Origin of the sequence: Corynebacterium epidermidicanis, from assembly GCF_001021025.1 — a bacterium.
GTDB classification, from domain to species: Bacteria; Actinomycetota; Actinomycetes; order Mycobacteriales; family Mycobacteriaceae; genus Corynebacterium; species Corynebacterium epidermidicanis.
Map to the genome: position 1 here is coordinate 57,672 of NZ_CP011541.1, position 115,078 is coordinate 172,749.

The 115,078-nt window shown below is 58.5% G+C and carries 101 protein-coding genes and 5 pseudogenes (2 of these 106 only partly in view); 60 read left to right on the plus strand and 46 right to left on the minus strand.

Features of this window, described 5'->3' with window-relative positions; translation table 11 throughout:
- The 3 genes from CEPID_RS00295 to CEPID_RS00305 all read right to left on the minus strand — a co-directional run.
- On the minus strand, positions 1–18 hold the 5' portion of the coding sequence (locus tag CEPID_RS00295; RefSeq protein WP_047239273.1) for a heavy-metal-associated domain-containing protein. The gene continues 309 nt to the left of window position 1, outside the view; the window shows 18 of its 327 coding nt (coding positions 1–18); its start codon is at positions 16–18; its stop codon lies off the left edge, out of view.
- Positions 19–132: 114 nt separating this feature from the next.
- Positions 133–1,260, minus strand: coding sequence for a sensor histidine kinase (locus CEPID_RS00300; protein ID WP_047239274.1), 1,128 nt, complete (start codon positions 1,258–1,260; stop codon positions 133–135).
- Positions 1,257–1,979 carry a response regulator transcription factor gene (locus CEPID_RS00305; protein ID WP_086890425.1) on the minus strand — a complete coding sequence of 241 codons (723 nt, stop codon included), beginning with the start codon at positions 1,977–1,979 and terminating at the stop codon, positions 1,257–1,259. The genes CEPID_RS00300 and CEPID_RS00305 overlap by 4 nt, the downstream gene beginning before the upstream one ends.
- Positions 1,980–2,383: 404 nt before the next feature.
- Between CEPID_RS00305 and CEPID_RS00310 the strand changes: the two genes are divergently transcribed.
- Entirely contained in the window at positions 2,384–2,959 is a 576-nt protein-coding gene (locus CEPID_RS00310; protein ID WP_047239276.1) for a CueP family metal-binding protein, read from the plus strand.
- 71 nt (positions 2,960–3,030) lie between these two features.
- Entirely contained in the window at positions 3,031–4,512 is a 1,482-nt protein-coding gene (locus CEPID_RS00315) for a multicopper oxidase family protein (protein WP_047239277.1), read from the plus strand.
- A gap of 115 nt (positions 4,513–4,627) precedes the next feature.
- Here CEPID_RS00315 and CEPID_RS13505 read toward each other — a convergent pair whose 3' ends face one another.
- Positions 4,628–4,765, minus strand: a complete 138-nt coding sequence (locus CEPID_RS13505) for an exonuclease domain-containing protein (RefSeq protein WP_236684261.1) — start codon at positions 4,763–4,765, stop codon at positions 4,628–4,630.
- A 221-nt stretch (positions 4,766–4,986) separates the two neighbouring features.
- On the opposite strand from CEPID_RS13505, the pseudogene CEPID_RS00325 reads away from it, so the two are divergent.
- A pseudogene (locus tag CEPID_RS00325) lies at positions 4,987–5,627 on the plus strand (transposase); the annotation flags it as partial.
- A 54-nt stretch (positions 5,628–5,681) separates the two neighbouring features.
- Here CEPID_RS00325 and CEPID_RS13670 read toward each other — a convergent pair.
- From CEPID_RS13670 to CEPID_RS13680, 3 genes and pseudogenes are all read right to left on the minus strand, one after another.
- Positions 5,682–6,281: an IS3 family transposase gene (locus CEPID_RS13670; RefSeq protein ID WP_083984304.1), complete on the minus strand. Its 600-nt coding sequence runs from the start codon at positions 6,279–6,281 to the stop codon at positions 5,682–5,684.
- Positions 6,233–6,445, minus strand: a complete 213-nt coding sequence (locus tag CEPID_RS13675) for an IS3 family transposase (RefSeq protein WP_330217765.1) — start codon at positions 6,443–6,445, stop codon at positions 6,233–6,235. Before CEPID_RS13675 ends, CEPID_RS13670 begins: the two co-directional genes overlap by 49 nt.
- A 155-nt stretch (positions 6,446–6,600) precedes the next feature.
- Positions 6,601–6,944: pseudogene (locus CEPID_RS13680) on the minus strand (transposase).
- 262 nt (positions 6,945–7,206) lie between these two features.
- Between CEPID_RS13680 and CEPID_RS00345 the strand changes: the two are divergent.
- From CEPID_RS00345 to CEPID_RS13510, 8 genes are all read left to right on the plus strand, one after another.
- Entirely contained in the window at positions 7,207–7,401 is a 195-nt protein-coding gene (locus CEPID_RS00345; protein WP_047241221.1) for a hypothetical protein, read from the plus strand.
- A 3-nt stretch (positions 7,402–7,404) separates the two neighbouring features.
- Positions 7,405–7,800: a hypothetical protein gene (locus CEPID_RS00350; protein ID WP_047239279.1), complete on the plus strand. Its 396-nt coding sequence runs from the start codon at positions 7,405–7,407 to the stop codon at positions 7,798–7,800.
- A 27-nt stretch (positions 7,801–7,827) separates the two neighbouring features.
- The gene (locus CEPID_RS00355) at positions 7,828–8,943 is read left to right on the plus strand and encodes a sensor histidine kinase (protein ID WP_052843238.1); all 1,116 of its coding nucleotides are present in this window, start codon (positions 7,828–7,830) and stop codon (positions 8,941–8,943) included.
- On the plus strand, positions 8,940–9,617 hold the full coding sequence (locus CEPID_RS00360) for a response regulator (protein ID WP_047239280.1): 678 nt from the start codon (positions 8,940–8,942) through the stop codon (positions 9,615–9,617). The genes CEPID_RS00355 and CEPID_RS00360 overlap by 4 nt, the downstream gene beginning before the upstream one ends.
- 80 nt (positions 9,618–9,697) lie before the next feature.
- Positions 9,698–10,606 carry an ABC transporter ATP-binding protein gene (locus CEPID_RS00365; RefSeq protein WP_047239281.1) on the plus strand — a complete coding sequence of 303 codons (909 nt, stop codon included), beginning with the start codon at positions 9,698–9,700 and terminating at the stop codon, positions 10,604–10,606.
- Positions 10,603–11,361, plus strand: a complete 759-nt coding sequence (locus tag CEPID_RS00370; RefSeq protein WP_047239282.1) for an ABC transporter permease — start codon at positions 10,603–10,605, stop codon at positions 11,359–11,361. Before CEPID_RS00365 ends, CEPID_RS00370 begins: the two co-directional genes overlap by 4 nt.
- 2 nt (positions 11,362–11,363) lie before the next feature.
- Positions 11,364–12,110 (plus strand): ABC transporter permease, encoded by a 747-nt coding sequence (locus tag CEPID_RS00375; protein WP_047239283.1) that lies wholly within the window; start codon positions 11,364–11,366, stop codon positions 12,108–12,110.
- 140 nt (positions 12,111–12,250) lie between these two features.
- Positions 12,251–12,424: a hypothetical protein gene (locus tag CEPID_RS13510; protein WP_236684340.1), complete on the plus strand. Its 174-nt coding sequence runs from the start codon at positions 12,251–12,253 to the stop codon at positions 12,422–12,424.
- Here the strand turns inward: CEPID_RS13510 and CEPID_RS13515 are convergent.
- A pseudogene (locus tag CEPID_RS13515) lies at positions 12,344–12,613 on the minus strand (DUF4143 domain-containing protein); the annotation flags it as partial. The gene CEPID_RS13510 and the pseudogene CEPID_RS13515 overlap by 81 nt on opposite strands.
- A 574-nt stretch (positions 12,614–13,187) precedes the next feature.
- On the opposite strand from CEPID_RS13515, the gene CEPID_RS00380 reads away from it, so the two are divergent.
- The 3 genes from CEPID_RS00380 to fic all read left to right on the plus strand — a co-directional run bounded on the left by CEPID_RS00380 (position 13,188) and on the right by fic (position 18,187).
- Positions 13,188–14,432 carry a hypothetical protein gene (locus CEPID_RS00380; RefSeq protein ID WP_047239284.1) on the plus strand — a complete coding sequence of 415 codons (1,245 nt, stop codon included), beginning with the start codon at positions 13,188–13,190 and terminating at the stop codon, positions 14,430–14,432.
- Positions 14,433–14,783: 351 nt separating this feature from the next.
- Positions 14,784–17,567, plus strand: coding sequence for a CRISPR-associated helicase/endonuclease Cas3 (locus tag CEPID_RS00385; protein ID WP_047239285.1), 2,784 nt, complete (start codon positions 14,784–14,786; stop codon positions 17,565–17,567).
- Positions 17,568–17,581: 14 nt separating this feature from the next.
- Positions 17,582–18,187, plus strand: coding sequence for a protein adenylyltransferase Fic (gene fic, locus CEPID_RS00390; RefSeq protein ID WP_047239286.1), 606 nt, complete (start codon positions 17,582–17,584; stop codon positions 18,185–18,187).
- Between the two features lie 206 nt (positions 18,188–18,393).
- On the opposite strand, the gene CEPID_RS00395 is transcribed toward fic, so the two are convergent.
- Both CEPID_RS00395 and CEPID_RS00400 read right to left on the minus strand, forming a co-directional pair.
- On the minus strand, positions 18,394–20,034 hold the full coding sequence (locus CEPID_RS00395) for an FAD-binding dehydrogenase (protein WP_047239287.1): 1,641 nt from the start codon (positions 20,032–20,034) through the stop codon (positions 18,394–18,396).
- A 28-nt stretch (positions 20,035–20,062) separates the two neighbouring features.
- Positions 20,063–20,821: a CoA transferase gene (locus CEPID_RS00400; protein ID WP_047239288.1), complete on the minus strand. Its 759-nt coding sequence runs from the start codon at positions 20,819–20,821 to the stop codon at positions 20,063–20,065.
- A 145-nt stretch (positions 20,822–20,966) separates the two neighbouring features.
- On the opposite strand from CEPID_RS00400, the gene sucC reads away from it, so the two are divergent.
- From sucC to CEPID_RS00415, 3 genes are all read left to right on the plus strand, one after another.
- Positions 20,967–22,178: an ADP-forming succinate--CoA ligase subunit beta gene (gene sucC / locus CEPID_RS00405; protein WP_047239289.1), complete on the plus strand. Its 1,212-nt coding sequence runs from the start codon at positions 20,967–20,969 to the stop codon at positions 22,176–22,178.
- Between the two features lie 31 nt (positions 22,179–22,209).
- Positions 22,210–23,091, plus strand: coding sequence for a succinate--CoA ligase subunit alpha (gene sucD, locus CEPID_RS00410; protein ID WP_047239290.1), 882 nt, complete (start codon positions 22,210–22,212; stop codon positions 23,089–23,091).
- 181 nt (positions 23,092–23,272) lie between these two features.
- A complete protein-coding gene (locus tag CEPID_RS00415; protein ID WP_052843240.1) occupies positions 23,273–24,178 on the plus strand; it encodes an esterase/lipase family protein in 906 nt (301 codons plus the stop codon).
- Between the two features lie 13 nt (positions 24,179–24,191).
- On the opposite strand, the gene CEPID_RS00420 is transcribed toward CEPID_RS00415, so the two are convergent.
- Genes CEPID_RS00420 through CEPID_RS00430 form a run of 3 tightly spaced genes read right to left on the minus strand, consistent with a single transcriptional unit; the run spans position 24,192 to position 25,680 of the window.
- Positions 24,192–24,776 carry an anti-sigma factor gene (locus CEPID_RS00420; RefSeq protein WP_047239291.1) on the minus strand — a complete coding sequence of 195 codons (585 nt, stop codon included), beginning with the start codon at positions 24,774–24,776 and terminating at the stop codon, positions 24,192–24,194.
- Positions 24,773–25,330 (minus strand): sigma-70 family RNA polymerase sigma factor, encoded by a 558-nt coding sequence (locus CEPID_RS00425; protein ID WP_047239292.1) that lies wholly within the window; start codon positions 25,328–25,330, stop codon positions 24,773–24,775. Before CEPID_RS00425 ends, CEPID_RS00420 begins: the two co-directional genes overlap by 4 nt.
- Positions 25,331–25,365: 35 nt before the next feature.
- On the minus strand, positions 25,366–25,680 hold the full coding sequence (locus CEPID_RS00430) for a hypothetical protein (RefSeq protein ID WP_047239293.1): 315 nt from the start codon (positions 25,678–25,680) through the stop codon (positions 25,366–25,368).
- Positions 25,681–25,852: 172 nt separating this feature from the next.
- Here CEPID_RS00430 and CEPID_RS00435 point away from each other — a divergent pair, with 172 nt between their 5' ends.
- Together CEPID_RS00435 and CEPID_RS00440 are read left to right on the plus strand one after the other, a co-directional pair.
- On the plus strand, positions 25,853–27,493 hold the full coding sequence (locus CEPID_RS00435) for a cytochrome c biogenesis protein DipZ (RefSeq protein WP_047239294.1): 1,641 nt from the start codon (positions 25,853–25,855) through the stop codon (positions 27,491–27,493).
- 46 nt (positions 27,494–27,539) lie between these two features.
- On the plus strand, positions 27,540–28,325 hold the full coding sequence (locus CEPID_RS00440; protein ID WP_083984307.1) for a YhfC family glutamic-type intramembrane protease: 786 nt from the start codon (positions 27,540–27,542) through the stop codon (positions 28,323–28,325).
- On the opposite strand, the gene CEPID_RS00445 is transcribed toward CEPID_RS00440, so the two are convergent.
- Genes CEPID_RS00445 through CEPID_RS00455 form a run of 3 tightly spaced genes read right to left on the minus strand, consistent with a single transcriptional unit; the run spans position 28,322 to position 31,103 of the window.
- Entirely contained in the window at positions 28,322–29,122 is an 801-nt protein-coding gene (locus tag CEPID_RS00445; protein WP_047239296.1) for an ABC transporter ATP-binding protein, read from the minus strand. The genes CEPID_RS00440 and CEPID_RS00445 overlap by 4 nt on opposite strands.
- Complete coding sequence (locus CEPID_RS00450) at positions 29,119–30,099, minus strand: FecCD family ABC transporter permease (RefSeq protein ID WP_047239297.1); 981 nt, start codon at positions 30,097–30,099, stop codon at positions 29,119–29,121. Before CEPID_RS00450 ends, CEPID_RS00445 begins: the two co-directional genes overlap by 4 nt.
- On the minus strand, positions 30,099–31,103 hold the full coding sequence (locus CEPID_RS00455) for an iron chelate uptake ABC transporter family permease subunit (protein WP_047239298.1): 1,005 nt from the start codon (positions 31,101–31,103) through the stop codon (positions 30,099–30,101). The genes CEPID_RS00450 and CEPID_RS00455 overlap by 1 nt, the downstream gene beginning before the upstream one ends.
- Before the next feature lie 47 nt (positions 31,104–31,150).
- Here CEPID_RS00455 and CEPID_RS00460 point away from each other — a divergent pair, with 47 nt between their 5' ends.
- Entirely contained in the window at positions 31,151–32,164 is a 1,014-nt protein-coding gene (locus tag CEPID_RS00460) for an ABC transporter substrate-binding protein (RefSeq protein ID WP_047239299.1), read from the plus strand.
- Positions 32,165–32,371: 207 nt separating this feature from the next.
- Here CEPID_RS00460 and CEPID_RS13520 read toward each other — a convergent pair whose 3' ends face one another.
- Both CEPID_RS13520 and CEPID_RS00475 read right to left on the minus strand, forming a co-directional pair.
- Positions 32,372–34,486, minus strand: a complete 2,115-nt coding sequence (locus CEPID_RS13520; RefSeq protein ID WP_236684262.1) for a glycosyltransferase — start codon at positions 34,484–34,486, stop codon at positions 32,372–32,374.
- The gene (locus CEPID_RS00475; RefSeq protein ID WP_236684263.1) at positions 34,483–35,403 is read right to left on the minus strand and encodes a WcbI family polysaccharide biosynthesis putative acetyltransferase; all 921 of its coding nucleotides are present in this window, start codon (positions 35,401–35,403) and stop codon (positions 34,483–34,485) included. The genes CEPID_RS13520 and CEPID_RS00475 overlap by 4 nt, the downstream gene beginning before the upstream one ends.
- 108 nt (positions 35,404–35,511) lie before the next feature.
- On the opposite strand from CEPID_RS00475, the gene CEPID_RS12685 reads away from it, so the two are divergent.
- The 5 genes from CEPID_RS12685 to CEPID_RS00505 all read left to right on the plus strand — a co-directional run bounded on the left by CEPID_RS12685 (position 35,512) and on the right by CEPID_RS00505 (position 41,075).
- The gene (locus tag CEPID_RS12685; RefSeq protein WP_144413388.1) at positions 35,512–37,539 is read left to right on the plus strand and encodes a glycosyltransferase; all 2,028 of its coding nucleotides are present in this window, start codon (positions 35,512–35,514) and stop codon (positions 37,537–37,539) included.
- Between the two features lie 5 nt (positions 37,540–37,544).
- Positions 37,545–38,456, plus strand: coding sequence for a glycosyltransferase (locus CEPID_RS13525; protein ID WP_330217770.1), 912 nt, complete (start codon positions 37,545–37,547; stop codon positions 38,454–38,456).
- Positions 38,444–39,238 carry a glycosyltransferase family 2 protein gene (locus CEPID_RS13530; protein ID WP_047239301.1) on the plus strand — a complete coding sequence of 265 codons (795 nt, stop codon included), beginning with the start codon at positions 38,444–38,446 and terminating at the stop codon, positions 39,236–39,238. Before CEPID_RS13525 ends, CEPID_RS13530 begins: the two co-directional genes overlap by 13 nt.
- Positions 39,235–40,041: a glycosyltransferase gene (locus tag CEPID_RS00500; RefSeq protein WP_052843243.1), complete on the plus strand. Its 807-nt coding sequence runs from the start codon at positions 39,235–39,237 to the stop codon at positions 40,039–40,041. The genes CEPID_RS13530 and CEPID_RS00500 overlap by 4 nt, the downstream gene beginning before the upstream one ends.
- 494 nt (positions 40,042–40,535) lie before the next feature.
- The gene (locus CEPID_RS00505; protein ID WP_158407998.1) at positions 40,536–41,075 is read left to right on the plus strand and encodes a hypothetical protein; all 540 of its coding nucleotides are present in this window, start codon (positions 40,536–40,538) and stop codon (positions 41,073–41,075) included.
- Between the two features lie 118 nt (positions 41,076–41,193).
- Here the strand turns inward: CEPID_RS00505 and CEPID_RS00510 are convergent, their stop codons facing one another.
- Together CEPID_RS00510 and CEPID_RS00515 are read right to left on the minus strand one after the other, a co-directional pair.
- Complete coding sequence (locus tag CEPID_RS00510) at positions 41,194–43,224, minus strand: catalase (protein WP_047239303.1); 2,031 nt, start codon at positions 43,222–43,224, stop codon at positions 41,194–41,196.
- Between the two features lie 73 nt (positions 43,225–43,297).
- Positions 43,298–44,227, minus strand: a complete 930-nt coding sequence (locus tag CEPID_RS00515) for a hypothetical protein (protein ID WP_052843245.1) — start codon at positions 44,225–44,227, stop codon at positions 43,298–43,300.
- 23 nt (positions 44,228–44,250) lie between these two features.
- On the opposite strand from CEPID_RS00515, the gene CEPID_RS00520 reads away from it, so the two are divergent.
- Complete coding sequence (locus CEPID_RS00520; RefSeq protein WP_047239304.1) at positions 44,251–44,859, plus strand: flavin reductase family protein; 609 nt, start codon at positions 44,251–44,253, stop codon at positions 44,857–44,859.
- On the opposite strand, the gene CEPID_RS00525 is transcribed toward CEPID_RS00520, so the two are convergent.
- Positions 44,856–45,875, minus strand: coding sequence for an App1 family protein (locus tag CEPID_RS00525; RefSeq protein ID WP_047239305.1), 1,020 nt, complete (start codon positions 45,873–45,875; stop codon positions 44,856–44,858). The two genes, CEPID_RS00520 and CEPID_RS00525, sit on opposite strands and share 4 nt — an antisense overlap.
- 70 nt (positions 45,876–45,945) lie before the next feature.
- Between CEPID_RS00525 and CEPID_RS00530 the strand changes: the two genes are divergently transcribed.
- Together CEPID_RS00530 and CEPID_RS13035 are read left to right on the plus strand one after the other, a co-directional pair.
- On the plus strand, positions 45,946–47,154 hold the full coding sequence (locus tag CEPID_RS00530) for a sensor histidine kinase (protein ID WP_052843248.1): 1,209 nt from the start codon (positions 45,946–45,948) through the stop codon (positions 47,152–47,154).
- A 992-nt stretch (positions 47,155–48,146) separates the two neighbouring features.
- Complete coding sequence (locus CEPID_RS13035; RefSeq protein ID WP_144413391.1) at positions 48,147–48,338, plus strand: hypothetical protein; 192 nt, start codon at positions 48,147–48,149, stop codon at positions 48,336–48,338.
- A gap of 94 nt (positions 48,339–48,432) precedes the next feature.
- On the opposite strand, the gene CEPID_RS00535 is transcribed toward CEPID_RS13035, so the two are convergent.
- The 4 genes from CEPID_RS00535 to CEPID_RS00550 are packed head-to-tail and all read right to left on the minus strand — an operon-like array spanning position 48,433 to position 51,713.
- Positions 48,433–49,119 carry a response regulator gene (locus CEPID_RS00535; RefSeq protein ID WP_047239306.1) on the minus strand — a complete coding sequence of 229 codons (687 nt, stop codon included), beginning with the start codon at positions 49,117–49,119 and terminating at the stop codon, positions 48,433–48,435.
- Positions 49,120–49,155: 36 nt separating this feature from the next.
- Entirely contained in the window at positions 49,156–49,842 is a 687-nt protein-coding gene (locus CEPID_RS00540) for a hypothetical protein (RefSeq protein ID WP_236684264.1), read from the minus strand.
- Between the two features lie 9 nt (positions 49,843–49,851).
- Positions 49,852–50,424 carry a hypothetical protein gene (locus CEPID_RS00545; protein ID WP_047239307.1) on the minus strand — a complete coding sequence of 191 codons (573 nt, stop codon included), beginning with the start codon at positions 50,422–50,424 and terminating at the stop codon, positions 49,852–49,854.
- A gap of 26 nt (positions 50,425–50,450) precedes the next feature.
- Positions 50,451–51,713, minus strand: a complete 1,263-nt coding sequence (locus tag CEPID_RS00550; RefSeq protein WP_047239308.1) for a hypothetical protein — start codon at positions 51,711–51,713, stop codon at positions 50,451–50,453.
- A 238-nt stretch (positions 51,714–51,951) separates the two neighbouring features.
- On the opposite strand from CEPID_RS00550, the gene CEPID_RS00555 reads away from it, so the two are divergent.
- Entirely contained in the window at positions 51,952–52,416 is a 465-nt protein-coding gene (locus tag CEPID_RS00555; RefSeq protein ID WP_144413392.1) for a DUF6918 family protein, read from the plus strand.
- A gap of 120 nt (positions 52,417–52,536) precedes the next feature.
- On the plus strand, positions 52,537–53,841 hold the full coding sequence (locus CEPID_RS00560; protein ID WP_144413393.1) for a cytochrome P450: 1,305 nt from the start codon (positions 52,537–52,539) through the stop codon (positions 53,839–53,841).
- A gap of 7 nt (positions 53,842–53,848) precedes the next feature.
- On the opposite strand, the gene CEPID_RS00565 is transcribed toward CEPID_RS00560, so the two are convergent.
- From CEPID_RS00565 to CEPID_RS00580, 4 genes are read right to left on the minus strand one after another with little or no spacing between them, the layout of a single operon-like run.
- Complete coding sequence (locus CEPID_RS00565) at positions 53,849–54,574, minus strand: amino acid ABC transporter ATP-binding protein (RefSeq protein ID WP_144413394.1); 726 nt, start codon at positions 54,572–54,574, stop codon at positions 53,849–53,851.
- The gene (locus tag CEPID_RS00570; RefSeq protein ID WP_047239311.1) at positions 54,574–55,251 is read right to left on the minus strand and encodes an amino acid ABC transporter permease; all 678 of its coding nucleotides are present in this window, start codon (positions 55,249–55,251) and stop codon (positions 54,574–54,576) included. The genes CEPID_RS00565 and CEPID_RS00570 overlap by 1 nt, the downstream gene beginning before the upstream one ends.
- On the minus strand, positions 55,232–55,891 hold the full coding sequence (locus tag CEPID_RS00575; protein WP_047239312.1) for an amino acid ABC transporter permease: 660 nt from the start codon (positions 55,889–55,891) through the stop codon (positions 55,232–55,234). The genes CEPID_RS00570 and CEPID_RS00575 overlap by 20 nt, the downstream gene beginning before the upstream one ends.
- Before the next feature lie 7 nt (positions 55,892–55,898).
- Positions 55,899–56,792 (minus strand): transporter substrate-binding domain-containing protein, encoded by an 894-nt coding sequence (locus CEPID_RS00580; RefSeq protein WP_047239313.1) that lies wholly within the window; start codon positions 56,790–56,792, stop codon positions 55,899–55,901.
- A gap of 245 nt (positions 56,793–57,037) precedes the next feature.
- Between CEPID_RS00580 and CEPID_RS00585 the strand changes: the two genes are divergently transcribed.
- On the plus strand, positions 57,038–57,493 hold the full coding sequence (locus CEPID_RS00585; protein WP_047239314.1) for a MauE/DoxX family redox-associated membrane protein: 456 nt from the start codon (positions 57,038–57,040) through the stop codon (positions 57,491–57,493).
- A gap of 7 nt (positions 57,494–57,500) precedes the next feature.
- On the opposite strand, the gene CEPID_RS00590 is transcribed toward CEPID_RS00585, so the two are convergent.
- The gene (locus CEPID_RS00590; RefSeq protein WP_236684265.1) at positions 57,501–58,622 is read right to left on the minus strand and encodes an LLM class flavin-dependent oxidoreductase; all 1,122 of its coding nucleotides are present in this window, start codon (positions 58,620–58,622) and stop codon (positions 57,501–57,503) included.
- Between the two features lie 249 nt (positions 58,623–58,871).
- Here CEPID_RS00590 and CEPID_RS00595 point away from each other — a divergent pair, with 249 nt between their 5' ends.
- Genes CEPID_RS00595 through CEPID_RS00610 form a run of 4 tightly spaced genes read left to right on the plus strand, consistent with a single transcriptional unit; the run spans position 58,872 to position 64,133 of the window.
- The gene (locus CEPID_RS00595) at positions 58,872–59,552 is read left to right on the plus strand and encodes an ABC transporter ATP-binding protein (protein WP_047239315.1); all 681 of its coding nucleotides are present in this window, start codon (positions 58,872–58,874) and stop codon (positions 59,550–59,552) included.
- The gene (locus tag CEPID_RS00600) at positions 59,549–61,969 is read left to right on the plus strand and encodes an ABC transporter permease (protein WP_047239316.1); all 2,421 of its coding nucleotides are present in this window, start codon (positions 59,549–59,551) and stop codon (positions 61,967–61,969) included. Before CEPID_RS00595 ends, CEPID_RS00600 begins: the two co-directional genes overlap by 4 nt.
- Positions 61,970–62,024: 55 nt before the next feature.
- Entirely contained in the window at positions 62,025–63,341 is a 1,317-nt protein-coding gene (locus CEPID_RS00605; RefSeq protein ID WP_083984310.1) for an AAA family ATPase, read from the plus strand.
- A 30-nt stretch (positions 63,342–63,371) separates the two neighbouring features.
- The gene (locus CEPID_RS00610) at positions 63,372–64,133 is read left to right on the plus strand and encodes an HNH endonuclease family protein (RefSeq protein WP_047239318.1); all 762 of its coding nucleotides are present in this window, start codon (positions 63,372–63,374) and stop codon (positions 64,131–64,133) included.
- A gap of 6 nt (positions 64,134–64,139) precedes the next feature.
- Here CEPID_RS00610 and CEPID_RS00615 read toward each other — a convergent pair whose 3' ends face one another.
- Both CEPID_RS00615 and CEPID_RS12690 read right to left on the minus strand, forming a co-directional pair.
- A complete protein-coding gene (locus CEPID_RS00615) occupies positions 64,140–64,412 on the minus strand; it encodes a hypothetical protein (protein WP_144413395.1) in 273 nt (90 codons plus the stop codon).
- A 58-nt stretch (positions 64,413–64,470) separates the two neighbouring features.
- Positions 64,471–65,782: pseudogene (locus CEPID_RS12690) on the minus strand (ISL3 family transposase); the annotation flags it as partial.
- A gap of 181 nt (positions 65,783–65,963) precedes the next feature.
- On the opposite strand from CEPID_RS12690, the pseudogene CEPID_RS13705 reads away from it, so the two are divergent.
- Both CEPID_RS13705 and CEPID_RS00635 read left to right on the plus strand, forming a co-directional pair.
- Positions 65,964–66,224: pseudogene (locus tag CEPID_RS13705) on the plus strand (DUF6918 family protein); the annotation flags it as partial.
- Between the two features lie 218 nt (positions 66,225–66,442).
- A complete protein-coding gene (locus CEPID_RS00635) occupies positions 66,443–67,795 on the plus strand; it encodes a glycosyltransferase (protein ID WP_047239321.1) in 1,353 nt (450 codons plus the stop codon).
- Here CEPID_RS00635 and CEPID_RS00640 read toward each other — a convergent pair.
- A complete protein-coding gene (locus CEPID_RS00640; RefSeq protein WP_144413396.1) occupies positions 67,792–68,511 on the minus strand; it encodes an alpha/beta hydrolase in 720 nt (239 codons plus the stop codon). The genes CEPID_RS00635 and CEPID_RS00640 overlap by 4 nt on opposite strands.
- Before the next feature lie 372 nt (positions 68,512–68,883).
- On the opposite strand from CEPID_RS00640, the gene CEPID_RS00645 reads away from it, so the two are divergent.
- From CEPID_RS00645 to CEPID_RS12340, 9 genes are all read left to right on the plus strand, one after another.
- Complete coding sequence (locus CEPID_RS00645; protein WP_047239322.1) at positions 68,884–70,188, plus strand: glycosyltransferase family 4 protein; 1,305 nt, start codon at positions 68,884–68,886, stop codon at positions 70,186–70,188.
- A 5-nt stretch (positions 70,189–70,193) separates the two neighbouring features.
- Complete coding sequence (locus CEPID_RS00650; protein ID WP_047239323.1) at positions 70,194–70,748, plus strand: hypothetical protein; 555 nt, start codon at positions 70,194–70,196, stop codon at positions 70,746–70,748.
- Positions 70,745–72,814 (plus strand): glycosyltransferase, encoded by a 2,070-nt coding sequence (locus CEPID_RS00655; protein WP_047239324.1) that lies wholly within the window; start codon positions 70,745–70,747, stop codon positions 72,812–72,814. The genes CEPID_RS00650 and CEPID_RS00655 overlap by 4 nt, the downstream gene beginning before the upstream one ends.
- A 65-nt stretch (positions 72,815–72,879) precedes the next feature.
- A complete protein-coding gene (locus CEPID_RS00660; RefSeq protein ID WP_236684266.1) occupies positions 72,880–73,815 on the plus strand; it encodes an ABC transporter permease in 936 nt (311 codons plus the stop codon).
- Between the two features lie 13 nt (positions 73,816–73,828).
- Positions 73,829–74,665 carry an ABC transporter ATP-binding protein gene (locus tag CEPID_RS00665; protein ID WP_047239325.1) on the plus strand — a complete coding sequence of 279 codons (837 nt, stop codon included), beginning with the start codon at positions 73,829–73,831 and terminating at the stop codon, positions 74,663–74,665.
- A gap of 133 nt (positions 74,666–74,798) precedes the next feature.
- Positions 74,799–76,055, plus strand: a complete 1,257-nt coding sequence (gene wecC / locus CEPID_RS00670; protein WP_047239326.1) for a UDP-N-acetyl-D-mannosamine dehydrogenase — start codon at positions 74,799–74,801, stop codon at positions 76,053–76,055.
- A 519-nt stretch (positions 76,056–76,574) separates the two neighbouring features.
- Positions 76,575–78,170 (plus strand): hypothetical protein, encoded by a 1,596-nt coding sequence (locus CEPID_RS00680; protein ID WP_144413398.1) that lies wholly within the window; start codon positions 76,575–76,577, stop codon positions 78,168–78,170.
- Positions 78,170–78,709: a hypothetical protein gene (locus CEPID_RS13040; protein WP_144413399.1), complete on the plus strand. Its 540-nt coding sequence runs from the start codon at positions 78,170–78,172 to the stop codon at positions 78,707–78,709. Before CEPID_RS00680 ends, CEPID_RS13040 begins: the two co-directional genes overlap by 1 nt.
- Positions 78,710–78,725: 16 nt before the next feature.
- Positions 78,726–83,132, plus strand: a complete 4,407-nt coding sequence (locus tag CEPID_RS12340) for a glycosyltransferase (RefSeq protein ID WP_052843251.1) — start codon at positions 78,726–78,728, stop codon at positions 83,130–83,132.
- A gap of 823 nt (positions 83,133–83,955) precedes the next feature.
- Here CEPID_RS12340 and CEPID_RS12345 read toward each other — a convergent pair.
- The 4 genes from CEPID_RS12345 to CEPID_RS00710 all read right to left on the minus strand — a co-directional run bounded on the left by CEPID_RS12345 (position 83,956) and on the right by CEPID_RS00710 (position 88,473).
- Positions 83,956–86,304 (minus strand): heparinase II/III domain-containing protein, encoded by a 2,349-nt coding sequence (locus tag CEPID_RS12345; RefSeq protein ID WP_083984311.1) that lies wholly within the window; start codon positions 86,302–86,304, stop codon positions 83,956–83,958.
- A gap of 151 nt (positions 86,305–86,455) precedes the next feature.
- Complete coding sequence (gene wecB, locus CEPID_RS00700; RefSeq protein WP_047239330.1) at positions 86,456–87,604, minus strand: non-hydrolyzing UDP-N-acetylglucosamine 2-epimerase; 1,149 nt, start codon at positions 87,602–87,604, stop codon at positions 86,456–86,458.
- 160 nt (positions 87,605–87,764) lie between these two features.
- Positions 87,765–88,088, minus strand: coding sequence for a hypothetical protein (locus tag CEPID_RS00705; RefSeq protein WP_047239331.1), 324 nt, complete (start codon positions 88,086–88,088; stop codon positions 87,765–87,767).
- A 46-nt stretch (positions 88,089–88,134) separates the two neighbouring features.
- Positions 88,135–88,473, minus strand: a complete 339-nt coding sequence (locus CEPID_RS00710) for a hypothetical protein (RefSeq protein ID WP_047239332.1) — start codon at positions 88,471–88,473, stop codon at positions 88,135–88,137.
- A 401-nt stretch (positions 88,474–88,874) separates the two neighbouring features.
- On the opposite strand from CEPID_RS00710, the gene rfbB reads away from it, so the two are divergent.
- Genes rfbB through rfbA form a run of 3 tightly spaced genes read left to right on the plus strand, consistent with a single transcriptional unit; the run spans position 88,875 to position 91,566 of the window.
- Positions 88,875–89,879, plus strand: a complete 1,005-nt coding sequence (gene rfbB / locus CEPID_RS00715) for a dTDP-glucose 4,6-dehydratase (RefSeq protein ID WP_047239333.1) — start codon at positions 88,875–88,877, stop codon at positions 89,877–89,879.
- Positions 89,876–90,706, plus strand: coding sequence for a dTDP-4-dehydrorhamnose reductase (gene rfbD / locus CEPID_RS00720; protein ID WP_158408000.1), 831 nt, complete (start codon positions 89,876–89,878; stop codon positions 90,704–90,706). Before rfbB ends, rfbD begins: the two co-directional genes overlap by 4 nt.
- Positions 90,706–91,566, plus strand: a complete 861-nt coding sequence (gene rfbA / locus CEPID_RS00725; RefSeq protein ID WP_047239335.1) for a glucose-1-phosphate thymidylyltransferase RfbA — start codon at positions 90,706–90,708, stop codon at positions 91,564–91,566. The genes rfbD and rfbA overlap by 1 nt, the downstream gene beginning before the upstream one ends.
- A gap of 241 nt (positions 91,567–91,807) precedes the next feature.
- Here the strand turns inward: rfbA and CEPID_RS00730 are convergent, their stop codons facing one another.
- The 3 genes from CEPID_RS00730 to CEPID_RS00740 all read right to left on the minus strand — a co-directional run bounded on the left by CEPID_RS00730 (position 91,808) and on the right by CEPID_RS00740 (position 94,539).
- Positions 91,808–92,845: an alpha/beta hydrolase gene (locus tag CEPID_RS00730; protein WP_083984312.1), complete on the minus strand. Its 1,038-nt coding sequence runs from the start codon at positions 92,843–92,845 to the stop codon at positions 91,808–91,810.
- 251 nt (positions 92,846–93,096) lie between these two features.
- Positions 93,097–93,873: a MetQ/NlpA family ABC transporter substrate-binding protein gene (locus CEPID_RS00735; RefSeq protein ID WP_144413400.1), complete on the minus strand. Its 777-nt coding sequence runs from the start codon at positions 93,871–93,873 to the stop codon at positions 93,097–93,099.
- A gap of 144 nt (positions 93,874–94,017) precedes the next feature.
- Complete coding sequence (locus CEPID_RS00740; RefSeq protein ID WP_047239338.1) at positions 94,018–94,539, minus strand: hypothetical protein; 522 nt, start codon at positions 94,537–94,539, stop codon at positions 94,018–94,020.
- Between the two features lie 121 nt (positions 94,540–94,660).
- Here CEPID_RS00740 and amn point away from each other — a divergent pair, with 121 nt between their 5' ends.
- The 3 genes from amn (at position 94,661) to CEPID_RS00755 (ending at position 97,168) form a co-directional block, all read left to right on the plus strand.
- A complete protein-coding gene (gene amn, locus CEPID_RS00745; RefSeq protein WP_047239339.1) occupies positions 94,661–95,992 on the plus strand; it encodes an AMP nucleosidase in 1,332 nt (443 codons plus the stop codon).
- Positions 95,993–96,087: 95 nt separating this feature from the next.
- A complete protein-coding gene (locus tag CEPID_RS00750) occupies positions 96,088–96,684 on the plus strand; it encodes an HAD family hydrolase (RefSeq protein WP_047239340.1) in 597 nt (198 codons plus the stop codon).
- A complete protein-coding gene (locus CEPID_RS00755) occupies positions 96,677–97,168 on the plus strand; it encodes a gamma carbonic anhydrase family protein (protein ID WP_047239341.1) in 492 nt (163 codons plus the stop codon). The genes CEPID_RS00750 and CEPID_RS00755 overlap by 8 nt, the downstream gene beginning before the upstream one ends.
- On the opposite strand, the gene CEPID_RS00760 is transcribed toward CEPID_RS00755, so the two are convergent.
- Positions 97,165–98,136, minus strand: coding sequence for a MarR family transcriptional regulator (locus tag CEPID_RS00760; protein WP_047239342.1), 972 nt, complete (start codon positions 98,134–98,136; stop codon positions 97,165–97,167). The two genes, CEPID_RS00755 and CEPID_RS00760, sit on opposite strands and share 4 nt — an antisense overlap.
- Before the next feature lie 233 nt (positions 98,137–98,369).
- Between CEPID_RS00760 and CEPID_RS00765 the strand changes: the two genes are divergently transcribed.
- The gene (locus CEPID_RS00765) at positions 98,370–100,004 is read left to right on the plus strand and encodes a DUF885 domain-containing protein (protein ID WP_047239343.1); all 1,635 of its coding nucleotides are present in this window, start codon (positions 98,370–98,372) and stop codon (positions 100,002–100,004) included.
- Between the two features lie 82 nt (positions 100,005–100,086).
- Positions 100,087–100,719: a DedA family protein gene (locus CEPID_RS00770; RefSeq protein ID WP_047239344.1), complete on the plus strand. Its 633-nt coding sequence runs from the start codon at positions 100,087–100,089 to the stop codon at positions 100,717–100,719.
- Here CEPID_RS00770 and CEPID_RS00775 read toward each other — a convergent pair.
- Entirely contained in the window at positions 100,699–101,748 is a 1,050-nt protein-coding gene (locus CEPID_RS00775) for an AbrB family transcriptional regulator (protein WP_201775205.1), read from the minus strand. The two genes, CEPID_RS00770 and CEPID_RS00775, sit on opposite strands and share 21 nt — an antisense overlap.
- A 67-nt stretch (positions 101,749–101,815) precedes the next feature.
- Between CEPID_RS00775 and CEPID_RS00780 the strand changes: the two genes are divergently transcribed.
- The 3 genes from CEPID_RS00780 to CEPID_RS00790 all read left to right on the plus strand — a co-directional run bounded on the left by CEPID_RS00780 (position 101,816) and on the right by CEPID_RS00790 (position 106,458).
- The gene (locus CEPID_RS00780; RefSeq protein WP_047239346.1) at positions 101,816–102,586 is read left to right on the plus strand and encodes a TSUP family transporter; all 771 of its coding nucleotides are present in this window, start codon (positions 101,816–101,818) and stop codon (positions 102,584–102,586) included.
- Positions 102,587–102,676: 90 nt separating this feature from the next.
- Entirely contained in the window at positions 102,677–103,942 is a 1,266-nt protein-coding gene (locus tag CEPID_RS00785) for an alpha/beta hydrolase (RefSeq protein ID WP_047239347.1), read from the plus strand.
- Positions 103,939–106,458, plus strand: coding sequence for a phosphatidylglycerol lysyltransferase domain-containing protein (locus CEPID_RS00790; RefSeq protein ID WP_052843257.1), 2,520 nt, complete (start codon positions 103,939–103,941; stop codon positions 106,456–106,458). The genes CEPID_RS00785 and CEPID_RS00790 overlap by 4 nt, the downstream gene beginning before the upstream one ends.
- 34 nt (positions 106,459–106,492) lie before the next feature.
- Here CEPID_RS00790 and CEPID_RS00795 read toward each other — a convergent pair whose 3' ends face one another.
- On the minus strand, positions 106,493–108,775 hold the full coding sequence (locus CEPID_RS00795) for an ATP-dependent RNA helicase (protein WP_047239348.1): 2,283 nt from the start codon (positions 108,773–108,775) through the stop codon (positions 106,493–106,495).
- On the minus strand, positions 108,775–109,410 hold the full coding sequence (locus tag CEPID_RS00800) for a DUF6474 family protein (protein WP_047239349.1): 636 nt from the start codon (positions 109,408–109,410) through the stop codon (positions 108,775–108,777). Before CEPID_RS00800 ends, CEPID_RS00795 begins: the two co-directional genes overlap by 1 nt.
- A 137-nt stretch (positions 109,411–109,547) precedes the next feature.
- On the opposite strand from CEPID_RS00800, the gene CEPID_RS00805 reads away from it, so the two are divergent.
- Positions 109,548–110,972, plus strand: a complete 1,425-nt coding sequence (locus CEPID_RS00805) for a TM0106 family RecB-like putative nuclease (RefSeq protein WP_047239350.1) — start codon at positions 109,548–109,550, stop codon at positions 110,970–110,972.
- Here the strand turns inward: CEPID_RS00805 and CEPID_RS00810 are convergent.
- Positions 110,969–111,616 (minus strand): queuosine precursor transporter, encoded by a 648-nt coding sequence (locus tag CEPID_RS00810; protein ID WP_236684267.1) that lies wholly within the window; start codon positions 111,614–111,616, stop codon positions 110,969–110,971. The two genes, CEPID_RS00805 and CEPID_RS00810, sit on opposite strands and share 4 nt — an antisense overlap.
- A gap of 23 nt (positions 111,617–111,639) precedes the next feature.
- On the opposite strand from CEPID_RS00810, the gene gluQRS reads away from it, so the two are divergent.
- Both gluQRS and CEPID_RS12695 read left to right on the plus strand, forming a co-directional pair.
- On the plus strand, positions 111,640–112,524 hold the full coding sequence (gene gluQRS / locus CEPID_RS00815; RefSeq protein ID WP_047239351.1) for a tRNA glutamyl-Q(34) synthetase GluQRS: 885 nt from the start codon (positions 111,640–111,642) through the stop codon (positions 112,522–112,524).
- Positions 112,521–112,817: a CHY zinc finger protein gene (locus CEPID_RS12695; RefSeq protein ID WP_083984316.1), complete on the plus strand. Its 297-nt coding sequence runs from the start codon at positions 112,521–112,523 to the stop codon at positions 112,815–112,817. The genes gluQRS and CEPID_RS12695 overlap by 4 nt, the downstream gene beginning before the upstream one ends.
- Positions 112,818–112,856: 39 nt before the next feature.
- Here CEPID_RS12695 and CEPID_RS00820 read toward each other — a convergent pair whose 3' ends face one another.
- Positions 112,857–115,078 carry the 3' portion of a multicopper oxidase domain-containing protein gene (locus CEPID_RS00820; protein ID WP_052843259.1) on the minus strand. Its footprint extends 265 nt past the window's final position, so the window shows 2,222 of its 2,487 coding nt (coding positions 266–2,487); its start codon lies off the right edge, out of view; its stop codon occupies positions 112,857–112,859.

The following is a 115,078-nucleotide window of genomic DNA, read 5'->3' on the forward strand; positions in this document are numbered from 1 at the left end:
GGGCGGGGAGGTGATCATGGGAAAGCTCCTACGGGTCGGTGGGATGCGGCGATGCTACTCTCTAGCATATACCCCCCCGGGGTATATTTTCAATGGGTGGAGGGCACGGCCCTCACGCGGGGCAGGGTGTGGTCACCGAGCAGCCCCCTCACTGTCGGGAGAGGACAGCGGGAGGCGGAGGGCAAACACCGCTCCGCGACCGGGTCCGGGGGAGGTGGCGGTGAGAGTGCCGCCGTGGGCCTCGATCAATGCCTTGGAGATGGTCAGACCGATACCGGCCCCGCCGTCGTCCCGGCTGCGGGCGGCATCCCCCCGGTAGAAGCGTTCGAAGATGTGTCCGAGCTGGTCAGGTGGGATGCCCTCGCCGTCATCGGCGACGTGGATGAGCGCGGTGGACGACCCCTGTCGGTGGACGCTGATCCGGACCTGCCCGCCGGCTGGGGTGTGCCGTAGCGCGTTCGACAGGAGATTGCTCATCACCTGGCCGAAGCGTTGCCGGTCCACGAGCACTTGGGCGGTGTCCGTAATGGTCTCGACCTGTAAATCGACGCCTTTGTCAGCATAAGCTTCCCCCGCAGCAGCAGCGGCGGTATGGAGCAGATCCCCGAGCCCTTCCTCCGCCAGGTCCAAATCGATCCGGTGTTCCTGGGCCCGGGAGACATCGTCGATGTCTTCCATCAACCGGGTCAGGCGGGTGAGCTGGTCAGCCATGATCGTGTGGGTGGCATTATTCCAGTCCACGACCCCGTCCTGGAGACCATCGAGGTAGACCGTGAGCACCGATAAGGGGGTGCCCATTTCGTGGGCCAGATCAGAGAGCATCTGGCGGCGGACCTGTTCGGTGTGTTCCAGCCGGTCGGCCATGGTGTTGAAGGCATGCGCCAAGGTGGTGACCTCGGGGCCTGCTTCTCCGGCGGGCACGCGGATACGGTAGTCGCCGGCCGTCAGGCTGGTAGCGGCGCGGGTGAGATCCTGCAGGGGGGTGCGCAGACGACGCGATAACCACAGGCTGGCCAGCAGGGCGCTGATCAAGGCGGTGGGCAGGGCGACGGCCAGGGTGATCAGGTTGGCGCCTCGGTAGGCCTGCTCGGCATGGAACAGCTCCAGCGAGGGGTCCTCCCGGCCGGTCATCAACATATGATCATGGAACAGGGTCGGACCCACCATCGTGGCCACGGCCGCGGCCACCAGCAGGCTAATCACCACGACCAACACCTGGGCGACCAGAAAGCGGAAGGTCAGGCCGGGTCCGTGATTCATGGCTGCCCCACCCGGTAGCCCACGCCACGCACGGTGTCGATAAACCCCCGGCCCCGGGTGTCGGTGCCGAGCTTGCGACGCAAGTTGCCGATGTGGACATCGACGATGCGTTCATCACCGACCCAGGTGGTGTCCCAGACCTCGGAGACCAGGTCGTGGCGGGTCAGCACCTGGCCGGGGCGCAGGGCCAGGGCAACCAGCAGCTCGAACTCCGTGCGGGTGAGCTCCACGGTCGTCTCCCCCACCCGCACCTGATGGGCGACGGGGTCAAGGATGAGGTCACCAACGATCAAGGGAGTGGTCACCTGCGGTGGGGTGGTGCTGGTGCGCGGGCGGCGCAGCACCGCATACACCCGGGTCACCAGTTCCCGGATGCTAAAAGGTTTGGTGATGTAGTCATCCGCCCCCAAGGTCAAACCGCTGATCTTGTCGTCCTCGCTGCCACGCGCGGTGAGCATGAGGATGTAGCAGTCCGAGAAGGTGCGGATCCGTCGGCACACCTCCAGGCCGTCGAGTTCGGGCAGCCCCAGATCCAGCACCACAACATCGGGGGAAAAGCGACGGGCCTCGTCCACGGCCTGGGTGCCGGTGTGCGCCTGGCGGGTATCGAAGCCGGCTCGGATGAGGTAGGAGGCCACCATCTGAGCCAGGGGTTGTTCATCATCGACGACCAGCACCCGCCCCGGGGGCGTGGCGGTGGTCGGTGTGCGGTCAGCCATAGCCCCTAGTATCGCTCCGGCCAGGGGGGAATACCACCCTCGCTCAGTGCCCGGCGGGGAAATCTTCATCAAATCTTCAAACATCACCCTTCGACTGCCGTCACCCCTGTGCCCCACCCCGGGCCGGCGGCATCGCCTCCCCTGGTCAGCTCGGCAAGCGCCACCAGGGATTTCACTGTCTGCACCGCATACCCGGGGCGGGTAGAAGGGCATCGCCCACGGCTGTGGGGCGGTGTCCCGGTGGTGACCCAGCCCACCGAATTCACCCCCCTTTTCGCCCTGTGATAAGGCTGTGAGCAGGGTTTTTAATTTCTGAGCCTCAGGCACCCGTGTTAGATAAAGGTATGGCATCGACCTTGAGGCGGTGTCTTCTCACCGTCTTACCACGATCCAAGGAGATTGACGTGAAACGAGCAGCGATCGCAGCCGCCGCCCTTGCCCTCGCCCTCACGGGGTGTTCGGCCACCGACCCGGAACCCACCGCCGACGGGACGGTGTCTCAGGATACATTCCTGACTACCCATGGCCTGGCCGCCATGGACGCGGTGGAGATCATTGATCACCTCGACCGGCAGAAGGTCACTGAGCGTCCCACGGATCTGATCGCCTCCGTGCGTGCCGATGAACTGCTGCTCTCGAGCGATGACCAGGAAGTCGTGGTCGATCTTCCCGACAATCAGACGTATGTCTCGATCGCACCCTATCTCACCTCCACCCACGACTGCTTCTACCACAGCCTCACGACCTGCCTGGGGGAACTCGACAATGAGGATATCCAGGTCACGATCACCGATGAGGCGACCGGTGAGGTGCTGGTGGACGAGGCGACAACCACCTTCGACAACGGGTTTATTGGCTTCTGGCTTCCCGATGATGTCACCGGTCTGATTGAGGTCAGCTACCAGGGGCGTACCGGCACCACGGAGTTTTCCACCACCGACGACGGTGCCACCTGTGTCACAGACCTGCGCCTGACGTGATGGCTCAGCAGGGTCCTCACCTGCGCCTGTCTCCCGTGTCACTGAAATCTAGCACCAAGGAAGGTTAAATCATGATGAACGCGTTTTCCCGACGACAGTTTCTGCTCGGCGGGCTCGTCCTCGCCGGCACCGGGGCCGTGGCCGCCTGCACCAGCGACCCTGGACCCGCTGCCTCGGCACCAGGTCCCTCCCTTCGCCGCACTCCCACCCCCACTGCGCTCGGTGAGCCGACGGTGCGCCGGACACTAACCGCCCGGCCTCTCTCTCTGGATATCGGCGGCATCGAAGCCAAGACGTGGGGATACGTCTCTGACACCGGGGATGCGGCCATTGAGGCCACCGCCGGCGACGTCCTCCAGGTCGATATCACCAATGAACTGCCTGAGAGCACCTCCATCCACTGGCATGGCATCGCACTCCACAACGCAGCCGACGGTGTGCCCGGCATGACCCAGGACCCCATTGAACCTGGCGAGTCTTTCTCCTATGTTTTTGAAGTCCCCCACGGTGGCACCTACTTTTACCATTCCCACACCGGCCTGCAGCTTGATCGCGGCCTCCACGCCCCACTGATCATCCGCGACCCGCAAGACGCTGAGGACCAGGACGTCGAGTGGACCATCGTGCTCGACGACTGGGTCGATGGCATTCAGGGCACTCCCGACGATGAGCTCGACAAGCTCACCGGAATGGGTTCGGGCGACCATCACGGGAGGATGGGAATGGGAGGTCACGGCCAGATGATGCACGGCACCCCGGACCGGGTACTGGGCGGGGATGTCGGCGATGTGATGTATCCGCACTACCTCATCAACGGACGTATCCCCCGTGCTCACCGGACCTTCGAGGCTCGCCCGGGCGACAAGGCCCGCCTGCGGTTTATCAACTCCGGCGGTGACACCATCTTCAAGGTGGCCCTCGGTGGTCACCGCATGACCGTCACCCACACCGATGGCTTCCCTGTCCAGCCCCGGGAGACCGAATCGATCTACCTGTCGATGGGCGAGCGTGTCGACGTCGAGGTCATCCTCGGCGACGGCATCTTCCCGCTCACGGCTTTGGCGGTGGGTAAGGACGACCGCGCCTTCGCCGTCATCCGCACCGCCGGCGGCCAGGCCCCCCACCCCGATGTCGACTTCCCCGAGTTGTCGTCCACCGGACTGCTTCTGTCTTCCCTGAAGCCAGCAGACCGTGCACTCCTGCCCGAGGGCACACCAGACCGAGAAGTCAGCATCGACCTGGGCGGGCAGATGATGCCGTATGAATGGAGCATTCTCACCGACGGCCAATCCTCCTCCGCGACCGTGCAGGAGGGCCAGCGCCTGCGGATGGTCATGCGCAACAGGACTATGATGCCCCATCCCATGCACATCCACGGCCACACGTGGGCGCTGCCCGGCAGCGGCGGACTACGCAAGGACACCGTCCTTCTCCGCCACGGTGAAACCATGATCGCCGACCTGATCGCTGACAACCCCGGGGAGTGGGCATTTCACTGCCATAACGCCTATCACATGGAAACCGGGATGGTCAGCTCGCTTCGCTACGAGTAACCCACACAGCAGGGTTGAGTGCCGAGGTGGGCGGGGTGTCCCCCGAGTAGTGGACACGGCGTTGGTGTCAGGATTGAGCAGTGTGTGCCAGGAGTCGACGGGTTTGAAGTATGCGTCAGCGCACGGCAGCAAGTTCAATGATGTGGTCGTAGCGCTTGTTAAAGCCGGTGGTTTCGGTATCAATGACCGCAAAGACCGGCGTGCCCGATGTGCGCGGGGTGTAGCGGTTGAGGAGGTTTTCTAAAAGGCCCATGGCCTTAAGCCTAGAGGCCCATACCGACATGCCCGCCTAAACGCTATCGAACACTGCAACCAACGTGGATTTCTGTGGATAACTACACTGGCCCCGGTTGCGTCCGCTGGCGTGGTGTATCTGTAGCCCGCGGTAGGCCTTGTGCCGGTGCACAATGAGGCGACCATTTTGGGTACCTTTCGGATCAACTCTTACATCTCCTCGAAAGGACCAGCCCCACAATGGCCGCTGGCCCTCATTCTATCGGCCCCACCGCCTATCTCGACGAATTGCTGTCCCAAGCCTGCCCGGACTTGGTTGCGGCAGATGCTCGAGGGCTTCATTAACCAGATTCTCTCGGCCCAGGCTGACACCGTCTGTGGCGCCGAGTACGGCACCACCAGCGATACCCGCGTCAACCTGCGCAACGGGTACCGTCACCGGCCACTGGACACCCGAGTCGGCACCATTGATGTTGCTATCCCGAAACTACGCCATGGTTCTTTCTTCCCCGACTGGCTTCTTGAGCGACGCACCAGGGTCGAACGCGCCCTGACGACCGTGATTGCCACCTGTTATCTCAAGAGTGTCTCCACCCGGCGCATGAACGACCTCGTTGCAACACTCGGCATCACCAACGTGTCGACATCACAGGTCAGTGACATGGCCAAAGATCTAGACGCGATGGGTGAAGACTTCAGGACCCGACCGCTTGGATTCCGGGCTGTACGTATTCGTCTCGTGTGATGCGCTGACGATGAAAGTCCGGGAAGGTGGCCGTGTGGTCAAAACGAGTGTCTTGCTAGCGACCGGTGTCAATGCTGACGGCTACCGAGAACTTCTCGGTATGCATGTAGCTACAGCTGAATCGACCGCGTCGTGGATGAACTGCTCCCCGTTTTCCGGACTGGGTTATGAAGTGCCCCGGGTTTTGTTCCTAGGCATTTGCCTTGATTTCCATTATTTCTCGACTGGGGTGGTGTTCCCAAAATTCGGCTTCGACTTCAGCCGGGGTGCGGTAGTCCAAGCTCTGGTGGAGCCGTGATTCGTTCCACCAGTTAACCCACTCGAACGTGGCGATTGCCACGTCGACCACGTCGGCCCACGAGCGCCTATGGATCAGTTCGTTCTTGTAGGAGCCGTTGACATTCTCAGCTAAAGCATTGTCGTGGGAATCACCAACAGTGCCGGTAGACGCAGTAATTCCGTGCTCAGCCAGGCGCTCGTTGTAGACGATGCTCACATATTGTGAGCCGTGGGCTGAATGGTGAATCAAGCCCGTTGTTTCCTTGGCGCACACGATCGCCTGATTGAGTGCCTGCAGCGGCAAGGCTTCGGTGCGCATCGAATCCGACAGCGCCCACCCGACAATCCTCCGGGAGAATACATCGGTCACGAACGCGGTGTACACGAACCTTTTCCTGGTGCGCACATAAGTAATGTCCGCCACCCACAGCCGATTAGGGCCAGGAGCCCTAAACTCACGATTTACCAAGTCTGGGCGAAGATCCGGGCCCTTAGGCTTACGCGTCGTGATTGGTGCTTGCGCCTTTGCCCTTTGCCGGACAGACCAGCGCTGCGCATCAGCCGGGCTGTTTGCTCGCGTCCAATGTCAATGCCCTGGCGTTGCAGCACGCGCCACATCTTCCGCACGCCGTAGACGCCGTAATTTTCAGCATGAACGTCGCGAATATGCTCCACGAGAGCAGCGTCGCGAAGACTGCGGGAGCGTAAGCCCCGGGCTTTAGACTGGCGGTACCCACGCGAAGTAAGGAAGCCGCCTTCACGGTGGATGTTTAACGTCTGGCAGATGAACTCGACTGAGAAACGATTCCGATACTCATCAATAAACCGGATCATTTCCAACGTTTCGGGTCGAGTTCCGACACGAAAAAAGCCGAAGCGGCCTTCAACAACTCGTTGGTATCCCGCAGCTCTTGATTTTCTCGACGCAGCTTGGCGACCTCTGCCACAAGGTCCTCAGGCAACCGTTCAGTAACGCGTCCCTCACGTCGAGCGGCCTGCGTCCATTGCCTCGCTGTGTGCCACGAAACGCCCAGTGTGGGTGCCACGATCTTGCATGCTTCCTGCGTCGAAATATTCTCCGCCAGAATGCGATCTTCTACCAAGCGGACGACTCGGTCCTTCGCCTCCTGATCAAACTTCCTCGGCATGTTCGAAGATTTTCCCATCTACTCAAACGGAACAAAACCCGGGGCACTTCAAGAAGCTATCGCACTAGCCGAAAACCTACCCCAGGGTATAGAGAGATCCATCCCCATCGAATGGGGCACCAACACCTAGCTATATAGTCGTAGGGCCACACTGCCAGCTGGAGATTCTGAAGTTGCTCACAGGCTCAAAATAGGGCGCATGCCCCTCTACAAATACCTAGACCACCAATAACCCGATTTAGTATAGTCTACTTCACTTGAATATGTGCAGTGCGCTATACTACGGTGGTGACAAAGAGAAAAGACCTTCTGAAAAACATTGCCCGCTACGCGAAAGAAACAGGTCAGCCCCTCACCATCAAAGAAGGTGGCAACCACACCCGCATCTGGGTTGGTGACAAATACACCACCATCGGCAGACGCAACGAAATCGACAACCTCATGGCCCGCAAGATCTACAAGCAAATTGGAATGGAGAACTAAACCATGGACACGTTTACTGCCACCGTCGAACGCGGGGAAACCTGGTGGATCGCACAGCTCAACGAAGACCCCGGCCTGATCATCCAGGCCCGCAGACTCGACCAAATCCAAGACGAAATCCGTGAGGCCCTCACCCTCTTCCCAGAACTCACCGACTCACCAGAAACGGCCACAATCCACCTCGACATCATCGGCAACGCAGAACAACAAGCTCAAGAAACCCGTAAGCAACTTGCCGACATTCGCAAGCGCGAAGACCAAGAACTAGCTCGCATGGCTACGCAAGCACAGCAACTCGCCAGCAGCGGTTACAACTACCGCGACATCGCTTATCTCCTCGGAATCACCTACGGGAGAGTCGGACAAATCCTTAAAACAAACACGAGCACCGCCTTATAGGCATCCACACGTGAGAAAAGGTGAGCTGTGGCAAAAGTGAAGGGTATTCGGGCTATTGACCTAATCGCTGCCGGTGTTTTGGTGGCATTCTCCTTCTTGGGCTCTAAATTCTCCGGGGTGTGGGACTGGGACCTGTGGCTAACCATCACACTCTTAGTAGCGCCACTGACGCGAAAGCGCTGGCCATTGCCCACATTTGTCGTCTTGGTGGGGATACTCGTGGTGTGCTCGTTGCGCACGGAGATAACGATCGCGTGCATTCTGGTGGCCGGGTTGGCTGCGTACATTGTGCGTCGAGATCTGCTGCACCCTTCGCGGACAATCGCGACAGTGATATTCCTGCTCGGCGACATTATTGGTCTTTTCGCGTTCGCGCCGGGTTTAGTCGACGAAGACGTATTCAAAAAGTTCATTTATGTGACCTGGAGCGTCACGCTTTTGGTGGCGTGCGGGCTGATGGGAGAGTTGCGCAGGCGCACACTTGAAGCACAAGAGCATGCGTTGGAGCAGTCGCTTGCAGCTCAACGGGAAGAATTCGAGAAGCTCGCCATTGCGCAGCGTAGCCACATCGCCCGCGAAATTCATGACTTGGTCACGCACTCATTGACCGTGATTGTTGCCCAGGCGGATGGGGGTCGCTATGCCGGCTGTGAGGAGGCGAAAGAGGAAGCGTTGGCCTCGATTTCCAAGGTGGGGCGCGAATCTCTACAGCAGATGCGCTCTGTGGTGACCTTCTTGCGCGAGGGGGAGGGGCATGCGGCGTCGCCAAGCATTGGCCTCACTGACATCGCTGGCCTCGTGCAGCAGACGGTGCGCAGCGGTCTGGCGGTGTCATACCGCGTGACTGGCGAGCCACAGCCGGTCTCGGACAGCACGTCGCTGGCCATGTACCGCATCGTGCAGGAGGCGCTGACGAATGCCAAGAATCACGGCACCGGTACAGCCGAGCTCGAAATCGAATGGAAACCGGATGCGGTAACAATGAAAATTCAGAATCCGTGCCTTGACCGGGCACAAGGGATTGGGCTCGGTGTCAACGGCATGCGAGAGCGCGCCGAACTCAGCGGCGGCCGCTGCACAGCAGGTCCGCAGGGCAACAACTGGCAGGTCCTGGCCACATTCCCACTAGGAGCCCACGCATGAAAATCGCACTCGTTGATGACCAAGTCTTGTTCCTCCACGGCATCAGCCAAGTAATCAACTCGCAGCCGGACATGGAAGTGAGCTGGCACGCAACCAACGGCATCGAAGCCCTGGAAAAGGCGGCGCAGCAGCCGGTGGACATCGTGGTGATGGACGTGCAAATGCCGCTTCTCGACGGCATCGAAGCCACATCTCAGCTCGCCGACATTGCCCCGGACATCACAACGATCATCCTGACTACCTTCGACGATGAAGAGTACGTCTTGGGTGGTCTTGCTGCCGGGGCCAGCGGGTTCATCCTCAAGGATGCCGAGCCCGAGGTGCTGCTGGAATCGATTCGCACCGTGTACCAGGGGGATGCTGTTATTTCTCCGCGGGCGACCAATCGAGTGATTACTCGATTGCAGGGGCGTCAGGAAGATCGCGTGCAGATTGCGCCCGCTGACCAGCAAGCTTTGCGCGAGCTGACGAATCGGGAGCATGAGATTTTGGTTGCCATCGCGAAGGGATGGACGAACGGGGAGATCTGCGAGCGCTTCTTCATTTCCATGCCCACCGTGAAGACCCACGTCGGCAGAGTCATGGTGAAAACCGGGTCCAGAGATCGTGTTCATGCCGCCCTCTTTGCCTATCGCGCCGGGCTGGTGTCTCGGGAAGATCTGCTCGAATCCTGAGCCGTCATGCCTGGGTATGACCCAGAAATCGTCCGCCGCTCTGATGTGGGAAGTAGATGTTGTGGGCGAGACTTTTAAGCATGACGAAGATCATCGAGACGAAGAATCTCACCAAGATGTATGGGAAGACTACGGTCGTCGATAAGCTTGACCTTGCGGTCACCCAAGGCAGCGTGCATGGCCTGTTGGGACCCAACGGTTCCGGCAAATCGACGACGATGAAGATGCTGCTGGGACTGCTGAAGCCCACCGCGGGCGAGATATATATGATGGGCCGGCCGATGAATCGCCAGACGCGGGTGGACGTGCTGGCACAGGTGGGATCCCTCATTGAACAGCCTTCCGCATACTTGCACCTCACGGGCGCCGAGAATCTTCGCATCGCGACGCGACTCCTGCGAGCTAAACCCGAGAATGTTGAGCGTGCTATCCGGTTGGTGCGGCTAGAAAAGCACATGAACAAGCTGGTCAAAGACTATTCCTTGGGCATGAAACAGCGACTCGGGATCGCCCTGGCCTTGCTGCGTGACCCGCAGATCCTCATTCTCGACGAGCCAACGAATGGCCTGGACCCGGCCGGCATTGAAGAGATCCGCGAACTCATCGTCTCCCTTGCTCGGGATGAAGGACGCACGGTGTTGGTGTCCAGCCACTTGCTCTCGGAGATCGAGAAGATGGCGACGGAACTGAGCATCATTCACCAAGGTCAGCTGCTGTTCCAGGGCACGCAGCGGGAATTGTTTGAAACCAAACTGCCGGACGTTTTCGTGGAAACAACATGCGGCAGCCAGGCAGCGAGCGTGTTGCAAGCCCTGCAGCCAACTCTGGTGCCTGGTGGCGTGATGGTGCCAAACCTCAGCGAACAAGATGTATCGGATCTGTGTGTACAACTGGTCGGTCACAACATTCCTATCACCCAGGTTGTGCGACAGCACCGCAGTCTGGAAGAAGTCTTCATCGGGCTCACCGGGCGGGAGGGATTGCAATGACAGAAAACCTAGCCATCGAGTGCGCTAAGCTTCGCCGATCTCGAGTCCTGATCTTCGGGCTTGGCCTCACCGCCAGCATTGTCTTGTTCACCAGCATGGGATTGATGCGAACAGGAAAGATTGATTCCTTCATGGATGACCCGACGCGGAACTGGTCCATGCACCTGATCGGTTACGTCATGGCATTATCGCTGCTCGCTCCAGTCCAGTTGGCATTGCTGGCCAGTAGGGCAGTGGATCCCGAGCATCTTGCCGGCGGGTGGCAATTAAACGCGGTGGCCGGAACATGGCCGGGAACCTTGCTACGCCGGAAGTTTCTGGTGTTCAGCGGCATCTTGTTGTTGCTGCGTGTCATCGAATTAGGGGCAGTCTTGGCAGCTCCGATGGTGTTAGGAGCCCCAGTGGCGCCGCCGGAGGTACTGCGTAGTTGGTTGCTCACCGGCCTTGGAGTGTGTGGCACGAGCGTGGCAATGCTCGCGCTGCTCATGTGGCTGGCCGCTCGTTTCGAATCCCAACTAGTAGTGCTTGGTGTGGGTGTGACCGGCGGATTCCTCGGTATCTGGGCAATGTTGTCGCCGCCGTGGCTGAGCGCAATCAATCCGTTTGGCTACTTTGCCGTGCTCACACCCTATACCTTCACCGATTCTGGCGTAGCCCCGGTGCAACAAGGTTGGCTGCAATGGGCGTTGTATCTGGCGCTTTCTGGCATTGCCTTTGTGGTCCTTACTCGTCGCCTCAACTCAAGGGAATACTAACCGTGCTACTGCGCAACGAACTCCTCAAGTATCGACGCTCCCACGTGTGGACTGTCCTCGTACTCATTCCCTTCATCTCGGTCGGCTTCGGCGCTGGCAATTACTTTGCCAACCAAGAAATGCTCAGCTCAGGATGGTCGAGCTATCTCTCCCAGGCGGTCCTCTTCTACGGGCTGTTTTTTATGACGATCGGCACCGCGATCCTCGCCTCAGCAGCCTGGCGCCTGGAGCATCGCGGATTCAATTGGAATCAATTGATGACCGTGCCACGCGGAACCGGTGGAATCATCGGCGCAAAGATAGCCGCGATTGTGGTGTTGGTAGCCATCATGCAGATGATTATGCTGGCCTTGGCCCTCATCGTGGGCTTGGTTCTGAACGTCCCAGGGTCGATCCCATGGGTTAACGTCGTCGCGATTGTGCTTGCCATCGCCCCTGGGGCAGCGGTGGCTGCGTGGCAATCCTTCTTCTCCATGATCATCCGCAATTTCGCAGCCCCCGTCGCGATCGCACTCTGCGGCACGATTCTCACCTACGGCGTCGTCAGCGCAGGGCTGGAGGGCCTGATGTTTGCGCTCCCGTCAGCGCTGGTCACCAACACGTTGGCCATCGGGAGCACTGCTTTATCGACGGCCGGGACTCTCGACCTCTTGAACATTGTTGCGGTCCTGTTTTCCTCTCTCGTCTCGATCGGGATCGCCTGGTCGGCAGCTGTTTTCTGGCTACGATGCGTGGATATTCGCTCGTAGGAGGTGGCGGGAATCTGTACTCCTAGCAGTGCCAGTGGGATTACTGCGACACCGTCGGGACGTCGATAAGCATGCTTGCCGGTCGTAATGACGGCCATGTCGATGACATCGTCGGGCAGCAGGTTCCTTAGCCACAGCACATGGCGAACGTCGCCGTCGGTGGGGGCGACGGTGAGTTTGACCTCGATCGGGATAATCCCACCATCTTGGGTTTCGGCGATGGTATCGATTTCGCGGTCGTCATTGCGGGTCCGGAAGTGGCCAACTGTGGCGAAGTTCGCCTCGGCTGCGACTCGGATGGAGAGCACCGCTAGCGCTTCGAAAAGGTTGCCGAGCAGGGCGGAGTATTTTGGTTGGAGAAGTTGTCGTTCGCTGAGGCCTAGGAGTCTGAGGGCTAGGGCAGGATCGGCAAGGAAATGCGTCGGTGATTGGGTAATGTGCGGGAATGGTTCCCGAGCAAAGTTCCACGCTGGAAGTGGGTCAAGGATCCATATCTCGGACAACTTTTCCCGGAATCTCTGGGTAGTTCGCTTTGCTGGTTTGTTGGCATCGCCGGGGTGGCGGCATCGAGAAGTTCGTTGTAGCTGGCCTGTGTGCCTGTGGCCGCGCCGTATACTCGCATCCAGGCAATTAGGGCCTGCTTGTCGCGGACTGAGTATCCCTGTTCTGGTAGGTCACGATCGACAATCCGCTGCAGGTAAGAGTCTCGGTGTTGATTACGTACCAAAGTTGGCAAATCATGGATGGCCGGTAAGCCACTTTATGTGATCGCTCGTGCGTAGTCCGAAAGCTCGAAATCGGTCTGTCCTGTGATTTCCACTTCCCTGGCGCATAGTCGTTTTATGCTGACTTTAGCTTGCTGAGAACGTTCAAAAAGTGGTGCATCCGAAGGGATAGAATTCGACCGGCACCGCTGTGCGCGGACAGCCCAGAAATGACCGCGAAACAATCGAGCCGCGCTACGGAGGGCCACGGTCGAACTGCAGATCGGCGATGGAGCACCGTTCTTAACCGCTGTGCTTCAGAAACAAACCCGATTACCTGCGGGGAGCTATCGTCGCGCTTACTCTTGCGAGTATGAAAGAGATTCTTCCGGAGCATGTAGTTCAGTCGTGGCTTGCAGTTATTCCCCGGGTGCCGGCGGAGGTGCCACTGGAAATCCAGGGAGTTGCCAAGCACATGGAACACCCGTTGACCTTTGCTTTTCATTGCGATGGCTCGTGGCCGGCGGTGGAATTAGCTGCGCAGATTCCGTTCTTGATTGGCCGTGAAAACGATGATTCAGCGACATTTGCGCTGTCAGATGGTCGCGTTGTCGCGGATCCGCACTATCACTTCGCGGACGATCGGCTGATAGACATCTTTATGATGAGCATCTCCGATCTCTTTTCCAATGGACCCGTGACTTTCGTGATGGATTTTGCGCAGGGTTGGGAGTTTGAGCTCACATCGTTGCCCGGTACTTTTGACACCATCAACGAGCAGGATTTCCTGGAACCTATCCAGCTCGGCGGGATCGCTGATTCCAGGATGACCCCGCAGGTGGTAGATGCGTTTCTTGCGCTTTTGGCGGATGAGGAAGTCTCACCACAAGCGAAGGCGGCGATGATGCGTGGTCGGCTCATGCTGGATTTCCCACCTATTCCTCCGGAAGATCTAGCGTTCTACCTGCGCCATTATTTGCCTTTCCGATTTTCTGCGTCGGATTCGCAGGTGCTTACTAATACACAAATCAATCCCCAGATGATGGCGGTGGCGCACGATGTCGCTGAGATCGTGCGCTACGTCGCTGATCAACCGGGCGCGCGTATCAAGCTCCTCAAGAGTGGCAGCTGGCCCGCCGGCGATATTCGAAAGCTTACGCAAACCGCGAGCTTTAGCGAGGAGCTTCTCGACGTCCTCGACGGCCAGAATCCCCGTAGCATCCTGCATGACCCGCATTTCAGTCAAATCCTGAATCTTGCGCACTTGATGATGGACTCGAGCGACACATACCTGGAACTCGGTTCTGAGGCCGCTCTGTGTCTTGCTGTCGACGAAGTTTTGCTTGAGCAGTGGGTGCTGTACATTTTGTGCGATGAAGCCCAACAGTTGGTTGAGGATCCCTATAACAGGCCGTCGCCACCACAGTTTGCCGGCATAGAATTCAGTGAAGAGCTGCAAAATATTTTGTCGGGCGGTCTTGGACTATTGGAAGACAGTGACGACGCTGAAGACTTTGAGGACATGTTTGAAGCAGCAATGCGCAACCTTGACCTGCCCCCTGAGGTTGAGAAGGAGCTTCGCGAGCAAATGTTTAAAGGATTGAGCTTCGATGACTAGCTCGGCAAGCGCGGACGCAACTGGCCGTCGATAATTGCCCGTAGTTATCTCGCCCAACTCTGCAGGGAGTCGCGACGTCGAAAGGCTGGAACCGCTGGGCGGGTTCCTTTTGAATTCAGGCAAGCGCGACGCCAAATGGGCCTGGCTGATGCTCATGTCGCGGGGATTCGACTGGCAAATGATTAAGCCGCTTTTCGCCGGTGTTGCCATGAAATGTTTGTTTCCAGGGTGACGTCTTTCTGCCCCCAAATTAAAACATGTGTTCGATGCATTGCCTCGGTGTGTCCACCGCCATTGCTAGGTTTATTTTCAGAGCCCAAAAGGTTGGGCGAGCGTCAAACAGGAGTAACCATGACCATTGTCACCCAAGCTGATCGATGGCTAATTGACCGGAGTCTGCAAGTTAATGCTTTGTGGGCGAAATCGGGGACCGAAGAAGCCTACCTACACTTGCCACAGCATCTCATCGATACCGCGTGTGTGGCGGAATGGCTTTGGGATAACTGGGTATCAGCGGCTCTTAAGACTGCGCTGAGTCGAACCTGGTCCTTGAACGAAGATCATTTGCGCCGACTGTACGTATTCTTGGCCGGGACGCATGACGTTGGTAAGGCAACAGTGAGTTTTCAGCGGCAGGCGGAGAATCCCCCCAGTAAGTCCTATTTGTTGGCGGAAGTTGAGACAGCTGGGCTGTCGCTGGCATGGACACTGGGGGAGGGGACACAAAAGCTTCCTCATGGCACCGCCTCGGCGTTGATTCTTAGGGGCTGGCTGCAGAAGTGGGGTATTGGGAAGTTGCAGGCAGTACGAGTTTCATCAGTCGTGGACGCGCACCACGGCTTCGCGACTGATCCAAAACTGTTGGAGTTACACCAGCGGACAATTCCGAACTACCCCGAAGCTTGGGCGTCAATTCATGCAGAAATCCTTGACACCATGGCAGAGCTTACCGACATCGAGGACGTGTTGGATGCACAGTTGGGTGTGGGCGGCCCCTATGCGGCCGCCACCCAGTTGATGACGGGCCTGGTGATTATGGCCGACTGGATAGCGTCTAATGAAGACCTATTCCCTTACCGTAACGATCAGTCGCAGGTTGAACGGGTTGAAGCAGCGATGGCAGCCGTGCAACTACCTAGCCCATGGCAATCGATTTCTGCAGGTATAGATACAAAACTGCAATTTCAAAACACTTTCGGTTGGCCAGACTATTTTGAGGTGCGCCCAGTACAAGACGCCGCTGTTCAAATCGCCCGGTCCCACGAGAGCCCTTGCCTGATGATTATCGAAGCCCCAACCGGTGAAGGAAAAACAGAGGCAGGGCTGGCAGCTGCGCACGTCATTGGAGAGAAGACTGGCGCTCAGGGCGTTTTTGTTGCTGCACCCACGATGTCCACGGCTAATGGGCTTTTCGAACGAACCACTGACTGGGTCCGGCGGTCTTCTCAGAGTGGTGAAGTGGCCTCCATGTACTTGGCACATTCCAAGAATCAACTCTCGGAACAGTACCAAGCACTGCGTTTTTCCGGAATCGGAAGCGATACCCTAGACCACGGGTCGGTGGTAGCTAATCAATGGTTGTCTGGCCGCAGAAAGGGCATCCTTGCCGATTTCGTGGTTGGAACAGTGGACCAGGTTTTGATGATGGTCCTCCAAGCGCGATTCTCGATGCTTCGCCACGTCGGGTTGGCTGGCAAGGTCATAATTATCGACGAAGTCCATGCCTACGACGCCTACATGTCGCAATATCTCTACCGCACTCTGGAGTGGCTAGCCAATTATGGCGTGAGCGTGATTTTGATGTCTGCGACTCTGCCGCCTGCGCAACGAAAAGACCTCGCCGCGGCCTACGCTTCCCAACTCGTCACTGACCCTGACCTGGAAAAGCTCAATACCAGCGCATACCCCCTGATTAGCACGGTTAGTGCTGCTGGAATTGCCACCCTTCCGATTGCTTCTCGACCTACCGACCTTGAAGCTTCACTGACGGTCCTCGATGACTCCCTCGACACTTTGGTGAACCAGGTCAAAGCATTGCTTGTCGACGGCGGTGTGGCACTCATCATCTGTAACACCATCGCACGTTCCCAGGCAGCTTTTGATGCGCTGAGCTCCAAGTTTCCGGGCGATGTTGACCTGCATCATTCGGCATTCGTTGCAGCCCATCGAAGTGCCAAAGAGGACCTACTTCGCGAAATGTTGGGTCCGCAAGCACACCGAGGCTCGGGTAGGCCCGACAGGAAGATCGTGGTGGCAACCCAGGTAGCCGAACAATCCTTGGATATCGATGCTGATGTACTTGTGACAGATATTGCCCCGATTGACCTGGTGATCCAGCGAATTGGCCGTTTACATCGGCACCGCCGACCGGATTCTGATCGGCCTTTGTTGCTTCAAGAGCCCCAGGTGTTTATCCGTGGTATCCAAGTAATCGATCCACTTCCGGAATTCGATGGTGGCGCGGAAGCCGTCTACGGCCGCAAACTGCTCCTCGCAACGATGGCACATTTGCCAGCAGTTTTTCGACGCCCCGACGATGTAGCCGAACTCGTACGCAATGTCTATGCCGAGAATCCCGCCATTCCGACCGGATGGTCGGAAGCGTGGAGAGAGGCGTGCCAAAAAGCGAGCGCCGAACGGTTCAGCGCTGAGCGTAGAGCTGACGCTTTCCGATTCCCTGCCCCAGGCGCAGCGTCGGAAATGCGCTATTTATTTGATCGACTGCATTCGGAACCCAAGCCAGGTGAGGAAGAAGTGGGAAATGCGCAGGTGCGCGATGCCGAGCTAACGGTGGAAGCTATCGCAATCCAAAAGGACGAGTACGGCTATCGCCCACTTGGCTCGGATGAAGAGATCCAAATAGGCAGTGACGTGAACTATGGCCAAGCGTTGGCGTTGGCAGCTCACTCCATCAGGCTGCCGGCGCGGCTAACCAGACGGGGCAGTGATTTCGACGAAGTGATTGGAGACCTGGAAATGCAAACACCAGGGGAGTGGTCTGAGTCGGGGATTCTGAAAGGACAGGTAGCTCTTATTTTTAACACCGAAGGCTTCGCCTCAGCAGGCCGTTTTACCTTGCGATATGACTTGGAGAGAGGTCTTGAAGTTGTGGCAACCGAAGCTGTTCAATCCTGATTAGGCTGGGAACCATGTTGGAGAATTTGCTGGGCCTGACGGGCGAAGTGGCGTTGGCGCGTGAAGAAGAGCGACTTACAAAAACACGCGCCATTGAAATCTTTGACGGCGACTTGCTTAAGGAGTTAACACCGGGCGTATTTTCCACTTTGGCCTTCATTCACCGTCAGCTATTCCAGGATGTTTATGACTTCGCGGGCGAGATTCGAGTGGAGAACATTTCGAAAGGAAGCTTTCGTTTTGCATCCGTCATGTACTTGCCAGCTGCATTGGAGGCGATCGACCAAATGCCCCACGCAACCTTTGACGAGATCGTAGCCAAGTACGTAGAGATGAACATCGCCCATCCCTTTAGAGAAGGTAATGGGCGGAGCACCCGGATTTGGTTAGACCACGTGCTGATGAACTCGCTGGGATGCGCCGTCGATTGGTCTGCAGTGGATAAACAGGACTATCTGCTGGCAATGGAACGCAGCCCAGTGCGCGATCTGGAGATTCGGATGCTCTTGCAAGAACACCTCACCGAAGGCGTTCCGAGCCGTGCAACCTTTATGAAAGGCCTCGACGCAAGCTACCGGTACGAAGGCTACAACACTTTCCGAGCGGAAGATCTCAGGTGATGAGGTCAAGCTCAAGCCCACTCCGAACGACTCAGATGTGCGACACCTGTATTGGCTGGGCGAGCAATTTGGAGAGCGACTCGTTGAAAAAGTGGTGGTCACAACCGGGACGGATGCATATCGACGGCCCGATGGTGTCGTCGTGGTGCCACTGGCATTGTTGGGCTAGTGAGACCACCTGTGTGCAGCCCTCTCCAGGAGTTCTATCATCTACTTAACGCCTCCCCAACCCGCTTGCCGGAGTGAATGCAGCCGCCGAGGAATGTCCCTTCGAGGGCGTTTTTGCCGTGCATGCCGCCACCACCGAAGCCGGCGGCCTCGCCACACGCGTATAGGCCTGGGAGAACCGATCCGTCGGCACGAAGGCATCGCCCTGACAAATCCGTTTCAATCCCGCCGAGCGTCTTGCGGGTGACCACGTGCAGACGCACGGCAATCAAAGGACCGTGTGCCGGATCCAGGATGCGTCCTGGTGGAGCGCAGCGGATGATTTTGTCGCCAAGAAAGCCTCGCGCGGTGCGGATGTAGTTGACCTGGATGTCCTTGGAGAATGGGTTGTCTAGTTGTGAGTCGCGGTCTTCCAGCACGCGTCGCACGTTTGCCAATGACACCGGCACAGTGCCGAGTTCATTCATGCCGTCGACCAGCTCTGGCAGCGAGGAGGCAACCACCCAGTCGGCGCCGTGTTCCATGAAGGCCTTGATCGCGACGTGCGTCCCGGGGGCGACTTTCCCTATGAGCTTGCGCAGGGACTTCTCCGTAAGATCGGGGTTTTGCTCCGAGCCGGAGAAGATGAATTCTTTGTCGGCGATCGCCTGGTTGAGCACGAACCATGAGTAGCCGTGCCCGGTTTGCCCGATGTGTGCGAGAGCCGCGAGGTTGTCGGAGCCTGGGAACAAGTTGGTCGGCAATCGGCGACCCGTCGCGTCCAGCCACACCGACGACGGCCCCGGAATGATTCGGATGCCGTGACCTGGCCAGATCGGGTTCCAGTTGATCATGCCTTCGGGGTAGTGCCACATGCGGTCGGTGTTGACGAGGTTGGCACCTGCGTTCGCCGCGATGTCGATCCCATGGCCGTCGACATGCGCTGGCACGCCCGTGACCATGTCCTCGGGGCAGGGACCCCAGCGGTCGGTGGGCCACATCTTACGCACCTTCTCGAGGTTGCCGCCGATGCCGCCGGTCGCGATCACCACGGTGCCGCGCGCCTCAAACTGCTTGACGACGTCGCGCCCGCTCGCCACCCCACGCGGCTCGTTGGCGGGTGCGAGCTGGTCGCCACGCACGCCGACGACCTGGCCGTCCTCGACGATGAGCGAGCTAACGCGGTGGCGGAAATGGAATTCAACCTTGCCTTCGCGCTCGAAGTCCTCCAGCGGCTCGCGGAACACCCGCACGACCTCAGGCCCGGTGCCCCAAGTCAGGTGGAAGCGGGGTACCGAATTACCGTGCCCGGAAGCATCGCCACTGCCGCGCTCAGCCCAGCCGATGGTCGGGACCACGTTGAGCCCTAGTTCACGCAGGTAGTCGCGCATTTCTTCGGCGGCGAATTCGACAAATTTCTCGCCCCACTGCCGGGGCCAGTGGTCGTGGGGAGCGTCGTCAAACTGGGCGGAGTTTTCCCAGTCGCGCCACGCGAGCTCTTTAGAGTCGTGCACGCGCAGCAGGCGCTGCTCGGGGGAATTCACCCAGAACAGGCCACCCAGCGACCAAAACGCCTGTCCGCCGAGGTTGGCGCGGCTTTCCTGATCGAGGAAAACCACGTGCCGCCCGCCCTTCGCGGCCTCATATCCTGCGACGAGACCCGCAAGCCCCGTCCCCACAATGATTACTGTGTCGCTCATGGCACCAGAGTGTAGTAAGCAGCAGTGGCTACCGCACTGCGGAAATTGGCAGGTCTACCTGTCGGGCCCACTTCTCGATCTCCGCGACGCTCCGCTCCGGGAAGCTTGTGGCGTGGTCGGCTAGGCGCGCAGCGAAGTGCGGCTCCAGGGCCGCTACCGCTACGAAGCCGTCTTTCGCCGGATAGATCCGATAGTTGTCCACGCTTCCGCCGAGCAGCCCTTCCGGCGCAGTGACTCCGTGCAGATACGGCGCAGCCATATCAAGGGCAGCTTGCTTCAACCCGATCCGCGTGTGCCCACCACCAGCAATGAGCAGCGCAAGCGCTGCGGACACTGCTTGGGAGGCGCCCATCAGATCTCCCAGCAGCACCTTTGGCATGTGCGGGGGAGTGAGGGTGCCGGCCTCGGCCTGATAGGTGAGGTCGTGACCCGCATGCTCGGGATTGTCCACGTCACCGACGATTTCCACGTGACCCACCCCCTCCGGTACCTCCACGCCCATCCTGGTCAGTGCGGAAGGTCGGTGCGAGGTGATGAGCAGGTGGGCGTCGGCAAGCAGGCGGTTCAGTTCGGCCTGCCCCGCGGGGGTTTTGAGGTCCACGGTGACAATTTCGCAACGCCGCTTGAGTTCCTCGTACCAGGTGGGGGCCAGGTGGGCGAGCGGGTCTCCGGCAGGTGGCTCCAGCTTGACGACGCGCGCGCCCAGGCTAGCCAGCCGATCGGCGGCCCACGGGCCGGGGAGATTCACGGCGAGATTGATGACGGTAATGTTCTGCAAAGGCTCCATAACGTGATCCTAGCCACAATTCCAGCCCGGCCGCCGAATGTAAACTTTGCAAAGTTGCAAAAGTGAACTGTGAAGCTCCTATGCAATCGTTAGAGTGGTGACCTGAAACACAACCGTTCGTTACCCAAGTGTGAATGGAGCCTCAGTGGACCTATACGAATACCAAGCCCGCGCGCTATTCGCCGAGCACAACATCCCGGTGCTCGCCGGCAAGCTAGCCACGTCCGCAGCCGAAGCCGAACGCGCAGCCCAAGAAATCCAGCGCGACACCGGAGCCGATCTCCTCGTGGTCAAGGCCCAGGTGAAAACCGGTGGCCGTGGCAAGGCCGGCGGCGTGAAGTTGGCCCGGACCCCGGAGGAAACGCGCGAAGCAGCCGAGCACATCCTGGGCCTGGACATCAAGGGACATGTGGTGCGGAAAGTTATGGTCGCGCAGGGTGCAGACATCGCCGAAGAGTACTACTTCTCCATCCTCCTGGACCGCACCAAGCGCAGCTTCCTCGCGATGCTCTCCAAGGAAGGCGGCATGGAGATTGAGCAATTGGCCGTCGAAAAGCCAGAAGCTTTGATCAAGCGGAACTTCACGCCCCTGGATGGCTTGACAGACACGCTGGCCCGCGAAATGACGGAGGCGGCCGGCTTCGCACCGGAGGACCAGGCCAAGCTGGTGCCTGTGTTGAAGCAGCTCTACGCCGCTTTTGTGGCCGAGGATGCCACACTGGTGGAAGTGAACCCGTTGGTGAAGACCGATACCGGGGAAATCCTAGCGCTGGACGGCAAAGTCACCCTGGATGACAACGCCGAATTCCGCCACCCCAACCACGCGGAGCTCCACGATGCCTCGGCAACCGATCCGCTGGAAACCAAAGCTCAGCGCATGGGCCTGAACTACGTGAAGCTGGACGGCAACGTGGGCGTGATCGGCAACGGCGCCGGCCTGGTGATGTCCACCCTTGACGTCGTGGCCTACGCCGGTGAGGACTTGCCAGGACAGCCACGCCCGGCAAACTTCCTGGACATCGGCGGCGGCGCCAACGCGGAAGTCATGGCCAATGGCCTCGAAGTGATCCTGAGCGACCCGCAGGTCAAGAGCGTTTTCGTGAACGTTTTCGGTGGCATCACTGCCTGCGACGAAGTAGCTAGCGGCATCATCCAGGCCTTCAAGATCCTGGCAGCCGACGGCGTCGAACCGAAGCCACTCGTTGTGCGACTTGACGGCAACAACGCCGAACTCGGTCGCCAACTACTCAACGATGCCCAGCTCCCGCACCTGCAGCAAGTAGCCACCATGGATGACGCCGCGCGTCGCGCCGCCGAACTCGCATCCGACGCCGCCCCCGCCTCTACCGCCAGCTAATCGCCCACAAGCCAGCATAGAAAGACACATCATGGCAATTTTCCTCGATGAAAACTCCCGCATCATCGTCCAAGGCATGACTGGTGCCGAGGGACGCAAGCACACCCAACGCATGCTCGACTCTGGCTCGCCGATCGTCGGCGGGGTCAACCCGAAGAAGGCCGGAACCAGCCTGGACTTCAACGGCACCGACGTGCCGGTTTTCGGCTCTGTCCGCGAAGCTATGCGCGCTACCGGCGCAAACGTCTCCGTCATTTTCGTCCCCGCGGCCCACACCAAGGCTGCCGTCGTTGAAGCTATCGACGCCGGAATGCCGCTCGTCGTGGTCATCACCGAAGGTGTGCCGGTCCACGACACCGCGGAATTCCACGCTTTGGCCCGTGAGCGCGGGACCACCCAAATCATCGGCCCGAACTGCCCAGGCCTCATTACACCGGGTGTGGCTAACGCTGGAATCATCCCGGCCCAGACTGCCCCGAACCCAGGGCGAATCGGCTTGGTGTCCAAGTCCGGCACCTTGACCTACCAAATGATGCACGAGCTCTCTGACCTCGGGTTTTCCACCTGCGTGGGTATTGGTGGCGACCCAATCATCGGCACCACCCACATCCGGGCGATCGAAGCCTTCCAAAACGACCCGAACACCGACGCCATCATCATGATCGGTGAAATCGGTGGCGACGCCGAGGAGCACGCCGCGAAGTACATCGCTGAGCACGTCACCAAGCCAGTGGTCGCCTACATCGCCGGATTCACGGCCCCGGAGGGCAAGACCATGGGCCACGCCGGCGCCATCGTTTCTGGTGGTAGCGGCACCGCGGCCGGCAAGAAGCAGGCCCTGGAGGCCGCCGGGGTGCGCGTCGGGCAAACCCCAACCCAGGCCGCGCAGCTCGTGCGCGAAGTCCTCGCCTAAACCGAGCACGGGGGCGTCGGCTTAGCTTATCGACGCCCCTGCCCAGGCCCCGATCGGACCGCCCCCGTCGGACCGCCTAAGGAACTTTCGGATCCACTTGCTGCCAAGCGCTAGCCCAACCACCAAACCGGGACTAACGTTTCGGTTTGTCCATACTGGTTGTTAGTAGCAAGGCTCCCTCATGAAACGTCTCATTGCTAGCGTCTGTACTTCGCTGCTCCCGCTGGCAGCCCTGGTGGCCCCGGCCGCCGCGGCCGAAACCGCCCCGGTTATCACCGCGAAATTTGAAAGCTCCGCCCCGGCTAGCTGGGGAATCAATGATTCGAACTGTGTACCCACCGGGGATGTGAAAGAGCCAGTCATCCTCATTCACGGCACCTCGGATAACGCCAGCAACTGGGGCGATGTCGCACCCGTGCTCAAGCGCGCCGGGATGTGCGTCTGGGCATTCGATTACGGTGCGGACGACATCACCTTGCAAAACATGATTCCTTCCCTCAAAGCCATCGGCGATCTGGACGTGTCCGCACGCGAAGTCGCAGATCAGGTGACTTATGTGCGCGAGGTAACCGGCGCGGAGAAGGTGAACTTGGTTGGACACAGCCAGGGTGGCATGCACACCAAGACTTACGAGCAGCTCTACGGGGAGCCCGGCACGGTGGCCCGCGTGGTTGCCATCGGCGGTAACTACCACGGCACCACCTTGGGTGGCATGGCAACAGCTCTGCTCCCACTCATTAAGGGCGCGCCAGGGCTCGCATCCTTCCTGGCCAGCACCGCCGGTATTCAGCAAGTTTTGGGCTCGGAATTCATGACCCGCCTGAATGAGCATCCCGACACCGTCGCCGGCGTGCAATACACCTCGATCTACTCGCCTGCGGACACCACTGTCACCCCGAACAGCGCCTCCCAGCTCACAGCTGTCCCGGGTGCCGACGTAGTCAACGTTGATCTCGGGGCAACCTGCGCCGCTACACCTCGCCACGACCGGCTGCCACATGACGCCACGGCCATCTCCGAAATCGTCTGGGGTCTGACCCGCGCCGCCGGGGACGACAATGCTGCTGCGGGGTGTGTCCGCAGCTAGGGGCGTCGATAAGCTAAAGCTCGGCCTCGGCGAGCACGGTTCCGGACGGCTGCGCGCTGCCACCTACGGGTTCCTCCGTGATCATGACTTTCATGGTTTCTCCAGGTAGCGGCATCCAGACGGAATCGTGTGGCTCCGGACCGATTACGCCCGCGGACTTCATGCTGCCGTCAGCCATCACCGCCCAAACTTGAGCGCCCATGCCCTTATCGACGTCCGGTGCACCGTCCACCATCGCCCCGCCCTTGCCCATCGAGGACGACACCACGATGTCGAGCTGCGCGCCCATTGCTTGGGTTTTGGCCTGACGCACGTCGCTTGCGGCCATGATGGAATGCATCTGGTCATGGGAATCCGGCTCGCTCTGGTTCATCCAGGTCAGCGACCCGGCAAAGATTGTGACTGCAGCTGCTGTCGCCAAGAAGGCACTCCGCCAGCGCCGCTTGGGCTTCGCCGAATCGATGCTAACGACCTTCGCGTCTTGCTCCGCTGCGATCGCAGCCATGAGCTGCTCTTTCAGTTCGGGACGCGGAGTTTGGGGGGTAGTGGCACGCGCCAGCGCGGCATCAAGGTCCTTGGGGAAATTGATGTCCGTCATTGTGCACCTCCTGCGGATGCGTGAACGCGCAGCGCGTTTCTTAGTTTGCTCATGCCATCCCGAACTCGGGTTTTCGCAGTTCCCAGGGGAACTCCGGTCGCTTCCGCAACCTCCGCGTGGGACATACCCGTAAAGTATGCCAGCATGATTGCGGTTCGGTGCGGTTCGCCGATCGAATCCACCAGCTCCCGGATTTCTTGGGCTTCCAAATCCGCGACGGCCTCATCTTCGGCCGCAATCCACGTGGTCATTTGCTGGACAAACTCGGCGGTGTCCCGTTTCTTAGCCGCCATGTCGGAGCGCAGCCGATCGATCGCGCGTAGGCGAGTCAGCCTCAACGCCCAACTGCGCGCACTGGATTGCGCAGGATCGAAGCTGGCGGCAGTGCGCCACAGCTCCATGAACACTTCTTGGGTGACTTCTTCGGCTTGCGTGCGATCTCGAATGATGTGCTGGGCTACACCGAGCACTTGAGGTGCCAGTTCGTCGTAGAACAACCCGAAAGCGTTGCTGTCGCCAGCGGCAACAGCAACCAATAAGCTATCGAGATCCATAACCGAACAGTGTAACCGCGTCCCCGCGAAGAAAACTAGTGCTTCATCATTTCGGACGTCATCATCATGCTGTCGGAAGGCTGCATCATCTTGTCCGATGGCTGCATCATTTCGGACGACATCGCAGGTGCCATCTTGTCGGTGCTCATCATCATGCTGTCGGATGGCTTCATCATTTCGGAAGTCTTCATCATGCTGTCGGAAGGCTTCATCATTTCCGAGGACATTGCTGGGGCAGTGGTTTCGGAGGTCTTGGAATCACCGTTGTCGCCACAGGCCACCGTGCCGAGGGAAATGGCCACGAGTGCGCCGGCGAATCCGAGGTTGCGTAGTGCGTTACGAGTCTTCATGAGAAAGTTCTCCTCCAAGTATTATGCGCAAGCCTTTCTTGCGCTTCATGGAGTACTTCGGAGCCCTGCCCACATTCGGATTGGAAAAGTTTAAAAAAAGTTTTTCCAATCTGTTCTCGCCGTTGCTTCCGTATCACTTCATGTATCAACCGACGTGAAGGGAGCTTGTGCAGTGCTCGAACTAATAGCCATCGGCATAATCGGCGGGGTGGTGACCGGCCTTTCACCGTGTATCCTGCCCGTCCTGCCTATCATTTTGACGGTATCCGTCGGCCGACGCCCATCCCACGTGGTGGCCGGACTGGCGATCAGCTTTTCCGCAATCATGCTCCTGGGCACGATATTGCTCAGCGCGTTGGGTTTGCCTAAGGACCTGCTGCGCTGGTTGGGCGTCGCCATGCTGGTAGCGGTGGGTTTGGGCATGGTTTTCCCGAAGCTGGGTTCCTGGCTCGAAGCACCCTTCGACCTGATCCCACGGCCAACCGCCCTGCAAAACCGTGCCAAGGGGCATGGCGGCTTCGTGCTCGGCCTGGCGCTTGGTGCGGTCTACGTGCCGTGCGCGGGCCCGATCCTGGCCGCGATCACCGTCGCGGGCGCTACCGGCGACATTGGCTTATCGACGGTCGTCCTCACCCTGTCCTTCGCCGTGGGCGCAGCGATCCCGTTGTTCTTCTTCGCGCTCGCCGGTAGCAAAATCGGCGACCGGGTCGACGCAGTGCGTCGCCACACTCGTGCGGTAGGAGTGGTGATTATTGCGCTCGCCTTGGCTTTGGCCACCAACGCTCCGGAGCGTCTGCAGCGTGCCGTCCCGGACTGGACAGCGGGAATCCAACGGTCCCTCGGGGAAAATACCCAGGTGCAGCAGGCCCTCGGCGGTGGCGGAAGTCTGGCTGCGTGTCGGACCGCTGATCCGTCGAAACTACAAGACTGCGGGCCGGCACCCGAACTGGCTGGGCTGACCGGTTGGTTTAACACCGAGCAGCCAGTCACGCTAGGTGAAGGAAAAGTAACCTTGGTGGACTTTTGGGCGTATGCCTGCATCAACTGTCAGCGGGCGGGGGAGCACATCACCAAGTTGTATGACACCTATCAGCCAGCAGGCCTGCAGGTATTAGGCGTGCATGCGCCTGAGTATGGCTTTGAACATGAGGTGGCGAATGTTCAGGCCGCCGCCAAGCGCGAAGGTATCCATTACCCGGTGGCGCAGGACAATGACTTCGAGACGTGGAAGAACTTCAACAACCGCTACTGGCCGGCACGCTATCTCGTCGATAAGCAGGGCAATGTTCGCCACATTCATGAGGGCGAGGGCGCTTACGCGGAAACCGAGCAGCTGATCCGGCAGCTCCTGCAGGAAGCGAACCCCGGCGTGCAGTTGCCTGCGCCGGTGGAGGGATCGGGGATGTCGGAGCGGCCTGGGCAGTTGACGGAGCGTCGCAATCCGGAGACATATTTTGGTTTTGAGCGCGCCCAGTATTTCGCAAACTCGAATTATGGTGCGGGCAGCAGGCATTTCGATGCCGTGACCCCCAAGACCGGGCAGTACGCTTTGGCGGGGGACTGGACGGTCAATTCTGACCACATCGTGCCCCAGCGGGACGCATCGCTACAGGTGAACATCCACGCCGCTCATGTCCAAGCGGTGGTCTCTGGCAGTGGCATGCTGGAGGTCACCACCCCGGATGGCGCGCGCCGGGAGTATCCGGTCGCTGACGGCACGGTGGACGTCCTGCGATCTGAGCAGCCGGTGGATGGCATCGTGAGCATCATTCCGCATGGCGAGGTGACGATGTATTCCCTCACCTTCGGATAGCCAATCTGTGTTATATTAAGTAGTACAGATTTGCTTGGGAGGTGGGATGGTCCCCGTCGCGTCATTTCTAGGGATGGCATGTTCGCTTTTGATTTGCCTCGCGATCCCGCTCGTCGGGGTGTGGGCACTCTGGCGTCGCGATAGGCGTATCCTCCCAGTCGTTGGGATCGGCGCGGTCGCATTCGTCGGATCGCAAATGATGCTGCGCATTCCGCTGATGCAGCTCGCGTCGGCAATCGCGCCGAATACCTTGGGCGCATTCCTCACCTCCGTCCCCGTCGCCAGCTTCAGCGCGGGCATCTTCGAAGAAACCGCGCGGCTGCTGTGCCTGGTTTACCTCCTCAAGGGCGCTCGGCGCCTTATCGACGGCGTCGCGTTCGGTCTCGGCCACGGTGGGATCGAAGCGATCCTGCTGGTTGGCGCCGCAATGGTCAACAATCTGGTCCTGGGGCTCGCCATCAACTTCGGCTACTGGGATTCGCTCGCCGGGATCTTGCCTGGGGATGCCGCGCAGCACATCCAGACCGTGCTGGTGGAAACTCCGAGCTCCGCCTACTTCATTGGCGGTATCGAGCGAATGTGGGCGATCGGCTTACACATAGTGTGTTCGATCCTGATCCTGCTGGGCGTGGTTCGGGGCCGTAAGGCCCTGGCTTGGGTCGCCGCCGTATTGGTACATGGCACCGCCAATTTCGCCCTCATCACAGCGATTTCGCACGGCGCGAACATGTGGATCGCCGAACTGAGTGGTGTCGCCCTGATTGCAATCGTCCTAGTCCTGGTAGTGCGGGGTGCGCGGAAAGTTCTTCGCGCGCAGGCCAGCGCGCATTAGCCCAGTTCGCGTACGTCTGGGGTGGCAAGGCCCTTGGGGACGACCACTACTTGGCCATCCAAGGTATGGACCGCGACCGAAATTCCGAACACTTCGCGAATCAGCTCACTCGTCACGATTTCCTCCGGCACGCCGGTGGCAACAATTTCGCCGTTCTTCATCACGATGAGGTGATCGGCGTAGCGCACGGCTTGTTGCAGATCATGTAGTACCGCGACCACCGTGCGGTCGAGTTGTGTGACTAAGGCCTTGGCTAGCTCCAACAGGCCGTACTGGTGGGAAATGTCTAGGTAGGTGGTGGGTTCGTCTAGTAGGAGCGCCGGCGTGTTTTGGGCCAGCACCATCGCTAGCCAAACGCGCTGACGTTGGCCACCCGAGAGTTCGGCGACGCGGACGTCGGCAAGCTCGGCGACGCTGGCTGCGGATAGGGCGGCGCTGACGGCCCGGCTATCCTCACGTGACCAGGGCTTGAGCAAGCTCTGATGCGGGAAACGGCCACGTCGCACTAGCTCGGACACCGTGATGTCAGGAGGCGTGACGGTCGTTTGGGGAAGGAAAGCCAGGCGAGTGGCCACTTCCCGACTTCCGAGATCTCGGAGATTGTCTTCCCCCAGAAAGACCGCCCCTTCGGTGGGCGTGAGGATGCGGGCGAAAGACTTCAGTAGGGTGGACTTCCCGCAGCCGTTCGGGCCGATGATGGCGGTAAATGCCGCCCGGGGTAATTCGACGGAAAGTTTCCGCGATATGACGTTGTTGTCCCAGGCTAGGGTGGCATTGTCGGCGCGTAAAGAGGTCATGAGAACTTCCTAGCTGAGGTAGCGATGAAACACAGAAGATAGCAGCCACCGATCACGACAGTTACGAGACCGACAGGCAAGGTGGTCGGGTGAAAAGCGCGCTGTGCAATGATATCGGCCGCCAGCAACAAACAGGATCCCACCAGCGCCGTTGTCCACAGCGGGGTGCGATTGGCGCGGTTGAGGCCCTGCGCGACGTGCGGTGCGGCCAGCGCCACGAAGGAAATTGGGCCGGCAACGGCGGTTGTCGCCGCGATCAGCACGATTCCCACCACGAGTAGAAGCACCTTGAACCGGTTGACATTCAGTCCGAGGCCGTGCGCAGTGTCATCGCCGAGGGCCAAAACATCGAGCTGCCTGCGCAATAATAGCGCTCCCACTAGTACCAGGGCCAGGCAAGAGCCAGCAGGCAGAGCAACTGGCCAACGGATTCCGTTGAGGCTTCCTGCTCCCCAGCTTGCCGCCGACATCATGGCTTCCAATTCTCCGCGGGTGATGAGCCAGCGGTTGAATGCTGAAAGCATGGCCGAGAGTCCGAGGCCGACGAGGATGATGCGTAGGCCGTCGATACGCGTGCGGAGCGAAAGCGCCAGAACGATAACAGCCGTGGCTAAACCACCGGCGAGCGCACCGAGGATTTGGCCCGAAAAGCCGCTATAACCCAATACGATTGCGCAGATCACGCCGGTATAAGCCCCTGAGGAAAAACCAATGATGTCTGGGGATCCCAACGGGTTACGGGTGAGGGCTTGAAACAGGGAACCACTTACCGCTAGTGCTGCGCCGACGATGATCGCGATGAATACGCGGGGTGCGCGCCACTGCAACACAATCGTACGGGCCAGGCCCAGCTCGGTGCCCACCAGCGCACCCCACGCTTTAGCCAAGCTCATTCCCGCTCCCGGGAGCGCCAAGGCACCAAATGCTAAAACCAGCAATACCAAGGTCAGCGCAGCTGCGACGATTTTAACGCGCATCAGATCCCTTTCCCGCGCTGCTGGGCGTAGGCGATCAAGAAGGGCGCGCCGATGAACGAAACCACAACACCGGCCGGGAATTCGCCCGGGGTCAACACTCGACCCGCGACATCGGCACACAGCAAAACGACGGGTCCCAGGAGCGCAGAAAGCGTCAGGATGCGCCCGAAGGAGGCGCCCACGAGCCAGCGCGAAATGTGCGGTATGAGCAGGCCCAAAAAAACGATGACCCCAGCGGCCGCTGTCGCAGTGGCAGCCAAAATGATGATCGAAGCCAACGCCATCACACGAGTCCGGGTCAACTGTGCTCCCAATGCGGTCGCAGTCTCTTCTCCTAGCTGCAGGGCGCCGAGGCCACGAATCGCAGCTATTGCGGGAAGACCGCCGAGCAGGAGGCCGGCTAAGCATAGGAAGACCGGCTGGTAGGAGGCAACGTCGAGGTTCCCGACCATCCACGCGTGCAACCGGTCAAATGCTTGCGGGTTGACGAGCGCTAACCCGTCTCCGACCCCGCCAAGGATTGCGCTTAATGCGACGCCCGCCAATACCAATCTAACGGGATCCACCCCGGCCGATCTTCCGCGACTCAAGGTGTAAATCCCCAGTCCAGCGACGGTGGCGCCAGCTAGAGCCAAGCCAAGCAATGCGAGGGAAGAGTCCGGAGCCCCCAGCGCCAGGCCGAGCACGATAGCAAAAGCGGCGCCGGAGTTGATTCCCAACACACCCGTATCAGCCAGCGGATTGCGGGTTAACGCTTGCACGAGGGCTCCTGCCAAACCCAGCGAGGTGCCACAGATTATGGCAACTAGGGTGCGCGGAATCCGGCGGTCCCAGACTATCGAGGAAACGGTGTCTCCCGAAGGGGTATGCAAAGCCTGCCAGATCTCGGGGAGTGCGATCGCGCGGGCGCCGATGGTGAGTGAGAGGACCGTCGATAAGCCCAGTGCACCGAGAGCGAGTGCCAGGACCACGGCGAGCGGGGCGCGGCGGATGTGAATCGGCATTGCTCTAGATTACCGCAAGTGGAAAAGGTTAGGCTAACCTATGCTTCATGAGACTAGCTAAAACTATCACGGCGCTTGTCGTCGCCTCCACGCTCACCCTGGCGGGATGCAGCAGCCCAAGCCATGATTCCAACACCGGAAGTGGTAACAAAGATGTCGCCGTTGGTGGCAGCAAGTTCAACACCGCCGACGCGGAAACCGCTAAATTAGGCAGCGATGCGGCGCCCGGCCAGTTCCCCCGGACCATCACCCACGCCTCCGGAACGACGGAGATCAAAACCAAGCCACAACGGGTAGTGGTGTTGGAGTCCGGTGAACTCGACTCGGTGCTCTCGCTCGGGATCAAGCCGGTGGGGATCACCACCACGAAGGGCGCAAACCCCGTGCCTTCTTACCTGGCTGACCAGCTAAAAGACGTTCCAACCGTGGGCACCATCAACGAAGTCAACGTCGAAGCGATCGCAGCGCTCAAACCAGACCTAATCTTGGGCAGCCAATTGCGTGCGGACAAACTCTACCCACAGCTCGCAGAAATCGCCCCCACAGTCTTTTCCATCCGCCCGGGCTTCCCATGGAAAGAAAACTTCCTGCTCGCCAGCGAAGCACTCGGTATGGAAAAGGAAGCCGAAGCAAAGCTCAACGAGTACGCCACCGAGGTCAGCGGCTTGGGTGCAAGCGTTCCCGACGGCACCACCGTCTCGCTCGTCCGCTTCATGCCAGGGAAGTTGCGCCTTTACGCCAACAAGTCCTTGATCGGAGTGATCCTGAAGGATGCCGGACTGGCACGCCCTGAAATCCAAGACATCGACGACCTCGCGGTGGAGATCTCGCCGGAAACTATCGATAAGGCTGACGGCTCCGTGATCTTCTACTCCTCCTATGGCAAACCAGACGCCACCGGCGAGACCACGGTAACCGAAAGCTCCGCCTGGAAAGCCCTCCCGGCGGTAGCCAATGGCCAAGCCAAGCGTGTCGAAGACGACGTCTGGTTCCTTGGCCTCGGTCCAACTGGCGCGATGCAGATCGTGAAAGACCTGAAGGAACAGCTGCCGAAGAAGTAATTCTTAAGTCAGCGGGTTGGCCTTCGGTGCTGTTGGTTCGGTCTTGGGTGCCGGTGCTGTTGTGTGGGCGTGTTTCTTCGCGAGGGCGTTTGCCTTTGAGGTTGCTCACTTTTTCGATTTTTGTACAGGTTGAAAGGCACTTTGTGGCGTGGCCCGAGCGCGCCGCAGCGTGAGCCGAGCTGCGAGCGCCGCTCTGGGACGCCGCGGTCACCAGCCGGCGAAAAGCCTCTCCAAACGAACTGGGCCGTTGACCACTTCGCCGGGCACGAACATGCGCAGGCAAGGGGCAACTTCGACTCCCCAAGAGCGCAGGGCCTCGCGCCGGGCGAAGATCACAGTGGCGCAGCGGTCTGATAGTCCGGAAGTAAAGAGTGTAACCAGCCCGCCGAGTTCCTCGGCGCGGTAAATCTCCGCGAGGTCGGCGGGGATAAACGGCAGGTCAAGCGCCACTGAGACGCGAGCGACAACGGGGGAGGCGCTCACGCGCGGATCGTCGGCGAAGAGCGGTGGGACTCTCGGCAGGACGCAGGCGACCGCCCCGAGCTGTAGCCAGCCCAGTATTACCTTTTCTACCGCACCCGCCGGCCAATCCTGCACATTATCGGGGAGAAACACCACGATATCTGGAGCTGCGATCATTCCGGTTGGCCGGGCCAACGGGTGAGTAATTCGGCGGGCCAGGGCCACCGACTCCACGTTCTTTTCCGCCTCCGGTTCGTTGATGTTGCGGGCGCCCCAGTCTGGACCGGCGTGCTCGGCTATGGCTGTCGGGACGTGGCGGAAGATCGCGCCTGCGTTCCATGCTCGCCACGCGAAATCCCAGTCCTCGCCACCGTAGCCCACCATTGAGGCGTCGAAACCGCCGATCCGTGTGAAAAAATCTTGGCTGCAGGTCAGCACCGCGGAGATGAGGAATCGCCACGAGGTGTCGTCGGCCGTAGCAAGGTTGGCGGTTCGGGCGTAAGCGTCCGCAAGCCATTCGGGCTGGGAGCCTGCGTGCACACGCTTTCCGACGACCACCGCCCGCGGATCGCGCGCCGCCACCGCGACAGATTCCCGCAGGTAGTCGACGTGCGGGATGGTATCGCCATCCAAGAACGCCAAAATCTCGCCTCTCGCCCGGCTGGCGCCCAGGTTGCGGGCTGCCGCCGCGCGGAATCCTTGATCATCCTGTCGCACCACGGTCACTGAGTCCGGGACGTTCGGGGCTTGTCGGGAACCATCATCGGCGACGATAATCTCCACCTCCCCGGGGTAGTCCTGGTTGTGTAGCGCTTCGAGCAGCAGGTTGAGGTCAGCTTGGTTTTCAAAATAGGGGATGATCACGCTGACGTCAGGCCAGCGCGTCGTCGCTGCTGGGAGGTGGTTTCCCGCGAGTTCGAAAGGTGGGTGACTCCAGAGTTCGCGAAAGCGGTTGCTGACTTCCGCCCAGGTCCAGTTGGTGGGCGGGGTGAGTGGGGTAGCGAAGTCGTCGGGGAGGCTGCGCAGGGTCTCAGTCCAGGAATCGGCGGGGACCGTGGTGATGAAGTTGGGCCAGAGTTCCGCGAGCTCCCGCGAGTAGGAACTGTCGCTGACCAGGACTTTCCTGCCGACGCTGAGCCATTGCATGAGCGATCCGGAAGCTGAGAAGTGTCGATGGGCGCACACCGGCACGCCGACGCCCTGCATCCGCGCGTGCAAATCAATGTCTGGGATGAAGCCCGTGGTTGAGTAGGAAACTCCTAGCTCGTCTGCCAGATCACGCAGAGTCTTGTCCAGGTATTCGTGCCCGGTGGCGAATTTCCCCAAAGCGAGGAGGGACATGTCGGTGCCGGTGAGTGCCCGCAAGACATCTTCATGGCCTTTGCCTGGGTAGATGTAGCCCAGGATGCCCACTGTGGTCGGGTCGGGCTCCACCGTGGAGGCGGGTGCAGCAGTTAAAGGCAGGTGTACCACCTCCACCTCGGTGGGGGCGAAGAAGGCCGCCTCGTGGTGCGAATTAACTACCAGGAGCTGGGCGGATGCCGCGAGGCGTCGATAAGCCTTGGCGCGCCGGGCAAAGCGCTCGGAACCTTCTTCGGGCTGGGGAATGTCGTGGCAGGAGATGCTGAGCGCGCGCCCGGAGGCTAGGTTGAGGACGGCGGTCACGGCGGAGTCTGGGGAGGAACCGAACAGATGGTCCGTAAACGTGAGATGGATGGGCCCGGCAGGTAGCTCGGCGGGCAGCTCAGCCACCGTTTCGGCGCGTACCAGTGGGCCGCCTACCTGCTCGTGCAGCCGGAGTGCGTACTCGACCACGCCGTGCTGCTCAGGGCCGACAATCACATGTACCAGCTTTGTCATTGGGTGAATCCTAAGGTGTTGAGCCGGGCAGCATGACGTCGCAGGCCAGCGGTGACGGCTTCCGGGTAGGCGGCGTAGAAGTCGAGGTGAGCGGCATCGATTTCAGACTGCGCGATGGGTTCACCGTCCTGCAGCCATGTCGGCCGGTGGGTTGATACCCCTAGCGCCTCGGCGGCTGCTGGCAGGATCGGTGCCTGTAGTCGACCCAGCATTTCACGATCCGCCGGAGGCTTTACTTCGCCGCTCATCCCCAGCTCGCGTAGGACCCGGGCGGCTAATTCGGCCAGCGTCGCATTATCTGGATGGTTCAGGGTGTGCCACACCGGGTTGCTTTCTAGGTAGTCGGACATGGCCACGATGCCGTCGCGAAGCTCGCGACGCGCCAGTTCCGCCACATTCACCCGCGCGCACGCCACAAAGGCTTCCGGTGGTACTGGATGACGTTGGCGCAGGCCCGCCGCTTGGGCGAATAGCCGCAGGTCATGGTAGGGGACGAGCGGGGGAGTAAGCCCCGGGTCGTTTGGTGGGCGGATGATGGCGAGGTAGGGGTTGAGGGCGTCGAAACGCAGCACGGGAAACCGCACCACCCGGGCAGCGCGTGGCAGGAGCGTGGCGAGCTGCGCCGTGCCGACGGGCAGACCTCGATAATCGTCACGCACCTGCTGCACGATCAGGACATCCGTGTGAGCCAACGCCGTGCGGACGAAGGGGAGGTCGCTGGCTTCCCACTCGTGGATCGGTGGGATACGGAACGACAACCCAGCGCCAGCGCTATCCAGCAAGATACGCAGGGATTCGGCCTGGCAGTTGCCGATCACCGCGATGCGCGGCAGCCCCTCGGGGTGTGGCAGGGATTTGAGCTGGTAAAACGTCCCGAAATGGTGGTGGCGCGGGGTCACTTCGCGCAGGCTTGTCACCAGCTCTCCTCTCCGGACGTCAATTCACCGCACATATGTTCCGACCGTCGGTATATACTCACCGTAGAACCTTAGGTTTTTCATTTTACCGGAGGGGGGAATTAATAGGTGTCAATATTGTCCATCCCGGCCAACCACCCATACCCACAGGCCGTCATGCGGATGTCTCCTCCAGCCCTGCCTGAGCCGGAACCTTGGTGGCCCCACCCGGCGTTCGAACCGGAATGGTGGGAGCACCACAATCCCGAGATCGTGCACGTCCATTTCGGCTTTGAACATCTCGATCGCCCGCAGATGCACGAATTCTTAAAAGTCCTCCGCGCGCGTCGCATCCCACTGGTGGTGACAGTACACGACATTGACAACCCCCACCTGGCCGACCAAAGCGCTTTCCACGAACTCCTGCGCCTCCTGCTTGCCGACGCCGCCCGCATCCTCACCCTCACGACCGCCGCCCGGGATCGCCTGGTCTCCGAATTCCAGGTCCCGGCCCGAAGCGTTGACGTCGTCCCGCACCCAGCGATCGTCTCTCCGAGCTACGTCCCAGACCCGCTGCCCGCCCCTGAGTATCCGGCTGCGGTTTTTCTCAAGTCGCTGCGTGCCAACACCTCCACTGAACTGCAGTTTTATTCGGAATTCGCGGCTCGGCAACCCCTGACCGTGTTCGTCCACGCGGACCAGTGCGACCACCCCCTCGTCCAGTCCTTGGCTAAAGTGCCTGGCATCACCCTGATTAGCCACGCCCCAATGAACGACGCCACCCTCCACCACACGATCGCCCGCTGCCAGGTCGTGCTGCTGCCTTATATCCGCGGCACCCATTCGGGCTGGCTGGAGATGTGCCGTGACCTGGGCGCATACGTCCTTGCCCCGAACGTAGGCTGCTACCTCAGCCAGGCCGACGATCCGCGTGCGGTCCGCGAATACCCGGTGGGCGATGGTGGTCGCGCAGGCGAGATTGCCGCAGAGCTCGTCACGCTGCCCCGCCTCGTCTTCCAAGGGGATCGGGTGGCCCAGGCGCGCGACGTCGAGAAGCTGCATGCCGAGATGTACCACGAGCTTAGAGGCCCCAAATTCGCGATCGCCCTTGTCGCGCCCTCCCGGTTCCCCGTGCGCGAGCCATACCCAGGTGGGCTGGAGGCTTTTTGTGCCACGGCGCGCGCTGCTTTTCGACGCCACGGGCACCGCGTCGAACTGTATGCGGTGCGTGGCTCCGACGGGCACTGCAGGGAATGGGAATTCCCGGGTGTGGATTGGACTGGCTATGAAGCCCAAGAAACCGACCACACCTACCCGCCGGGCCAGCGCGAAGTTGAAGACGTTGCTTTCGAGCGGTTGCGTGGACATCTCGAACGGGCGGTGGCCGAGGGTGAAATCGACGTCATCCACAACAACAGCCTGCACCCGGGCCTGTTTCTTGGGGATCACCCCTTGCCGATGGTTACAACCTTGCACGCCCCAGGGTTCATCGAGGTCCAGAGTGGAATCGACCTTGCAGCGCGACGCCCGGGCCCGCACCCCGCGGGCATCTTCACCGCCGTCAGCCAAACCACGGCCGCTTCGTGGCAGCTCCCAGAAGCGGCGCACATCCTGCCCAATAGTGTCGACGAAACCTTGTGGCGCCTGGGTGCCGGTGGCGAAGCAGCCATCTGGTTCGGCCGGATCGTGCCGGAAAAGGGCCTGCATATCGCCATCGATGCCTGCCGGATGGCCGGAATACCCCTACGCATCGCCGGGCGCGTGGGCTCGCCTAGTTACTTCGAAGAGGAGCTGCGGCCACGGCTGGGCCCAGACTTGACCTGGCTGGGTGAACTCGCGCACGCGGAGTTGGCGTGGGAGGTGGCCCGCGCGAAGGTATGCGTGGTCACCCCGGCGTGGGAGGAACCTTTTGGGCTCGTCGTCATCGAAGCAATGGCCTGTGGCACCCCAGTCGCAGCACTTGCCCGGGGCGGGGTAGCGGAGATCCTAGCCGACTTCCCCGACCGCCTCGCCACCGACGCCACCGGTCTGGCGCGAGCGCTTGAACGGGCAGCCTCCGCCGACCGCCAGGCGACTGCGCAGTGGGCCGTGGATAGCTTCAGCCTGCGCCGCTTCGCCGACCGCTACACCGAACTCTTTGCGCAGGTGATCGCTTGATCGGAATGTATGCTCACCACCAAGGTTCTGGGCATCTCCACCGCTGCCGAGCCATCGCGCGCTGGTTGGACGACGCCGTGATCCTCTCCTCCGCGCCAGGCGCAGACGTCTCCCTTCCCCTGGATGTCGGCGAAGGTGCCCGCGACACGACAGCCGCGGGCACCTTGCATTGGGCCCCACTCGGCGTGCCCGGATTCACGGCCCGCATGGCCACGATTGCCACCTGGATCAAGGAGAACCAGCCCGCTGCCTTCTATGTGGATACCTCCGTCGAAGTTGTGTGCTTCGTCCGATTGCTCGGCATCCCCGTAATCTGCGTCGCGATGCCCGGCCACCGCGGCGACCCACCCCACCAATTGGCATACTCCCAGGCCAGCGCACTCATCGCGCCGTGGCCATCGACACTCAAGACCCCGCCACACCTCAGAAAGTTCAAGTCCAAACTGTACGCAGTCGGTGGAATCAGCCAGTTCGCAGTCGACCCAACTCCGGGCCCGCGTAACGACGACATCGTGGTGCTGCAGGGTCGTGGCGGCGGGGAACTCCTGCCGGCGTTCGCAGCTCAGCTCTCCGCTTGGGTCCTGGGTGGCGAGAACCGAGTAGCAAATCCCATGCCCTACTTGCAGCGCGCCGGGCTGGTGGTCGCTGCGGCCGGGCAAAACTCCATCGCGGATATCGCCACCGCCGGCGCTCCGGCGATCATCATCCCCGAACAGCGACCTTTTGACGAACAGGAAGCCAATGCTCAGGCCCTGGAATCCCTGGGCCTGGCCACTATTCTGCGCGAGATCCCAGCCGACATCCCCGCTACCTTGCGGGCAGCCCAGCAGAATACCGACTGGTCGGCTTGGCAAACCGCGGGTGCTGCCCAGCGTGCCGCCGAGGTGATTCAGGAGGTAGCGACATGCGGACAGTAGTGGTCACCCTCGCCAACCAAGCACGGATCGATCGAGTGCACACCCAGCACACCTTCCTGCAGCGGCACTGGCCCGGGGTGCAACATGGCATGGTGGCGCTCACTTCGGATACGCGAGTTCCGTCCGGCATCGAGTGCGTCGCAAAGCTGGACGACGCGCGCCCCAACCTCGCCCAAGCCCGCAACCTGGCCGGTGACTGGGCAGCCACGCGTGGCGACGTCGTGGTGTTCATGGATGCCGATTGCCTGCCGGGACCGGAATTGTTGGATCGATATGCGGCCACCCTAGAACTCGACGCGGTGCTGAGCGGGCCGGTCACCTATCTTCCCGAAGGTGCTGACCTGCACCGGCTCGATGATTTGACGGCGCCGCACGAGGTGCGTCCGAACCCGCCCGCGGGGGAATGCCCGGTGGCGACCGCCAAGGAATATGACCTGTTTTGGTCGCTGTCGTTCGCGATGTCTGCGACGCTGTGGCGACGCTGCCGTGACAGCTTCGGTGGATTCGACGAAGGTTTCACCGGCTATGGGGGCGAAGACACCGACTTCGGCTGGCAGCTGCGCGCACATGACATCCCCATGCGCTGGTGCGGTGGCGCCCATGCCTACCACCAGTGGCATCCGGTGTCCCGGCCACCGTGGGAGCACCTTGTGGACATTGTGAGAAACGCGAACTACTTCCAGGAGAAATGGGGGACATGGCCGATGAAAGGCTGGCTGGACCAATTCGCCGCGGCGGATGCGATCCGGATTGAGGCCGGGAAATGGGTGGTCAATCAATGAGCAAATACACGCACGCACTGGTGGTCATCCCCGCGCACGACGAAGAAGAGCACATCGAGGCCTGCTTAGACGCGATCGTACAATCGGCTCAGCTCAGCGGGGTGCATGTGGAGATCGTGGTAGCGCTGGACAAGTGCAGCGATCGTACTGCTGCGATCCTCGAGCGGCTCCCGCACGACTTGCACGCACTGGAATTTTCCTTCGCGATGGTCGGCCGCTCCCGCCACGCCGGTATCACCGCCGGCCTGGTGATTCTCCGAAATGTGCCCACCGAAAACATCTGGATCTTCAACACCGATGCCGACAGCCTGGTGCCTGCCACCTGGATCCGTACCCACCTTTCCTACGCAGCGACGTGTGATGTGGTGACGGGGACGGTCGCACCAGATTGGGGAGATGCCCCGGCAGAGGTAGTCGCCGAGTACGAGGCTCGCTACCAGGCGAAACCTGGGCATCGGCATATCCATGGCGCTAATATGAGCTTCAGTGCCTGCGCCTACCTCGAGGTCGGAGGCTTTCCGTTCACGGTCGAATCCGAGGATGTGGAATTAGTCGACGAGTTCGTTCACAGCGGGTATCGAGTCTCCCGGATAGCCGAGGACCCAGTTCATACCTCGACCAGGCAATCGAATCGCACGCCAGGCGGATTTTCCGGGTATCTGGAGGGGCTGCGCGGAGAGGCGACGCTTGATAGTGATGCCGCGCTACTCGGGGACGCCGCGCCTGTTCGCGACGCCGCGCCCCACCGCTCCGCCGCGCCCCACCGCTCCGCCGCGCCCCACCGCTCCGCCGATTGCCTTTGAGGTTGCTCACTTTTTCAAATTTTGTACAACCTCGAAGGCATTCCGCCACTCCGACAAGAAATTTATTGCCGGGGAGAACGATTTGGGGGTCTCGAGAAGTCTAATAAAGTGTGAACCTTTTAAATTCTGATCCCTATCCACTTGCCCTTTCCGAAACCAAGAGCTTACAAATTTCTCGTCGGCACCTGGCGCGTCGTTACTCACGCGTCGCCCATGGCCTCTATGCGCCCAATCACGTGTTAGCGCGATCCTCACCCCATGCCTGGCCTTTGGTGGCTCGAAGTTTAGCAATTCAAAAATTGTTCCCTAGCTGCGCGCTTTCCGGATTCGCCGCATTAGAAGCCCGAGGCGTGCCCTTCCTGGACCCCCTCGTACCTGTTACTTTCTGGACCACGTCTAACAACACCACCAGGGATTTCAGGTTCAACGCGATTCCCCGACGCGTGTCAGCCCTGCCACCTTGCGAGGGCATCGGGCAACTAACCGTCGTGCCGGTGGCGGACTCAGTAATCGATGCCCTCAAGGCTATCGAGTCTGGGGCCGCCACATGGTGGGTTCCGCTGATTTCCGACCTGAAGAAGGAGGAGATCCGGATGGTGCAAATAGTCGACGCCACCCGCCGGTATATCGGACTGAGCTGGGCAGATTTAAAGGCTGCGGGGCATCGTCGCATCAAACGCAAGCTACTTAAAACCATATGGGCCTTGAGCGATCCCGGCGCTGATTCCCCGCCCGAAACGTACCTGCGACTAGCGGTGCGCGACCTTACCAATTGGACTTCGCAACGGGAGTTCTTCCGGGCTAATGGTGCACGCCTGACAGCTGCGGATCTTGCTGATGAGAAGTCCAAGGTCGCGCTTTTTTACGACGGCGAGCACCACCTACACCGCGATCAGCGGGACTACGATTCGGACGTGACTCAACAATTGAGATTGCAGGGGTGGGAACCGATTCGTATCACAGCGGGACAACTTCGAAATATCAAAGAGTTGAGAATGCGGGTGTGGCACTTCATTGAGCGCAACACCCGTTAGCCGAATGCCTTTGAGGTTGCTCATTTTTTGAATTTTTGTACAACCTCAAAGGCATTCCGCGGTGCGCGCCAGCAGCGCGCACCAGCAGCTCGCACCGCGAGCACCGGCAACACAGAAGCTACTGCTCCCAGGTGCGGTGCTTCGCGAGTTGTTCGGCGAGAACTGCAACTTCCGAACCAACTGGTTTGAAGTGGCGCTCGGACTCGGAAATTAGCAGGTCCGCCTCGATGACATCTGGCTTGTCCATGACTAACAGCGCATCGAATTCCACGGAACGGGTGGTGTCGTAGGTGCGGGAGATGGTGATGTCGCCAAGCTTGCCGCCGTGCTCGGAGATCACCACTGGGGTGAGCTTCTTTGCCTCGAGCTGGTCGATGAGCTTTTGTAGTTTCTGCTCGTCGGTGTGTGTGGTGGTGAGGATTCCCACCTGCCGGCCGTCGATAGGCCAGGATTTGCCGACCTGGCTGAGTGCGGGTGACGGGGTGACCTCGGCGATGTCCGCCTTGGCTGGGTTGGGGAGGCCGAGTCCGCTGGCGACTTTGGCGGCCAGGTCGGCGTCGATGTGTGCGAGGACGTCTACCGCGCGTTCCTTGATGGCCTGCTCATAGCATTTGCCCAGCTCAAAGATGTAGGCCTTGGCTGTGTGCTCCTGCTCCACTGGGCTTAGCGAGCGGTAGAAGAGGGTGGCTTGGGAGAAGTGGTCGTCGAAGGACGCGGGCTTTTCGCGGGTGAATTCGCCAGACACGGCTTGTGGGACCTCGATGAGCGTTGCTTCGCCTGCGATGAATGGGCAGCCACCGCCGACCGAATTGGGGTTGTAGGGCGCGCCGCCGTGGATGGCGGATTGGTGCATGCCGTCGCGGAAGTTGTCGTTGACCGGGGCGTGCGGGCGGTTGATCGGCAGTTGCGAGAAGTTCGGGCCGCCGAGGCGGGAGAGCTGGGTGTCGAGGTACGAGAAGAGTCGGCCCTGGAGAAGTGGGTCATTGGTGAGGTCAATGCCGGGCACCAAGTGCCCGGGGTGGAAGGCGACTTGCTCGGTTTCGGCGAAGTAGTTGGTGGGGTTCGCGTTCAGGGTCATCGTGCCGATGATCTGCACTGGTGCCAATTCCTCGGGGACGAACTTCGTTGGGTCGAGCAGGTCGATGCCTTCGAAGGTTTCTTCGTCGGTGTCGGGGAAGACCTGGACTCCCAGGTCCCACTGCGGGAAGTTGCCGGCCTCGATGTTGTCGGCGAGGTCGCGTCGGTGGAAGTCCGGGTCCATACCGCCGGTGAGCTGCGCTTCTTCCCAGGTCATCGAGTGAACGCCGGCCTTTGGCTTCCAGTGGAACTTCACTAGGCAGGTCTCGCCTTCCGCGTTGATCAGGCGGAAGGTGTGAATGCCGAAACCTTCCATCGTGCGTAGGGAACGTGGGATGCCACGGTCGGACATGTTCCACAGGGTGTGCGCGGTGGCTTCGGTGTGGAGGGTGACGAAGTCCCAAAACGTATCGTGCGCGCTCTGTGCCTGCGGGATCTCCCGGTCGGGGTGTGGTTTACCGGCGTGAATGATGTCGGGGAATTTGATTGCATCTTGAATGAAGAAGACCGGGATGTTGTTGCCCACCAGGTCGAAGTTGCCCTCAGAGGTGTAGAACTTCGTGGCAAAGCCGCGGGTATCGCGCACGGTGTCTGCGGAGCCACGCGAACCTAGCACTGTGGAAAAGCGCACGAAAACAGGTGTTTCGACACCTTTCGCCAGGAACCCAGCCTGCGTGAGTTTGGCAGCCGCGCCGTTCGCCTTGAACACGCCGTGTGCGCCCGCGCCGCGCGCATGGACGGCGCGCTCTGGGATGCGCTCGTGGTCGAAGTGGGTGACCTTCTCGCGGAAGTGATGGTCCTGCATCAGCAGTGGGCCACGTCGACCCGCTTTGAGGGAATGATCCGTGTCGGTAATCCGGGCACCCTGCTGGGTCGTGTGATAGGGCCCTTGCTCGGCCATATCTGCTGGTTGCGCGTGGATTGGGCAGCCAGTCGGGGTGTGGGGCGCGGGTCCGCGCTGATCTGGTTTGGGGGCAATGGGCCCGCTTGGCGACGTCGGTTCGGCCTTAGAAGGTGTCACCGAAGTGGGAGCGCCGGGCAGTGGTTTGTTGTGTGGAGTGTTGGTAGCCATGCGCCCCACCGTAATAGCTATCGGCAGATAATGCTTGCCAAATCGGAAGATTTATCTTATAAGCATCAATGTGTTATTTACGTCGTCCACGGGCAAAAAGCCCAGCTAGCACGGCAAGAACTACCAAGATGCCCACGCCCGCAAGCGCATAAATTCCGATCTTTTTCGAGTCGGAAAAACTATCGACAGTCGGCTCCTGCACCGGGCTTTTCGCCGGGTCGACCGGCTTCGCGGCCGCTACGTTTGGATCCGTAAGAGTGACGACGGCGATCGATTTCCCATCGCGCACGGCCTCCATCACAAACGGATTGTCTGGAGTCGTGCCCTCGGGATAGGTCAGGGTCAGTGTCCGCGCTTCCTTATTGATCTCGCGCTTCACCCCCTTGATTTCCTGCCCATCGACATTGAGGTAGCGCAGTTTCACGCCGTCGGTGCTGGTCCCGCCGAACTTGGACTGCAGGTTCACCGCCTGCATCAGCCCCAGCTTGGCGACGATCCGATTCCCCTCAATCGTGGCGTCCAAAGCAATCTGCTCGGCCTCGCTGCGGTCGACATCCGTTGGAGCTGCACCCCCCGACGCCGGAGACTTGGCAGAACCCGAAGCCGGAGCATCAGGAGCCTCCGGCGAATCACTAGAAGCCGTGGGCGCGGCTGGCGCCGCGGGCGGGGCGACGTCGTTAAGCGCAGTGGGTACCTCGGCCCCCTGCTCAGCGACCAGGTTGATGGACGCAGATTGCCCGGCCACCGTCACCGGTACGGAGGCGCTGCCTGAGGCTGGCGCGGTCACTGTTACGGAGGTTCCGGATGATGACACCGACCAACCCCCGCCGGAGTAATTTGCTTGCACGGGGTATCCGAGGTCCACGGTTGTAGTCTGACCTGCGGGAACGGAGATGGTTTCACCCGCGATGGACTGCAGGTTCATCCCGCCGGGCAGTTGGGCGTGCGCGGGCGTAGCGGACAGGGCCAGGGCGACGGCAATCATCGGGGCAATCAATCGCATGCGACTAGACTACCCTCGACACCATGACGGACTACCACTTTTATGAGCCGCTCGGCGAGATTGGGTTGCCGTATTCGCCGGTGAACGCCATCGTGGCGCCACGTCCCATCGGTTGGATTTCTTCCCTCGCACCCGACGGCACGCCGAACCTTGCGCCGTATAGCTACTTCAACGTGTTTAACCGCCGTCCGCCGATTGTGGGCTTCGCGAGCATCGGCTACAAGGATTCGGTGCGTAACATCGAGGCCACCGGCGAATTCACTTGGAATCTGGTGACGGAGTCACTGGCAGAGGTCATGAACGCTACGTCGGCACGGTTCGCGCCGGAGGTTGACGAGTTTGAGGCTGCGGGCGTCGATAAGCGCCCTGCCCGGTTGGTCGCCCCACCGCTTGTCGACGTCGCCCAGGCCGCATTCGAATGTAGGCTCACGCAAATCGAGCGGCTGCGCGTCGCCTCGGGTGAGTTGACCGACACTTGGGTGGTTTTTGGGGAAGTGGTGGGCGTGCATATCGATAAGTCGTTGCTGGTAGATGGCCTTTTCGATACTGTTGCCGCGGCGCCGGTGGCCCGCGGTGGTGGCCCGGCGACCTACTTCCGGCTCGGCGAGCCTTTTGAGATGCCCGGGCCCTAGTTCGGGTCTGGGAAGGGGGCGTCCTTCAGTGCGCGCTGCAGCTCGAACCCGTCGGCGCCAGTGATCCAAGGGACGTCGGCGACGCCCGATCTGCGGGCCGGCTCGATGGGGGCGGCGGTGCCGTGGGCGAGGACGTGTTCGCCGGGGGTGAGCTCGCGGATGGCCACGCCGAGCACTCGGGAGGGATGTTCGCTGCTGATGTTGCCGTAGGTGAGGGGGTCATGCTGGCCGTCGTCGCCGACGAGGATCCATTTGATGTCGGGGAAGTCGATGATCAGGTTGCGCAGCTGCACCATTTTGTGGGACTGACCATTGCGGAACAACCCGGTGGGGGTGGGTCCCCAGTCGGTCAGAAGCATTGGGCCCTTGGGGAAACCGAACCGTTGCATAAAGTTCACGAGGGCGGGGAAGGTGTTCCAGGCGCCGGTCGATAGGTAGAACACCGGTAGTTCCGCGCCGTAGGTCTGGCGTAAGGACTGGTAGAAATCCGCCATGCCTGGCACCGGCTTGCGGGCGTCGGTGTGGAGGAACCAGGAGTTGTAGGCGGCGATCATGGCGCGGGGGAGCATGGTGACCATGACGGTGTCGTCAATATCGGAGACAAGGCCGACCTCTGTTCCCGGCTCCAGAATGAGTACTTCGGCGGTTGCTGGGCGACCGGCAGGGACGTCGATATGCACTTCGTGCCAGCCTGGGGTGAGGTGGTGGTCGCGGATGAGGATGTCCAGGTAGCCGTTGTCATTGGTGCGGGTTTCCACCTCGCGGTCACCGGCGCGGACGACGACCGGCTCGTGGCCGACCTGCGTGGTGAAGAACTGGCGGAACCCTCGCTGAGCCTCGTTTTGCGGGGCGTGATCCGGCTCCATGAGGACACGCCCGAGCACGCGGACCTTCGACGTGTCGCCGAACCCGAAGTAACCGGTGGCTTGCGGCTTCCACCCGGCCTTGCGTTTCCGCTCGGTGCCAACGCGGTTGATGAGGTGCTCGGCTTTCCGAGCGATGTCTGCGAGTGCCATGCTGCCCAGAGTATCGAAAAGTCCGTTAGGCGTTAGGCTAAGAACTCGAACGATTTGTAAGGAGACTTCGATGGTGGCACGCAAACGCTTTGCGGGTTTCAAGGGCTTTGCGGGCTTCAAGGGCTTTGCGGGTTTCAAGGGCTTTGCGGGTTTCAAGGGCTTTGCGGGTTTCAAGTGGCGTACCCCGCGCATTGACGTCACCCTCAGCTGGAAGATCGCCGCGATCGGCGGTCTGCTCGTGGTGCTAAACCTAGCGATCAACCAGGGGACCTGGGGATTCGGCACGGTGTTCTCCGCGGTGGCAGCCGTGCTGATCGTGGCGTGCGCGCCCCGCTGGCCAGTGGCGATGGGGCTGAGCTATGTGCTGCTTTTCGTTGGGGTTTCCGGGCTGGAAGGTTGGCGCAGCGCAATCGTGGTGCTGTGGTCGGCGCTGCTGGTTGCGATGGTGTCCTACGCCGGGCGGTGGCGATTCGCGGTTGGGCTGGCGGCCGTCTTGGTCTATATCTCGACCACCAGCATGTTCACCGGCATTTTCGTGCCGCAGGATTTCGCCGGCGTCGGCATTTTGGTGTTCCTGATGGCGGCCGGGGTGGGTACTGGTCGGTTAGTGCGCAGCGAGAAGCTGCGCCAGGAGGAGACCGAAAGACTCATGGCCGCTGAGCTGCACAATCACCGGGAGGCGATGGTCAGCACACTGCATGATTCGGTGGCCACGACGCTCACTTCCGTGGTGATGCGAGCCGAAACCCTCGGCTTGCAATGCGAGCCCGGCCCCACGCGTGACACCGCGGAACTCATCGCCGACGAGGCCCGGCAGGCCATGCAGGAAGTGCGGCACCTCATCCAGGTGTCCAAGTCCGCGGACACGACCGACGACATCCCCATTTCCCGCTCCATCAGTGAGCAGATGGCCGTTACCACTCGCTTGCTGCAAAGCCACGGCTTCCGCGTGACGCTCGCCATCGACGACAGCCTGAAGAACCTCATGTTCCCGCCCGAAATGGCACAGGTCTTTGCCGAACTCGCCACCAATGCGGTCAAATACGCCACCCCGCAGTCCGAGGTACAGCTCGTCGTCCGCGCGACCCCGAAGGGCTGCCGCTGCGAACTCGCCAACCAAATCGGGGAGTTCTCCCGGGACATGGCACTCAGCAGCGGCATCGGCCTCAAACGCCTGCACGCCCTGCTCAGCCCCTCCGGCTCCCGCTACTCCCGCCAAATTATCGACGGCCGGTGGCAGGCAGTCATCGAAGTCCCCAGCAAAGCTTTACGACGCTAGTTGTGCTGCTTTGCGCTGCGCTGGGCTGGGTTGCGTGTGCCGTGCTGGGCTCGGTAGGTTGCGCTGGGCTGGGTAGGTTGCGTACGCCGTCGCGCATGCCGTCGCGAGGCCGTCGCGAGGCTGCGAGTTGCTTCAAAACTTCTACCGCGTCCCCTGGGCGTAGTCGGACTACGTAGATCGGTTTTTATTCATGGCTTTTTGGCTCGTGTGTGTAGTCTGACTACGTTGAGGGGACGCGCTAGCACGTGTGCAGCAAAAAGCTCAAACTCGAGTCCGCAGCAAAGCTTTACGACGCTAGTTGTGCTGCTTTGCGCTGCGCTGGGCTGGGTTGCGTGTGCCGTGCTGGGCTCGGTAGGTTGCGCTGGGCTGGGTAGGTTGCGTACGCCGTCGCGCATGCCGTCGCGAGGCCGTCGCGAGGCTGCGAGTTGCTTCAAAACTTCTACCGCGTCCCCTGGGCGTAGTCGGACTACGTAGATTGGTTTTTATTCATGGTTTTTGGCTCGTGTGTGTAGTCTGACTACGTTGAGGGGACGCGCTAGCAGGTGTGCAGCAAAAAGCTCAAACTCGAGTCCGCAGCAAAGCTTTACGACGCTAGTTGTGCTGTGCCGTGCTGGGCTGGGTAGGTTGCGTACGCCGTCGCGCATGCCGTCGCGAGGCCGTCGCGAGGCTGCGAGTTGCTTCAAAACTTCTACCGCGTCCCCTGGGCGTAGTCGGACTACGTAGATCGGCTTTTATTCATGGCTTTTTGGCTCGTGTGTGTAGTCTGACTACGTTGAGGGGACGCGCTAGCACGTGTGCAGCAAAAACCACAAACACCAAAACCACAAACACCAAAACCACCAACACCAAAACCACCAACACCAAAACCACAAACACCAAAACCACCAAACAAAAAGGAACTTTAGTACCCAATTTCAAATTTCATTAGGCAAAACCCATCGCCTGGTTGAATAATTGGAACTTAAGTACCCACTTCGAGGAAGGCAAAGTCGATGAAGGTTCGTCTGTGTGCACCGCTGTTGGCGGTAGGAATGATGTTCGGAGTACCGGCTGTGGCACATGCCCAGGTCGCCGAGGTTGAGGAGACTGTTACCCAAAGCTTCGGGTTCTACTCCGCGATGTCTGACTACTTCTCTTGTACGTACTACCCAACTCGTCCTTGGTGCCCGAACCCATTCGGATAAACCTCGGTGCGTGAAGTAAGGGTGGCTGCTGAAACTTATTCAGCAGCCACCCTTCTTCGTTTCAGGCGCCCAAACCCCACCAACCACAAACCAGCTACCGCAAGAACCGCTGCATGCTTCGGGAGCGCAGCGCGGTCACAGCCAGGCTCAGTCGGGAGGTCACGCCGAACAGGGAGATCAGGTGCGATACTTGTTTCTTCACGGTCGATTCGGCGTAGTGGGTGACTCCGGCGATTTCTTCGTTTGACTTCCCTTCGCAGATCAGCGCTAGGATTTGTTTTTCGTTGGAGTTCAGGGTCGCAAAGACTTCGTCGAATTTCCCTTTATCCGGCTGGTCCGCAGGTTCTGGTGCGGACAGCCGGTCTACGAGGCGGGTCATCGCTTGGGGGGATACGGTTGTGCCGCCTTGCAGGGCGTCTCGCACCGCGGCGATGATCGTCTGTGGCCGACTACTCTTCACGATGTAGCCCGCCCCACCGCCGGTGAGGATGTCAATCATCGTGGCGTCGGTGTCTAGCGCGGTGATCGCCACAAACACTGGCGGGTTGGGGCGCTTCTTCACTTCGCGCAGCAGCGTCACTCCATCCATCTCGGGCATGTGGATGTCCGTCAGGATGATGTCCACCGAAACCCGATCCAGGATTTCCAGGGCCTCCACGCCGTTGCGCGCCTCGGCCGCCACCCGGATGTCTGGGGTGGAGGCGAAATAAGCTTTTAACGACGACATGACCAGGGGATCGTCGTCGACAAGCAGTACCCAGATTTGTTCAGTAGTGTCCATTTCCGCCAGTTTCAAGGAGTGAGGTTCGACAGGGGGCTAGTTGAACACGGGGGCGTCGTCTAGCCTGAGCTCAGCGTAGCGCGACTCGGGTGTCGTGACGGAATATGGCTGGCCAACGGGCTGCCATGATTGGTCGGGTGAGCAGCGTACGTCCTGGACGTCGGCGTCGAGCATCATGAAGCCCCACACGAGCTTGCCTTGCTTGTTGGCGGGCAGTTGGTAGGGGCCCACGGTTTGGCCGAGTGACCAGTGGACGATGCGGGTGTAGTTGAAGCCGTAGGCGCTGGACAAGTACTTTTCTATGTCGCCCTTGGGGGTGACGGTGGCCGATACCTGCAGCGTGGAGGTCCGGGCCTGCGTGACGGTCTGCTTCACCGGGATCGGTTCCGCATTTCGGTTGGCTACGCTGGCGGCGTCGGTCTGGTCGAACCAGCGCCGGGTGGCGGTGACATAAGCCCCGGTTTCGCCGGGCGTCGCGCAGTGCAGTCCTGGCTGGTAGTCGTCGTTCCAGCGCTGCGGCAGGATGTAGTCCGCCGTCCCGGCCGCAGCCGGCAGCGCGGCCACGGAGAGCCCGGCGGCAGCCGGCAGCGCGGCCACGGAGAGCCCGGCCGCAGCCGGCAGCGCGGCCACGGAGAGCCCGGCCGCAGCCGGCAGCGCGGCCACGGAGAGCCCGGCGGCCACCGAAACCCCAGCGGCCGCGAGGGCGGAAAGTAGGCGTTTCATGCGGATCCCTTAGTTGAACTTGATGTTGTCGCGGGTGCTGATCTCGATGTGGCGCTCGGCAGGCAGGGTGGCGGTGAAGGTCTGGCCGGTGCCGTGCCAGGTCTTGTCCTGGCCACAGACGGTCTTTTCGCCGGAGAAGTCAGAAACTACCCAGCCGGCACGCATGACGGCGGTTTTGCCTGGCTCGATGTCGTAAGGGCCGACCACTTCGCCGACCTCGTAGGACTGGGACTGGGAGTAGCTGGTGGAGAAGGAGATCTTGATCAGCTCGAGGATTGGGAAGTCGATGCCGGCGGAGACCTTCCACTCGTTGGTCTTCTTTTCCGTGATGGAACGGGTCAGTGGCAGTGGGGTGGAGTTGTAGTTGGAGACGGTCCAGGTGCCGGCGGAGGCGTCGAAGTAGGTGCGGTCAATCTGGATGGTCTGGCCGGTATCACCTGGGTTTGCGCAGCTAGCGCCGATGGTGGTTGGGTTGGCGGTGCCGTGGTCGCGAACCGGCAGGGCCTGAGCTGGGGTGGCAAGCGATGCGGTGGCGAGGATAGCGATGGCCGAGGAAGCGAAAGTAGCGGCGATGGTGCGCATGGGGGTTCTCCTTGTGAGTGAAAAGTTTAGAAGGCGGTTTGGGTAGGAAGTGGGGTGCTGGTCCACTCGGTGGGTAGGACGTCGACGACCCGTTTGCTGCCGTCACGGCCGGTGATGGTGGCTTCCGCCCAGAATCCAGCCGGAGCGGTAGCGGTTGGGAGGTTGTTGGTCAGGGTGTACTGGCCGTTCTTGCAGGTGAATTCGGAATAGTTCACGCGCATCATGGTGGTGCCGTACTCCACGCGGACGCGGTCGCCTGGCTGCAGCACGAGGTCGTTTAGCGCGGTGCCTACCGGCAGGTAGGCACGCTGGCCTGCGCCGATGGATTCCAGCCAGCCTTCCGGCAACCGGCCGTGGTTACCCCAGTAGTTCATCTGCCCGTTGAACTGGGCGCCGACGACATGGTCGACGATCGGGGTGAAGGTGTATTCCCCTTCCGACCAGTTCAGGAAGTCCTGGGAGTATCCCGGCTTACGGAAGGTCGGCGACACCCCAGAGATCTCGTGCGGGAACCAACCGTGGTTCTGCGTGGTGCACTTATCGCCGAACTTTGGCCAGCTCGGATCGCGCTGTGGGGTCGTCGCTGGTGCGAGCGGTTTGTCTTGGGCGGGGTTGGCTACCTTTTCCAAGCTTGGACCGTTGCTGGCGTGGTAGGTGCCGCCGACCGGCTTTGAGTTTGCGCCCTGGGCCCGCGATGGGATGTCCAGCGCTTGGTTGTCGACGTTGCCGTCGGCGCGGATGATGCTGGCGAAGGCGTAGCGTTCCGCAGGGGCGGTGCCGCGAATCACATCGGAGCCAGGCTGGTTCTGGTAAAAGCCCTGGTGGCAGTCGACGAACATGGCCACGAAGTCCTTTTCCAACACACCAAACTCCACGCGGAAGGACTCGCCTGGGCCGAGTTGGATTGGGCCGAAGGTTTCGCCTTCGATCCAGCCGTTGTCCGTGGTGGCGCCGATGTCCGTCTTGGCGGTGGTGTTCCACCCCGAAGGAAGTTCAGCTGCGGAGTTCGCCTCGATGACGTGGTTGGTGCCGGACTCCACCTTCGCCGTGTAGGACACGGTCTGATCGGTGGTGTTCTTGAACTCCAAGGTGCCGTCGGTCAAGTAGCGACGTGCCGTCTCACCGTAGTGCCAGTCCGGGTAGCCGGCGGCGTGAGCTTCGCTATTGGTGCAGGCCTGGTAGAGCTGCTGGATGGGGTAACCCTGTGGCCATGGCGGAATCTCGGCGTGCGCCGGGGCGATGCTGAGGGCGGCCAGCGCGCTGGCGGCCACGAGTGCGCGTTTGTACATGTCGGTCCTTCGTCGGAGGGACAGTCGGAAAGTGGTTGAGCTACGCGTAACGCTAGACTTCGTGCGAGGCAATTGGTATATACTTTTGGGACCTGGGTACTTTCGTACATTTCCCCGATCCGGGCATTTGACCAGCTCAGACCCCCTATCGCCCAGCCAGCGCCAGAGAAGGTGGATACTTTCGTTCCTTATTCGTGTGAATGTGGTGTTCCAGCGCGAAGGGCGTATGATGACGGCCGTGACTTCGTTACATGCATTGCTTGACGACGACCACCGTGCTGCCACGGTGGCTGGTCTAACAGAGCTAGTGAATTCCACCGTGTCGCAACAGTCCGGCCTGACCGGCTTGACGTTGAAGGGAGGATTGGCGGCTGCCTGCAAGTTCGATCGGCAGGCGGTGGCCAAGGGGTTGGATTTGGCCTTCCCGGACATCGTCAAGGCGATGGAGACCTATTGGAAGACCTACCAAGCTTCGGTGGATTGCTGTTTCGGGATGCACCTGGAAAATGACCGCCAGGGCGTTGCCGGGAAACTTATGACCATCCTGGATCGCCACATCGAAAACGTCGATGTCCCGGCCATGGATAAGGTCTACAGCGCTTGCCGCGCGAAGGGTATGCGGGTGCTGGAGGGCCATGTTGGCGAGTTCGGAAATCTCCTGGAGGAGAACCTCCCAGCTCAAACGACGGACACAGTAGCGTAACAATCTAGGCCGAGCTGAACAGGGGAAATGCCGCACCCGCGGGGGCTATGGCCCGTGGCGTTATCAAGCAGTGACCTTATCGGCCTACCTGCACCGGTAAAACCGGGGACACTGGGTCCTATGGACACTAACAACAAGATCAACGAAACCTTGGACAATGTGCTGGCGAAGGTCCAGCAACTCGTTAATGACGAAGCCCCGCGTTTCCTTCAGCGCGGGTACCTGTTTGCCGGCGAAGTGCGTCGAAAAGCGGGCTTGAATCAGGACAGCGAACAGCCGGTGCGGTTCAACCTGCTCGGCAAGGACACCCTGCTGGTGCGGGGTGCGGAAGGCGTGCGGGCGTTTTATGATCAGACGCTCGTCGATAGGGCGGGCGCGATGCCGAAGTTTATCTCCGGCCCGCTGTTCGGCGAAGGCGCTGTGCACGGGCTCGACGGCGAGCAGCACGCGCACCGCAAACAGGCAATGGCTGCCCTGGCATATGACGACGAGCGCGTGGCCGCCTTCAAGCTCGTGGTCGCTGAGGAAATGGACCGCATGCTGCAGCAATGGCGCGAGCGTGAGGGCAATATCTACGACGATGTCGCGATCGTCTACGGCCGCGCCGCGTTCCGCTGGGCCGGCATCCCGCTTGACGACGAGGAGATGGCGGAACGCGCCGAGCAGATGAGCCGCCTCCTCGATACGTTCGGCACCCCGGCCACCAACCCGATTTCGTGGCTGGAGCGCAAGCGTCTCGACGACTGGTCGGCCGACCTCATCACCCGGGTACGTAACGGGTCGCTGACGGTGGACCCTAATTCGGTGATCGCGCAGGTCGCCAAGCTTGACGACGTTTCCGGTGAGCTCCTCCCCGCCAAGACCGCGGGCATCGAGCTGCAAAACCTCACCCGCCCGACTGTCGCCGTTGCGCGCTTCGCGGCCTTCGCCGCGGCGGAGCTGGTGCAACACCAGGATTGGATCGAGCGTATCCGTACCGCAGGCGAGCAGGATTCGCCGGAGGCTGTGGCGTTTGCGCAGGAAATCCGCCGCACGAAGCCGTTCGTGCCGATGCTGCCCGCGCTGGTCAAGCGCGACGGTGAGATCAGTGGCTGCCCGGTGCACAAGGGCCAGCGACTGCTCATCGACATCCTGGGCACCAACACCGGCCCTACCTGGGACCGCCCCGGCACCTTCGACCCGGAGCGCTTCCTGGGTGTTGACGGCGAAAGCATTGACACCTTCATCCCGCAAGGTGGCGCTGACGTTTTCACCGGGCACCGCTGCCCAGGCGAGAAGATTGCCGTGACCGCGCTGGCCACGACGATCAACGCGCTGTGCCGCCCCGAGGTCCGAATTTCCGACGACCAGGTGGACACCGCATTCTCCTGGACGAAGATGCTCACCCGCCCAGAGACGGGCGTGCGCGTCTCAGTGGCTGGCTAGTGGCTAGCTAGAAGACGAAGCGGTCGAGGAAGCGCTGGGCGCGTTCGGTCTGCGGGTTGTCGAAGAATTCCTCCGGCTTGCCGGTCTCGACAATACGGCCAGCGTCCATGAACACGACGCGGTCGGACACCGCCCGCGCGAAGGGCATCTCATGGGTGACCAGCAGCATGGTGATGCCTGACTTCGCCAGATCGGCCACGACGTCTAGGACTTCCCGCACGATCTCTGGATCCAGCGAGGCGGTGATCTCGTCGAGGAGGAGCACCTTCGGGTTCATCATCAACGCTCGGACGATGGCCACGCGCTGCTTTTGTCCGCCGGAGAGCTCGCGGGGCATTGCCTCTTCACGGCCGGCCAGCCCCACGCGGGCCAAGAGCTCTGAGGCGCGTTCGCGGGCGCTGTTGGTATCTGCACGCTGCACGACCTTCGGCCCGAGCAGCAGGTTTTGCATCACGTTGAGGTGGGGGAAGAGTTCGTAGCTCTGAAAAACCATGCCGATGTCTTGGCGGACGGATCGCCAATCGGTACGGCCCGGAGCGATCTGCGTGCCGTCGAAGGTGATCGTGCCACCTTGGATCGGTTCGAGCCCGTTGATGGTCTTGAGCAGGGTGGACTTTCCGCAGCCCGACGGGCCGATGATCGCGATTACTTCGCCCGCCGCGATATCTAGGGTGACCCCGTCGAGCGCGGTGCGACTGCCGTAGTGCTTAGTTACTTGGTTGAGTTCGAGCATTAGCGGTTCCATTTTCGTTCGAGACGGCGGGCCAGCCAGCCGATGGGGAAGCAGACAGCGAAGTACAGCAGGAAGACCACGCCATAGATCCACAGTGCCGCGCCGGGGTAGGTGAAGCGGTTGGCGTCGATGATCTGCTGGGCGACTTTCAGCACCTCAACCACACCGATCAACACGACCAGCGAGGTGGTCATGATCATGCGGTTCGTGAGGTTGATGGTAACGGGGACGAGGCGTCGGAGTGCCTGGGGGAGGACGACGTGCCGGTACAGCTCGGCGTCGGAAAGCCCCAGGGCGCGGCCGGAGGAGAATTGGTGGGCAGGGATCGATTTCAGGGCCCCGCGGACCAGGTCGCCCATCTCGGCAGTGCCCCACAGGGTGAACACGAGGACGGCGGCGGCGCGGGCATTGAGGTTGATGCCCGCGGTTTTCGTGAGTTCGAAGTAGACCAAGAACAGCAGCACGAGTTGGGGCATGATGCGAATGAACTGCAGGTAGGCCCAGGTTATAGCTTGGACGACGCGGTTTCGTGAGGTCATCACCACGCCGAGGAGGGTGCCGAGGACGATGGAGAGCGCCATCGAAATGAGCGCGATCTCGACGGAAATCCACAGGCCCTGGAGCAGACGAAGGAAGTTGTTGCCCTGGGTGAGGACGCTAAGATCCGAAAGTCGCACGACGCACCCGCCTTTCCACCGCGCCAGCAATCACAGAGACAGGCAGCAAAATGACCAGGTAAAACGCCACGAGCAGCAGTAGTGCTTCGCGGGTGTTGTAGGTTTGCCCAATCTGTTCCTTGGCCACGAACACCAGGTCCGGCAAAGCGACGACGCCCACCACGGACGTCTCTTTGATGAGGAACACCATATTCGCCGTCACCGCAGGCAGAGACACCGCGGCGGCCTGCGGGGCGATGACGTGGCGCAAGGCTTCCAGCCGGGAAAGGCCCAGCGAGAAGGCGGTTTGCCACTGGATGTCCTCGACCGCTTCAATGCCGGCGCGCATGGCTTCGGCCATGTAGGAGCCACCGAGGAAGGTCAGGCCGATGACTGCACATTGCTCGGAGCTCAGCACGATCCCTAGTTTGGGGAGGCCGAAGTAGAGGAAGAAGAGTTGGACGATCAGCGGCGAGTTGCGGGAGAGTTCGACGTAGCCCTGCGCGAGTTGCGCCAGGACGGGGATCCGGAAGTAGCGGACCGCAGCCACAATTAGGCCCACGACCAGGGCCAACAAAATGCCTAAGGCGGCAACCCTCGCGGTGAGGATTGCCGCTTGCGCGAACAGCGGGGTGTTGTCCCGCAGGACGTTAAGGTCCATCAGGGGTTTAGAGCTTTCCGCCCTCGACCACGAGGTCGTCTGCGTTGACGTCGTCGCCGTAGACAGGCTTCAGGGTCTTATCGAAGTTCTGGTGGAAGAAGTTTTCCTTGCCCAGCGCGGTCAGGTTGTCGTTGATGGCCTGCAGGACGGTGGTGTTGCCCTTCTGCACTGCGGGCGCGATGGTGTCCTTTTCGCCGAGGTCGGTGATCGAGGTGATGAAGCCCTTCGTAGCGCCAGTCCATGCCAATGCCTCGGTGTTGTCGGTGACCCAGGCGTCGCCACGGCCGTCGATAAGCGCGTTGGTGGCCTCGGTGTACTGCTCGAACTTGGTGAGCTTGACCTCAGGGTGCGTCTTGGTCAGGTAGGCCTCGGCCGTGGTGCCCTTGACGACGATGACTTTCTTGTCTTTGAGCTGGTCGGCGGACTTGATCTCCTTGCCCTCTGGGCTCACGACGCCCAGCGCGACCTTCATGTACGGGTTGGCGAAGTCAACCTTTTCCTTGCGCTCCGGGGTCACCGTGAAGTTCGCGAGGATGACGTCGACCTTGCCGGACTCGAGGAATTCCACGCGGGAGGCGGCCTCAACCGGGATGAACTCGGCCTTAACACCCAGATCCTGGGCGAGGCGCTTGCCGTATTCGACGTCGTAACCTGCGTAATTGCCCTGGGCATCGACGTAGCCGAACGGGGCCTTGTCGGAGAACACACCCAGCTTGATGGTGCCGGCCTGCTTGATCTGCTCGAGGGTGCGGGCGGCACCTGGCTTGGCGTTGTCCTTCGCGCCGCTGTTGTTATCGGCGGCGGGCTCGCTCGAGCATGCAGTCAGTGCGAGGAGCGCGGTGGCGAGGAGTGCGAAGAAAACTAGGAAGATAGAGCTGCGACGAGCTGCTTGGATTCGCATAGGAAGTCTTTCGGTAGGCGCGGTCCGCGTTGGCGCGGTTGCGGTATTGATTACTTCAATTGACTATATAGTACAAGGCGTTCTAAACCTAATAGACCGCTTGGTCTAGAGGGTGTGCCTGGGGTGTGGGGGTGTGTGCGCGGAAGCCGCCGAGACCAACGCCACATTCCCATCACATTCATTTGTTTTATGATTAGTTGACCTGTCCCCGTCCGTTCCCTTCATCTCAACCTCGAAATGGCCCCATGAATAAGAAAATCCTCCTTGACGCAATCTCGTTCATTGCCCGCTTTTATATGTCTTATGTCTGGATTCATGCGGGCACGGCGAAGATCAACGACCATCGCGACGTCACCCAGGCGATTGCCGCGTATCAGATCTTTACTCAGGAGTGGGCGTCGTATTTAGCGCAGCTCATTGGGCCGCTGGAGATCGCGGGCGGGGTGTTCTTGCTGCTCGGGCTGTTTTTGCGTTCGGCGTCGAAGTTGTCGGCGGTGGTGTTGGTGCTGTTCATGATCGGTATCGGGCAGGCGTGGGCGCGTGGCCTGGCTATCGACTGTGGCTGCTTCAATGTGCAGGGCCTTAACGACGACCAGACGGCCGACTACCTCAAGACCATCCTGCGCGATCTTGGCTATCTTGCGTTGACGCTGTGGACGGTGTGGCGTCCGTTCCGCAAGTTCGCGCTGTACCCGCAGTAGGCCAGCGCTATTCGGGGGTTTCTTGCAGGATAGCGCGCACTCGTGGCATCACTTCGGTGCCGTAGAGGCGGATGCAGTCCATGAGGGCGTCGTGAGGCACGGCGCCCTCGGTGTATTTCAGGACGAAGCGGTTGAGGCCGAGGTGTTCGATGAGGCTGGCGATTTTGGTGGCGACGGTGTCGGGGGAGCCGACGAAGAGGGAGCCTTCGCGCACTTCGGTGAAGTAGCGTTCCTCGTTGATGGATTCGACGTCGACGGGGCGGCCGATGAGGTTGTGGGCGTGGGCTCGGGAGGCGTCGATCCAGTGCTTCATGAAGATGTCGTGGGCTTCGTCGTCGGTACGTGCGACGAAGCCGGGGGCGTGGACACCCATGGGCAGGTGGCCGTGGCCGAAGCGGGCGTTGGCGGTGTGGTAGAGGTCGACGAAGGATTTGAACTGCTTGGGGTCTCCGGCGATGGCTGCGAGCATGAGTGGGATGCCGTAGCGGGCGGCGCGCATGACGGAGTTCGGGTTGCCGGAGGCGGCCATCCAGGAGCGCAGACCATTTTCGGTGCGGGGGAAAACAGAGGTTTCGGTGATCGGGGCGCGCGAGGTGCCCGACCAGGTGATGGGAGATTCCTTAAGAAGTAGTGACCAGAGGTCGATCTTCTCGGAGAAGAGTCGGTCATAGTCTTCGAGGTTGAGGCCAAAGAGCGGGAAGGTGTCAGAAAAGGAGCCCTTGCCGACGATCACTTCCGCCCGGCCATGCGAGATCGCGTTGAGGGTGGCGTACTTCTCCCAGACGCGCACGGGGTCATCTGCCGAAAGGACCGTCACCGAGGAGGTGAGCTTGATGTTTTTGGTGCGGCTAGCGATCGCGGCGAGCACCACGGCTGGGTTGGAGATTGCGTAGTCGGCGCGGTGGTGTTCGCCGATACCAAAGACGGTGACGCCAACTTCGTCAGCAAGTATGCCCTGCTCAATGACGTTGCGAATGACCTCCGCGTGGTGGAGAAGTTCGCCGTCGGGTCCGACGGAGACGTCACCGAAGGTGTCTAGTCCGAGTTCGGCATCTGCGGCTTTGGCTTTGGAAAATGGCATGGCAATCACTTCAGGGGCGATAGTTTCGGCAGCGTGAGCTGTGGGCACCGGTCCTTGGGGATGGGGGCTGCGAACGCAGTCTCCCATGGGCGCCGGCCCGGAAACATAATAGAAATTACCAGATTCTCTTATAAAAAGCCTGGCAAAGTTTAAAGCTCTCAGGGATTAACTATGTATCTGCCGGTTGCGAAAATGTTCGACGGGGTACCCGACGGCCGACCGGCAGGCTTATATGCTGGTTCGGTAGCTGCTGCAGGCTGCGCGGTGTCATGTAAGTCTCATTAAAAGGAAACTTCGATGGATTCGGTAATTTCGGCCCGAAAGCTCACCAAGCGATATGGCTCCGGCGACGCCACAGTGTACGCATTGCGCGAGGTCAGCGTAGACGTTGCGCGCGGGAAGTGGACGTCAATCATGGGGCCCTCGGGCAGCGGGAAAACCACCCTGCTGCACACCCTTTCCGGGCTGAGCTTGCCGACGTCGGGGGCCGTCACCCTCAGCTCGGGCCACAAGCGGCATGACCTCACCTCGCTCAGCGAGAACCGTCGGGCGGCGCTGCGACGCACCAACATCGGGGTGGTGTTCCAGGAGTTTAACCTGGTGCCGGTTCTCAACGTGCAGGACAATATTCGGTTGCCGCTGCGGCTTGCACACCGAAAGATCGATAAAGACTATGAGCAGGAGATCGTCACTCGGCTTGGCCTGGGCGGACGCCTCAAGCACTTGCCGCATCAGCTGTCGGGTGGGCAGCGTCAGCGCGTGGCCATCGCCCGCGCGCTCCTGCCTCGTCCCGACGTGATTTTCGCCGATGAGCCCACCGGAAACCTCGACTCCGAGGCCGGGGAACAGGTGCTTTCCATGTTCCGCGAGCTTGTCGACGCCTACCGCCAAACCCTCGTCGTGGTCACCCACGACCCGGCCGCCGCTGACCGTGGCGATGATGTGATCCGCATGCGCGATGGCCAGGTGGTGGCATGATCCGGCTCGCGATCGCGCAGTTGCGCAGGCGGGGCTGGCGCTATGTTTCGCTGTTCTTCGCCATTTTCGCCGCGGTGGGCCTGACCGTAGGCACGGTGGCGATTGTGGAGTCGTTGCAAAAGACCGTGAACGGCATGTTCGACAAGCCTTACGCCGGGGTGGACTTTGTGGCGCAGGTACGTTCCAGCAACTCGAGTGAATTGGATGCGCTGTTGGAACGCCCGGGTTTCGCGTTCGATCAGCAGGTGTCGGCGTCGATTAAGGAGGCCGGCAACCTCTATAGCTCAACCTATCTAAGGTCGTTGGCGCAGGACCCGCAGCTGCAGTGGCGTGCGGTTCTGGAAGGACGCGCACCCGTCGGCCCCGGTGAGGTTGCGGTGGTGGATGACACCCCGGTGGGTGCCCAGCTGGAGTTGAACACTCCGGGCGATCGCGAGGACAAGCTGGTCACGGTCGTTGGCCGAATGGAGCAGTCGGCCCAAGAGCAGTTGATGGGGCAGCGCTCGGTGTTGGCTGATCAGGCGACTGTTCGCCAGTGGGCAGGAGAGACAGCTACGGGTGAGCTGCGCATTCGGTCAGTAGCGCCGCCGCAGAATCTCCCGGAGCGTTCGGTGCAGGAGTTGCGTCCCGCTCGGCAGTACACTGCGCAGCTTGCCGAGAAGTATTTGAGTGGTAGGGATCAGTATTTCCTGCTGCTCACGGCATTCATGGTAATTGTTGCCGTGGTGGCGATGCTGGTGATTTTCTCCTCTTACCAGGTGTTGGCGGCAGAGCGGCAGCGGGAGTATGCGCTGCTCCGGGCGGTGGGTTCGAGTAGTTGGCAGCTGCAGGGGTCAACTATTGCGGAGTCGGTGCTGCTGGCTGCGGTGGCCGGTGCCGCGGGTATCCCGGCGGGTTTGGCTGCCGCTGGCTGGGCGGGGCGCAACGCGGACAAGATCGGGGTGCGTGTCCCGCTTGATACTGTGCAGCTGGAGCCGAAGTGGCTTGCCGTCATTTTTGTCATGGCCTTAGCAACGAGCGTGGTCGGCGCCCTTCCGGCCGCCAGTGGCGCTATCCGACGCCCGCTAGTGGAGTCGCTTACTGCCAGCGCGCCACGCCAAAGCATGGCGCGGGCGCTCGCAGTGTTCTTAGTTGGCGCGGTCGCAGTGGTGGCTGGCGGCTATGCCCTGCAGTTCAGCAGCCAGTTAATGGGGAAGAAGGCACTCGTGATCGCGATCGGCGGGGCCGGGATCTTCACCCTCGGTGTGGCTGCCGTGGTGGCGGTGCTCTTCCCGCTGCTCATCCAAGGTCTCAGTAGGTTTGCGGTGCTGATTCCATCGCTGCACCTAGGCATGGCGTTCGCGGGTAAGCAACGTCTACGCGCCGGCGCTTTGGTGGCGATCGTTGTCGCAGGTGCCGCGCTGGTCTCCGCGGTGTTGCAGGGCCAGCAGCAGTTGGAGCAGCACCTGTTGAGTAAGGCGACCAACAAGGGAGCGGTGGATGTGGCCGTGCGTGCTATCGACGGCCGGATCCCCGACGGCCTGGTCGATCAAGTGCGCGCGACGCAGGGCGTAGCTGCTGCCGAAGCGCCGACGATGCTGCCGGTGACAGCGGGCGAAGTTAAGGACAATATCTTCGCATTGAGCGAGCAAGACGGAGCTGCGGTGTTGCGCGGTCCGGTGACCGGCGCACGCCCTGGTGAGCTGGTGTTAGGTGTGCATTCGCCGCTGCGTAATCAGCTTCGCGACGGCAAACGCGCGCAGGTCCAGGTCGGCGGGAACGCACATGAGTTAGACGTGCGCTACAACGAGGGGCCCGAGAGCTTCGTTGATCCAGTAGTGACGCCAGAGGTGCCGGCGGTAGCGCGGCCAGGGGTGGACACGCGCCTACCACAGCCTGTCGTCTTGGCCCGACTGACCGGCGACTATGCGCAGCCCGCGGACAACCCCACGGTGCGAGCGCTCAAGCAGGTCGTGGCTGGCGCGGGGGAGCAGGTGACGTTCCAGGAGGCGTTTTCGGCGCGTCAGGACGTGGCGGATAGCACCAAACGAGTCTTGAGCCTTTCCACCTTGATGTCCATCGTGGCTCTGCTCATTGCAGGCGTGGGCGTGTTCAACACAGTTACCTTGATGGTGCGCGAGCGCCGTCAGGACTATGCGCTCCTAGCTGCGATCGGCCTCACCACGTTCGGGCGCCTAGCCCTCCAAATTATCGAACTCATCTTCCTCGTTCTACCCGCCGCCCTCGTAGGCGTGGCAGTTGGCGGACTGTTGGGGTCGCGGATCGCCACCCAGCTCACCCACGTCCCAGGGGTAGGCTCCAGGGTGCAGGGGCTTATCGACGCGGTAACCGCCGGGCATACTCCCGTCGTTGTGGGAGCTGCAGTCGTGATTGCGCTGCTGGCTGGGGTGTTGGGAAGTTTAAGGCGGGGGTATTAGTAGAAAACCAGCCAAGGTATCCGATGAGGACAAGTTGACCAGTATAGTTTGGACTATGATTCGGCTAACCCGTATGGAGTTAACTAACTTCCGGAAATACGAGACCCTTCGCATAACTTTTGACCCTAAAGTCACTGTTATCGTAGGTGGCAACGGCGCAGGTAAGTCTTCGGTGTTGGATGCAGCTGCAATTGCCTTGGGCTCATTCTTCTTGCCGTTTCCTACGATTTCACAAGGGCGCAACATCCAGCAAGACGATGCATTTGCTTTTTCGAAGCGGACCGGGGAGGACTCGGTTGATGTCAGGCGCCGCTATCCGGTTAGCGTCCACGCTTATGGCGAATATGATGGACGTGAAATTGAATGGGTACGCTCGAAGCTGTCTGAACGTGGCAATATGACAACTCGCGATGCTAGAGAACTCAGCGATATTGCGCGAGGACTTTACGAAAATATCAGTTCGGATGGCACGGATGCGCCGCCCGTGGAATTACCCCTCATTTCTTATTATGGAACTGGACGACTGTGGGCACAAAGGCGAGGCAGAACGTCGGACCTGCGCAAACCGGGGAATCGCGAAGATGGTTATTCGTCCGCATTGGAACCTCGAGCCGATGAAAAGAGTCTTACCTCGTGGTTGAAGCGGTCGACGATGCTTGGGTTGCAAAAAGGCCGGGTGCCAGCAACGTTGCGTGCCGTTCAGGCCGCCGTAGAACGTGCGATTCGAGCGGTCACGGGATCAGAACGTGCGAACGTTTATTATGATCTCGAGCTTGACACAATTGCTGTGGAATACACAGAGTCTACAGGTCGCTTAATTGCGCTTCCCATGGCGCAACTCAGCGATGGGTATCGCACGACTTTGTCCATGATCGCGGATATTGCTTATCGAATGGCGGAACTCAATCCTCATTTCGAGAATGAGGTCATTGAGCGCACAGGGGGTGTGGTGTTGATTGATGAAGTAGATCTCCATCTACATCCAACCTGGCAGGAACGGATAATCGGGGACCTTACAGATATTTTTCCAAGGGTTCAATTCATTGTCACAACTCATGCTCCCAGCGTGGTCTCCTCGGTTCAAAGTACGCAAGTCCGCATTTTGGACAGCAAAGATGGAACGCATCTTGAAGCAAAGACCCCTGGAAATCAAACTTATGGGCGTGACGTGCCATCGATATTTCGTGAGGTAATGGATGCTCCTGAACGCCCTCAAGAGGTGAGCGAAAGCCTCCGCAAAGTGCAACAGGCAATTGATCTAGAAGATTTTGAGGAAGCTTCCCGCCTTCTTGAGCAGCTTAAATCCAAGGTGGGAAGTAATGATCCTGAAGTGACTGGGCTCGAAACCACGTTGTACCTGGAGCAGATCTAGTTTTCATTGACAAACTGAGGCGTAAGTTAAGTGTTGTACATTGAGAAAAACTCGAATTCCCGCGGGGCTAATGCTCTGCGGAATGCCTGCCATGCCTTGGACTCAACTCCTGACACCGAGGCTTCTTACGACAAGCTTGACAGCAGTGTCCGCAGAGAGGTTTTGGAGAGTCTTCTTCAAGAACAGGGCCATGTTTGTGCATATTGTATGAGGCGGATTTGTCTCAGTGGGCATCCAAAAGCTAAGGTAGGCAATACTGCCGCAATTGAGCACTACATTGTCCAAAATCCTTCGGAAGAATATCGCGAACGGCTTCCGGATGAGCTCAAGAGTTACGACGAACGCGCTTACTCAATCGACTACAAGAACTTACTCGCGGTTTGCCCCGGAGGAAGCGAAGGGGCGACCGCGCAGTGCTGTGACAAATCGCGGACTCTTAAATCCAATGTAAATCAGCCGTTACGAATTGATCCGACAAATGAAACACACATCAAGCGGATCGAGTATTACACGGATGGACGCATTTATTCGAATAATCCTGATCACAACGTTGACCTTGATCAACTGCTCAACCTTAATGAGCCGGCGTTCAGCTTTGCACAAAACCGACTGGCAACTTTACAATCGTTGCAAAGAAAAATTCAGGACACCTTTAGTGGAGAAATCAGTCTTGAACAATGGACGAAATATCGAAATAGTCTGGTTGCTGCCGAAGCTACCGAAAAGCCACCATATCTAGGAATCTTGCTCTGGTGGCTGGACAAAAAGATCCGCAAAGCTTCGCGACGATAGTTTTTCCTAGAAGTCTCGGCCACCCACCTCAATTACTTTGTGGGTAGTCTCTAGGATCTCAAAATCCTGACCCTCGTCCAGGCTGAACCAGTCCAGCAATACCCCTAGCGCTTCCGCGGGTTCTTCTGTAACGAGCTGGATAGTCCCGCGTTCCTCCGCGGGCGTTTCGAAGGTATATGTATCCACCTCAGCCAGTGCCCGTTGCCTAAGGAGCTCGACGTCCGCATACCGCACGTGACGCTTGACATTGACCTCGAAGAATCGTTCGTTGTTTTTCATAGCTCCACTCTGCGAGGCTAGGGCGCGTTTGGCAACTTAACCTGCTCTTCGCGTTTTGGAGTGCGTTGATCTTTCCTTGTAGGCCTCCGGAGTGGATAAGAGACCGCAAGATATAGTGGTCCATGTTTCTTAAAGCCAAGGGCGATGCCGCATAGGTGCTCCAACCTGCCGTTGATCGCCTCGACCGGACCGTTGGATGCACCGATATCGAAATATGCCACAACATCCCGACGCCGACGCCACAAGGTTCGCCCTAATTGGGCTAGCTCCTCCAGCCCTGCTGGCAGCCCTGCATGGATCGAGTTCATTACTTTCAGCATTAACGTCTTACCCTGACTTTCTTCGGGTGTGCGTATGCAGCAATAATGTCCTGGTAGATCTGCCATGTCACCTGCAAGATCACCATCAGCTCATCGACCTGCCACAACACTTCAAGACGCTGCCGTTGCCGGGCAGTAAGAAACGCAATCCTCGTCAGCAAAGTCTTGCGATTGTTCTACAACGGGTCGGTTTTCTTCCCCCGCTCACCGGTAAGCCCACGCTGCACGCGCTGCCTACACGCAGTGAGTTTCTCCGCAGCTAGGTGCACAACATGAAACGGATCCATCACCTTACGTGCCGCGGGTACACCATCGTCTACAGCAGTGGCATAGCCTGTAAGCCCATCCATCGTCACCACTTCAAGTTGTGCACGAAATCCCGGATCGTGAGCTTGAAGCCAGCGGCGCAGCACGTCAGCGCTTCTGCCTGGCACCATGTCCAGCAATCTGGCCGGCCCAGATCGTGTAACCGTCGGGGTGAGATCAACTAAAACGGTGACATAGCAGGACGGCTCACCAGGCCTGCGAGTATGCTTCCACACGTGCTCATCGACCCCGAGTATTCTCACTCCCGCGAGAGGAGTGGGATCCCGGTAAACCATCTCGCGGCAGGCTTGAAGGGCGGCGTTGTTGACCAACTCCCAGCCCAGGCCTAAGGCTTGTGCGGTGGCGGACACGCTCATCCGGTCGATGGCAAGGCGTTGGAGAATCCACCGCACAACACGTTTGGTCAGTTTCGCGCCGTCATCGGCGCACATCACGCTGGCCTGAAAAATCTTTCGTGTACAAGCAGGGTTAGCACAGATAAACCAGGGGGACACGCACATGCAGTCGGGTGGGAAACCCCACGACGGGTAGATCGACAAGCTCACGTGTGACGTGATCACGGAGTCTGCCGTCATGTCTGCATTCTGGGCAGGCGGAAGAAACGCCGACGGGATCGGCGTGGATGATCGTGAAATCCCCTGCGTTGGCTGCACCGGTGATGCAGACGCCGAGTTCGACGGTGCGGCAAATGGTATCGGCCGAGATGTTGCCAGTACTGTGCATGGTAGGTCCTGGTTTGGTCAGATGGACGGTTTCGCAACTCTCATCTTGTACCGGCCAGGACCCCCATATGTTGTGCCACCCCGAACTACACCCCAGAACTACCTACGCACTCCAAAACGCGAAGAGCCCTTAATTGCCGATCGCATCTCTGGTAGTTTTCGTTTGGACATAAGATTGAAATATGTCTTTAAGTGAAATTGTCCTAGACTCGACGGCGCCTCAGCGGAAGGTCGGTTTGCTTTCTGCTTTGGAGCAGTTGGTAGAAAACTCTATCGCTGAGCAGCAGGGTATTCGGGGGCTCGCTGTCAAAGGTGCAGTAACCTCAGTCCAGAAGGTGCGTCCGAATGCAATTCCGTTCGCTCTTAATGTGGCGCTACCTGATATTCTTCGAGCTCTTGATCCCTATTGGGAGGCGAAGGACACAGGTTTTGGCGTTTACTTGGAAAGCCGTAAAGACGAGGTCTCAGCTGACCTTCTGGCAGTGGCAGATCGACTTGCCGCGGTCAAGGGGGGGTTCAATGGAACGAACTTTCCAGGCGGTGCGTGGCCGCGCAAAGACGATCGTGGAGAACCACGTATTGGAGTTGGGGGAAATTGTCGAAGAATCCACAAAGTAGAATGATAACTGTCATCTAATTATCGAAATGAGGACTACAGATCATGTTCGTTGGCCACACTCGATTTTCGTTATTCGTCCCTGACTCCGGGGCATGGCGGGCATCAAACGGTGGTCAATTTGATTCTGTTGAGGAATATCGAAGTTTTCTTTACGCAGATGACCGCTTGGACCTGCGTACCAAGGTCTTTGTGGAGCACACTGTGCCAACCTTGGCTAAGGCTGCCGAGGGGTTCGAAGTGGTTCACATTGTGTCTTATTCCGAGTCGCTGCCACAAAAATACCAAGTAAAGCTGGAGCAAGCAGCACGGGAATTTGGCGTGTTGAAATTGGACAAGTTACCAGAAGGGGATAGTGGTTACGCGTCGGTTGGGCGGATTGCCCAAGAGCTCGGTCTGACCGGCGTATTCGGTCGCTATCGCCTCGATGATGACGACATCTTGTCAACCGAGTACTTCAAGTTGGTGGAACGTTATGTTAAGCCTGAACTAGTAGGAATGGTGGTTAGTCTCCCGCTTGGGGTCGAAGCGGTTCTGGATAGTGACCAGTTCTTCAATCTGCGCGAAGCGCACGTTCCCATGAACTCAATGGGTTTGTTGTACGTATGCGAACGCGATGCAAACGGATCTATTAAAGGGCCAAAAGGCGGACCGCACGATAAATCCGATCGCTATGATCCAGTGATCCTCGACGCTACTGATTTCGGCTACTTGCGGTGCATTCATGCAGGTCAAGATAATGCTATGCGGTATGAAGACGGGCGAATCATGAACCATTTGCTCGATGGAATGTCCAAGTTCAATCCGGTTTCCAACCCGCGCAAGATTCGTGCTGCCTTCCCGACGGTAAGCCGTAGTATCACTGCTCCCAATGAAATTCTCGATTCCCCCAAGACTTTGAGCGAAGATGTGTACTTCGAGTTCGACACCCCTACACGCAGTCTCTCTGCATTGGCGGACTTAACCTCACATAACGGCGGTGCTCGTCCAGCTTTAGTAAGCCTGACTTTGGTGGATAGTGAGGGGAATCGAATCCCGCAATCCCGCCGAATCCCGGGCATCGGCGTGTCAAAGAATTCGCAAATCGGCCCATTCGTATATCTCGGTGCAGGGCAGGGGAACTTTGAGGCGCTAGCCAGTATTCATACTCCAGAAGGTATGTATGTCCGTGCGTTCAGAATCATGGGACTGGGCGCGCACCCGGAGAACGTTGTGTTACACGAGCTACGAATCTCGCATACGGGCGATGGCCTGAAGGTTGTCGAAGCAGATCGTTGGCAAGAGCTGCAAGCTGAATTGAAAATGCGCCTATCGGCACAAGCCATCGACCTTGTCCACCGCAAGCGGCACATTGCAGTGACCAAACTTCGTTCTATCCAAGGGAAATTTCGCCGTTAGTTGAACATTTCATCAGCGAATACTTCAGTCCAACTTCCGTTGACAAACGCGGCAAAGCCCAAGATGCCGGTCAAGATTGCAGGTGGAACTGGAGCATGACCCGGGCCCCAGTCATCCACATGTAAACGCCATCGATCTGGATAATTCTGTACTGCTTTTTGCCACGGTTTGAGGTGATGTTCGATGTGGAAGTCATCCTGGGCGTTCTGCAGATAAATCACATGGCATGGGAATTCGGCAGCGTAGATCGGATTGATATCAAAGGCGATGCCAGCATCGGATAGTTCGGTCCCGGAGAAGCACTTGTCTCGGTACGTTTGAACTGGCCCCGGGTGGTAGGCCTCAATATTGGTCTGGGGGTTCGCAACGACGGCAAGTGAGCCTGGGAATTGGTGGGCGTAGTACAACGCCGCGAAACCACCAGCGGAAGCTCCAAAGAACACGAGATGCTCGGCCTCTGGGATTGAGTCCTGAACCACGCTGATGGCACTGACCAAGTCCTTTTGTAGCGCTAGATCCTTAGTGCCCGCACACCAGCCAATTCCGGCACCATACTGGAGCGCTGGATCCGAGACGAACACTAAATTGGCATCCAAAGTTTCTGTGAATTGACGACCAATGAAAACTGGTAGCGAAGTCTTGCTTGGATCCACAGCAGCATGAAACACCACCACGGTGGTGGCAGCATTGCGGTTTTCTACCAGTACTTCAAGCATTCGATGGTCTGCTTGGTTTCCGAACCCAATGGCATGAACTCCACTAAGCATTCCGGTGTGTTCAGAGTTTGTGCACAAGGGTGCAGCGCAAAATTCGGTGAGATTGTGATAGAAAACGGTCTCTGCACCGTAGCGTGCATAATTCCGGTGGATTGGCATAAGTAAGCATCTTACTCATTCAAATTGACGGTTAAGCTTCCTCAACCGGCCTTCGCGTTCGGGGTAGCATGTATTTATTGCATCTCTGACGCTATCGGCTCGAGGTTGATTGTGTTTTGGGGTTTTCCCATGCAATTCGCAAAAGTTGCTTTTGTAAGCTTTAAACTGGGAAAGATAGCAGTTTTGTAACCAGACGTTGAAAGTGGATGATCGGTGAAGATTCTCGTGCTCTCCCAATACTGGGCGCCGGAAAATGGTGTGCCACAGCGTCGGTGGGCATGGTTGACTAAGATCTTGGTTCGCGCGGGCCATGAAGTATTAGTAGTGACGCCTCCGCCTCACTACATGCGAAACCTCACCTTGAAGGACTGGTGGAAAGAATCCGGTCTACTGGGCAAGGAGCAGGTTGAGCAGGGGGACAACGGCGAGACAATTTTGCGTTCCGGATTTTTCCCAGCCGGCCGATCACTCACATCTCGAATCTTCAATCAAGCGATTGTCGCAGGAAGCATGCTGGTCGCTCGACCTAGCAAGGCTCGAGGGCTCAAAGGATATCGGCCAGATGTCGTCATTGGCACTGTGCCTGCACTGCCGACGTCCGTGGCAACGTGGGTGGTGGCGAAACGACTTCGAGCTCCATACATTTTAGATCTGCGTGATGCTTGGCCTGAATTGCTGCACAATTCCCACGACTGGAACTCTGGTACCGGTAAGCGCTCTCTTCGAGAGAAAGTCTTCAGTAAGGGGCCGTTGCAGCTACTGATTCGAGTGACCGACCGTTCGATGTGTCAGGCACTCAATAATGCTGGAGGCATCATTACAACTTCTGCGGAGTTACAGACCCATCTGGAGCGGACGATGCCTGTGCTTAAGGGCGGGAAACAGCGTTTTTACGCCACAGTTCGCAACGTTTTTCCGCCAAAGGCTCCATACGTTCCGCAAGAGAAGAGCAATCGGGATCAAGGGCATCTCAATGTCCTCTATGCGGGAACAATTGGCCGTGCCCAGAAACTGGATAACGCTTTGAAGGCGGCTCAGATTGCCCGTGACTGGGGTTTCGATGTACGTCTTCGTTTCCTTGGTGATGGTGCTTCGTTCCTTGCGCTTCGAAAGGAAATTGTAGAAAAGAACATCGACGCCCAAATCGAGCATCGAGTACCAGCGGATGACCTGATTCCGCACTATGACTGGGCAGACACCGCGTTGGTGCACTTGACCAATTGGGAACCGCTCAATAGGACCATCCCGTCCAAAGCCTACGAGTTGATGACCATGGGCATTCACATCAGCGCAGTGGTCTCGGGCGAAGCTGCCGAGCTGATTGAGACGCTGCATGCGGGGCATGTGGTGGAGCCGGAGAACCCGGAGTCGTTGGCGGAACTCTGGATCGATCTCATTAAAGATCGCAGTAAGCTCGCGATCACTGATGAAGGTGCAAACTGGGTGGAACACCAACGAAATGAAGTAGTTCCAGTGCAATTCTTGGAGATCGTCGAAGCCGTAGCGAAACAAGGATAACTTTCATGTTGCTCAATTCCCTGGACGACTACGTTCCAGCATCGGCACGCTGTGTTGTCCTCATGGAAAGTTCGGCGACATATCCGGCCTTGGATGTGGTTGTAGAAAACGCGCTGTTTGGAACCGATGCTTCGGAAGTAGGATCCGAAGTTGGCATTTTGGTAGACCCTGACCCTGAGTTGGTTGAGGAGACGTTAACGGGGCGCTCGAGTGCGGTTGAGCTGTGGTTTCCGCGTAATCGGATTGGTCGCCTGCATGATGTGCTTATGCTTTTCGACGCATGGGCAGTCAACGGATTACATTTGACCGAAAACTGGATCCACCTGGCAATTTTGCCGGCAACCGCTTCTTCACGCAGCAGCGCGGATTTCCGCGCCGGACTGCAGGCCGTACAGCGTACTGCAGCTGTGCCAAGCATTGTGAACGGCGAGAATGTGCCACCGATTAATGTTCGTTCGCTGCTGATCGCTGAACTTGTGCCGTTAGTGAAGCCGTATAAGCGCTACATTCCGCATCGGGTAGTCATTGCGATGTACAAGATTTTGGAGAAGATCCGATGACTGAATATCGCTTTGGGATCAGTGTCATTATTCCCTCTCGAGCTGGCTCAACCACCATTCGCAAGGCCCTAAAGTCAATGGCTGAGCAGTCGCTGGATCCACAGCGGTTTGAAGTCATCGTGGTGATTAATGGTGTTGGTCTGTCGTCAGATGCTGGGCAGGAACTCTATGCGGAGTTTCCCCAGCTCGACTTAAGAGTTTTGCGTAGCTCGGTTCCGTCAGCTGGTCGTGCGCGCAACATCGGGCTTATGAACGCGCAACGTGCGTTCACCACTTTTCTGGATGACGACGACCAGTTGGAGCCAAAGTTCTTGGAGTCCGCACTACAGTTGGCTCAGCCAAACACAATTGTGCTGATGCCGATCGTCGATGTACGCAGCGGTGAACGGGATGCGGGAAACTCACTTAATGCACGAATTCAAGCACTAGCAGGTAGTGCGGTACCGGTTTCTGCGGCACCATGGGCTCTTGGCTTTAATGCTTGCAAAGTGGTTGCCACTGAATTGCTTGGTCAGCATCGGTACTCAGAGGAACTGAAATCGGGTGAAGACTTAGTGTTCTTTGCCCAATTGCTCCGGCAGCCACACTTGATGTTCTCAGTTCCAGCGCAGACTACTGACCAGGCTTACCTGCGCTATCTGACTACGGATTCGATATCTCGCAGACAAGAGAGCTTTGAGTTCAATGTGCACCAACGCCTGGAATGTATTGGGGCTTTGCGCGCAATCGAAGTGCCTGAGTCAAACCGAAATGCGCGAGTCTCACTAGAAAATGCTCAGTTTGGATTTGTCGCTGACTACCTTAGATCTCGACCTAATGAGGTTGATCAAGCTATTCAGGACGCGGTTGATTTGCAGCTGACCGGACTGGATTGGGAAAAGCTGCGCCCAGAAAGTGCGCGCCGAGTGGTCTTTTCCTATTGCTTCCCGCCGTTTGCTGATACTTCGGCGAATGTGACTGCAAAGGTCATTCGGGCGGAGAAACAGCTGGTGGATGTCTACTTTGCAGACATGTCGAGGGTGAGAGGGAGAGACGAGTCCACTCGTCTGATCGTAGAACCATTCGTGTCGCACCAGGTCGAGATTGCAACTCAGCCGTCTTTTGCCGACTGGGGATTGATTTGTGATTATGCGCGAAAGGCCGTCCGTTCCGCGCGTATCCAACAGCGAGCAAAGAATAAGTATCAATCGATGTATTCGCGTGCACTTTGGTCAGGTTCACACGTCGCTGCGTTACTTTTCAAGTCCATGCATCCAGCCGTTTCTTGGGATGCGGAGTTTTCGGATCCAATGGCTGTGGGAGTTGATGGATCTCCGCGCGCAGGCAAGCTGACTTGGAACACCACTACTTTGCGAATCCGCAGACTCCTGGACAAGTCCGGTTGGGGCCCAATTCCATATCGTACGCACTTCGAATTTACGGAATTAGCTACGTTGGCCTGCGCAGATCGGGTCATTTTCACGAATGTGAACCAGCAGAAAGTGATGCTTTCTCGGTATCCAGTTGAGTTCCGGGCCTTTGTAGAGGCGAAGTCGAAAATTCAGCAGCATGTTGCTCCGACACCAGAGATGTACCAGCTGCAACAAGCTGATTACCCTTTAGACAACAAGAAGCTTCATATCGGCTATTTCGGTAGCTTCTACGCCAATCGCGGTGTGGGTGACGTGGTCGCTGCGATTCGAGACCTTCCTGCAGCGGAAGCCGCAAAGGTGGCTCTGCATGTGTTTACTGCAAAGCCAGAGGATTTGCGTGAAGAATACCGGGATTTGGTTGAAGCTGGACAGCTTCGGCTCAATGGTTATGTGCCTTATTTGGAGTTCCTTAATTTGGCAACCAAGTTTGATGCCCTGCTTGTAAGTGATGTCAGCCTGAATGACACTAAGCTCGAATTTAACCCGTTCCTTCCGTCGAAATATGCGGATTATTCTGGGGCTGGAGTTCCGATTTGGGGCATGGTGACGGAGGATTCGCCGCTGTCTATGTCCCACCTGGATTTCACGAGTGAACTCGGTAATAAAGGTTCTGCTCGAGCTGTGTTGAATGAACTCCTTGGTTTTCACCGGTAACATCACCAGCAGCTCTTGGGATAGTTTTCGTGCCCGTTTAAATATTGCAGAAAGGCCGAGTGGTTTTGTCTCGTCACCGTTTTAACCGAGCTGAAAAGGCCGCGCAACTAGGCGTTGAGCTAATTGAGCAACGGGTCAAGAATCCAAACGCTCGGATCTATAAGGTTTCAGCTGAGGGCTTGGAACCTCTTGCGATTCGACCTTCCTTGCCGGAGTACTTGCGACAATTGTGGGACCGTCGGTTTTTTATCGTTGCAGATGCGCGTGCTAAAGCATTGCGTTCGACGCGTGATTACCGGTTGTGGCGTACGTGGTTGGTGCTGAATCCACTTTTTGATGTCGCGCTTTATGGTTTTCTTTTTGGGTTCTTGTTCAAGTCCTCGCGAGGAATCGATAACTTCATCGGTTTCCTGTTCATTGGCATCATCTTCATGCGGATGATGAGCGGATTGTTCACTTCTGGCAGCGGTTTGATGACGGCTTCGCGGTCAATGATCCGTGCCTTCAATTTCCCTCGGGCTTCCATTATTTTTTCGCAAACTTTACGTGCAATGATTGATAATGTTTTGCCTGCTTTGGTGTGTTTGGTTTCTGCATTTCTATTGCAGTGGGGGACCCCGCCACGTTGGACACTGATCTTCATTGTGCCGTTGTTCCTGCTATTGCATATTTTTGGCACCGGCCTGATGTTCATTATGGCTAGGCTGACGGCTGAAATCCCCGATGTGAAGGCGCTGGTGCCACTGGTGACTTCGGCTTGGTTCTTTCTGTCTGGCGTCATGTTTTCGCTCGACCGTTTCGCAAGTTTCGGCAAGATTCACGCGATAATGACGGCAAACCCAGCGCATATATTTTTGACTGTGATCCGTGACTCTACGATCTATGGCCAGGTTCCTTCTTTAGCAGAGTGGGCCACGCTGCTGGCCTGGACGTTTGGCACCTTTATTGTGGGGTTTGTTTACTTCTGGCTTGCAGAAGACAAGTATGTCCGGATTGCGTAGCAAGGAGTTCAAGATGACCGAAGTTATTGAAATTGATGCAGCAAATGTGGTCGTTGATCACGTGTCTAAACGCTACGTAATTAGCCAAAGTCGTTCTGACGATGCCTCTGACGTGCGGATTGGCAAGAAGAGCACGGTTGTCGATGCCGTGGTAGACGCTTCCCTGGTCGCGCTGCCAGGTGAATCGATTGGACTTATTGGCTTGAATGGCTCCGGCAAATCAACGTTGCTGAGCATGATTTCTGGTGGTTTGGCGCCCACTTCTGGACGAATTCTGACGAGCTCCAAACCAACTTTGATGGGTGTTTCGCCGGCGCTCCAGCCGACGCTATCTGGCCGTCAGAACATTTATCTGGGCTGCCTGGCGCTGGGTATGCGGCCAGAGGCCGCTCGCGAGCAGATCGGCATTATCTCCGAGTGGACTGAACTAGGCGATGCAATTGAACGCCCGATGAATACCTATTCTTCCGGCATGTCTGCGCGACTTGCTTTCGCGATTTCCACGGCGATTGAGCCAGAGATCTTAATGATCGATGAAGCACTATCGACTGGTGACGCTGCTTTTGGTGCCAAAGCGCAGGCGCGTATGCACGAGCTCTTGGAGCGAGCCGGCAATTTGTTTCTTGTGTCGCATTCCATTAGCCAGATCGAAGAGAACTGCAAACGAACGTTATGGATCAGTGAAGGGCGAATCATCGCGGACGGTCCGACGACTGAGGTCGCGACCAAATATCACGAATGGGCGCGTCGTATGGGCAAAGAGGATAAGTCACCGGCAATGGAGTTTCTTGAAGAAGTGAAGTCCGAGTACCGTCCACCGATAGTGGTATTTGACGAGGCATTTAGTTAATTCGTTGCGCCGTCACCAATAAGGAATACAATGGAATGGATAGAGAACTCGTAAAACTTAAATAATTATTAGATTTGGCAAACTGTGCCAAAAAGAGTTTTGCAGTTAAATCCATGTCATTAGAGAGGCGCAGATGTCTGAATTTCCGCACGTTGCTTTTGTAGGTTTGGGATACATCGGCCTGCCAACTGCAGTGACGATGGCGCTCAACGGCGTTAAGGTCACGGGTGTTGACGTCAACCAGAACACGGTTGATCGAGTTAATGAAGGTAAGGTGACCATCGTCGAGCCTGGTTTGGAAGAGGCGCTGCAGAAGGTGGTAGCTGCTGGAAACCTGACTGCGACGACCGAGATGGTGCACGCCGATGTTTACATTATCGCAGTGCCGACGCCATTTAAGGATGATCATGAGGGCGATCTGTCTTACATCATGTCTGCAGCTTCCAATATTGCTCCGCAGCTGCAGGGTGATGAGCTGGTTATCCTAGAATCCACCAGCCCTCCGCTGACTACGGAGAAGATGGCGGCTAAGATCCTGGAGCTGCGTCCAGATCTCGCTGCGCACCGTGATGGTGAGTCGAGCGACAAGCCAGTGATCTACTTTGCGCACTGCCCTGAGCGCATTCTTCCGGGTTACGCCATGGAAGAGCTGGTCACCAACGACCGCATCATCGGTGGCATGTCCGAGGAAGCCACCAAGCGCGCTACCGCTGTATACAAGTCGTTCTGCAGGGGTGAGCTGCTGGGCACCACCGCAACCACCGCTGAGCTGGCAAAGCTGACCGAGAATTCCTTCCGTGATGTCAACATTGCGTTTGCAAACGAGCTATCCCTTATCTGTGACAAGCTCGGAGTGGATGTTTGGGAGCTCATCGAGCTAGCTAACCACCACCCACGCGTGAACATTTTGCAGCCCGGTCCCGGCGTTGGCGGCCACTGCATTGCGGTCGACCCATGGTTCATCGTGTCTTCGGACCGTGAAAACTCCAACCTCATCCGCACTGCTCGTGAGGTCAATGACGGTAAACCAATCTGGGTTATGAACAAGGTCAAGCAAGCTCTGGTGACGACCGAAAACCCTGTCATTGCTACCCTGGGCCTTGCTTTTAAGGCAAACATTGATGACCTGCGTGAATCCCCGGCCTTGAACATCACGAAACAACTGGCTGAGGAGCTGCCAAATGAGCGCATTCTCGCTGTGGAGCCAAATGTCTCCGAGCTGCCTTCTCGCCTGCATGATTACAATAACATAGAGCTGGTTGACACCAAGACCGCACTTGAGCAGGCCAATATCATCGTTCTCCTCGTAGATCACAAGGAGTTCTATGACGTTCCTGCTACCGCACTAGCGGACAAGACTGTCGTGGATACTAAAGGCTTGTGGCGCTAGAAAGACGGCTTGATCTTCATTATGATTGGAAACCATTGCAATGAACAATAAACAAGAAAAGACTATCTATTTGGCCTTAGCAATCACGCCAACATTGCTAGCCTTTATGACTCTCACATTGGTTTTGGTTCACCTCGAACTATCCGCATTGGTTGTGCTCTCCATCGCAATTGCTATTCTCCCAATCATCTCGCATTTTCGCATGAGGAGAATGCTAGCTTCAATCCGTACTAGCGTGACTTTTTCATCGAAAAACTCACCCGTGGAATTTGAAAAAAACTTGAAAATGCTAGAGGAGCAATTGAACTCGTTGGTTCTGAATATGCAAGCTAGCGCAAATGATTCTAGGCAAAATAAAAATGATATCGATCTGATTAAATTGTCAAACGAGATACGTCGGGAATCGCGGTACATCCGGCTGGTAGCCCAGGAAATGCAAGATCAACTGCGAGAAAGGCCAAGGAGTTGAGATTAGGCAAGTCGCATGAAATCTGCTTGAATCAAATTTCCTCCCAGGACGTGTCACTTGCCGGGCCGGGTGAGGCAGCACGCAAAGCGCTGCGGCTATTAGGATTGCCAGTGAACTCGAGTGTCCAAAGTACGACAACCGAAGCCGAAAGTCTCGGTAAAGAAACTCTAGTTACACACTTCCTTGATTTGTTCGCATGCTTGGAAGAAGTAATGGACAATGTGCCGAATCAGTCCCTGTTCTTGGCAATCAAAGATCTCTATTACGATACTCATGGTCGGATTGCGAACTACTTTAATGAATCTCCACAACTTCGAATCGACATCTCTGATCAAATTCAAAGCCGACGTCTCTCGCGCATTGACTGGAGTCTTCTACAACCTGAGGTTGAAGGTTTGGCACTACTTTATAACTTTTCTCCCTTCCAGGACACTGGTGCGACAGTAGCATCAAAGAGAATCAGAAATTTTGGTAAGACTGTTGATGTAATCGCATGTTCGATGTTGCACCGAAAAAAAATTGATCCAACGATCGAAACGATTTCACAGCCGTATGTGCGAAAAAAGAAGTTTCTGTCAACGGCTCCCTCGTGGGATTCGTTTCCGAAATATGAATCATATGTACGGCGTGCGATTCGCGAAGCCGAGATGCTCATGCAAGAAGGTGCCAAATATAAATTCATATACTCACGAGCAATGTGGGCGCCGTCATTGTATGCAGGCGCAATGTTTAAGATTAAGCATCCTGAAATTAAATGGATTGCGGAATTCTCCGATCCTCTATCTCGAGATGTCGAAGGCAAGCGCAGGGGAGCAGCGCTGCCACAAGACAGTCTATTGCTTGCTGAGTTTGCTAAAAGAATTGAGTTGCCGAAAGAGCAAATTTCTGAATTCAACGTATTCGAGCTCGCCGAATACTTAGTTTACATTTTGGCCGACGAAATCGTATTTACGAATACAAACCAGAAGAACATAATGCTCGACCAAATTTATGAAAGTGATTTTGGAAGGAATTTGTTCGACGAGGTTGAAAAGAAATCTTCAGTACAGAATCATCCTACCCTACCTCGAGAATATTATTCAGTCGTCGATTCTGATTATAAAGTTAGTGATCAGTTTTTGAATCTGGCATATTTTGGTGAGTTTTATTCTAGTCGCGGAATTACAGAAGTAACTGCAGCTATTAGATCTTTGCCGGATTGTATACGTAAACGTATAAAATTGCACGTGTTTACAAATTACATCCCGCCTTCAGAAGGGGGAGCAAGGCCCCGGCAGCTTTCTGAGGCCCAATTTAACGAATTGGTGGAGCGCGCACATGAAGGCGTCGGTTCAAAAGGGATCGAAGAAAATGTATCGTTCAACGCGTCTCTTCCTTATTTAAAGTTTCTCGCAACTACCGACAGATTCGATGTGTTAATAGTTAACGATGCTCGTTCGGGAGAACACCACAAGATAAACCCATATTTGCCTTCTAAATGGAGTGACTACGCGGGATCTTCTGCTTCTTCGTGGGCTTTTATTGAGGCCGGATCGATTTTATCGACCAAAAATGCTAAATACAAAACTCCGGTTGGTGATGTCTTGACGGCTCGAAAATTGCTTTGGGATTTGGTTCTAGAAAAATATCCAGAAACGGTTGTGTAATGAATTCTGTGGATAAGTCGGTTAAGGATGCACTTGGTTCAATGGGGCGCGCATCCACGCCCGCGGTGGCAAATAATCCTTTTAACTTGAATTATCTCGACTTGATTTCAGGCGAGTTGGTTCCTAGTCGACCTAATACCACTGTTTGGATTGCGCCAAAACCAGTATTTTCCGAATTTGGCCTCGGTACACCCACTGTTTACGGGTCTCCTGCTTGTTTGCTCGAACAAGTTAAACACCATCATACGTCTAGTTTTTTGGTAGATACCGAAGCATTTCAATCTGGGCCGTGGTACGGAACTGGAAGCGGAAAGTTTCATGCAATGGCACTGTTAATCTCTAACGCTGCCAATGAGGCCAATAAACTGGGAAAATCAACGTTCATTGTGAGTTCTAGCACTTTCAAGCGTTCGATTGAGTACGAGCTATTAATGCAAAGTTTCAATTACGATTTGGCCGGCGCCGATCGCTCGCAAATGGAAGAAGGGGCGCGACTTTCTCCGATTACCGAGTATTACCTGTGTCGTTCTAACTTTTGATTACTGCGAAGGAATAGTGGGATCTGCTTTGGATGTTAACTCTCTAAATGTACTGTTTGCTACAGATGTCAAGTACTCGGTCGATTCTTCGGCATGCTATTGGATAGAAGGCTTTTTGTCCAAATTGGTCGAGGACGGAAATTCGGTTACATTTGTGCAACGCGAGCGGCAGGCCGACGATCTTCATACAAGATTAGCAGCGCTCGGTATTGAAATAATTCCTGCTATCCGACATCCTGAAGAAGCCTATGATGGGACTGGTGTCCTAGGGCGATTCGCGGCAAGGCAAGTAGTTCGATTGTCTCGAAAGGAAAGTTTCGACTTAGTTATAACTCAGGGATTAGAATTGTGCGTTTTCGTAGCAGGGGCGAAGGAAAACACACACAATTTGTGGTGCATTCCAGAATATAATCCAACCACGAACGCAATATTCTCTGAGGCTGACCTTCAAGAAATTTCGAAACTGGCGCCAGGAGCAAAGACGGTCCTCTTTAGCAACAATGTGTTGCGTGGGCAAGTGGAGTCGAGGTATGCACAGCTAACGTCTAAGACAAGATTGCTTCCAAATATTTCAATGAGAAAGAGCGGGGAAGTACAGATGCGAAATGAAGCTGGCTTACCTACCCTTTATTTAGATTTTCCGCGTCTAGAGCGAGAATACGATCAAATTGATTTTGAACGCTGCGCGTTAGAAGCAAAGTTTTTAAGAGATATCGTTAGGGTTGTTGTATGCGGAATCGGCGGAGTTGATGAGGAGGAAGTTTCTGCTAGACTTGACCGGATTGGTATCTCCAGCTACCCAGCTTTAGAGTTTGAGGATCGTGAGTTTCAACACTGCCGCTATAGGAGTTACGAAGCTGCGGTATTGATATCTGATCCCAATGGCGCAACTTCGCAAATCGCATCTATATCTGGTATCCCGGTGGCGAGTCTTGAAGGCTCTCCATCATATGCTGACCTTGTGCGATCATTGAAGACTCGAGTCGAGCTATCTGGCGGCGAAGATAAAGGTAGTTTATTCTTTTCGAATTTCGCTTCAGATTTAGCGGATTATAAAGCGATTCCTTTGCACACAGAACCTAAGAAAGTCTTGGTTGTTGGCGCTGATCTTAAGTTTGCCGGAGATATGTTGGATGCCTTAGTTCAGCGTCGAGATATTGAACTCAAGATCGACAAGCTTGCTTCTAATGGTCGTGTTGAACCACAGGTAAGTACACAGTTTTTGGAGTGGGCAGATGCCATTATAGTTGAGTTTGCAAGTGTAAACGCTGTTTGGTATTCAAATGCGGTTTCTCCACGCCAGAAGCTTTTTGTCCATCTGCATGGTTACGAATTGTATTCTGATTGGATTGGCGATCTAAATATCGATGGTGTCGCGGCTGTTGTTGTGGCTTCGGAATTCTATAGGGATAAAGTGCTGGAAAAAATGGGATGGCCATCGCATAAGGTGGTGGTCATTCCAAACAGTGTAAAGATTGAAGATCTAAATCGCGAAAAGGATCCTGAGTCCAAGTATCACATCGGGCTTATTGGCTATGTACCGATTCTCAAACGCCCAGACCGGGCTCTCGATCTACTTGACAAGCTGTTAGAGTTTGACGACCGTTTTACACTCCACGTTAAAGGTCACGCCCCTTGGAACTACCCATGGGAGTGGTCTAAGTCTATTCATCAAGATCAGTATAGAGACTTTTTCCGCAGGATTGGTGAAAGTCCGGGGATTTCAAAATCCATTAGTTTCGAACCATTTGGTCCTGATATTGGAAACTGGTTTTCCAAGATTGGTTGGATACTTTCGCCTTCGTACCGAGAAACCTTTCACCTTGCCGCAATTGAAGGTGCCTGCAGTGGAGCGGTTCCGCTTGCTTGGAGAAGGGAGGGTTCGGAAGAAATAATCGGATCAGATTATAATTTTAAAAATACTGATGAAGTTGTTGATTTCGTTTTGGATGTTATTCAGTCCGGGCGATATGAAGACGTATCAAAAAGTGCTAGCGATTTTGCTCAGAGGTATTCAGCTGAAATTGTTCGCGAACGATGGCTCGACCTAGTCTTTTCGATTGATGATTTATCTTCAGGCAGTTTGGAGTGTCCAGATGCCGCAGTTAGCTGGATCGATAAATTCAAGGCTCCATTCATTAATAGCTTGCCGGCGACAGAAGCTAACTTGTGTAAAGCAGTGTCAAGGGAAATGGCGCGCCATGATGTAGAACAAGCAATGGCATTGCTGGACGAGAATATCAACATTACTGCTCATAAGCGTGGAGTTGTAAAAGACCTCGAGCTATATGTCCGCGGCCTTTTTGCTTTGGACGAACGAAAGTATGACCTTTTAATTAATGACTGGTCGGGCGTGGAACCATCCAAGGAGTTGAAAGATTCGGCAGTTCTAATTGAACAAGGACAGGGTCTAAGGGCTTTCGAACTATTCGCTCCAAGAGATGCATTTGTCCACGTTTCTCCACCGAACTGGTTTAAGAAGGGCAAGAGGGATTTGTACCGGCGCCTTGACGGTGATGCACCGTTCGAGGTTGAAATTAATGGCGATTATAGATTTGATCGTTGGGTCGAGCTTGCGAAAGCTCGGTTGATCCAAATTGTCGCAGAACTGGGTGCGGATCAGATAGTGGCATATGGTCCTCTTTGGTTGGCATTACCGGCAGCCCTAGCTGCTAACCAACTGAATATTGGGTTCGTATGGGCAGTGGAAAAAAATGAAAATGGGGTAGTCGAACGTGTAGGCAATATAAATTCTGCCAGCCCGGATATTGAAGCACAGTTAGCCAAAATTCTGCTAGAAAATGCAGACCTGCGAATGGTCGAAATTGCCGGAGGAAGGGATTATTCAGGCTTCTACTGGTATGCCGACGCAGCACTTGGCTCAAAAAAAGAGAAAAACGGGCAGCTTGAAGTCTTTTCCATGCTGACGGCAGATAAGGCGTTTGCCCAGGATCGGGTTTCACGTAAGCGAGAATTGCCTACGCGGTCGAAAGCCATTTCGGAATACTTTGTTGCAATATTCGGAATCGGTGAGGAAATACGCTCAGCCATTTCGCAATCCCAAATGCGCTGTTTTGAAATTTTTGACACGAACGGTGTTACGAGTGATCTTGATCTTCTACTCGTTTGGGGAGACGCTCTAGAGCGAAGTAATTTCCAGCTTGACCAGACAATCGAGTTTATTAGTTCGGCTCGTTCTAAAGGTATACCCGTCTGCCTTGTCTATTGCGAGAAAAACGTACCCAGTTCAAAAATGATCGCGGTTGCGCGCCTATGTGACATGCTGGCTTTCAGCTGGCTACCTGGAAGTTCTCCGATTCTGCAGCTGAATCCGTTGACCGTAAGCCGATTAACCTTTTGGGACAATCAACGAGCTATGGATGAAAACGTGGCCATGGTATTACGTGCTTTGGCGGAGCCTGTTGTTGTAACACGCAATGAGAAACGCATGGCAAATGAGCTCACAGCGGATTCGAAACTGTGTGTCGATACGCCAACTGATAATCAAGCTGTAGATCTGTTCGCAAGTCACGAAAAGGTTTCTGTAATTATAGCGACACATAAGGGTGTTCATCGAATTAGGCAATGTCTGGAATCGATATCTTCACAGACGCTTCCGCAACACCTTATTGAACTTGTGATCATTGAGAACGGAATTGCAGACGGGACGAAGAAAATTGTTGATGACTTTAGAGCAGCCAATCCCGGTATTTCAATTGTTTATCAGTTCTCTAAAATCGCTAGCGCGGGGAATGCTAGAAATATTGGATTAGACTTAGCGGATGGCGCCTACGTGACGTTTGTCGACGATGATGACTATTTGGAAGAAAATTATCTGCTTTCCATGTGGTTGTCGGCTGGCGATGATTCAGTTGTTGTCGGCGGGTTGACCGATAGGGCAGAAAATGGAACCTACAAAAGGGAAACGCCTAACAACTTGCGATTGTCTGCACTGCAAGATGACCGTGTTCCGCTGGCGAAACGGTCTGGATTGTTGTTCATGAACTCTTGCAAGTTGATCCCGGCAAAGTATCTAAAACGAATCCGTTATGCCTCCGAGCTCTCTTCCGGAGAAGATATCGTGTTTATGTCTCAACTTCTTAACTTTAAGGATCTCAAGTTTGTAGGGGCAGCAAATCTTGAAAAGGCTGACTATATCCGGGTGCTTAGAGATGAATCAATCTCTAGACAGGCTATGACTTTTGACTTTGGAATTGTACAGAGGGTAGCCGTGCTAAACGCTTTAACTGATCTGAAAGGCACGCTTCCGAAGGAGGCGCACCGAGCGATCGAAGTGATCCAAGATGCGCAGGCGAGTTTCATCAGGAAATATCGGAAAGAGATGCCAGGTGACGAAAACAAAGTTACCAAGTATCTTGCAGAAAATCTAAAACCGGTTAGTGCAGGAGTAAATTTGGCTTAAGACATGACTTTTCGGCCGTGGCTCTAAAAAGTATTTGGTCTAAAGTGAATCTAATGAATGCTGGCGAATTTGATTTAAGTATTCATGATCATTAATGAATCGCGTTAAGGCATGCTATTGTTCTTCCGATGTGCCGATTGTCCCAACTTTGTCATATTCGCCCACTCGAGGATTCAGAAATTCGCATGCGGCACCTACGTATTAATTATTAATTTCCTGATTTGGCAATACAGCTAGAAACATACCTATCCTGGAAGTATGGGATGTATCTAATTGATCTACTTCTGTCGATGAAAAGACAAACAGTTATTGGATCAAATTCATTGGTGAAATGTTGGGAAAGCCAAGGGAGTCATGAAGGTTGCGAATCAAAGGATATGTCGGCACTTCTTAGCGAGTGACATGTGTGTTCGCTTTAGACATGGTTTGGAAATCGGATTAGTCGGTGTTCTCGATTTGTAAAGGTGTCACACTAGCAAGAATAAAGGCAGTCTGGATGTATTAAGTAGATCACTATTTTCGACCCGGCTACTTGCCAGGTAGAGATATGTATGTTGGGTGTTGCAATGACAAAAGTTGGTCTGTATTCTGCCACGGCCAGGGTCCAAGATAGTAGCTTTAGCCTTTCATTCGAGTAAAATACCAATTTCGCGAAGTGGCCGCAGATTTCTTTGAACTATCCGGCGTTCATTTCGGCTGACTATTAGGAGTCATCGAGTTCTTAGGGGCCGGATTGCCAAACGCTTAAAATTGGACGCACCCCTGATCCGATACCTGGAACAAGGAACGATGTACTCATACTCCTTCGTCTCCGTTTCGCCGGTTAGCTACGCACTTTAATCTTCTTAATAACTCGAGCTGGGTTGCCCGCGACGATGCTATTAGAAGGTACTGGCTCGAGTACAACGGAACCTGCCCCAACAACGCAGTTATCTCCGATACTACCACCGATAAATACTGAATTGGCGCCAAAATAAACGTTGTTTCCAACCTTTGGTGGTCCGAGTCGCTTATTCCTTCCACCGAGGGTTACATTTTGAGCGACGGTCACGTCGTCACCCAAAACAGCATTTTTATGAATTACAACTCCGATTCCTCCACAGCCCAACGTGAAATTATTGCCAATGGAGCAACCTGGGTATATTTTACAGTTAAAACGGCGAAAGACTAGGTCGCTAAGATAGTTTGCACCTCGGAAGAGCCCTAATTGATGAGCTTTATTGCTAGCGTAGTAAAGTTGCACGGCTGTCATTCCACTTAGCGCTGCCTGCCAAACGCAGTTACTACCCTCCGACTCATTGTTCAGGTAGACAGGAACTACAAAAGGCTTGTTGTAGGTTTCGGGTTGGCTTGAAATCAGGGGAATTGCTGATGGTCGTCTTTGGGCTATGTTTGCAACTTGTATTTCTGCAACACTGGTCGATTGTGAGCCAATATCATCGCTGAACATCGTCACATCGAATCCCGCCGTCGAAAGAGCCAGCGCAATTGTCAAATTGGATTCTGAGATCCCGTAAATATCAATTTTTTTCCAAGTAGCCATCGTTGGCCAAGATTGTTCTCGTGCAAGTGAGACAATTTGAGTCTGGCTGTAGCACTGTGAGAAGTCGGCTGGCAACAAGATTTCTTCGTCAATGCATTCGACTCGATAAGTAAGTTTTCCCGACTTGCTTGGCTTCGCTGGTGAAACTTCTAGACAGTTTCCTGCAATGAGCTCGCCAGGCTTTGTTGAGTACCAACCACGGAACGGCGATTTGGTCTCGCCCGAATAGACAGAGACGGTAATATTTTCGGAAAAAGTTAGTCTTAGGCTCTTGCCGAGTCTGTGTAGGACTATTTCACGATCGGTTGCATATGGGGTGCAGTTATTTGGAAGCAAAAAGCGTGACTTAATTGCTTCTCCTGAAGGGGTATCCCATTCATCAGTTACAGCAAAGACGTTTTTATCATCGACTTTGATAGTCCGAGTCAACACGATGTCCCGAACCTTCTTTTCCATCTTTAAGTAGGTTTCAGTTGCCTTTACTATGCGCGCGTTGATAATCCGGTTGCTTGAACGGTAAACATCCCATGGAAATTGGCTTTCAGGAGATTCGAAGTCCAGAACACTGTGGGCGAAGTTGCTGCGCAAAGCTTTTACGCGACCATCGGAATAGTTGTAGCTGTGAGTTCCGCCGTCGATGAAAAAGTCTACGCCTTTGTACGAAAGGTAGATCTGTGTGTCATCAACGTGTTTGTGCGTTATTGAGCTATGGCCAGCAGTAGCCAGGAGATAAAACTCGGGATTAGAGTAAACCCAAATGCCAACGCGCTCGTTGAAATGGGTTCCAAAAATTGGGGAGAGTCCAGTTGGGAGACGGGAAGAATCACCGCGTGGAACGTAGTGGCTGCTTGGCAGGAGCTGGAATCGTGATGTCTTATCAGCTAATTCGATAGTCCGGTCAATTTGCTCAAGCAGGCTCAAGTGAACTAGTTGGTCTGTGAATTTTTCTCGGATGGACGACAACAGATTGATCCATACACGATCATAGAGGGGCGAGTTTTCTCCACACCAACCGTCCTCGCCGTAGACCTGCTGGATGATCGCCGGCAGCATTGTTGAAATGGTGGATTCACATTTGCGAACTAGCTCATGATTCTTTATTTGGCCAAGAACCGATTCATCGGACGTGGCGTGTGCAATGCCGAAAAGTAGAGCTCTAATTAAAAAAAGGCCATGGTTGTTAAGCTTGATGCTTTCGGGCAGACACGACCACTCAATATCGTGGACAAGCGTTTGTGATACAACCTCAGATATGTATTCAGGATGGATCGAAGAGAGGTAGAGAATAGATTCAATTCGCATCGCTGTTGCATGGTCCCAGGACGGATTTAATCTATTTTGTTTACCTTTTTCTGGGCTAGATATCCATGAAAAATAGGAGTCTAAGACTTGTGCTGCATCTTTTCGAGAGATCAGCGAAGCCAATCGCGGTATAAATTGCCCCCCATGTAGGTAAAGCTGACCTGTTTTTCCAATTTGATTCTCAAAGTCCTGCCAGCAAGGAATGTCTGTGAATTCAAGTTTCTCCCCAGTTGGAAGCGACAAAATAGTTTTGCCATCTTCAACAGTAACTGAGGTGCCTCCTTGGGGCTCGAACACCGAGCGAGACAAGCTTTTCAATGTCGTCATTTGATTCGTAATTCTTCGTCTACTTATATTGTGGTTCCAAATGTTGAGATTCTTAGTTGAAAAATATTACGCTGAATTTTCGCAAAATTGGTACTCGCAGAGTTTTTCAGCGACAGATTTGCATCTCTGCGCACTCGGTAAAACCTGAAACCTATTCAGTGCTGAAATCTGGTAGCCTAGACCCTTTGCCTAGCAGCTCGGCAATAGCAGCAACAGAACGTTGAGCTGCCTTGCCATCACCGTATGGGTTCACGGCGTTCGCCATCGCTTCATAGACAGCTGGTTGATCCAGGAGCACGGTTGCTTCGGAGACGATGCGATCCTCGTCGGTACCTATTAGGCGCACGGTGCCAGCGGTGACAGCTTCTGGGCGTTCCGTATTCTCGCGCATGACTAGAACTGGCTTGCCAAGTGCAGGGGCTTCCTCTTGAACTCCGCCGGAGTCGGTGAGTACCAGGTGTGCACGAGACATCAACTTGGTGAACTCATTGTACGGCAGCGGATCAGTGACGATGATGTTGTCATGCCCTTCGATCTCTGGGAACACGGCATCGCGAACCTTTGGGTTCAAATGGGCTGGGAGCACGAAAATGGTATCAGGGTAAGCGTCGGCCAAACGAGCCATTGCGCGGCCGATATTAGCCATGGCATGCAGGCTCTCGCGACGGTGAGTCGTAAACAGGACGACCTTCGAATCAGAGTCTGCTGCCGACTGAAGCCGTTGATCGCTGAAGGTCGTATCCCAGCTGGATGCGACCAGCAGGGCGTCGATAACCGTGTTGCCCGAGACCACAATGTCAGCGGAGCGGAAATCCTCACGCTGCAGGTTGCGCTTCGATTCCTCGGTTGGTGCCAGGTGCAGTGCTGCGACCTGGCCGATAAGGCGTCGATTAGCTTCTTCCGGAAATGGGGACAGAATGTTGCCCGTGCGAAGACCGGCTTCGAGATGCACAATCTTCACACCTCGGTTAAAACCAGCGATTGCGGCTGCCATGGCGGTGGAGGTATCGCCTTGGGAGATGATTACATCTGGTTGTTCTTCCTCGATGATTTTGTCTAGCCCTTCAATGGCTCGCGCAACAATGCTGTTAAGCGTTTGACCGGGGCGCATGATGGAAAGATCGTGCTGTGGGGTAATGCCGAATTGAGCGTTTACCTGGTCCAACATCTCGCGGTGTTGTCCGGTGGTGACGGCTACTGAAACGAATCGGTCGTCGGCCTCTAGTGCCTTGATGACTGGGGCGACTTTAACTGCTTCTGGGCGGGTGCCGTATACGGTCATTACCTTAGGCGTAGACATGCAAAACCTCGTTGACGTTGATAAAAGGGGATTAATTAATTATATGCCTGCAGTGTATAATTTGCCGGTCAAGTGGCTTAGGGCATAGAAAAAGTGGGCAACTCAAAATGAGTGCCCACTTAAGTTTTCTCTAGGCAATGCGCCTAGTGAAGGTCATCAATTAGATGATGAAGCCCTCGTGCTTTGCCCAGTTAAAAGCAGCGTTGATGATGCCGGCAACGGTGATGGCACCGAGAGCCCAGAGGCCACCGACCCATGCTTCGCCCCATGCAGGAGCTTCAACCTTGTCCTTGTTCTCGCCGAAGATGACTTCGCCGGTGCTGTCCTTGTCAGCGTTCAGCCAGTCGCCGAATACGGAAGAACCGGAGGAGGTAGCAACCTTCTCAGGAACGTTGACGTCGCCAGCGTGAGCAACAGCGGAGCCAGAGATGGTCAGTGCGATAGCGGTTGCGGAAGCAACAGCGATGTTCTTGAAGTTACGCATTGTAAATCCTTTCAACCCCTAAGGGCCGTATGAGTGAGAGGTTCTCTTAGAACTTAGGGAGTGGGAGGATGTTGTTGTACGCGATGAAGTTGTACACAGGAGCTGCGATAGCTGCCAGGGATGCAATGGCGATGCCAGCGTAGGTGATGGCACGCATGTTGCCAGCCCACTCTGGGAAGGTGTACTCGGTGCCATCTTCGAGGGTGCCCTGCTCGCCAACTTCGAGGGTGGTGGAGCCGAATACGTCGCGGCCGTTAACAGGCTGGTCTGCATTCCAGGCTGCACCGATCTCGGAAGACAGGGTAGCGTTTGCAACGGAGGTAGCGCCGAAGGTAAGTGCAACGGCGGTAGCGCCAGCAAGAGCGGCATTACGGAACTTACGCATGAAGAAATCCTTCACTTGAGGTTTGGGTTATGTGCTTTTGCACCTTCGGCTGCCGTGTTCGACAACCTTCAAAGGAGCATTCTATGGGAACTTTGGTGATTCGTCGTAGTGAACCAGTCAAAAACTCCCACGGGAATCTCCCAGTGTACTCCACGGCGGACTAATCAGTACATTTCTAAGTTCCTCAAAACATGAATAAAACCGGCCGATTTATTGGGTTTTACCAGTTGGCTTTGGATTTGGGTGTTACACCTGCAGAAATCGACTTTTAGAAACTTAATAGAACCTAATAAAAACCACGTTGTTGTAACTTTTCCCTCAAGTGGGGGTGGTGAAGAAAGTAGCAGATGTGCCAGGTGGGGCAGGCGGGGAGGTTTGGGCTGCCGCTAGAATCTAATGGCATGGAGTTGTTGGTGACTGGCGGTGCCGGATTTATTGGGGCGAACTATGTGCGTCGCACGCTTGAGACGCAGCCGGGTACTGAAATTATGGTGCTCGATAAGCTCACCTACGCCGGAAATGCCACAAACCTCGCAGGAGTGGACGCCGAGCTGGTGGTGGGGGACATCTGCGATGCGGGCCTAGTGCAGGGGCTCGTCGATAAGGCGGACGCAGTGGTGCACTTCGCCGCAGAGTCGCACAACGATAACTCCTTAGACAACCCGCGCCCCTTCGTAGACACCAACGTGATGGGCACCTTCACCCTGCTAGAAGCGGTGCGACGGACCGGCAAACGCTTCCACCATGTGTCCACCGACGAGGTCTTCGGTGACCTCGCCCTCGATGACCCGAATCGCTTCACCGAAACCACGCCATACAACCCATCCTCGCCCTACTCAGCGACCAAAGCCGCCTCCGATCACCTGGTGCGCGCCTGGGTGCGCTCCTTCGGGCTGCGCGCCACGATCTCCAACTGCTCCAACAACTACGGCCCCTACCAGCACATCGAGAAGTTCATTCCCCGGCAAATCACCAACATTTTGGACGGGCGGACACCTAAGCTCTACGGCACCGGGCTGCAAGTTCGAGACTGGATCCACGTGGACGACCACAACGACGCCATCAACCTCATCCTGGAACGAGGCCGACTTGGGGAGACCTATATTATTGGCGCCGACAACGACCACGTAAACAACCTCCAGGTCATCCGCCTCATCTGCACGCTGATGGGCCTGGACGAAAACGCCTTTGAACACGTCGCCGACCGGCCCGGGCACGACATGCGCTACGCCATGAACTCCACCAAACTCCGCCAGGAACTCGGCTGGGAACCCCGGTTCACCTCCGCCGACGATGGAATGCGGCGCGGCCTCGCGGAAACGATCGAATGGTACCGCGACAACGAAGCCTGGTGGCGCCCTCTCAAAGACGCAGTGGAAGCAAAATGCGCGGAGCGCGGACAATGACCGGCCGCGTGCTTATTACCGGTGCGAACGGACAGCTTGGCCGGGCGCTCATGACCCTGCTGGGCACGCGAGCCTTAGGGCTGGGGCGTCACGAGCTGGACATTACATCTTCCGACGCAGTGGCAGCCCTGCCCTGGTCCTCGCTCTCCGCAGTGATCAACTGCGCCGCCTACACCGCAGTGGATTGCGCAGAAGCCGAGGTGGAGCAGGCGTGGGCCGTCAACGCCACTGGTCCCGCCTTGCTCGCACGGGCATGTGCTGCACATGATGTGCCGCTGGTGCATATTTCCACCGACTACGTCTTCTCCGGCCTAGTCGCGGAGCACGCGGAGGACGAGCCGGTGGCGCCGCTGAACGTGTACGGAGCCTCCAAAGCCGCCGGTGAACTGGCCGTGCTCGCCGCCTGCCCCAACGCGTACGTAGTGCGCACCAGCTGGGTGGTAGGCGACGGCGCCAACTTCGTGCGCACCATGCTGGGGTTGCGCTCGCGCGGAATTACGCCGTCGGTGGTGGACGACCAATTTGGCCGCCTCACCTTTGCCGATGACCTCGCCGCCGCATTGGTGGAATTGGTGGATCGCCATGCAGAACCCGGCATCTACCACTTCTCCAACTCTGGAGACGTAGTGAGCTGGGCCGACATCGCCAACGAGCTGTTGCCCATCACGCGCGTAAGCACCGCCGAGTACTACGCCGGGCGATCCGGCATAGCCGCCCGGCCGACACACTCCACCTTTGACCTGCGAAAGATTCGCGCCGCGGGCATTTCACCGCGCGACTGGAGGGTAGCCTTGAGCGAATACGTCGATAAGCAGCGGGAGGCATGATGAAAGGCATCATCTTGGCGGGCGGCTCGGGCACGCGCCTGTACCCGATCACGAAAGGCATCTCCAAACAGCTGATGCCGATCTACGACAAACCCATGATCTACTACCCGCTCACCACCCTCATCCAAGCGGGCATCCGCGAGATCCTGGTGATCACCACGCCCGAGGACAGCTTCGCGTTCCAGCGGTTGCTTGGCGACGGCTCGCAATGGGGCCTATCTCTGTCTTACGCGGAGCAACCGCGCCCGGAGGGACTCGCGCAGGCGTTCCTGATCGGCCAAGAGTTTATTGGGGATTCTCCCGTTGCTTTGGTTTTGGGAGACAACATCTTCGACGGCCACGCGCTGGGCGCCTCACTACGCTCCTGCACGCACGGCGAAGGCGGGACAGTATTCGCCTACCAAGTCTCCGACCCCTCCCGATACGGAATCGTTTCCTTTGGCGCTGACGGGCGGGCCGAATCGATCGAGGAAAAGCCCGTGCGGCCTCGTTCGAACTACGCGGTGGTGGGCCTGTACTTCTACTCAAATGACGTCGTCTCCATCGCTCGAGGGATCAAGCCGTCTGCGCGGGGCGAACTCGAAATCACCGCAGTCAACGAGGCCTATCTGCAGCGTGGCGACCTCCGGGTGGAACGCCTGCAGCGTGGCGATGTCTGGCTGGACACCGGCACCATCGACTCCATGTCCGAAGCTGCCGCCTACGTAGAAGTGATGCAAAAACGCACCGGCATCGCCATCGGCTCGCCAGAGATTGCCGCGTACCGGGAGGGATTCATCTCGCGTGCTTCTTTGCTGGAGCTGGCTTCGCCGCTAATGAAGTCCGGATACGGCCGGTTCCTTGTGGAGGCCGCGGGGTAGATTTTTCGCGGCGCTGCCTGGGGCGGGCGGTGCTGCTTGGGGCACGCGGTGCTGCCTGGGGTGGGCGGTGCTGCCTGGGGTGGGCGGTGCGTGCGGAAATTGTGTGCTTGTAATGGCGGGATTGGTCTTAAAACCCCAGGATGCTTGATCGGGAGAAGCACACAATTTCCTGGCGTGGGGTGGGGAAGCAAAAGAAAATCCCGGAAACCTGGGGAGGTTTCCGGGAGCAGAGAGGTAGAAACTAACCGATCGCCCAAAGGACGTCGCCCTTGTGGTCGGCCATGTAGCGGCCCCACGGCTGCCAAGTGTGCAGGCCAGCGCCGTAGTGGCGGTGGACGTTGAGGCCCTGGTGGCGGGCCTTGTCCGTGAAGGAGTTGGTGGACAAGGTGATCAGGGTTTCGCCGTGGATGGAGATCGCGTCAGCGCCCAGCCAGCCTGGGTAGGATTCGCCGGCGCCGGGGTGGCTGTTTCCGGACCAGACGTGGACGTCCACGCCGCCGTCGCGAAGCTTGTGCACGTTGGCCACTGGGTCAGCGTGCAGGATGCGGCCGGGGAACTCGAGAGGGTTAATGGTGAACCACTCCCACAGGAACTTGCCGGAGTGCAGCAGGGAGGCGATGGAGAAGCCAGCGATCATGCCCACGTGGGTGGCCATCGCGGGGTCGATGAAGCCAGAAAGGGCGTGGGCCTGGCGGAACTGGTCTGGGTGATGCGCGGAGAGGGTGAGGGCAGGGATTGCGCCCATCGATACGCCGGCGATGGCGTTGCGGTGCGGATCCACTCCGAAGTGCTGCTGCAGGTAGCCCGGGAGCTCGTAGGCGAGGAAGGTTTCCCACATAGGGCGTTCCTGGCCGGAAGACATGAAGTCATTGGCAACGCCACCCCAGTCTGCGTAGAACTCGCCTGCGCCTCCGGCGGGCATGACGAGGGTGATGTTGTCGTTTTCAAACGTGGCCGGGGCAGTGGACACGGACGCCCAGTTGGAGTCGCGTTCGCCGACCTGTGCGCCGTCCAGCAGGTAGAGGCCGCCGTTGCCGCCGTTGGTTGCGGCCTGGATGAACACGAGCATGTTCCGGTTGTGCGCCGGGGACCAGACCTCGCATGCCTGGATCCAGTGGCCTTGTGGTGCCCAGGTGCAGCCGGGCCGTAGCCAGTCTCGACCGTCGGCGTGGGCAGCAGGGGCAGCAGCGAAAATCGTTGCTACGGCCACGAGCAGGGCCAACAGCATGTTGCGGATGTGACTCGTGTTAAACGAGTGACTGGAGTGTTTTAGGCGCATGCACTAAAGCATATTATTTATTTTTGCCTGCGCAAGTTAATCGACCAACAAAATTTTAGGTGTCACCCAGCAAGGTGCGGTTTTCCCGCTTGCTGGGTTGCGGACGGGGTGAATGGCTAGCTGGGTTCGACTTGCTAGGCGCTGCTTGGTGCTGCTTGGCTGGGATGCATTCTGGTGTCTTTGGTTCTGTCATTTTTCGGCTAAAAGTGGCTGAATTGGAGACAGTGGATTACGGTGCCTTGGCTGGTTCGTCAAGTAGCACGGATTTGGGGGGAGACCCAGCGCTCGTCAGTGTTTCGGGCCTGGAGATAACGTTCAAAACTCTTAGATTGGTACGTGCGTGTGACGGCAGTAGCCCACCCGGTGTTTCGATCCCCCTCGCGCACCGTGACTTGGATGAGAAACTCTGGGGCTAGGGTCTCGCCTAGCAGGCGCTGATCTGGGCTCATGCCAGCGGGGAACGCGAGGGAGCCAGGTAAAACCACCCAGTCGTAATCCTTCACGCTGTTAATAAGCGTGGTAGGCGGAATCGTTTTGATCTTGAGGTCGTAGGGGTTGTACACCACGTCTGCGGCGGTGACGTCCTCGGCGGACACAACCGGGTTGAACTTGATCCAGCCGGCTTGCTCGAGCAGCTTCAGCGTTCGGGCGCGGTTACCTGGGAAGTCCGGAACTGCGACGCTTTGCCCTGGCTGCACCTGATCAAGGTGAGAATGGATGCTGGAATACAGGCCCACCTCGATGGACGGGATCGGCTGGATATTAATCAGCTTCGTGCCGTGCTGCTCATTAAAAGAGGTGGTGAATCGCGAATTTTGCTCGACGTTTAAGTCGACTTCTTTGTTGGCCAGCGCGAGTGCGGCGTCGACAAGCTCGGGCTTATGGACGTACTTGATGTCGTAGCCCATTCGTCGCAGCTCCGGGGCCACGGCCTCCTGGAACATCACCGAATAAGGACCCAAGGAGGTGGAGATTCTCAGCAGCTTCTTGCCGGAGGGGCCGCTGCAGGCGCACAGGGCAAAAGCCAAGCACACAACTGTGACAAAACTAAGGACCCAGCGACGGGGGTATCCGCTAACGTGCACGCTGATCCTCCCGCGGGCCAAGAAATTCTGTCACAGCAATAATACCAGCTCAGCGGGGATCGGCAGGTGGTAGGTGTGCTTTAGTGCTTAGATGCGGATGCCGTACTGGGCCAGGAAATCCTTGATGATCTGCTGCACGTTCGGCAGCACGATGGACTGGCCGCCAGGCAGTGCGAACGTGACGGTCGGCAAGCCAGGGGCAGAAGACACAATCGGAGCTGGGCCCGCAGGGGCTTCTGGGGCAGGGGCCGGAGCTGCACCGGCATCGGCCTGGCCACCATCAGCTGGGGCAGGAGCCGGTGCTGGCGCAGCGTCACCGCCACCCTTGAGGCCACAGCGATTCGCGGCTTCGTCGACACGCGCGAGGGCGTCGCGGATCTGCGGGCCGCGCGAATCGACCATCGCGAGGAGGTTGGCCTTCGCGACCTTATCGTTGTAATCGGCTTCGTTAGTCCAGTACTTGGTGGCTTGCTCGCAGGAAATAGGGCCAGCTGGCAGGGCCGCGAGAACCTGATCGACCTGGTCCGCATTCGCGACCGCAGGGGCAGCGACGAGGCCGGAGGTGAGGGCGACAGTAGCAAAGGCACGGTGGAAACGCTTAGAAGTCATGTCGCCCAATATGGCACATCTTTGAGTGGTGCGCCACGAAATCCGGGAACTGACAGGGGATCGTGACTGAAGCGTTGCATAACCTCGGCGCGCGTACCCGACTCTGGCTAGGCTGGCTGCCATGGAGCCCAACCTCGTGCACTGCGAATCTGCCGACAAAGCCGTCGACGAACTCATCCGGCTGTATGACGAAGCCATCGCCAAAGCGCTCGACCTGCTCGAACAGGGCACGCCCGAGGGCTACGAGGAAGTGGTCTACCCGCGCCTCGTGATTGATGTCGAGCAGTGGCGGCCGATTGATCGTACGGAGCCGTTCGCGTACGTCGATAAGGCAGGGCGCTACGCCGCGACCCTCTCGCGCCCGCGTCTGATGCGCACCTACCTCGTCGAAATGATCGCGCGCCTCACCGCGAACTACCCGTGCACAATCTGGGTCGGCCCCTCCACCGAACAAATCCCGCCCGCCTACATCGACGACGCCCCCACCCTCGGCCGCGACACCGCCTTCCCGCAGCCCTCGCTCGATGCCGTAGACGACGCAATTATCGACGGCGAATGGGATGCATTCCACGGCGACGAACTGCCACTTTTTCATTTCACCGCCCAGCGCTTCGACATCGCCTGCAAGCGCATCGAGCACTACACCGGGCTCGAAGTCGAAGGCGTGCAAAAGTTCATCCTCTTCACGAACTACGACATGCACATGGCAGAATTCCTTCGCTTTGCTGAGGCAGCGGGTGGACGCTACGTCTCCGTGTCCTCCTCGCCCGCAGGCGTGCAGATGCCACGCATCGACTTGTGCACCGCAGCCGGCGACGGCATCACCATGATCAATATCGGCGTCGGCCCATCCAACGCCAAAACCATCACCGACTGCCTCGCGGTCCTGCGCCCCGAATGCTGGGTCATGATCGGACACTGCGCTGGCCTCGACGGCCGCATGCGCATCGGCGACCTCATCCTCGGCAACGCCTACCAGCGCCGCGACTCGCTTCTCGACGGGCGCGTCGGCCTCGACGTCCCGATCCCCGCCATCCCCGAGGTACAAATCGCCCTGACCGCCGCCGTCCACGAAATCTACGGCGGCGACATGTCACTCATGCGCACCGGCACCGTCCTGTCCACCGCCGACCGCAACTGGGAATGGCACACCCCACGCGAACTCTGGGAATCCCTCCGCGGATCCACGGCGATCGCCGTAGACATGGAATCCGCCGCACTCGCCGCCAACGGCTACCGCTACCGCGTCCCCTACGGCACCCTACTTTCCGTCTCTGACCTGCCCCTACATGATGTACCGAAACTACCCGCGGGAGCACGCGCGTTTTACTCGTCCTCCAAAGAAGCCCACGTCATGTGCGCAGTGCATGCGGTGGAACAACTCGCGCTCGACCCAGCCCGGCTGCGCACCCGCAAACTGCGCCGCACCATCGGCGAAGTGCCCTTCCGTTAACCCATCCGGGCCTCGAGGACTGCCTTGCTGGCCTGGCGACAAGTCAGCGGTGAAACCACCGACGGGAGCGCTAACTCGCACCTATGCTTAGCCCCATGAAGCAAAAACTCAACCTCCTCTTTGACCTCTACGGGGTCCTGCTGCGCACCCAATCCCCGCAAGCGCTAGCGAACCTAGAGCGCACGATCGGATCCGGCCCAGAAATGTGGGAACCCTACTGGCGCCTGCGCCCCGGCTACGACGCCGGCACCCTAAGCGACGAAGCATACTGGGCAGCCATGCAAAAAGAACTCAAACTTGAACCCTTCGACTACGAAGCAGCACGACGCGTCGACTTCGATGGCTGGCTCGAACCCGATCAAGAAATGATCGATTACGTCCTCGAACTCACACGCGCCGGGCACCGCGTGGGACTGCTCTCCAATATCCCCATCGGGCTGGGCGAAGCAGTGAAAGCAAAGCACACCTGGCTGAGCGAGTTTGATGCCGTGGCGATGTCCGGGGAGATGGGCGTCGAAAAGCCCAGCGTGCGGGCCTACGAGCTGGCGCTAGAGCTGCTTGGCACGCAGGCAGCGCAGACCCACTTCTTCGACGACAACCCTGCCAATGTTGCGGCGGCCGAGCGCGCCGGGCTCAAGGCGCACCTCTTCAAAGACATCAATGACCTGCGGAAAGTTGTAGACAATGATTAAAGAATTCAACGGCAAAGCACCCAAAATCCACCCCACGGCGTTCGTCGCGCCCAACGCCGTCATCATCGGCGATGTCGAGATCGGACCCGACGCCAGCATCTGGTACAATGTGGTGATCCGCGCGGACGTCAACAAGATCACCATCGGCGCGCGCACCAACATCCAGGACGGCAGCGTCCTCCACGTCGATGCGGACGCACCCTGCACGCTTGGCGACGACGTCACGGTCGGCCACATGGCGCTGGTCCACGGCGCCATGGTAGGCAACGGCACCCTCGTCGGGATGAAGTCCGCGCTGCTGAGCCGCAGCGTCATTGGGGAAGGATCCCTGATCGCTGCCGGTGCGATCGTGCTGGAAGGACAAACAATCCCAGAGCGCACGCTTGCCGCGGGGATTCCCGCGAAGGTCAAACGCGACAACGAACGGGAGTTCATCTCCCACGCCGCGAAGTACGTAGCGCTATCGAAAGAGCACCAAAACTAGCGGCTGCTTTTCTCGCTCGCGACGCTGCTCTTGGCGGCACGGTTGCTGGCGCGACTGGCCTCCCGGGCCAACTTGAGTGGATCTGCCTGCAGCGGACTCATCGCCAACGCAGCGGAAATCGTGCGCAAGGTTTCCAATTCGGGGCGGGTTACCCGAAGCTGCACCTCAGTACCTAGCTCAGTATTGAGGAGCGAGCGGATGCGGGTGCGTACCTGCGGATCGGAAAAGCCAGTCCCCGAAAACAACACGCTGGAAGGGCGTGGGCCGTTAATGATGTAACGCAGCCATTCGTCTACCGTGCGGATCTCGGAGGTGGAAATGATGGCGTTTTCGGTAATCCAGGCAGCTGACGTACTGTTTTCATCAAAAAGCACGAAGACATTAGCCTGGTTCCGATTCTGCTGCACCTCCGCAATAGCGATCGACGCGGCCGCATTCGCAGCGATAGCAGGCACGCTGAACTCAAACTCCAAACGATGCTTGATCCAGGACAAATCCGTCCAATGTGGGCTAGCAACGCCGAGGGAAATGCTCCGCAGCGGCATCGGGACCTCACCCTTGATGCGGTGAATCGCAGCCATAATGTACTCGAGTACATCGCTGACCGGGTGTTCAGGCGCCGCCTCCGCGACATGCACCTCGCGCAACAGGCGACCCCGGAAGTCATAACAACCAATAATGCAGTCATCGACATCAACGGCGATGCCGATCAACAGCCCTGGCCAGGTTGTTAATTCCAGCGGAACCACTGGCCGACCAGGGCGAGTGGTATTGATCAAATCACGACGTTCCTGCAGCAATCCCGCAGTGGTCAGCGCAATGACCGCGCGAGTAATGGTCGGCTGCGAGAGCCCCGTGGCCGTCACCAGCTCGCCACGGCCGATCCTCGGCGACTGGCGAATATGATAAAGCACCTGAGCAGCCGGGGTAGTCGGCTTCTCAAAAATCTGGTGAAAAGCAGTTTGCATGTCCAATAATCTTACCGAACTGTGCATGATTAGCCCCGATTGCTCGCCTCAATACCCGGAGTGTTTTTGACTACGGGAAACAAATGCCAGGGAAGTTTGCCCACGTCAGCGCCATGGTCCGGCCTAAACTGCGGGATTGCTAAAAGAAAGCTAGCGAGTTCGGGCTGGTCGGGAACAGGGCGTCGATAAGCCCCGGCTTGGGTTCGCGGCGAAAAGGGCTAGACTAGTCCACCATGACTGTCCAGCCGCGCCAGCCCTCGCTACTCGACGCCACCTGCGACGCCTTCGTGCATGACCTCGCAGCGCTGACCCCAACCGACGCCACCGCCTGGGGCATCGAAGGCCACGACCACGAACTTGAAGACTTTTCCCCGGCCTATTGGGACGCGCTCGCCGACCGTAGCCGCGACATGTTGGCAGATGTCGACGCCTTCGACGACTGCACCGACTGCAACGACGACGAAGACGACTTCGACGACGTAGACCGCACCACCGCGCGCGTCCTGCGCGACCGGCTCTGCCTACAGCTGGACCTCCACCACACCAGCGAATACTACGGCCTGCTCAATAACCTGGCCTCGCCAGTGCAGACCATCCGCGACACCTTCGCGCAAATGGAACCAGGCACCGACACCCTCCGCGCCCGCATGTCCAAGGTGCCACACGCGCTCGCTGGCTACCGCGAATCACTCGCCCTGGCCACCGCACAAGGCCGGGTCGCAGCCTTGCGGCAAGTCGAACTCCTCATCACCGAATGTAACCAGCTGGCCGGCGCCCACTCCATGCTGGACACCCTCGGCATCGCCGGCACGGAAGTCACCGCCGCCAAGCGCGCGTTCAGCGAGACCGCCAACTGGCTTTCCGAACACCTCGCCCCCAATGCACCGCTTGTCGACGCCGTCGGCCGCGAACGCTACGAGCGCTTCTCCCACCAGTGGGTAGGAACCCGTGTTGACCTGGACGAAGCTTATGAATGGGGCCTCGACCAGCTCGGTGAAATCCGAGCCGAACAACAAAAACTCGCCGCCGAGCTCTACGGCACCGGGGTCACCGTCGGCGATGCCATGGGACGCCTCAACGCCGACCCCCGCTACACCATCCACGGCACCGATGAGCTGCAGAAATGGATGCAAGAACAAGCCGATCGTGCCGTAAAGGAGCTCGGGGAGAGTGAATTCAACATCCCCGAGCAAATCCGCACCATCGAATGCCGCATCGACCCTTCCGGCACCGGAGGTGTGTTCTACACCGCCCCCACCGATGACTTCAGCCGCCCGGGACGCATGTGGTGGTCTGTTCCCGCAGGTGAAGACACCTTTCATACCTGGCAGGAACTCACCACCGTCTACCACGAAGGAGTGCCTGGGCATCACCTACAGATCGGTGCGGCTCTGCTCGCGCCACTCAACCTGTGGCGACGCGCAGCCTGCTGGAACTCCGGACATGGCGAAGGCTGGGCCCTCTACGCGGAATCCCTCATGCGCGACCTCGGCTACCTCGACGACCCCGGCTTCCGCATGGGCTTCCTCGACGCCCAGCGTCTCCGCGCAGCGCGCGTCGTCCTCGACATCGGCGTGCACCTCGGGAAAACCGTGCCAGACGGTATCTCCACCTGGGACGCCTCCTTCGCCCGCAACTTCCTGCGCGAAAACAGCGCGATGTCCGATACCTCCCTCGACTTCGAGCTCAACCGCTACCTCGGCTGGCCCGGACAGGCCCCGTCCTACGCGCTTGGTCAGCGGCTCTGGCAAGACTTGCGCAACGAGGCGGTCTCCGCAGGCCAGTCCGTGCAAGACTTCCATGCGCGCGCGCTGGCGTTGGGATCCATCCCAATGCACATCCTCCGCGAAGAAGTGCTACGCGGCTAAAAGATTGGCGTTTTTATGCCGACCCCAGCCACCGGAGTAAGCTGAATCGATACATTGACTTAATTCGTTGACTGGGGCGCTCATGGACCTTTTGCGGCAGCTGCTGGACGTCCAGGGCATACTTGGCGATTTCGGCCTACTCGGCCTAGGGACAATCGTCTTTGCCGAAACTGGATTGCTCGTAGGCTTCTTCCTGCCTGGCGATTCCCTGCTGTTCACCGCAGGCATGTACTCCGCTGCCGCCGAACCTTTCGCGCCCTTGTGGGCGGTCATGCTGGTGGTATTTGTGACCGCGGTCGTCGGCAACCAACTCGGCTGGTACATCGGGTACAAAACCGGGCCGATGATCATGCGGAGCAAGTCGGTACAGCGCATGGGCGACGACCGAGTCCACAAAGCTGAGGAGTTCTTTGCCAAACACGGCGCAAAAGCGGTGCTGCTCGGCCGGTTCGTGCCCTTCGTCCGCACCTTGGTGCCGGTGCTAGCCGGGGTGAGCGAAATGCCACTGAAGGTGTTTAACACCTACAACGTCCTGGGCGGAGCAGTGTGGGCCGTGATCGTCCCTGGCGTGGGACATTGGCTAGGCGGGGTCGAGTTCATCCGCGAGCACGTCAACGAAATTTTCGTAGGCGCAGTGGCACTGGCATTCGTGCCACTGCTAGCCCAGGGGCTGATACGGCGCATTTATCGACGCTCAACGGCGCCGCGTCAATAGCCGCACGATCGATGGCAGGTAGCTGGCGACCAACACGATCGAAATTAGGCGGATGACCTGTAGCGCTGCGACAGAAGGGCCGGCGCCGAACTCGTCGGCAAGCGCCAGCACCGTTTCCAGGCCACCCGGGGTGGTGCCGAGGTATGCCTCGAAATAAGAGGTGCCCAGCCACAAGTGGAGCGGGACGGCGAACAGTGCGCAGCTAGACATCAGTACACCGATGAAAACGAACGTGGCGGGCAACCGCTTGGTGAACATCTTCAGAGCGGTGGTCGAAAGAGCGCCACCAGCAGCCCAACCGATCGAGGCGAACGCCACCAGCTTCGCCTCCGGCGGCAGCGCGAGGGCGGACGGGTGCGAGAAGAACTGGGCGGCGAGGATCGTCAAGATCATCGGGCCGAGGATCGACGGCGACGGGATCCGCAGCAACTTGCCGAGCGGTTCGCCCACGATGATGATCGCGATCAACGTGAGATAGCCCTGCCACGAGTGGAAGACGGCTGGGTGCTCTACCCCGCCTGAGGGGACATCCATCAACGGCACGAGCAGCGGCAAAGAAATCGCCACACACAGCACACGCAGGTACTGAGTGAGGGTGACATAGCGGAAGTCCGCGCCCACCTCCTGGGCAATGACCGGCATCAACGACGCGCCACCCGGCAACATCGAGGTGATGCCCGTCTCCGGGGAAATCTCCGCCGAAGAGCGGGCCAAGATAAGGCCACCAGCCAAACCGATGCCAATGGTCAGAGCGGCAACGATCAGACCAGGCACAATAAAATGCAGGAGCTGGTGGGGATCCGCAGCAATGATCGGTGCGGCCGCCAAAATAGCGATCATTGAGCGTGCGACATTGCCCACCAACGGATGGACATGCAATTCTTCCTCGGTGTAAATCGCACACCCCGCCGAGGCGACAATCGCCGCCAAAATCCACGCGGCAGGCACGTGCAACCAACTAAAGAGTGCGCCCAGGATGGCCGTTACTGGCACCACGACCAGCCACCGAATAACGGATGTAGACCTCACGAAACACACCCCTTAAAGACCTATACTTACTAGTTGGTTAATGAAGAACGACTAAGGAGCATACGCCGTGAGTCTCGGAGTAGGTAGTTCGGCGGTGCTCGTCGGCGGCGCAGCCGTAGCTGGCTGGGTCGACGCCGTCATCGGCGGTGGCGGGCTGATTCTGATCCCGCTGATCATGGCCGTCATGCCCCAGCTTGCTCCCGCGGTTGCTTTGGCTACGAATAAATTGGCGGCGGTCTCCGGGACGGCCTCGGCGGCCTACACGCTGACGCGCAAGGTGGACGTCGATAAGCGTAGGCTGCTGGTCTACGTGCCGGTGGCGATGCTGTGCTCCGGGGTGGGGGCGCTGGCTGCCTCGATGATCGCGAAAGAGGTCATGCGGCCCATCGTGATCGTATTGATGCTGTTCGCCGGCATTTTCGTGGCGCTCAAGCCCGATTTCGGGGAAGGGGAAAGCCTGGACGCGCCGGCCCGCGTGCGAAGGATTATCACCGTGGTCTTGGTTGGCTGTATTGCGTTTTACGACGGCATCTTCGGACCCGGCACCGGAATGTTCCTGATCATGGTGTTTACTGGCGTGCTGTCGCAGAATTTCCTCGCTTCGGCCGCGCTGACCAAGGTGGTGAACACGTCCACCAATGTTGGTGCCTTGGTGGTGTTTATTATTCACGGCCAAATCTGGTGGCAACTCGGCCTGTTGTTGGCGGTGGCAAATATTGCTGGCGCCCAGCTCGGAGCGAGAACTGTGCTTGGTGGTGGCACGAAACTCATCCGCTATGCGCTGCTGACGATGGTGGTGGTGATGAGCTGCTACCTCGCCAAGCAGCAATGGGGATGAGTTCTCATTAGTCACCTCGGCCGGCCCGGCGGTGTGTTATCCGACTAAGCTAAATCCGGTCTAAAACCGAACCGGAATGAGCGGAAATTGATGGGCACTTGGTGGCATGAAATTGGCAATATCGAAATTGCCGACACACGCGCGACATACCTCCTGCTAGCCGGGCTGGCCCTCACAGCCATTTACGCAGCATGGGGGATCTTTTCCCAAGCCAAAAGAACTGTGTCTGCCCTGGTGACGGCGCTCGTGGTCACCGCCATAGCGTGGCTGATCCTAGAAGTGACGTGGAAGCCTTTTCCGGACCGGGTGCCGTTCTACATCTACGCGTGCGGAGCAGCTGCGATTTTTGTGTTGTTCACGGCGGTGGTGCAACGCGGGCGTCGCATAGCGCTGAGCGTACTAGCAGTACTGTCGCTCGTGTTGGTGTACGGAGTGTTTAATTCGGAGTTCAAAGAGTACCCGACGGTGCGGTCGCTCAACCCGACCCCGGTCACGGTGGCGATGAGCTACGAGGAATTCCAGCAGCAGGCAGCCAAAACGGCCGCGCCCGAAATCGATGGCACACCAGTTGGGGCGCTGGTGACCGTCGACCTGCCCGCAACCCAGTTCACGCACCGACCCGCGGTGGCTTATGTCCCGCCCGCCTACTTCACCCAGCCTGAGCTGCGGCTGCCGGTCATCGTCATCTTGGCGGGTAATCCGGGCACCCCGCAGCAATGGTTTGAAGCGGGCTCTGCTGACTCCACCCTCGACGAATACCAGGCACAACACGGTGGGGTGAGCCCGATCCTCATCAGCGTTGACGGCACTGGGTCGTTTACCGCAAACCCAATCTGCGTGGATGGTCCCAAAGAAAAGGTGCAAACCTACCTTGCCGAAGACGTCCCACGCGGCATTAAATCCCAGTTCCGGGTACTGGAAGACCAGCAGAAATGGACCATCGGCGGGCTGTCCTATGGCGGGACTTGTGCGCTGCAAATCGTGACGAATGTCCCGGATTCTTACGGCACCTTCCTCGACTTCTCCGGGCAGCGTGAACCCACCACCGGCGACCACGCTAAAACTGTCCAGGAATTTTTTGGTGGCGATGAAGCGGCTTTCCAAGCCGTCAACCCAATCAAACTGTTGGAGCAAGCCAAAAGTAGCGATAAGTACCGCCACCTGCATGGACGGTTTGTCGTCGGCGAAGAAGATCAGCACTTCAAAGAAGACATGAAGATCATGCATGCCGCCGCCGTCGCTGCCGGAATCAGGGCCGAGTATGTCGAAGTTCCCGGCGGCCACTCCTTCCAGGTTTGGCGAGTAGCGTTGCGCGAGTCACTGGAATTCGCAGCCGAGCGAGGAGGCTTGAAGTGAGTGAATCTGGCAAATCAGCAGGAAAGGCGGGCAACACGACGCCAGTAGATCCCGGCAGTGCAGGGCATCTTCGTGCCTGGTCCGATCAGATCGGCACCGGCCTACGGTGGGCACCCGTCACCTTCGCTCTGCTGGCGGTGGTATGGGGCCTGCGGATCGCTTTTGGCTTTAACACGGTAGCCCTCAGAACAACCTTAGGTTTCAGTCTCAGCCCCGAGGTTGCCTGGTGGACCGTGTTTACCTCCATGCTCTCTGTTGGAACGTGGGCAGGCAGCATTTTCACCACGCTGGTCCTGCTCACTTTGGGTGTAACCACGGAGCGGGTGCTTGGTTCCCGGATGTTCGTGCTCGTGCTGATCACGCTGCATAGTGTGAGCGTGCTCCTCGGCGCAGCCACCGCCCAGGGTCTCACTCTGGTGGATGCCTACTGGGGGCATGAACTTACCGGCGAACGGATTTTGGCGCCGGGCGTCGGGGTTTTCGGTGCGGCGGCCTTTGCCACCCATGGCATGAACCGGTTGTGGCAACGTCGCATCCGCTTCTTCACCGTGGGTCTAGCGATCACATTGCTGCTCTACGCGGGTATTATGTTGGACTTCGCGTTGCTGTACTCCGTTGTGTTGGGCATCGTGGCCGGGATCGCGTGGGGACGTCGGCAAGGCAGACAACTGGAGCTTCCAAAAGCGCGACCTTCGATCCGCGAAATCCGCATCCTGGTGGCCACCGTCGTCGGTTCGGTGTTCGTTGGCCCCGTACTCACGGCGATGAACCCGGATTCGCCGGGCCCCTTCGCTGACGTCTCCATCTTCGTCGCCCCCCAGCTCTCCGCGGAGCACGTGGCCGCACTGTGCGAACTCGACGCGACCGGCCACCGCTGCCAACACGCCATGCAGGCGCTCCGCCAGTCCGGCATCGGCCCGCTGATCGCCAACTTCTTGCCCCTGCTGGTCATCGCGGTCATCCTGTATGGTCTGGCACGCGGGCGTCGATTAGCGTGGCGGGTAGCGATCCTCGCCCACCTGGTGACGATCGCGGTGCTGATTCAAGAGATGGCGCGCTTGCAGCTTATCGACGGCGATATCCTCACCTCCATCCTGCTCGCCGGCTGGTTGACGCTGCCCTGGCTGCTTTCCCTGGCGCTGTTGGGCTGGCGCCGGCCTTACTTCCAGGTCGTCCTCGACCGCAGTGTCAGCTACAAGTTCCGCAGCTTGCTCACAGTCTGGGCAATCTTTTCCTGCATGACGTGGCTGCTAGGAGCTTGGTTCCTCCGGGGCAGCTATCGCGCCGGGATGGGAGGCCCTGCGAGCTGGCAAGACATCCTGGCGTCGCTCCCGGTACGCTTCGTGCCACCGGCGATTGGGCGGTTCTACACGTTCGATGTGGTGCCGGTGAGCAACACCGCCTGGTGGCTGACCGAATGGGTGGGCATCATGTTCTGGTTCGGTTTCCTCGTGATGTTCTACCGGGCGCTCGCTGTTGACCCTAACCCGTGTTCTGCGGCGGAGCGGGAGCAAGCGCACGACATTCTCGTCGCGGGCAGCGGTGATCATATTTCCTGGATGACGCTTTGGTCAGGCAATTCCTATTGGTTCCACCCCGATGGGTACGTGGCCTACCGGCTGCACAATTCCATCGCTGTGACTGTCGGCGAGCCGGTGGTGCGGACAGGGGCGAACCCGCACGTGCTTGCCGACGCCTTCGAGGTGGAAATGTACGCCCGTGGCGCACAGGTGGCGTGGTACTCAGTGCGTGCAGCCTTTGCAGCGGACCGCGCTGCCGCTGGCTGGCGCAGCGTCCCCGTCGCCCAAGAATCAGTCCTGCACGCTGCGGAAACCGTCGAGTTTAAGGGCAAGAAATTCCAGGATGTGCGGACTGCCCGCAACCGGGCGGACAAGGAAGGCATCCGTGCGGTGTGGACCACGTGGGATGAAGCGGGCGTGGCCGTGCGCGATCAGATCGTGGCGCTCTCCGAAGAATGGGTCGCCGAAAAGAGTCTGCCCGAAATGGGCTTTACGCTCGGCGGATTGCCGGAGTTGGCGGACCCCGCGGTGAAGCTCATGGTCGCCCTCGATGAATCTGACCGTGTCCACGGGGTGACCTCCTGGCTGCCGGCGTACTCCGAAGGGAAGGTCACCGGCTTGGTGTTGGACTTTATGCGTCGCGACACGGAAGGGTTTAGGCCGGTGGTGGAGTTCCTCATCGCCGAAACCTTGCTATGCGCGCACGAGGAAGGATTGGCCTGGATTTCCTTGTCGGGCGCGCCTCTCGCGGTGGCAGGCACTGGAGTACTAGGCGGCGTGCTAGAGCGCGTCGGTGGGGCGCTCGAGCCACTCTATGGTTTCCGCTCGTTGGCGGCATTCAAACGGAAATTCCAACCCAGCCACGAGGAATGGCTGTTGGCCTACCGCGATGAGCTCGCGCTCCCCGCAATTGGCATGGCGGTATCCAAGTGCTACCTGCCGCGCATGGACGCCGGCCAGGTCGTGCATGTAGTGCGTTCCTTGCGGGCGTCCTAACAGCGCGCCGGCTTGTGCAAATGTTTGCAGCGCGCTAGCCGCGCCGGCGGGTCCCGGCGGTAGCTGTCGCCGACCAGGGGTCTTCCGGCCACGGATGCTTCGGGTAGCGCCCCCGCATGTCGGCACGCACCCCGGCGTAAGGGCCTGACCAGAAACTAGCGAGGTCATCAGTAATCGCCAGAGGGCGGCCCGCCGGGCTGAGCAGGTGGAATTGCACAGTGACGCCACAAAACTCCGGCGATTGCGCCAGGCCGAAACACTCTTGGAGTTTCACCCGGCAGACTGGGCGGCCGTCGTCGTAAAGCAAGCGGTGCGTGTTGCCGCTCGGGACTCGCAGGCGGGCCGGGGCGAGGTCGTCTAGGTGGGTAGCCTCCGGCCAGGGGAGGAGTTTCTGCAGGTCTTGCACGGTGACTTCGCTTCCGGACAACCAGAGTTCCGCGCGTGCTGCCAGCGATTCCCACGACATGTCCGGCCAAGGCGCGCCGAGCTGCGCGTGGATGAAGGCGAGGCGGTGCCGCAACGCGGTGGCGTCCTCGGTCCACCGCAGCTCCAGCCCGTTAGATACCGCTGTGAGCAGCGCCTCCCGCACGTCATCCGCTGCAAGCTGCACGGGTGTCGAACTCAAGATGATGGCGCCAGCACGCGTCACCTTCCGCCCCCGCACCTGACCATCCACCACCGCAGCCTCCACCGCGGTAGTCGGCGGCACGATGGTCAAAGCTTCCGCTTCGGTGAGCGGGGCGGCTGCCCGGATGATGGCGCCATCACGCGTGCGTTGCACTTCCGCACAGGCGATCCATTCGCTGTCCAGCGGGAATGCCAGCCGGGCGCGGGTCCCGGATGCTAGCTGGTAGGCGTCGTCAAGCCGCCGCGCCACCCACCGCGGGTAGGCGAGCGCGGTCACCCAACCGGCGGCCTGCGGAGGGCTCTCCGGTGCCAGGCGGGCCAGGCGGCGCACCTCGCTTGTCGACGCCCGCAGCTGCGCAACATTCCCGCTAGGCGAATCGCTGAGCACCGCGATCGTTGCCGCGGCGCCCGCACCCGCGCTGAGCAGCGCGTGCCCGAGGCGCGGCGGAAGCGGAAGCGTGGCCAATTCCGGCCCAGGCGAGCCTAATTCAAGGAGAGTCTCCTGGGCTTCGTGGAGGGCTTGCGGGGTCGGTGGATCCAATAGTTCCAGGTCCGGGCTGCCCCAGGCTTGCATCGTGAGCACCGCTGAAGTGAGATCAGCCGAAGAAATCTCCGGCAGGGTGGCTGCGCGGAAGGCAGCAAACTCCGTTGCCGAATACGCTCGAATGACAATTCCGGGCCCTTCACGCCCGGCGCGACCAGCGCGTTGCTCGGCGGAGGACTTGGAAATCGACTCCGTGACCAGCCCAGTCATGCCTCTGGCACGGTCCCGACGAGGCACCCGGGCCAAACCGGAATCAATAACCACGCGCACCCCGGGCACCGTCACTGAGGACTCCGCCACTGGGGTGCTCACGATGATCCGCGGTCCAGGTGAATACAGGGCGGCATCTTGTGCTGCGACATCCAGCCGGCCATGCAAAGCAAAGACCGGGGCTTGGGCACAACTAGCTAGCACCAACTCAATTTCACGCACTCCAGGAACAAACACCAACACCGAATTCTGCGTGTGCGTGAGCTCGCGGACAGCGATCCTTCCTAGCTCGGCATAGAATTCCCGAGTGCCGGTGAGGCGTCCCGCCACGGGCTCATAGCGCACCTCGACGGGGTGCAGCACGGATTCGGTGGCCAACAGGGGAGCACCCAGATAGTCACAAAACTTGGTGGCATCCAAGGTAGCGGACATTGCGATAAGAAACAGATCATCGCGCAACACGACGAGTTCCCGCAGCATCCCCAGCAGGAGATCGGTCTCCAGTCCTCGTTCGTGCACTTCATCGACGATGACTGCAGCCACCCCGGGTAGCTCTGGGGTGCGCAGCAAGCGGTTGAGCAACACCCCAGGGGTGAGGAATTCAATTTTGCTGCCGGGTTCATGAGAGCCACGGATGCTGTAGCCGATCTCGCCCTGGTGCTTCGGCCCGGTCAGTGCGCGTAGCCGGGCAGCGGCCGCCCGGACCGCAACGCGTCGAGGAGCCACCACGAGGACTTTCCCAGGCTGCTCCTGGGGATCCGCATTGCTGAGCGCATTGCTGACCGCATTGCTGACTGCTGGCGGCACGAGCGTCGTTTTGCCCGTGCCCGGCGGGGCTTGCACCACGAGGGTGGGGCTGTGCTGCAGTAATGCCGGAAGCCGGTCAATATCCCGAGCTAGGGATAGACCGGCTCCCACGGTAGAGAGATCGAACATTAAGGCTGAACCATGCGCTCCTGAACCTGCCCGGTAACCATGTCCAGATCCTGCTTGATCGACTGGTGCGCGCGACGACGCTGCTCCGGCGTCATGAACTCGGCATTATCGACGGCCTTGTCCAGCTCGTCGAGGCGCTCGGTAGCATCCATGACGAAACCACGCGGCAACGTGGAGTTCTTCAGGGAGTTACGCGCCCCAGCGATGCGTGCCTTTAGTGGGGCACCGTGGCCGGCGAAGGCGGAGAGCTGTTCAGTGGACACGCCCATGCGCTGTGCTTTGCGCTGGTTAATGAGCTGCTGTGCCTGGGTAGCGCCACGGTAGAGCAGTGGCAGCAGGATCGGGGCGACCATGCGCGCCACACCCACATAACGGCTAACCGTAGCCTTGTTCAGCTTGCCGGCCTTGCGCTTTTCCAGCTCTGCCTTGGCAAGCTTCATCTCGTGCTTCTGCTTTGCCTTTAGCCCCTTCTTCTCGGCCTTGAGGAGGCGATGTTCCTGCTTCGCTAGCAGCTTCTGCTGGCGCGCGCGGTCTTTGGACGTTGCTTTGACCTCGGCGATCGCGCGCGTCTTGGCTGCCTTAAGCTCGGCCTTTGCCTGTGCGCGTTTCTTCTTCAAGTTCTTCAGCAGACCCATGTCTTGCTCCTCACGTCAATAATTTACGTTTCATTCTTTCGCCGGCTACGTGCTCACCGAAGGGCGAGTCTGCAACCAGCATAAGCTGTGTTCGTGGTGACCTTTCGGCCTGGCTTTTAACCCAGACTACCCGTGTCATGGCAGAGTTGAAGGTTGTGAAGGCGAGAGACTTGGTCGGATGCCGCTACCGTGTGGTCCAGCACGAGCGGTTCCCTGACGTACCTCCCACACCTGCGAGCCTCGCCCGGCACGAACGTTATGAGGCGGCCCGCGCCGTCGTCATGGCCCTGCTCCCAGACCGCCGGGCGCTGGGGGATCGAGGTGCGTTTAGCCGGGTGACGGCGGGGACCTATCTGGCCACTTTGGAGGCGATGGCGGCCGAAGCAACGCTCATCATTGACGCGGTCTTGGAATGGGACGTTTTCGAGGTCGACGTGGATATTTTGGTGCGGATGCCAGATGGCTACCTGCCGGTGATTGTGAGCAATCACCGCGTCGCAAGGCCCGCCCCGGGCAAGACGGTGCGCGCTATCGCTACCTCGCGGTTGGGGCTGGGGCAGATGCTCGACGTGCCTTACCGGATGCGTCGACATTCCATCGATTCCTATCACCTGGCGCTCGCCAATCGCGCATTGGCGCTGGTAGGGCAAGAGACCGGGCTGGGTGGAGTGATCGGGCAGGATCGCAGTCGCTGCTTCATCGAGCCGGTGGCGGTGTTCAACCAGGCGCTTACCGCCGCGTTGGCGGTCCCGGTGCCGGACGCGCCACGCCGGGTGAAAGAATGCGATTCCTGCCGATTCTGGACCCACTGCGCCCCCGTCCTCGAAGCCGCCGACGACCTCTCCCTCCTCCTCCCCGGCGAACGCAGCACCCCCTACCGCGAACGTGGTATCAACACCATCGCGCAGCTTATCGACGCCGACCTGGGCGAAGCCTCCATCCTGGCGAAGGCCTATCGCGCCGGGACCGTCCTGGTGCCCCGCGGACCCTTGAGCGCTCCGCGTCGCGACATCGAAATAGACATCGATATGGAGGCCTACCTCGACCAGGGCGCCTACCTTTGGGGCCTGCTTAGCGACGACACCTATCGCGCATTCGCGTCCTGGGACCTAGCCGGGGAAGCGGAGAACTTCGCCACGTTTTGGGCGGAGCTCTCCCGCCTCCGGGAAGCAGCTCACGCTGCCGGGAAAACCTTTGGGGCCTATTGTTATTCCGCGCATGGGGAAAACCACTGGATGCTCCAGTCGGCTCGACGTTTCGGTGGGCTGCCCGGTATCCCGCGGGAGGAACAAGTGCGGGAGTTCATCGGTTCCGAGGATTGGATCGATGTTTTTGCCCTGGTCAAGGCCCAACTTTTGGGACCTTTTGGGCTGGGGTTAAAAGTGGTGGCGCCTGAGGCTGGGTATTCCTATTCCGGAGATGTCGATGGTGAAAAATCCGTCAATATCTACCTTGAGGCGCGGGGTGGGTCGGAGGCTGCGCGCGCGGAATTGCTGGCCTATAACGAGGATGATTGCCGGGCCAACCGAGCGGTGCGGCACTGGCTGCGAGGTGGATCCTAGTACCCTTCGCTGCGCTTCACCCAGGCGATGACCGCGTAGGTCACTGGCATGCAGATCACCTCGACGAGGGTTTTCCAAACGAAGCCCACCACCACGTAGTTGAGGAAGTCTGCCCAGGTTGAGATACCGATCGCGGAGGCCACAATCGCGCAAAACAGCAGGGTATCGGCAAATTCACCCACAATTGTCGAGCCCAAAAGTCGGGCCCACAGGGACTTTTCACCAGTCCGACGCTTCAAAGCCACGAGCACATAGGAATTCAACGTCTGTCCCACCAGGTAGCCAACCAGGGAGCCCAGCACAATCTGCGGGACCAGGCCAAGGATCGACTGGAAGGCAGGCTGCGCCTCATAGAAAGGCGCGCTAGGCAGTGCGATTGCCACGTAAAAGGCGAGGACCGCAAGCAGCATGGCGGCAAAACCCGTCCAGATAGCGCGGCGCATCGCCCGGAACCCGTACACCTCAGTCAGGACATCACCAATGATGTAGGCGGCGGGGAAGAGGAAGAAGGCGCCGTCGGTAATGATGGGCCCTAACGTCACGCCCTTTTGGGCCGTAATGTTGGACACCACAAAAATGGTGACGAATAGCGCCAGCAGGATCGGGTAATGACTACGGGGAACGGGGATCTCTCGGGTGCTCACCTGCCACATTGTATTATGTGGCCATGAGTGGAGCAGGACGATATGCGCCGTCGCCAAGCGGAGACCTGCACCTAGGCAACCTCCGCACGGCCCTGATCGCCTGGCTGTGCGCCCGATCGACGGGGCGGGCCTTTCACCTGCGCGTCGAAGACGTGGATACCGCGCGATCTTCCGCCGCAGCGGCTGAGCGGCAGCTGGCGGACCTCGCGGCGATCGGCCTGGACTGGGACGGCGAGGTCGTGTGGCAGTCTGCGCGCAGTGATGCCTACGAGGTGGCCCTCGCATCTCTGCCCACCTACGAGTGCTACTGCTCGCGTCGCGACATCCTCGACGCCGCCCGCGCACCCCACGCCATCCCCGGTTCCTACCCCGGGACCTGCCGTTCGCTCTCCGAAAGCGAGCGCGCTTCTCGACGCGCCGAGCTGGCCGCAGCTGGCCGCGTGCCACACCTGCGGCTGGCCGCTGGGGTTACTCGGTGGACCGTTCACGATGCTTTGGCAGGTGTTTATGAGGGGGACGTCGATGACATGATCCTGCGCCGGGGCGGCAATGTCGGGCAAGCAGGCGACTGGGCGTACAACCTGGCCGTCGTGGTTGACGATGCCTACCAGGGTATTGACCAGGTCGTTCGCGGTGATGATCTGCTGTCCTCGGCCCCTCGGCAGGCATACTTGGCAGCACTGTTGGATTTGCCACCAGTGGAATATGTTCATGTGCCCCTAGTGCTTTCTGCCACAGGTGCTCGGTTGGCGAAGCGTGACGGGGCGGTGACCTTGCGGGATATGCCGGTGGAAGATGTGCGTGCTTGGCTGGCGGCTTCCTTGGGGTTCCCGGGGTTGGCACCTGCTGCGATTCTGGAAGAATGGTCGCTTTCGGCGCTGCCCGGGGAGCCAGTGGTATTCCAATGATCCGCGGCCAGTTGGTGGACTCCTGCGGGCGCTGCGAACACTACGCTTCCGAGCTCGACATCGTGGCCAACCTCTGCCTGACCTGCGGGGAATACTGGGCGTGCTATCGGTGCCACGAATCAGCCGGGCATCAGTTTGGCCGGGTGCCTCGGACCTCTGGACTCTTGGCAGTGCAGTGCGGGATGTGCGGGCATTCGATGACGTACGAGGCGTATTCGGCTGGTTCTTGTGCTTCTTGTGGCGCCGGGTTTAACCCAGGGTGCGCGCTGCACGCGGATATCTATTTCAGCTGATAGCTCGGCAGGTGCACGTTTTCGCCCCTTGGCAAAACCCTAAGGCGCCACCACTACCTGTCCGCGTGCGCCCCGCTCGGCGTCGATGAACTGGTGGTTGACGAAGGTGTAGGTGCCGGCCTCCGGGAAGTGCGCTTCCACAAAACCGCCTTGGGCGGCCAATAATCCCAAGGCCTGCGCCCCGCCACCTGTTCCGCCGGCGCCACCGACTCCGTTGCGAAGCACGTAGGCGCCTTCGTGGTACACGGTATGGAATTGCGCTCCGACGATATGGAAAGACAGGCTACGGTTCGGGCCCGCATCGAGCACCCAGAACCGTGCGGTTTGCCCTGCTCGCAGCTGCAGCGGGTGGGCTACGTACTGGTTTTCCATGCCGTTGAACACCACTGCGTCTGGGGTGCCGGCCGCCAGTTTCGCGGGGTCTACCGGGTTTTCTGCGGAGCCGGTGAGTCCGTAGACTTCCGATTGAACTAGCAGGTACTCGGCGTCGACAGGTGCGAGGTCTGGTGGGTCGATGATGACTGCGCCGAACATGCCCGCTGCCACGTGCATGGACATCGGCATGGTGCCGCAGTGGTACAGCCAGATGCCGGCTCGTTCGGCGCGGAAGTTGTACTCGAGGCTTTCCCCTGGATTGATAGGGCGCATCACTTGGTCAGGTGAGACGATGCCAGCGTGGAAGTCGATGGAATGCGCCATCGAGCCGTGGTTGACGAAGCGGACGCGGAACTCATCGCCCACCCGACCACGCAGCACTGGGCCCTGCAGGCCACCGTTGAATGTCCATCGTCCGCGCCCGTCGATGACGACCTCCGAGACGTCGATCGTGACCTCGTGAACTTTCCCGGCCGGAGCTGGGGCGAGCGTGGCGTCAACTGCGTGAGGGATGTCTGTGGCATCCTTTGGGCGTTGCTGTGTCGGTTGTTGGGGTGTGGCGGGTGCTGGGGAGGATTCGTCGTCGACAAGCACCTGCAAGGTCATACCCTGCATCTTGTGGCCGGCGATGGAACACCAGGCCTCGGTGGATGTTGAGATGATGCCGGCGTCGAGCTCGGTGGTGGCGCCAGGTTGCATCCGGCCAGTGGTGGAGCCGGAGGGGAAGACGAGGTCGTGGATCTGGGTGTCGTTGTTGTGTACGGTGATGATCAGGCGATTGCCCGCGGGCACCGTGACTGACGACGGCATGAAATGCATGTTGTGCATGGTTAAATCGATGCGAGTGGTCTCGCCCGTGGCAGCCACCGGGGTGGAAACCGGCGCAGGGGCAGTGTTGCCACCAAAGACGAGCGCAAGCGCGCACAGCAACGCGACACCGGCCGTGACCTGCCCCCAGCGTGGCTCGCCCGCCTTATCGACGCCCGCGTTGTCGGCACCCCGCTGCGCCATTGCCGCGCGTTGCGCGCGCACCGCCCGCGGGACGCCCACCAGCAGGTAGGCCAAGCAGAGGCACACCAGCGCCGAAGCCGCCACTTTCAGCCAGGAATTGCTGGCGAATACCCAGACGAGCAGCCCGCCGTTGATGATCGTGGAGCGGAACAGTGCGGCGCGATTGAGCTCGCGTAGGCCCGCTCGTACCGCTGTTGGTCCGCCGCCGATGGTGGTGGGGAGCAGGTAAGACATGGTGCCGATGAGTAGTTGAGCGCCGAATCCTACGAGCAGCCCGAGGGTGGGGAGGTGGCCGTCGGCAAGGCGCAGCAGCGAGCCGATCAGCCAGATGACCGCGGCGAGCGCGGAGACTGCGGGGAAGCTGATGCGGTCGCGGGGGTCCCGAAGCACGGGCGGGAGACAGCTGAGGAAGCCGATGAGCGCCAGCGTCCACGCGAACGCGTAGACCAGCACGCCAACCTCGTAGAATTTCACCGCCAAAAGAAGACCGATTATGGCCACGATCAAGGCGTATTTGGTCAGGTCCCAGCGGATTTTCGTGCGCCACATCGCTGGGAAGAGCACTGAGAGTGCGCCCATCGCTGCCAGACCAACGAAGCCACCAAAGTTGGCAAGCAAGTGTGCGCGCAACAAATCAGTATGTCCCCGGCCCACGAGTAGCCCCAGAATTGCGCCCACAGCCAGAGAAAACGCCGAAGCCATGAACGCCAGCGAACTATGTGTAAAGCGTTTGCCCCAGGTGATTTGCCGCGCGATCTGCACGCCGTGCCACGCCAACAGCAGGCTTACCGACGTCGCGCCGACCAGAAAAGCGCCGGGAACAGCGAAGATCTTGCCGATGATCGTCAGCAGGATCGCGATGTTGAGGGCGTAGG

Excerpts from the sequence above, each read along its gene's own strand:
- CEPID_RS00300 (WP_047239274.1), bottom strand. The coding sequence starts at position 1,260 with ATGAATCACGGACCCGGCCTGACCTTCCGCTTTCTGGTCGCCCAGGTG.
- CEPID_RS00305 (WP_086890425.1), bottom strand. The coding sequence starts at position 1,979 with ATGGCTGACCGCACACCGACCACCGCCACGCCCCCGGGGCGGGTGCTG.
- CEPID_RS00315 (WP_047239277.1), top strand. The coding sequence starts at position 3,031 with ATGATGAACGCGTTTTCCCGACGACAGTTTCTGCTCGGCGGGCTCGTC.
- CEPID_RS13505 (WP_236684261.1), bottom strand. The coding sequence starts at position 4,765 with ATGGGCCTTTTAGAAAACCTCCTCAACCGCTACACCCCGCGCACATCG.
- CEPID_RS00350 (WP_047239279.1), top strand. The coding sequence starts at position 7,405 with ATGGACACGTTTACTGCCACCGTCGAACGCGGGGAAACCTGGTGGATC.
- CEPID_RS00360 (WP_047239280.1), top strand. The coding sequence starts at position 8,940 with ATGAAAATCGCACTCGTTGATGACCAAGTCTTGTTCCTCCACGGCATC.
- CEPID_RS00365 (WP_047239281.1), top strand. The coding sequence starts at position 9,698 with ATGACGAAGATCATCGAGACGAAGAATCTCACCAAGATGTATGGGAAG.
- CEPID_RS00370 (WP_047239282.1), top strand. The coding sequence starts at position 10,603 with ATGACAGAAAACCTAGCCATCGAGTGCGCTAAGCTTCGCCGATCTCGA.
- CEPID_RS13510 (WP_236684340.1), top strand. The coding sequence starts at position 12,251 with ATGGCGAACGTCGCCGTCGGTGGGGGCGACGGTGAGTTTGACCTCGAT.
- CEPID_RS00380 (WP_047239284.1), top strand. The coding sequence starts at position 13,188 with ATGAAAGAGATTCTTCCGGAGCATGTAGTTCAGTCGTGGCTTGCAGTT.
- CEPID_RS00385 (WP_047239285.1), top strand. The coding sequence starts at position 14,784 with ATGACCATTGTCACCCAAGCTGATCGATGGCTAATTGACCGGAGTCTG.
- fic (WP_047239286.1), top strand. The coding sequence starts at position 17,582 with ATGTTGGAGAATTTGCTGGGCCTGACGGGCGAAGTGGCGTTGGCGCGT.
- CEPID_RS00395 (WP_047239287.1), bottom strand. The coding sequence starts at position 20,034 with ATGAGCGACACAGTAATCATTGTGGGGACGGGGCTTGCGGGTCTCGTC.
- CEPID_RS00400 (WP_047239288.1), bottom strand. The coding sequence starts at position 20,821 with ATGGAGCCTTTGCAGAACATTACCGTCATCAATCTCGCCGTGAATCTC.
- sucD (WP_047239290.1), top strand. The coding sequence starts at position 22,210 with ATGGCAATTTTCCTCGATGAAAACTCCCGCATCATCGTCCAAGGCATG.
- CEPID_RS00415 (WP_052843240.1), top strand. The coding sequence starts at position 23,273 with ATGAAACGTCTCATTGCTAGCGTCTGTACTTCGCTGCTCCCGCTGGCA.
- CEPID_RS00420 (WP_047239291.1), bottom strand. The coding sequence starts at position 24,776 with ATGACGGACATCAATTTCCCCAAGGACCTTGATGCCGCGCTGGCGCGT.
- CEPID_RS00425 (WP_047239292.1), bottom strand. The coding sequence starts at position 25,330 with ATGGATCTCGATAGCTTATTGGTTGCTGTTGCCGCTGGCGACAGCAAC.
- CEPID_RS00430 (WP_047239293.1), bottom strand. The coding sequence starts at position 25,680 with ATGAAGACTCGTAACGCACTACGCAACCTCGGATTCGCCGGCGCACTC.
- CEPID_RS00440 (WP_083984307.1), top strand. The coding sequence starts at position 27,540 with ATGGTCCCCGTCGCGTCATTTCTAGGGATGGCATGTTCGCTTTTGATT.
- CEPID_RS00445 (WP_047239296.1), bottom strand. The coding sequence starts at position 29,122 with ATGACCTCTTTACGCGCCGACAATGCCACCCTAGCCTGGGACAACAAC.
- CEPID_RS00450 (WP_047239297.1), bottom strand. The coding sequence starts at position 30,099 with ATGCGCGTTAAAATCGTCGCAGCTGCGCTGACCTTGGTATTGCTGGTT.
- CEPID_RS00455 (WP_047239298.1), bottom strand. The coding sequence starts at position 31,103 with ATGCCGATTCACATCCGCCGCGCCCCGCTCGCCGTGGTCCTGGCACTC.
- CEPID_RS00460 (WP_047239299.1), top strand. The coding sequence starts at position 31,151 with ATGAGACTAGCTAAAACTATCACGGCGCTTGTCGTCGCCTCCACGCTC.
- CEPID_RS13520 (WP_236684262.1), bottom strand. The coding sequence starts at position 34,486 with ATGACAAAGCTGGTACATGTGATTGTCGGCCCTGAGCAGCACGGCGTG.
- CEPID_RS13525 (WP_330217770.1), top strand. The coding sequence starts at position 37,545 with ATGTATGCTCACCACCAAGGTTCTGGGCATCTCCACCGCTGCCGAGCC.
- CEPID_RS13530 (WP_047239301.1), top strand. The coding sequence starts at position 38,444 with ATGCGGACAGTAGTGGTCACCCTCGCCAACCAAGCACGGATCGATCGA.
- CEPID_RS00500 (WP_052843243.1), top strand. The coding sequence starts at position 39,235 with ATGAGCAAATACACGCACGCACTGGTGGTCATCCCCGCGCACGACGAA.
- CEPID_RS00510 (WP_047239303.1), bottom strand. The coding sequence starts at position 43,224 with ATGGCTACCAACACTCCACACAACAAACCACTGCCCGGCGCTCCCACT.
- CEPID_RS00515 (WP_052843245.1), bottom strand. The coding sequence starts at position 44,227 with ATGCGATTGATTGCCCCGATGATTGCCGTCGCCCTGGCCCTGTCCGCT.
- CEPID_RS00520 (WP_047239304.1), top strand. The coding sequence starts at position 44,251 with ATGACGGACTACCACTTTTATGAGCCGCTCGGCGAGATTGGGTTGCCG.
- CEPID_RS00525 (WP_047239305.1), bottom strand. The coding sequence starts at position 45,875 with ATGGCACTCGCAGACATCGCTCGGAAAGCCGAGCACCTCATCAACCGC.
- CEPID_RS00530 (WP_052843248.1), top strand. The coding sequence starts at position 45,946 with ATGGTGGCACGCAAACGCTTTGCGGGTTTCAAGGGCTTTGCGGGCTTC.
- CEPID_RS13035 (WP_144413391.1), top strand. The coding sequence starts at position 48,147 with ATGAAGGTTCGTCTGTGTGCACCGCTGTTGGCGGTAGGAATGATGTTC.
- CEPID_RS00535 (WP_047239306.1), bottom strand. The coding sequence starts at position 49,119 with ATGGACACTACTGAACAAATCTGGGTACTGCTTGTCGACGACGATCCC.
- CEPID_RS00540 (WP_236684264.1), bottom strand. The coding sequence starts at position 49,842 with ATGAAACGCCTACTTTCCGCCCTCGCGGCCGCTGGGGTTTCGGTGGCC.
- CEPID_RS00545 (WP_047239307.1), bottom strand. The coding sequence starts at position 50,424 with ATGCGCACCATCGCCGCTACTTTCGCTTCCTCGGCCATCGCTATCCTC.
- CEPID_RS00550 (WP_047239308.1), bottom strand. The coding sequence starts at position 51,713 with ATGTACAAACGCGCACTCGTGGCCGCCAGCGCGCTGGCCGCCCTCAGC.
- CEPID_RS00560 (WP_144413393.1), top strand. The coding sequence starts at position 52,537 with ATGGACACTAACAACAAGATCAACGAAACCTTGGACAATGTGCTGGCG.
- CEPID_RS00565 (WP_144413394.1), bottom strand. The coding sequence starts at position 54,574 with ATGCTCGAACTCAACCAAGTAACTAAGCACTACGGCAGTCGCACCGCG.
- CEPID_RS00575 (WP_047239312.1), bottom strand. The coding sequence starts at position 55,891 with ATGGACCTTAACGTCCTGCGGGACAACACCCCGCTGTTCGCGCAAGCG.
- CEPID_RS00580 (WP_047239313.1), bottom strand. The coding sequence starts at position 56,792 with ATGCGAATCCAAGCAGCTCGTCGCAGCTCTATCTTCCTAGTTTTCTTC.
- CEPID_RS00585 (WP_047239314.1), top strand. The coding sequence starts at position 57,038 with ATGAATAAGAAAATCCTCCTTGACGCAATCTCGTTCATTGCCCGCTTT.
- CEPID_RS00595 (WP_047239315.1), top strand. The coding sequence starts at position 58,872 with ATGGATTCGGTAATTTCGGCCCGAAAGCTCACCAAGCGATATGGCTCC.
- CEPID_RS00600 (WP_047239316.1), top strand. The coding sequence starts at position 59,549 with ATGATCCGGCTCGCGATCGCGCAGTTGCGCAGGCGGGGCTGGCGCTAT.
- CEPID_RS00605 (WP_083984310.1), top strand. The coding sequence starts at position 62,025 with ATGATTCGGCTAACCCGTATGGAGTTAACTAACTTCCGGAAATACGAG.
- CEPID_RS00615 (WP_144413395.1), bottom strand. The coding sequence starts at position 64,412 with ATGAAAAACAACGAACGATTCTTCGAGGTCAATGTCAAGCGTCACGTG.
- CEPID_RS00635 (WP_047239321.1), top strand. The coding sequence starts at position 66,443 with ATGTTCGTTGGCCACACTCGATTTTCGTTATTCGTCCCTGACTCCGGG.
- CEPID_RS00640 (WP_144413396.1), bottom strand. The coding sequence starts at position 68,511 with ATGCTTGAAGTACTGGTAGAAAACCGCAATGCTGCCACCACCGTGGTG.
- CEPID_RS00650 (WP_047239323.1), top strand. The coding sequence starts at position 70,194 with ATGTTGCTCAATTCCCTGGACGACTACGTTCCAGCATCGGCACGCTGT.
- CEPID_RS00655 (WP_047239324.1), top strand. The coding sequence starts at position 70,745 with ATGACTGAATATCGCTTTGGGATCAGTGTCATTATTCCCTCTCGAGCT.
- CEPID_RS00665 (WP_047239325.1), top strand. The coding sequence starts at position 73,829 with ATGACCGAAGTTATTGAAATTGATGCAGCAAATGTGGTCGTTGATCAC.
- wecC (WP_047239326.1), top strand. The coding sequence starts at position 74,799 with ATGTCTGAATTTCCGCACGTTGCTTTTGTAGGTTTGGGATACATCGGC.
- CEPID_RS13040 (WP_144413399.1), top strand. The coding sequence starts at position 78,170 with ATGAATTCTGTGGATAAGTCGGTTAAGGATGCACTTGGTTCAATGGGG.
- CEPID_RS12345 (WP_083984311.1), bottom strand. The coding sequence starts at position 86,304 with ATGACGACATTGAAAAGCTTGTCTCGCTCGGTGTTCGAGCCCCAAGGA.
- wecB (WP_047239330.1), bottom strand. The coding sequence starts at position 87,604 with ATGTCTACGCCTAAGGTAATGACCGTATACGGCACCCGCCCAGAAGCA.
- CEPID_RS00705 (WP_047239331.1), bottom strand. The coding sequence starts at position 88,088 with ATGCGTAACTTCAAGAACATCGCTGTTGCTTCCGCAACCGCTATCGCA.
- CEPID_RS00710 (WP_047239332.1), bottom strand. The coding sequence starts at position 88,473 with ATGCGTAAGTTCCGTAATGCCGCTCTTGCTGGCGCTACCGCCGTTGCA.
- rfbB (WP_047239333.1), top strand. The coding sequence starts at position 88,875 with ATGGAGTTGTTGGTGACTGGCGGTGCCGGATTTATTGGGGCGAACTAT.
- rfbD (WP_158408000.1), top strand. The coding sequence starts at position 89,876 with ATGACCGGCCGCGTGCTTATTACCGGTGCGAACGGACAGCTTGGCCGG.
- rfbA (WP_047239335.1), top strand. The coding sequence starts at position 90,706 with ATGAAAGGCATCATCTTGGCGGGCGGCTCGGGCACGCGCCTGTACCCG.
- CEPID_RS00730 (WP_083984312.1), bottom strand. The coding sequence starts at position 92,845 with ATGCGCCTAAAACACTCCAGTCACTCGTTTAACACGAGTCACATCCGC.
- CEPID_RS00740 (WP_047239338.1), bottom strand. The coding sequence starts at position 94,539 with ATGACTTCTAAGCGTTTCCACCGTGCCTTTGCTACTGTCGCCCTCACC.
- amn (WP_047239339.1), top strand. The coding sequence starts at position 94,661 with ATGGAGCCCAACCTCGTGCACTGCGAATCTGCCGACAAAGCCGTCGAC.
- CEPID_RS00750 (WP_047239340.1), top strand. The coding sequence starts at position 96,088 with ATGAAGCAAAAACTCAACCTCCTCTTTGACCTCTACGGGGTCCTGCTG.
- CEPID_RS00755 (WP_047239341.1), top strand. The coding sequence starts at position 96,677 with ATGATTAAAGAATTCAACGGCAAAGCACCCAAAATCCACCCCACGGCG.
- CEPID_RS00760 (WP_047239342.1), bottom strand. The coding sequence starts at position 98,136 with ATGCAAACTGCTTTTCACCAGATTTTTGAGAAGCCGACTACCCCGGCT.
- CEPID_RS00765 (WP_047239343.1), top strand. The coding sequence starts at position 98,370 with ATGACTGTCCAGCCGCGCCAGCCCTCGCTACTCGACGCCACCTGCGAC.
- CEPID_RS00770 (WP_047239344.1), top strand. The coding sequence starts at position 100,087 with ATGGACCTTTTGCGGCAGCTGCTGGACGTCCAGGGCATACTTGGCGAT.
- CEPID_RS00785 (WP_047239347.1), top strand. The coding sequence starts at position 102,677 with ATGGGCACTTGGTGGCATGAAATTGGCAATATCGAAATTGCCGACACA.
- CEPID_RS00795 (WP_047239348.1), bottom strand. The coding sequence starts at position 108,775 with ATGTTCGATCTCTCTACCGTGGGAGCCGGTCTATCCCTAGCTCGGGAT.
- CEPID_RS00800 (WP_047239349.1), bottom strand. The coding sequence starts at position 109,410 with ATGGGTCTGCTGAAGAACTTGAAGAAGAAACGCGCACAGGCAAAGGCC.
- CEPID_RS00805 (WP_047239350.1), top strand. The coding sequence starts at position 109,548 with ATGGCAGAGTTGAAGGTTGTGAAGGCGAGAGACTTGGTCGGATGCCGC.
- gluQRS (WP_047239351.1), top strand. The coding sequence starts at position 111,640 with ATGAGTGGAGCAGGACGATATGCGCCGTCGCCAAGCGGAGACCTGCAC.
- CEPID_RS12695 (WP_083984316.1), top strand. The coding sequence starts at position 112,521 with ATGATCCGCGGCCAGTTGGTGGACTCCTGCGGGCGCTGCGAACACTAC.